This is a genomic window from Streptomyces sp. NPDC059852 (genome assembly GCF_042731455.1).
Taxonomy (GTDB): domain Bacteria; phylum Actinomycetota; class Actinomycetes; order Streptomycetales; family Streptomycetaceae; genus Streptomyces.
In genome coordinates this window covers 1-109,891 of record NZ_JBHWJK010000014.1, presented here as the reverse complement: position 1 = coordinate 109,891, position 109,891 = coordinate 1, and the positions used below count along the sequence as shown (strand labels likewise).

Here is a 109,891-nt window from a genome sequence, read left to right as displayed (position 1 = left end):
GGTCGATCAGCTCCACGAACCGTCCGGCCAGCTCCTCGTCGCCGGCGACCGGCTCGGCCCGCAGCAGCGCCTGCGACTCCCACCCCAGCGACCAGCGCCGGTAGTAGGCCGCGTACGACTTCAGGGTGCGCACCAGCGGCCCGGACTTGCCCTCGGGGCGCAGGTCGGCGTCGATCAGCAGCGGCGGGTCCGCGCTGGGGATCTGGAGCAGCCGCCGCATCTCCGCCACCACGCGGTTGGCCGCGGCGGCGGCCTCCTGGTCGTCGACGCCGTCGCGCGGCTCGTGCACGAAGAGGACGTCCGCGTCGCTGCCGTAGCCCAGCTCGTGCCCGCCGAAGCGGCCCATGCCGATGATCGCGAAGCGGGTGGGCAGGGTGTCGCCCCAGCCCTCGCGGACGACCGCGCGCAGGGTGCCGGCCAGCGTCGCCGCCGTGAGGTCGGAGACGGCGGCGCCGACCCGGTCCACGAGGGCGCCCTGGTCGGCCTCGGCCGGCTTGGTCTCGGTGCCGTAGGAGTCCACGATGTCGGCGGCGGCCGTACGGAACAGCTCGCGGCGCCGGACGCCACGGGCCGCCGTGACGGCCTGGACGGCGTTGTCGGCGCGGCGGACCGCGGCCAGGACCTCCTGCTCCAGATGGGCCCGCGAGCGTGGCTCCAGACCGGTGCCACCGTCGCCGTCGCCGAGCAGCGCGACGGCCTCCGGCGCCCGCATCAGCAGGTCGGGGGCGAGCCGGCCCGCCGACAGGACCCGGGCGAGGTTCTCGGCGGCGGCGCCCTCGTCGCGCAGCAGCCGCAGGTACCAGGGCGTCTTGCCGAGCGCGTCGGAGACCTTGCGGAAGTTCAGCAGCCCGGAGTCCGGATCGGCGGAGTCCGCGAACCAGCCCAGCAGGACGGGCAGCAGGGTGCGCTGGATCGCCGCCGCGCGGGTCACCCCGGAGGCCAGCGCCTCCAGGTGCCGCAGCGCCGACGCGGGGTCGGCGTAGCCGAGGGCGATGAGCCGTTCCCGGGCCGCGCCCGCGCTGAGCCGCGCCTCGCCCGGGGCGAGCTGGGCGACGGCGTCCAGCAGCGGCCGGTAGAACAGCTTCTCGTGCAGCCGCCGTACGACGCTGCTGTGCCGTTTCCACTCGCGGGTCAGCTCGGCGACCGGGTCCGCGCGCAGACCGAGGGAGCGGCCGATGCGGCGCAGGTCGGCGTCGTCCTCGGGGACCAGGTGGGTGCGGCGCAGCCGGTGCAGCTGGATGCGGTGCTCCATGGAGCGCAGGAAGCGGTAGGCGGCGTCGAGCTGGGCGGCGTCGGCCCGGCCGACGTAGCCGCCTGCGGCGAGGGCCTGGAGGGCGTCCAGGGTGGTGCCGCTGCGCAGGGCGGCGTCGTCGCGGCCGTGCACCAGCTGGAGCAGCTGCACGGCGAACTCGACGTCCCGCAGGCCGCCGGGGCCGAGCTTGAGCTGGCGGTCCACCTCGGACACCGGGATGTTCTCGACGACGCGGCGGCGCATCTTCTGCACGTCCGCGACGAAGTTGTCGCGCTCGGCGGCCTTCCATACGAGGGGCCGCAGCGCGGCGACGTACTCGGCGCCCAGCTCCAGGTCGCCCGCGACCGGGCGGGCCTTGAGCAGGGCCTGGAACTCCCAGGTCTTGGCCCAGCGCTGGTAGTAGGCGAGGTGGCTGCTGAGGGTGCGCACCAGGGGGCCGTTGCGGCCCTCGGGGCGCAGGTTGGCGTCGACGGGCCAGATGGAGCCCTCGACGGTGGTCTCGGAGCAGATCCGCATCATGTGCGAGGCGAGCCGGGTGGCGGCCTGCAGGGCCTTGCCCTCGTCGGCGCCGCCGGCGCTCTCGCCGACGAAGATGACGTCGACGTCGGAGACGTAGTTGAGCTCGTGGCCGCCGCACTTGCCCATCGCGATCACCGCGAGCCGGCACTGCTCGGCGTCCTGCGGGGCGTCGGCGGTGGCCAGGGCGAGGGCGGCGCGCAGGGTGGCGGTGGCGAGGTCGGCGAGCTCGGCGGCGGTCTGGGCGAGGTCGGTGGTGCCGCACACGTCGCGGGCGGCGATGGAGAGCAGGCAGCGCCGGTAGGCGACGCGCAGGGCGACGGGGTCGCCGGCCTCGGCGAGGGCCCGTTCGAACTCCTCCACCTCCGGGTGCAGGTCGCGGGGCTCGTAGGTGACCAGGACCTGCCAGTCGCCGGGGTGCCGGGCGAGGTGGTCGGCGAGGGCGGCGGAGGCACCGAGCACGCCGAGCAGCCGGTCGCGCAGCGGCTTGGCCGCTATCAGCGTGTCCAGCAGCTCGCGCCGGTCGGCGGGGGTGGGCTGGGCCTCGGTGAGCCGGACGAGGCCGTTCAGCGCGAGGTCGGGGTCGGCGGTGGCGCCCAGGGCCTCCAGGAGGACCGGGTCGTTCCTGAGGGGGGTGAGGTCGGGACTGTCCAGGAGGCGTTCGGCGGCGGACGGGTCGGTGAAACCGTGCCGCAGCAGCCGAGTGAACGTACTGCTCCTGCGTCCCGGCGCCGTCATGCTCGCCCTCCCGTCGATCAGGGGTGTACGCATCAGGGGTGCGCGTCCCGACCGAAGCCGTACCCGATCAAGGCCGCACGTGATCGAGCCTAGCCGCAGTCGCGGCCGTCGGCGCCGACGCGTCCCGCACGGTGGCCGGCGGGCGCGTGTGCCCGTTCCGGGCGTTTCGGTGGCGCCCCGTACCGATTTCGGCTTCGGTAAGGGTGAGCCGTTCAGGCAGACCCGCCGTCGACCCCGGAGGACCGCTGATGGACTTCACCCTCGAAGTGATCCCGCTGCCCGTGACCGACATCGACCGGGCCCGTGACTTCTACCGTGACAAGGTCGGCTTCCACGTCGACATCGACCAGGAGGTCATGCCGGGCATGCGCATCGTCCAGCTGACCCCGCCCGGTTCCGGCTGCTCGATCGCCCTGGGCGACAGCATCTGGGACCTGACCAAGGGCGAGACCGTCCCGGAGCCCGGCTCCTACCAGGGCCTCCAGCTCTGCGTGGCCGACATCAAGGCGGCGTACGCGGAGCTGCGCGAGCGGGGCCTGGAGGTGTCGGAGCCGGTGCAGTACTCCCCCGACGACGGCGCCACCTTCATGTACTTCAAGGACCCCGACGGCAACGGCTGGTCGATCCAGGAGTACCGCCGCCGCGCGACCCAGCCGCTGCACGCGGTGCTGTCGGAGCTGGCGGCCGAGTCCGAGTAGGACGCCGGGGTGGTGAGGGCCCGCCTCGGGCTTCCACCACCCGGCGGGAGAAGGTGTCGTCCCGGGTCGCGACCGGCCGTGCCAAATCCGGGGTTCTCAGGCTCGTCTCAGGTCGAGCGGCGACAATGAGCCGCAAAAACACCGACCGGAAGGGGGCGGGCCGGCGTGCGGATCATGATCGCGGATGATGAGGCGGCCATCCGTGAGTCGCTGGAGCGGGTGCTCCAGGTCGAGGGTTACGACACCCGCACCGTCGCCAACGGTCTCGCCGTGCTCGACGGGGTGGGCGGGGTCGACGGTGACACGCTGGATCTGCTGATCCTCGACGTGATGATGCCCCGCCTCGGCGGGTTGGAGACCTGCCGGCGGCTGCGGGCCGCGGGCCGGGACCTGCCGGTGCTGATGCTGACCGCCCGTGACCAGGTCTCCGACCGGGTCACGGGGCTGGACGCGGGCGCCGACGACTACCTGCCCAAGCCGTTCGCCACCGAGGAGCTGCTGGCCCGGGTGCGGGCCCTGCTGCGCCGGCGCACGCCGGCCGACGGGGAGTCGCAGATCCTGTCGTTCGCCGACGTCCGGCTCGACCCCGACAGGTTCGAGGCGTGGCGCGGCGGGCGGGCGCTGCGCCTGACCCGGACCGAGTTCTCCCTGCTGCAGGTGTTCCTGCGCAACGCGACCCGGGTCCTGACCCGCGACACGCTGTTCGAGGCGATCTGGGGCTTCGACATGAGCGCCACCGCCAACAACCTCCAGGTGTACGTGAGCTACCTGCGCCGGAAGATGGAGGCGGAGGGTGAGCCGCGACTGATCTACACGCTGCGCGGCCTGGGATACACGATGCGGGAGACCCCTCCGTGAGCGGGACCGCCGGCCGGGCACCGCGCCGAGCGACCCGATGGTGGCGCCGGCGGTCCCTGCGGGCCAGGCTGACGGTGATCTCGGCGACGGCCATCGCGGTCAGCGTGTTCCTGGCCTTCCAGGTGGCCAGCGAGCTGATGGACCGGGAGCTGCGGGACACCGTCGAGGATCAGCTGCGTGCCGACGCCCGCGTCCTGGCGACGGACGCGGAGCGCGCCGGTCCGGCGCGGCTCCGGCTGCCGCCGTACGCCGGTGGTGGTCGGCTGGTGCGGGTCGTCCTGCCCGACGGTTCGACCCGGACGCCGGCCGGCCAGCCCGCGCTGCCCCCGGTCGGCGAACCGGCCGGGCGCGTGGCCCGGGGCGCGTCCGCCGATCTGATGGAGTCGGACGACGGCGACGAGGACGGCTACCTCGTCTACACCCTGCGTGCGGGGGACGGCGCGGTCCAGGTGGCCCGCGCCGCCGACGACAGCCCGGTCAACCGGTTCGGGTTCGGCATGCTGCTGATCGGGCTGCTCTGCGTGGCCGGCGGCGCCCTGGTCGGGCGGGCCGTGGCGCGGACCGGGCTGGCACCGATCGACCGGCTGACCGCCGCCGCGGTACGTGTGGCGCGGACCCGGGATCTCGACGCCGGCATCCCGGACGAGGGCGGTGGGGAGATCCGGCGGCTGATCAACTCGATCAACGACATGCTCGCCGCGCTCCGGGATTCCCGGCAGGCCCAGCGGCTGCTCGCCGAGGACGCCGCCCACGAGCTCAAGACCCCGCTCACCAGCCTGCGCCTCAACGTCGAGCTGCTGATCCGGCTCGATCGGCGCGGCACCCTGGACAGCGCGCTGCCGGCGGAGAGCCGGACCCGGCTGCTCAACGATCTCGGCGCCCAGGTGGCCGAGTTGGGCACCCTCGCCGCCGAGCTGACCGATCTGGCCCGCGGTGACGTCGGCGACGAGAGCACCGAGGTGCTCGACCTCGCCGACGTGGTGGTGGCCGCGGTGGCCCGGGCGCGTTCCCGCGTGCCCGACATCGAGGTCGCGCTCGACGTGACCTCCGTGTGGGTGAGCGGGCGCCCCGCCGCGCTCGAGCGGGCGGTGCTCAACCTCGTCGACAACGCCGGCAAGTGGTCTCCCGTGGACCAGCCGATCCAGGTCCGGCTCCGTGCCGAGGGCGCGTCGGCGGTGCTCGAGGTCGACGACGCCGGGCCGGGCATCGACGCCGCCGACGTACCGCGGGTGTTCGACCGGTTCTACCGTGCCGACAGCGCCCGGGCGTTGCCGGGATCCGGTCTGGGGCTGTCGATCGTGCAGCGGGTCGTCGACGCCCACGCCGGCCGGGCCACCGTCGCCCGCTCCGCACGCGGTGGCGCGCTGCTCCGGGTCGACCTCCCGGCCACGGACCCGCCCGCCCCGACCGCGCGGCGCGCCGCCGGGGAGGACACCATGGTGCGCTGAACCGATCCGGGACGGGCCTGGGCCCCGTCCCGGATCTCGTCAGGGCCGCCGCGCTCACCGTTGCAGCGCGGACGCTCACCGTTGCAGCGCGGACTCCGCTTCGTCGGCGAGCGGCTGCCGGACGGCCGGCGGCTCCGCCGCCGGACGGGACAGGCGGCTCGGCCACCAGATCCGCCGGCCGATCAGCAGGGTGAGGGCGGGCACGAGGACCGACCGCACCAGCAGGGCGTCGAGCAGCACGCCGAAGGCGACCAGGAACCCGACCTCGACCAGCATCACCAGCGGAAGGGTGACCAGGACCGCGAACGTCGCCGCCAGCACCAGGCCCGCCGAGGTGATGACGCCGCCGGTGGCGCAGAGGGCTCTGAGCATGCCCTCTGCGGTGCCGAGGCGCACGGTCTCCTCCCGGGCCCGGCTGGCCAGGAAGATGTTGTAGTCGACGCCGAGCGCCACCAGGAACAGGAACGCCAGCAGCGGCACCGAGGAGTCGATCCCCTGGAACCCGAGGATCGTGTCGAAGACGAACACGCTGCCGCCGAAGGCCGCGGCGAACGAGACGATCACGGTGGCCATCAGGACCAGCGGGGCCGCCATCGCGCGCAGCAGCAGCCCGAGGACGATCAGGACGACGGCGAGCACGAGGGGGATCACCAGCTTCTCGTCGCGCCTGGTGGTCACCTCGGTGTCGAGGTTCTCGGCGCTCGGCCCGCCGACGATCGCCTCCGCCCCGCTCACCGCGTGCACGGCGGTGCGCACCCGCTGAATCGTGTCGTACTCCGCGGCGGTGTCCGGCGCGTCCTTCGGGAACACGGAGATGCCGGCCCAGTCACCGCTGGTCTGCTCGGGGACGGCCATGGCCACACCGGGAGTGTCCTTGACGACGTCGAGCACCCGTTCCCGGTGTGCCGGCCGCGTGAAGACCGTCATCGGCTGGCCGCCGAGTTCCGGGAAGTGCTGGCGCAGGACGGTGAAGCCGGTGACCGACTCCGGCGCGGACAGGAACTGGTCCTGCTCCCGCAGGGCACCGGTGTTGCCCGCGATCCCGAGGGCGAGCACGCCGAGCACTCCGAGCGAGCCGAGCGTCGCCACCCACCGGCGCCGGCTGATGGCGGCGCCGAGCCGTCCCCACAGCCCCGGCTTCTCCTGCACGGCGGTGCTGAACCGCGGGATGGCCGGCCAGAAGATCCGCCGGCCGAGCAGGACGAGCACCGCGGGGAACAGCGTCAGCATGGCCACCAGCGCGCACAGGATGCCGGCCGCGCCGATCGGGCCCAGCCCACTGGTGCTGTTCAGGTCCGCGACGAGCAGGCAGAGCAGGCCGGCGACCACGGTGGCCGCGGACGCGACGATGGCCGGCGCCGCGGAGCGCAGCGCCTGGACCATCGCTACCCGGACGTTCTCGTGGTGGTGCAGCGCCTCCCGGTATCGGGCGATGAGCAACAGTGCGTAGTCCGTGCCGACGCCGAACACCAGGATCGTCAGCAGCGCCGAGTTCTGGTCGTTGACCACGATGCCGAAGCCCTTGACGAGGAGGTAGACGGTCCCCATCGCGGTCAGCGCGGCCGCGCCGACGGCCATCAGCGGGATGATCCACAGCACCGGGCTGCGGTAGGTGAGGATGAGCAGGAGCGTGACGACGACGATGGTGGTGAGGAGGACCTGCACGTCGATGCCGTCGAAGACGGCGTCCATGTCGCCGTCGATCGCGCCCGGGCCGGTCACGTCGAGTTCCAGACCCGAGGGCCGGTCCTTCGCGGCGTCACGCAACGGGCCGACGACCTCCTCCGGGGGGCCGTAGGCCGTGCTCACGTCGAGGGTGAACATCATCGCCTCGCCGTCGGCGGAGGGGCTCGTCGGCGGGCCCTCGTCGCCGCCGGCCGGGGCCGCCCCCTTCGGCGGGTACCGCTTGGCGAGGGTGTCGTAGTGGCGCTCGACCGTCGCGCGGTCGGCGCCGGTCATTCCGCCGGCACGGTGGTAGACGAAGACGAACGTGTTGTCGTCACCGTCGGGGAGGCTGTCCTCCAGTACCGCGACCTTGGTGGACTCGGCGCCGGCCGGCAGGGTGTCCGCGGCGCTGTCGGTGGTGACCGAACTCAACTTCGCGCTCAACGGCACCGTGAACGCCGCCAGTACCAACCACAGGCCGATCACCAACCACGGCACCCACCGGCCTGCCAACCGACCGGCCGGCACTCTCCCGGACGGCGCTGTGTCGACTGCCATCTCTGGCCTCCTGCATAGGGGTTGCATCGCTCATCTGACGCCTCCTTCCTAATGAGCGAGCCTTAGACGGCCCTTAGAACCCCTGACACGACGCACAGCGCGAAACGGCAGCCACCGAGGGATCGATCGGCGGAGGCATCCCCCCGATCCAGAAGAACGACCTGCCCCGCCCCTAGAGCACCGGCAGGTTCTTCCGCAGTTCGAAGGCCGTGACCTCGCTGCGGTACTCCTCCCACTCGCTCTTCTTGTTGCGCAGGAAGAAGTCGAAGACATGCTCGCCGAGGGTCTCGGCGACCAGGTCGCTGTTCTCCATGAGGGTCAGGGCCTCGCCGAGGTTCTGCGGGAGGGGCTCGATGCCCATCGCGCGGCGCTCGGCGTTGGAGAGGGCCCACACGTCGTCCTCGGCGCCGGGCGGGAGTTCGTAGCCCTCCTCGATGCCCTTGAGGCCGGCGGCGAGCAGGACCGCGTAGGCGAGGTACGGGTTGGTGCCGGCGTCCAGGGAGCGGACCTCGACGCGGGCCGAGCCGGTCTTGCCGGGCTTGTACATCGGGACGCGGACCAGGGCCGAGCGGTTGTTGTGGCCCCAGCAGATGTAGGAGGGGGCCTCGCCGCCGGCGCCTGCCGTTCGCTCCGAGCCGCCCCAGATGCGCTTGTAGGAGTTCACCCACTGGTTGGTGACCGCGGAGATCTCCGCCGCGTGCCGCAGCAGGCCCGCGATGAAGGAGCGGCCCACCTTGGAGAGCTGGTACTCGGCGCCCGACTCGTAGAACGCGTTCCTGTCGCCTTCGAACAACGACAGGTGAGTGTGCATGCCGCTGCCCGGGTGCTCGGAGAACGGCTTCGGCATGAACGTCGCCTGGACGCCCTGCTCCAGCGCCACCTGCTTCATGACCAGGCGGAACGTCATGATGTTGTCCGCCGTGGAGAGCGCGTCGGCGTAGCGGAGGTCGATCTCCTGCTGGCCGGGGGCGCCCTCGTGGTGGGAGAACTCCACGGAGATGCCCATGGACTCCAGCATGGTGATCGCCTGGCGGCGGAAGTCCATGCCGATGTTCTGCGGGGTGTGGTCGAAGTAGCCGGAGTTGTCGGCCGGGGTGGGGCGGGTGCCGTCGACCGGCTTGTCCTTCAGCAGGAAGAACTCGATCTCCGGGTGCGTGTAGAACGTGAAGCCCAGGTCGGAGGTGCGGGCGAGGGCGCGCTTGAGGACGTAGCGCGGGTCCGCGAAGGACGGGGAGCCGTCGGGCATGAGGATGTCGCAGAACATCCGGGCCGTGCCGGGCGCCTCGGCGCGCCAGGGAAGGATCTGGAACGTCGACGGGTCGGGCTTGGCGATCATGTCGGACTCGTAGACGCGGGCGAAGCCCTCGATCGCGGAGCCGTCGAAGCCGATGCCCTCGTCGAAGGCCTGCTCCAGCTCGGCGGGGGCCACGGCCACGGACTTGAGGAAGCCCAGCACGTCCGTGAACCACAGCCGTACGAACCGGATGTCGCGCTCCTCCAACGTCCGGAGCACGAACTCCTGCTGCTTGTCCATCTTCCGCTTCCCCATCCTTGCTGGTCAGGCCGCCTGTCCCCGGTGCTGTGGGAGGCGGTCGGGCACCTGAGCATCCCACCACACCACCGTTTCCGGCGCGTTGCGGACCTTGATCGCGAACCGACCCCGGCCGAACGCCCGACGACGGTCGGGATCCCGCCGCGGTGTCGGATGAACCGCTCTGCCGCCCATATTGCCTGCTCGGCCCGGCATCCGTCATGGCCGCCCCCACCGGACCGACCCCGCTTTAATTTGCATCTCGGATGCAAGTTTTAATGAGGGCGGGCGGTCGCCGCCGCACCGCCCGGTCGAGCCTGAGGAGACCCGATGCTGTCCGAGCAGTCCGCCGCCACCGTGCGCGCCACCCTCCCCGTCGTCGGCGGGGCCATCGGTGAGATCACCGAGCGCTTCTACGCCCGCCTCTTCGCCGCCCGTCCCGAGCTGCTGCGCGACCTGTTCAACCGCGGCAACCAGGCGGCCGGCACCCAGCGGCAGGCGCTGGCGGGGTCGATCGCCGCGTTCGCGACGCACCTGGTGGCCCACCCCGACGAGCGGCCGGACGCGATGCTGAGCCGTATCGCGCACAAGCACGCCTCCCTGGGCGTGGTGCCCGAGCAGTACGCGCTCGTCCACGAGCACCTGTTCGCCGCCATCGCCGAGGTGCTCGGGGAGGCCGTCACCCCCGAGGTCGCGGCCGCCTGGGACGAGGTGTACTGGCTGATGGCGAACGCCCTGACCGCGATCGAGAAGCGGCTTCACGAGGAGCGCGGCGGAGCGGGCCTGCGCTCCTGGGAGGTCGTGGAGCGTGTCGAGGAGACCGAGGACGTCGCCACGTTCCGGGTGCGTCCGGCCGACGGCGGGCCCGTGCCGGACTTCCGGGCCGGCCAGTACGTCTCGGTCCAGGTGGAGCTGGCGGACGGGGCCCGGCAGATCCGCCAGTACAGCCTCTCGGCGGCTCCCGGCTCACCGCTGCGCCAGTTCAGCGTCAAGCGCGTGCGGGGCGAGGCCGGGCCGGACGGCGAGGTCTCGGGGCACCTGCACGCGCACGTACGGCCCGGCGACCGGCTGGACCTCTCGGCGCCGTACGGCGATCTCGTGCTCGCCGGCACGGACGCGCCGCTGCTGCTGGCCTCCGCCGGCATCGGGGTGACCCCGATCGTCGCGATACTCGGCGAACTCGTGGACGCCGGGCACGAGGGCCCGGTGCTGGTCGTGCACGGTGACCGCTCCCCCGCCGGGCACGCCCTGCGCGCCGACCACGAGCAGTACGCCGGGAAGCTGGCGGACGCCACCGTCCGCTTCTTCTACGAGGCCGGCGCCGACCCCGCCGAGGCGTCCCACCGCACGGGCCTGGTCGACCTGGCCGACGTGGACGTCCCCGAGGGCACGCACGCCTACCTGTGCGGTCCGCTGCCGTTCATGCGGGCGGTGCGCGCGCAGCTGCTCGCCAAGGGCGTGGCGGCGGCCGACATCCACTACGAGGTGTTCGGGCCGGACCTGTGGCTGGCGCAGGCGGGCTGAGCCGCCCGGCCGTCAGACGGGCCGACCGACGCCGATCTGGAGCAGCAGCGGGCCGGTGGGGTCCGCCGTGACGTCGGCCAGGGTGAGCGGGTCCAGCGAGGCGTAGAACGCCTCCTGGGCCTGCCGCAGCGCTCCGCGCAGCCGGCACCCGGGGCTGAGCGGGCAGGGGTGGTCGCCCTCGCACTCCACGACGTCGCCGTCGCCCTCGAAGGCGCGGACGACCGCGCCGACGGACGCGGTGCGGCCCCGCTCGCTGAGGGTGAGCCCGCCGCCGCGCCCCCGGCGGGCGACGACCAGGCCCTGGTGCTGGAGCTCGGCGACCACCTTGGCGGCGTGCGTGTAGGGCACCTGCATGTCGGCCGCGACCTCGCGGGTCGTCGGCGTGGCGTCCCCGAGGACGGCGAGCCGCATCAGCAGGCGCAGGGCCAGATCGGTGGAGCGCAACAGCCGCATGCCGGCCAGCGTAGATAATGCGCATCCTCGGTTCCAAATATCCGGGGCGCGCCGACGGCCGCCCTCCGTGATCCGGCCGTTGTCGTCACCTCCCTACGAGAGGCCACCCCTTCCCCATTACGATCAGCGGACCCGACCGCCCCTTTCGCCGAAGGACATGACCTCATGGGCTCCGCCAAGAACAGGAACAGCGCCGAGCGCAAGGCGCGGATAGAGGAGATGCGGCGGGCCGAGCGGGCCCGCGAGCGCCGCGGCCGTGTCATCACGATCAGCGTCTCCGCGGTGATCGTCGCCGCGCTCGTCGTCGGCGGGGTCGTCCTCGTCCGCTCCCAGGGCGGCGACGACGAGGCCGCGAAGCCCGACAAGACCTCCGGGAAGTTCGTCGCCGGCGACGACGGCGTGAACACCTGGAAGGGCAAGCTGGCCAGCACGCACGTCGAGACGAGCGTGTCGTACCCGATGGAGCCCCCGGTCGGCGGCAACCACCACCGGGCCTGGATGAACTGCAACGGCGACGTCTACACCAAGGAGCTGCGGCGGGAGAACGCCGTGCACTCGCTGGAGCACGGCGCGGTGTGGGTGACGTACACGTCGAAGGCGTCCAAGTCCGACGTGGACGCGCTGGCGGCGAAGGTGAAGCAGACGCCGTACACGCTGATGAGCCCGGACGAGAAGCAGAAGGACCCCATCATGCTGAGCGCGTGGGGACACCAGCGCACGGTGAAGAGCGCGGACGACCCGGACGTCGGGAAGTTCTTCGAGACCTACGTCCAGGGCAAGCAGACGCCCGAGCCGGGCGCGGCCTGCACGGGCGGTCTGTCGGAGTGAGGCCGCACATCGGCTGGATGGCGGGGACCGCGGCGGCCGTCCTCGTCGCCGCCGGCGCGCTCACCTACGCGGCCGCCGGGGACGGCTCCGGGGGCACGGTCCCCGACGCCGGCTCGGCGGACGCGGGGTTCGCGCGGGACATGGCCGTGCACCACCAGCAGGCCGTGGAGATGGCGTACATCGTGCGCGACCGCACGGACGACGAGGACGTGCGCAGGCTCGCGTACGACATCGCGCAGACGCAGGCCAACCAGCGCGGCATGCTGATGGGCTGGCTGGACCTGTGGGAGCTGCCGAAGGTGTCGGCGGACGCGCCGATGACCTGGATGGGCATGGGCGACGCGCCCTCCGCCGGGGAGGGCTCGCTGATGCCGGGCATGGCGACGAACGCGGAGATGAAGAAGCTCGGCACGCTGAACGGCGAACAGGCGGAGGTCTTCTTCCTGCAGCTGATGACGGCCCATCACAAGGGCGGCATCCACATGGCCGAGGGCTGCCTGGACAAGTGCGCGGTCGGCGTGGAGAAGAGGCTGGCGCGGACCATGGTCAACGGGCAGCAGGCGGAGATCGACCTGATGGCCGACATGCTGCGCGAACGGGGCGCGAAGCCCCGGCCCTGAGGGTCCGGGCACGGGAAGCGCCCCGCCGACGGGGGAAGATCGGCGGGGCGCTCGGTGCCGCAGTGGTTCGGGGGCGGGCCGTCAGTGGACGGAGTGCGCCTCGCTCGGGAAGGTCCCGCCGACGACGTCCTCGGCGAAGGCCTTGGCCGCGTCGCCCATGACCCGGCGCAGGTCGGCGTACTGCTGGACGAACTTCGGTACGCGGCCGCCCGTCAGGCCCATCATGTCGGTCCAGACGAGGACCTGGGCGTCGGTCTCGGGGCCGGCGCCGATGCCGACGGTCGGGATGTGCAGGACGCGGGTGACCTCGGCGGCCAGCTCGGCCGGCACCAGCTCCAGGACGACCGCGAAGGCTCCGGCGTCCTGGACGGCCTTGGCGTCCCGCAGGAGCTGCGCGGCGGCCTCCTCGCCTCGGCCCTGGACGCGGTAGCCCATGGCGTTGACGGACTGCGGGGTCAGGCCGATGTGCGCCATCACGGGGATGCCGGACTCGACCAGCAGCTCGATCTGGCGGTGCGAGCGCTCGCCGCCCTCCAGCTTGACGGCGCCGACGCCGGCCTCCTTCACCAGCCGGGTCGCCGAGCGCAGCGCCTGCACCGGGCCCTCCTGGTAGGAGCCGAAGGGCAGGTCGCCGACGATCAGGGCGCGGGAGGTCCCCCGGACGACGGCCGCCGACAGCATGGTCATCTCGTCGAGGGTGACGGGCACGGTGGTCTCGTAGCCGAGGTGGCAGTTGCCCGCGGAGTCGCCGACGAGCATCACCGGGATGCCGGCCTCGTCGAACACGGACGCGGTCATCGCGTCGTACGCGGTGAGCATGGGCCACTTCTCGCCCCGCTCCTTGGCGAGGGCGATGTCGCGGACGGTGATGCGGCGGGTGCTCTTGCCTCCGTACAGCGCCTTCCCGGCGTCGGAGGGCTTCGCCTGAGGCGTCTGGGCAGCCGAGAGCTGCGTCATGGCAACGGCTCCTTCATGTCATCTCGAGGCGCCCTGACGGCGTCCCCGGACCAGGTCCATGGTGGCACTTCGTGCCGGGCGGGGCCAGACCGCCGTATGTGAGTTCCGCCCCGTGCCCGTGGCCGTTTCGTGACGTAAGGTTCCGGTAAGAACTTACGATACGAGACGGACCCGTATCGTTATGACGGTACGGTCGGCATCATGACTTCTCCCGCCCCAGCCACCCGCATACCGGAGGCGGTGCACCGGCGCCGCTGGGCGATCCTCGGTGTGCTGATGCTCAGCCTCCTGATCGTCGTGCTGGACAACTCCATCCTCAACGTCGCCATCAAGACCATCTCGACGCCCGCGCCGACCGGCCTCGGCGCCACGCAGAGCGAGCTGGAGTGGGCGATCAACGCCTACACCCTCGTCTTCGCCGGGCTGCTGTTCAGCGCGGGCATCCTCGGGGACCGGCTCGGCCGCAAGAAGGTGCTGCTCGGCGGGCTCGCCGTGTTCGGCGTCGGCTCGGCGCTCGCCGCGTTCTCCGGCTCGCCGGGCGAGCTGATCGCCTTCCGCGCCGTCATGGGCCTCGGCGCCGCGTTCGTCATGCCGGCCACGCTCGCGGTGCTGATGAACGTCTTCGAGCGGGACGAGCAGCCCAAGGCCATCGGCATCTGGGCCGGCGGTGTCGGCCTCGCCATCGCCATCGGGCCGATCACCGGCGGACTGCTCCTCGACCACTTCTGGTGGGGCTCGGTCTTCCTGATCAACGTGCCGATCGTGCTGCTCGCGCTCGCGCTGATGCTGTGGCTCGTCCCGGACTCGCGCGACCCGCGGCCCGGCCGGATCGACCCCGTCGGTGTGGTGCTCTCCGTGGTCGGCCTGGTCCTGCTGGTCTACGGCATCATCAAGGGCGGCCAGCTCGCCGACTTCACCGATCCCGCGGTCCTGGCGACGATCGGCGCCGGCCTCGTGGTGCTCGCCGCGTTCGTGATCTTCGAGAAGCGCAGCGACCACCCGTCGATCGACATCGGGTACTTCCGCAACAAGATCTTCTCGGCCGCGATCGGCGTCATCGCGCTGGTCTTCTTCGCCCTCATGGGCGTGACGTTCTTCTCCGTCTTCTACACCCAGAGCGTGCGCGGCTACTCGCCGCTGGAGACCGGCCTGCTGATGCTGCCGCTCGCCGCCGCGCAGATGATCTTCGCCCCGCGGGCCCGGCTCCTCGTCGACCGGTTCGGCAACCGGGCCACCACCACCGGCGCCATGGTCCTCATCGCCGCCACGCTGGCCTCCTTCGCCACCTTCGAGGCGGACACCCCGATCTGGCTCCTGGAGGTCATCTTCTTCCTGATGGGTGCCGCGATGGCGCACATCATGACGCCGATCAGCGTCGTCATCATGCAGGCCCTGCCGCGTGAGAAGGCCGGTTCCGCCTCCGCGCTCAGCAACACGTTCCGGCAGGTCGGCGGCGCCCTCGGCATCGCCGTGCTCGGCTCGGTGCTGTCCACGGCCTACCGCGGCGGCATCGAGGACAAGCTCACCGCGCTCCCCGAGGGCGTCCGGCACACCGCGGGCGAGTCCATCGAGGCCACGCTCGGGGTCGCCGAGAAGCTCGGCCCGCGCGGGGAGGCCCTCGTCGGCCCGGCCCACGACGCGTTCCTGCACGCCATGCATGTCACGGCGCTGTGGGGAGCGGGCATCGCGGTGCTCGGCGCGGTCGTCGTGGCCCTGTTCCTGCCGGGGCGGCCCGCCGGCCCGCGCGAGGGCGAGGAGGAGAAGGAGCTCGTGGCGTCCGAATAGCGCGGACGCGCGGACGCCGTCGTTCCGGCGGCGTCCGCACCAGGGGGAGAATCGGCACAGCGCCCACGGAAAGGAGCGACCCAGTGAGCCTCGCCGACAGTCGTCCCCGGCAGGACGGCCCCACCCGGGGCCGGCCGCGCAGCGAGGCCGTGGAGCGGGCCATCACCGAGGGCGTGCTGAAGCTCCTGGAGGACGGCGTGCCCCTCGCGGAGCTGTCCATCGAGCGCATCGCGCGCACCGCGGGCGTCGGCAAGGCCGCCATCTACCGGCGCTGGAGCGGCAAGGAGGAGCTGTTCGTCGACATCGTGCGGGCCGCCGAGCCGCCGGACCCCGAACTGCCCGGCACCTCCGTGCGCGACGACGTGGTGGCCCTGCTCGAACAGACCCGGCAGCGCGGCCTGATGACCCGCTCGTCGGTGCTGCTGCACAACGTCATCGCCCAGATGAAGAGCAGCCCGAAGATCTGGGACGCCTACCAGGCGAACGTGATCGAGCCGCGGCGCCGCAAGCAGCACGCGATCCTGCGGCGCGGCCAGGAGACCGGCGAGCTGCGCGCGGACCTCGGGATCGACGTGATGAACGACATGGTCTTCGGCCCGATGCTGGTGCGCGCGGTGATGCGCCCGGACGCCGAACTACCCGAGGGGCTCGCCGAACAGATGGCCGACGCCGTGCTCACCGGCCTACGGCCCCTCAGGTCGCCCGGCGCATAGGCGAATGTGCGCCTTCCGTCACAGAACGCGCATTCCTTCCGGAGAAGCGGAACTACCCGGACCCGCTCGCACGTCCTCGCCCCCGTACGGCCGTCTTCAGGACGGCGGGAACGGAGCCGATCATCCCCTAGGGTTTTCTCTGGGCGCGGGGGGACGACGGTGTTGCACGGCAGGTAGTGAGGCGACGGTATGGCGCAACAGGCGTACGTGACGGAGACGGACAACGGCGGCCCGGGGCCCGAACGCCGCAGGCCCGCGCTCCGGCGCCTGACGCACCGCGTGACCTCCGGCTGGTGGCGCGACCCGGGCGTCTGGCGCCGCGGGCTGGTGCCCGCCGTCCTCGCGCTCGCGCTGGCCCTGGTGATGGTGCTGCACGCGCAGATCCCCAACGCGATCGGGAACCTCGGCAGTCTCACCGAGACGTTCCTGCCCTGGCTGGGTGTGCTCGTCCCGCTGCTGCTGGTGCTGGGCGTCGTGCGCCGGTCGGCGACCGCGCTGATCGCCGTGCTGGTCCCGTCGATCGTCTGGCTGAACCTCTTCGGCGGCCAGCTCACCGACAAGACCGGCGCCGGTGGCGATCTGACGGTCGCCACGCACAACGTCAACGCCGAGAACCCCGACCCGTCCGGCACGGCCCGGGACGTCGCCGCGTCCGGCGCCGACGTGGTCGCCCTGGAGGAGCTGACGGCCTCGGCGGTCCCGACGTACGAGAAGGCGCTCGCGTCGACGTACCGGTACCACTCGGTGCAGGGCACGGTCGGGCTGTGGAGCAGGTACCCGCTGAGCGGGGTGCGGCCGGTCGACATCCGGCTGGGCTGGACCCGCGCCATGCGCGGGGTGGTGGACACGCCGTCCGGCGAGGTCGCCGTCTACGTCGCCCATCTGCCGTCGGTGCGCGTGAAGATGGAGGCCGGGTTCACCGCCCGGCAGCGCGACAAGAGCGCCGACGCGCTGGGCGAGGCCATCGCCGACGAGCGGCTGGACAGGATCGTCCTGCTCGGCGATCTGAACGGCACGATGAACGACCGCGCGCTCAACGCCGTCACCGCCCAGATGCGCTCGACGCAGGGCGCGTCCGGCACCGGGATGGGGTTCAGCTGGCCGGCGCGGTTCCCGATGGCCCGGATCGACCAGATCATGGTCAAGGGCGTGGAGCCGTCCAGTTCGTGGACGCTGCCCAGGACCGCGAGCGACCACCTGCCGGTCGCGGCGCGCGTCGAGGTCGGCACGTCGGTCTCCTGAGCGGGGCCGGGGCCGCCGACAGGGCGGCGGGCGGGGTGTAGGCGGGCTGTCGGCGGTTTGTCGGTGGGGTCTGCCACTGTCGGTGCCATGACGCGAAACGACAACACGCCGGGCGGCGCGAGCGGCGCCGTCTCCGTACGGGGGATGGTCAAGCACTACGGCGAGACCAAGGCACTGGACGGTGTGGACCTGGAGGTCCGCGAGGGCACCGTCATGGGCGTACTGGGGCCGAACGGCGCCGGCAAGACGACCCTCGTCCGCATCCTGTCCACGCTGCTGACCCCGGACGCCGGGCAGGCCACGGTCGCGGGCTACGACGTCGTACGGCAGCCCCGGCAGCTGCGCCGGGTCATCGGGCTGACCGGGCAGTACGCCTCCGTGGACGAGAAGCTCCCCGGCTGGGAGAACCTGTACCTGATCGGACGGCTGCTGGACCTGCCCCGCAAGGAGGCCCGCAGGCGCGCCGACGCGCTCCTGGAGCGCTTCTCGCTGACGGAGGCCGCCAAGCGGCCCGCCTCGACCTACTCGGGCGGTATGCGCCGCCGGCTCGACCTGGCCGCCTCCATGATCGGCCGGCCGGCCGTGCTGTTCCTGGACGAGCCGACGACGGGCCTGGACCCCCGCACCCGCAACGAGGTGTGGGACGAGGTCAAGGCGATGGTCGGGGACGGGGTGACCGTCCTGCTCACCACCCAGTACATGGAGGAGGCCGAGCAGCTCGCCTCGGAGCTGACGGTCGTGGACCGCGGCAAGGTCATCGCGGGCGGCGGGATCGACGAGCTCAAGGCGAAGGTCGGCGGCCGCACGCTGCGGATCCGCCCCACCGACGCCCTCGAACTGGGGCCGCTGGCCGGGTATCTGGACGACCTCGGCATCACCGGGCTCGCCAGCACCACCGTCGACGCCGAGACGGGCACCCTGCTCGTCCCCGTCCTCAGCGACGAGCAGCTGACCGCGATCGTCGGCGCCGTCACCGCGCGCGGGGTCACCCTCGCCTCCATCACCACCGAACTGCCCAGCCTGGACGAGGTGTTCCTCTCGCTCACCGGCCACCGCGCCAGTGCGCCCCAGGACACCGTGCCCGCCGACGACCGCGAGGAGGTCGCCGTATGAGCGCCGCCACCGTCACCCCCGAGACCCGTTCCGCCGGCGACGACGCGCGGATCCCGCTGCGCGGGCATCTGCGGCACACCGGCGCGCTCGTCCGCCGCAACCTGCTGTGGATCCGGCAGGACCCGGAGTCGATGGCCGACGCGCTGCTGATGCCGGTCATCTTCACCCTGCTGTTCGTGTTCGTCTTCGGCGGCTCGATCGGGCAGGCCCTGGGCGGCGGGCAGGACCAGTACGTCCAGTACGTGATCCCCGGCATGATCGCGATGATGAGCATGACGCTGTCGCAGGGCGTCGGCACCGGGTTCAGCCAGGACTTCAACTCCGGTGTCATGGACCGCTTCCGGTCGCTGCCGATCGGGCGCGGCTCGGTGCTGTTCGCGAAGATCTCCGTGGAGCTGCTGCGGATGCTGTTCGCGACGGCGGTGCTGATGGTCGTCTCGGTCCTGGTCGGGTTCGAGATCCACCACTGGGGCGGGCTGTTCGCGGCGGTCGCCCTGTCCACCGTGTTCGCCTCGTCCATCATGTGGGTGTTCCTCACCCTGGGCGTGGTGATGAAGAGCGCGCAGTCCGTGCAGGCGATGGGCTTCCTGGTGCTGTTCCCGCTGCAGTTCGGCTCGTCGATCTTCGCGCCGACGGGGTCGATGCCGGGCTGGCTGCAGGCGTTCACCGACTACAACCCGCTGTCCACGCTCGCCGACGCGGCGCGCGGGCTGATGGTGGGCGGGCCGGTCGCCCACGACCTGTGGGTGACGCTCGGCTGGTCGGCGCTCATCACGGCGGTGATGGCGCCGGTCGCGATCCACAAGTTCCGCACCAAGACCTGACGTCCACGGCGGAACGCGTCATACGAGGGCGGCGGCCTCCTGCGGGGAGAGGCCGCCGCCCTCGGCGTACGCCTCCTCGTAGGCGGCGTCGCCGAGCACGGAGCGCGCGCCCGTCACCGCTCTGCGCCGCACCTCCTGCTCCTGGCGGCTCGGGACGTGCCGGTCCGGCTGGAGCCGGTCGGCGGCGCCGAGGCAGCGGGCGGCGTCCCCGGCCCGGCGGCCTCCGTCGGCGTGGGCCAGGGCGAACGCGGCGGTGGTCAGGTAGGCGGCCCGCATCTGGGGCGCGATGGCCCGGGCGAGCGGGTCCCCGGCCCGTTCCAGCGCCTTCCTGACCGTCTCCAGAGCCTCCTCGGTCCGCCCTTCGAGGGCGTCCAGCCAGGCCTCGGAACCGAGGATGAACGCGTCGAAGACGACGAAGTGGGCGATCTTGAACTCCTCGCGCAGCAGCCGCAGTTCCTCACGGGCCTCGGGGATCCGGCCGGTCAGGCTGAGCCATCCGGCGAGGATGAGCCGGGCGAACGGCATGGCGTGCTCGCTCACTCCGCTTCCCTCCTCGATGACCGCGCGCAGCAGGCTCTCCCCCCGCTCCCCCTGCCCCGCCTCGATCAGGGCGCTGGCGAGCCGGGCCTTGAGCACGCCCACCTGGGCGTGGGCGCCGAGCCGCTCGGCGTGGTCGATGCCCGCCTCGTAGTCGGCGGCGGCCCGCAGATAGGCACCCTGGCGCTCGTGGGCCTCCGCCCGCGCCGAGTACGCCTCGGCGGTCCCCCACAGGTCGCCGAGGTCCTCGAAGATCTCCAGCGCCTCGTCGGCGTCGGTGATGGCGTCGCCCGCCCAGTCGGCGCGGTTGGCCAGCAGGTTGGCCCGCAGCTGGAGGCCGACGGCGAGGTCCCACCGGTAGCCGGGGTGTTCACGGCAGGTGTGGATCGCGGCGTCGACGACGTCGCGCAGGCGGTCCATGTCGCCGGTGAGCATGACGGCGAAGAACCACAGGGAGCCCGGGGAGCGGCAGACCTGCGGGTGACCCGGCTCGTAGGTCTCGGCGATGATCCGCAGCTTGGCCTGCGCCTCGGGGGTCTGCCAGGCGTCCAGCTCGGTGTCCATGCAGGCGAGGTGGATCAGGTGCACCTCCCGCCGGGCCTCGTCGCGGACCTGGTCCGTCCAGGGCGGCGGGGTGTCGACGCAGCGCTCCCACAGGGGCTCGGCGCGGCGGACCGGCTCGCTGAACGGGTCGGGCCCGAGGTCCTGCACCTCGCGCGACCAGGTGCGGGCGACGATCCGCAGGTCGCGCATCTGCCAGTACCAGGACATGGCCAGCACCAGGCACAGCGCCTCCTGCTCGTCCCGCGCGGCCACCGCGTGGTGGAGGGCGGCGCGGATGTTCTCGCTCTCGCGCTCCAGCCGGGCGATGGCGGCGAGCTGACCGCGCCCGCGCAGCGACGCCTCGGTGGTGCGGGCGAGCTCCCGGAAGTACGTCAGGTGCGCGCGTTCGGCCTCGGTCCGCCGGCCGGTCTCGTCGAGCCGTTCTGCGGCGTACTCGGCGACGGTCTCCAGCAGCCGGTAGCGCATCTCGCCGTCGTCCGTGGCGGACGCCACCACGAGGGACTTGTCGACGAGGGACCCCAGCGCCTCCAGCGCCACGGGCCCGCACACGGCTTCGGCGGCGGCGAGGTCGCAGCCGCCCGCGAAGACCGACAGCCGGCCCAGCACCTCGCGTTCGTCGTCGTCCAGCAGCTCCCAGGACCAGTCGACGACGGCCCGCAGGGTCTGCTGGCGGGGCAGCACGGTACGGCTGCCGGAGGTGAGGAGCCGGAAACGATCGTCGAGCCGGTCGGCGATCTGCCGGGGGGTGAGCATCCGCAGCCGGGCTGCGGCGAGTTCGATGGCGAGGGGCAGGCCGTCCAGGCGCCGGCAGATCTCGGCGCAGGCCGCGGCGGTCTCCTCGTCGGCCTCGACGCGGAAGCCGGGATGCGCGGCGGCGCCCCGGTCGGCGAGCAGGCGCAGCGCGAACGGCTCGGGCAGCGGTTCGACGGGGCGCAGCAACTCACCGGGCACACCGAGGGGTTCACGGCTGGTGGCGAGCACGGTCAGTCCGGGGCAGCGCTCCAGCAGCCGTTCCACGAGGCGGGCGGCGGCGTCGACGACGTGTTCGCAGTTGTCGAGGATGAGCAGCATGCGGCGTGGGGCGCAGTACTCGGAGAGCCGGTCGACGGGGTCGTCGTGCCGTTCGGTGCCGGCGCGCATGGCCTCGGCGCCGGCGCCGTACAGGACGGTCTCGCGGGCGCCGAGCGCGGTGAGGACGGCCTCGGGGACGGCCCGGGGGTCGTCGACGGGGGCGAGTTCGGCGAGCCACACGCCGTCCGGGACGGCGTCGCGCACGCTCTCCGCGGCCTCCTGGGACAGCCGGGTCTTCCCGGCGCCGCCGGGGCCGAGCAGCGTGACGAGCCGGGCGCCGGCCAGGTCCCCGCGGATGGCCGCGATGTCGGGTTCGCGTCCGACGAAGGAGGTGAGCCGGGCCCTCAGGTTGCCGGCCGGGGCGGCCGACGGACGGGGGGCGTCGGCGGGGCGCGGCCCGGCGGGCCGGGCGTCCGGTCCGGGTCGCAGCAACTCGGCGTGCAGGGCCCGCAGTTCGGGTCCGGGGTCGGAGCCGAGGCGGGTGGACAGCAGCCGGCGTACGTCGTCGTAGGCGGCCAGGGCCTCGGCGGGGCGGCCGGTGTCGCGCAGGGCGCGCAGCCGCAGCGCCTGGAGGGGTTCGTCCAGGGGGTGGGCGTCGCACAGGGCGGTCAGCTCGGGCAGCGCCTGCTCGGCGCGGCCGAGGGCCAGGGCCGCCGTGTGCCGGGCGCGCAGCGCGTCCAGGTGCCTGGTCAGGACGCGGGCCGTCTCGGCGGTGCGGTCGGGCAGGTCGGCGAGGGCGGGGCCCTGCCACAGGGCGAGGGCGTCGTCGAGGACGCCGGCCGCCTTGGCGGGGTCGTCGTCGGCGAGGGCGCGCAGGCCCTCGCCGGTGAGCCGTTCGAACCGGTGCAGGTCGACGTCGTCGGGTGCGGCGGCGAGCCGGTACCCGCCGTCCTCGGACCGTACGGCGTCGGCGCCCAGGGCCCGCCGCAGCCGGCCCACGAGGGCCTGGAGCGCCCCGGTGGCGTCGGCGGGCGGTTCGGCGCCCCACACTTCCTCGACCAGCAGGCCCACGGGCACGGTCCGGCCGGGGCGCAGCGCGAGCACGGTGAGCAGGGCCCGCAGCCGGGCCCCGCCGAGCGGGACGGCCCGGCCGTCGGGGCGGAGTGCCTGGGTGGTGCCGAGGATGCGATAGCGCACGGGGTCCATTGTCTCTGGTGGGCTCGGGGTCGGTCACGGGGCCGTCGGACGGGGCGTGGCGGCCGGGGTGCGGGGGCCGGGGTCCAGCCTCCCTGGAACCACCGCCCCACCGCGAGACGTTTTCCGCGTACGACCGGTACGGTCGGGCGGGCCCACGCGCGGGCCCGCGACCACGACTGACCAGGGAGCCCCATGACCACCGCCCTCAGCCGCCACAGCGAACGGCGGATCAGCCCCGTGTTCCTCGGGATCGTCGCGGTCACCGCGGTGACGGGGTGGGCCACCTGGACCGGGTTCGCGGAGCAGCCGGGCCTCGCGGTGTTCCTGTTCGTGACGGCCGCCTGGATCGTGTCGCTGTGCCTGCACGAGTACGCGCACGCGCGCACCGCGCTGCACAGCGGTGACATCTCGGTCGGCGCGAAGGGCTATCTCACGCTGAACCCGCTGAAGTACACGCACGCGCTGCTCAGCATCGTCCTGCCGGTCGTCTTCGTGATCATGGGCGGTATCGGTCTGCCCGGCGGCGCGGTGTTCATCGAGCGCGGGCGGATCAGGGGCCGCTGGCGGCACAGCCTGATCTCGGCGGCCGGGCCGCTGACCAACGTGCTGTTCGCCGTGTTGTGCACGGCCCCGTTCTGGCTGGGCGCGCTCGACGGCGTCCCGCGGGACTTCCGGTACGCGCTGGCGTTCCTCGCCCTGCTCCAGGTGACGGCGGCGATCCTGAACTTCCTGCCGGTGCCGGGCCTGGACGGCTATGGCGTGATCGAGCCCTGGCTGTCGCGGGACGTCCGGCGTCAGGTGGAGCCGTTCGCCCCGTTCGGCCTGCTGTTCGTCTTCGCGCTGCTGTGGGTGCCGGAGATCAACAGCGGCTTCTTCGACATGATCGACGCCGTGCTGCGCGTCCTGGGGATCGGCGAGATCGACACCTACTGCGGCTACGACCTGTTCCGCTTCTGGCGGGACGGGAACGAGCTGTGCTCGGTCATCCGGTGACGGAGTCCCGCCGGGCGTCCCGGGCGCGCTTCACGTAGTACCAGGTCATGTTCGACGACAGCCCCGCCAGCAGGATCCACACGATCCCGAGCCAGCTGCCCTGGGCGAAGGAGACGACCGCGGCGGCCACGGAGAGCACGCAGACGACGAGGGTGTAGTAGGCGAGGCGGGGCATGGGGTCGGCTCCTGGTCGGGGGACACTGCTGTGCCCAGTGTCCCCCATCTCCTCATACGTCCGTGACGCGGAGCCCCGCGTGCGCCTTGTAGCGGCGGTTCACCGAGATCAGGTTCGCGACCAGCGACTCCACCTGGTGGGCGTTGCGCAGCCGCCCCGCGAAGACGCCCCGCATCCCGGCGATACGGCCCGCCAGCGCCTGGACGATCTCCACGTCGGCCCGCTCCTCGCCGAGGACCATCACATCGGTGTCGATGCGGTCGATCTCCGGGTCCTGCAGGAGGACGGCCGACAGGTGGTGGAAGGCGGCCGTCACCCGCGAGTCGGGGAGCAGGGCGGCGGCCTGCTCGGCGGCGCTGCCCTCCTCGGGCTTGAGGGCGTAGGCGCCCTTCTTGTCGAAGCCGAGCGGGTTGACGCAGTCGACGACGAGCTTGCCGGTCAGCTCCTCGCGCAGGGACTCCAGCGTCTTGCCGTGGCCGTCCCACGGCACGGCGACGATCACGATGTCGCTGCGGCGCGCGGTCTCGGCGTTGTCGGCGCCCTCGACGCCGTGTCCGAGTTCCTCGGCGGCGGCCCGCGCGCGTTCGGCGGCGCGGGAGCCGATGATCACCTTCTGGCCGGCCAGGGCGAGCCGGTACGCGAGGCCCTTGCCCTGCGGTCCGGTGCCGCCGAGCACACCGACGACGAGCCCCGAGACGTCGGGGAGGTCCCAGGGGTCCTTGGCCGGTGCCTTGGCGGGGGTCGCGGCGGACTGCTGTGCGCTGTCGCTAGAGGTCATGGGCCGACTTTACGTCCGCCGGGCACGCGGCGTAGGGCGAGGGCGCCGGGGCGGGGTCGGGCAGGTGTGCGGGTGGATGCCCCCGGTCGGGCGAATTCGGGGTGAACGGCGGGTCGTGCGGGGGCGGCTGGGGCAGGATGCGGCCCCATGGATGCCGTACGGGTCGCGTTGCTGCGGGAAGTGCTCGCCGGGACCGAGTGGTTGGGGGCGACGCGGCGGTTCGCCGGGGCGCTGCGGACGTCCGCGGTGGCGCACGGCGGCGGGCTGCTGCTGGTCGGCACACGGGAGTACGAGCCGTGGCATCTGGCGGCGCATCTCGTGGACGAGGCCGCCTGGTCGGGGACGCCCGAGCTGGCGCCGACCCTGGTGCGGCACGACGCGCGCGCCTCGGACCCGGCGCATCTGGCGGTCGGGCTCGGCCGGCTGGCGGCGGCGCGGCGCGGGGAGACGCTGCTGGTGGTGGCGCCGTCGGCGGGGCCCTGCCCGGACGGGCCCGGGCAGGTTCCGGGACCGCGGACCGGGCCGGGGGCGCCGCTCCTGGAGCGGGTGTACGACGCGCGGCGGGCGGGTGCGACGGTGCTGGTGCTCGGCACCGGTGAGGGTGAGCTGACGGCGATGTCCCATGAGCGGCTGATCGTGCCGGAGGGCGCCGAGCTCGACCTGGACACCGTGCAGCACCTGGTGAGCGCGGCGGCCGGGGAGAACCCGCTGCCGTCCCGCCGGGGGCGCCGGCGCCTGCGGGACCGCCTGTCGCGCCTCGCGGACGCCCTGACGGCGCCGCCGCCCCCGCGCTGGTGAGAACCGTTCGCGGGCGGGACGATCAGCCGCCGTCCGACTGCCCCGACCGGGAGTCGTGCCAGCGGGGGTCGTTCTCCCACTCCACGTTGCGTTCGCGGGCGAGGTCCATGGCGTGCTGGGCCTCCTCACGCGAGGTGTAGGGACCGAACCGGTCCTTGGCCGGGCAGTCCGGCCCCTCCTCGACCTTCTTGTGGACCAGGCAGTAGTACCACTCGCCCGGCTTGCCGACCGTGCGCTTCTTGAACAAGGCCATGACCAGCTCCTCTCGCCACCGACATGTTCCCCCAGGACCGCTGGTTAGACTCGCTGGCATGTCTGGCCAGTCGCTGCTCGTTCCCGGGGAGCTGTCCCCCACCCGTTCCGTACCCGGCAACATCCGCCGCCCCGAGTACGTCGGCAAGCCCGCGCCGACCCCGTACACGGGGCCCGAGGTGCAGACGCCGGAGACCATCGAGGCGATGCGGATCGCCGGCCGTATCGCCGCCCGCGCGATGGCCGAGGCGGCGAAGCTGATCGCGCCCGGCGTGACGACGGACGAGTTGGACAAGGTGGCGCACGAGTACATGTGCGACCACGGCGCCTACCCCTCCACGCTCGGCTACCGCGGTTTCCCCAAGTCGCTGTGCACCAGCGTCAACGAGGTCATCTGCCACGGCATCCCGGACTCGACGGTGCTGCGGGACGGCGACATCGTCAACCTCGACGTGACGGCGTACATCGGCGGTGTGCACGGCGACAACAACGCCACCTACCTGGTCGGCGACGTGGACGAGGAGAGCCGGCTGCTGGTGGAGCGCACCCGCGAGTCCCTGAACCGCGCGATCAAGGCGGTCCGGCCGGGCCGGCAGATCAACGTCATCGGCCGGGTGATCGAGTCGTACGCCAAGCGCTTCGGCTACGGCGTGGTCCGGGACTTCACCGGTCACGGCATCAACTCGTCGTTCCACTCGGGCCTGATCGTCCCGCACTACGACAGCCCGCACGCGACGACGGTGATCCAGCCCGGGATGACGTTCACGATCGAGCCGATGCTGACGCTGGGCACCCACGAGTACGACATGTGGGACGACGGCTGGACCGTCGTCACGAAGGACCGCAAGCGCACCGCGCAGTTCGAGCACACGCTGGTGGTCACGGAGACGGGCACGGAGATCCTCACCCTGCCCTGACCCGCTCCGGCCCCCACGTCCGTCCCCGACCCGTCCTCTGCGGAGGGCGGGTCTTCTCGGTACGCTTTTACCGACATCGCGTCGGCAACCTATTGACTTAGGCAAGCCTAACCTCGGAAGATGCGACCATGGACTCCTTCTCGACCGTCATCCGCACCGCGTCCCAAGAGCAGCACACCGAGGCCGAGACCTCGACCTTCATGAGTGACCTGCTCGGCGGGAGGCTCGGCGTGGACGCGTACGCGCGGTACACGGAACAGCTGTGGTTCGTCTACGAGGCGCTGGAGACGGACGCCGGCGGACTGGCGGCCGACCCGGTGGCCGGCCCCTTCGTCCGGCCGGAGCTGTTCCGGCTCCAGGCGCTCGGACGGGACCTGGCCCATCTGCGGGGCCCCGGATGGCGGGCCGGCCTGACGGCCCTTCCGGCGACGCGGGCGTACGCGGACCGGGTGCGCTCCTGCGTGCGGGAGTGGCCGGGCGGCTATCTCGCCCACCACTACACCCGCTATCTCGGCGACCTCTCCGGCGGCCAGATCATCCGCGACCGGGCGGAGCGGACCTGGGGCTTCGCGCGCAAGGGCGACGGGGTCCGGTTCTACGTCTTCGAGGGCATCGCGAACCCGGCGGCGTTCAAGCGGGAGTACCGCGCACTGCTGGACGCCGTCCCGGCGGACGACCTGGAGAAGCAGCGGATCGTCGCCGAGTGCAGGAAGGCGTTCGCACTGAACACCGCGATGTTCCAGGCGCTCGGCGAGGAGTTCCCGCTGAGCGCCTGAGCCGGGTCAGCGTTCCAGGACGACCCGGCCTCCCAGCTCCACCCAGTCCCCCGGCTGGGGCGCGGTCAGCAGCTGGGAGCCGGCGCCCTGGGTGATGTTGAGGGCGCGGCCCAGGCGATGGGTGAGCTGCATCGCCGCCGCGCCCGTCGCCTCGTCCTCCTCGATGCCGTCGCCCCGGCCGGGGAAGCCGCGGGCGCGGATCCGTCCGGCGGCCTCGTCCTCCCAGGCCCAGGCGTAGATCCACTCCCCCGGCGGCGGCACCTCCAGGTCGTCGACCTCGGCGGCGGAGGCGTACTGCCGCAGCGTGCGCGGCGGGGCCCACTCGGGGCGGGCCTCGATCCAGCAGAACTCGCCGTCGATACGGGTGCCCACGACCCCGGCGGGCGTGACCAGTTCGGGCACGTCCAGCAGCCAGGCGGCGCCGACGCAGGGGTGGCCGGCGAAGGGGAGCCGGGTGGACGGGGTGTGGATGTCGATGACCCCGCGCTCGGGGTCGTCCACGAACACGGTCTCGCTGAACCCGAGTTTGGCGGCCAGCGCCTGCCGGTCCCGGCCGTCCGGGAGCACCGAGCCGTCACGGACGACGCCGAGTTCGTTGCCGTATCCGCCCCTGGGTCCGCAGAACACACGGAGGACGTCGTAGTCAGTCACGAGGGCATTGAAGCACCGCCGTGCGCGCGGGACGCCGGGCGCCCGGTGACGTCCCGCCGGAACCTTTGACTTTCCTTTGACCTCTCCATGGGGACGTTTTTGGCCACTTAGGCCATCCTTAGCTTCGTTAGGTGAGCCTCACCTTGCTGGGCTGTGAGGCACGTCATGCGTCCTTTCCGGCCACCCTCACTTGGAGCCTTCATGCGACCCGCCAGACTGTCCGCCGTCGCCGCCGCCACCACCGTGGCGGCCCTGACCGCCGTCACCGGGTGCACCGAGAAGGGCAGTTCGGCGGGGTCCGACCGGGTCGTCCGGGTGACCGCGACGGACGACAAGTGCGAGGTGTCGAAGAAGGAGTTCCCGGCCGGTCACATCGAGCTCACCGTCGAGAACAAGGGCTCGAAGGTGACCGAGGTGTACGTCCTCTTCCCCGACGACCGCATCGTCACCGAGCGCGAGAACATAGGCCCCGGCACCAAGCAGACCGTCACCGCCGAGGTGAAGGCCGGTGACTACACCATCGCCTGCAAGCCCGGAATGAAGGGCGACGGCATCCGGCAGTCCGTCAAGGCCACCGGCGGCTCGGCCGCCAAGCGCGACCCCCGCCTGGACAAGGCCGTGGCCGCCTACCGCGAGTACGTCCAGCAGCAGGCGGACGAGACGCTGCCGCTCGCCGAGAAGTTCGCCGCGGCCGTGAAGTCCGGGGACGTCGAGGCCGCGAAGAAGGCGTACGCGCCCTCCCGCCTCGGCTGGGAGCGCACCGAGCCGGTCGCGGAGTCCTTCGGCGACATCGACCCCAAGGTCGACGTCCGCGAGGACGGCCTGGAGGACGGCCAGGACCCGGCGACCGACTGGACCGGCTGGCACCGGCTGGAGAAGTCGCTCTGGAAGGACGGGAAGATCGGCGACCGGGAGAAGGAGCTCGCCGGCCTGCTGATCAAGGACCTGAAGGACTGGCGGGACCGGGTCGGCAAGGCCGAGATCACCCCGACCTCCATGGCCAACGGCGCCAAGGAACTCCTCGACGAGGTCGCCACCGGCAAGGTCACCGGCGAGGAGGAGCGCTACTCGCACACCGACCTGGTCGACTTCAAGGCCAACGTCGAGGGCGCGGAGAAGGCGTACGAGCTGCTGAAGCCCGTCGCCCAGGCCAACGAGCCGGAGCTCGTCACCGAACTCGACAAGCAGTTCGCCGCCCTGGACGGCCTACTCGACACGTACCGCGCCGACAAGGACTCGTACGCGTTCACCTCGTACGACAAGGTCGGCGACGCCGACCGCAAGCAGCTCTCGGACGGGGTCAACGCCCTGGCGGAGCCGCTGTCCAAGCTCGCCGCCGCCGTCGTCGTCAAGTAGGGACGCGTCATGACGGAACCGTCCGAGAAGACCACCTCCCGGCGTGCGCTGCTCGGCTGGGGCGGCGCCGGGCTCGCGCTCGGTGCCGTCGCCGCCGGCGGGGCCGTCGCGGCGACCCGGCCGGGCGACGACGCCGAACCGGCCGGCGCCGGCACCGGCTCCGCGATCCCCTTCCACGGGGAGCGGCAGGCCGGTATCGCCACCCCGGTCCAGGACCGGCTCCACTTCGCCGCGTTCGACGTGCGGACCGAGGACCGGGACGCGTTCGTCGCCCTGCTGAAGGAGTGGACGCAGGCCGCGCGCCGGATGACCGCGGGGCACGCGGTCGGCGACGGCGCGTACGGCGGTCTCGCCGAGGCCCCGCCGGACGACACCGGGGAGGCGCTGGGACTGAAGCCGTCCCGGCTCACGCTGACGATCGGGTTCGGGCCGTCGTTCTTCGAGAAGTTCGGGGAGCGGTTCGGCATCGCGGACGCGCGCCCCGAAGCCCTCACCGAGCTGCCGCAGTTCGCCGGTGACAACCTGGACCGCGACCGCAGCGGCGGCGACCTGTGCGTCCAGGCGTGCGCGGACGACCCGCAGGTCGCCGTGCACGCCATCCGCAACCTGGCCCGCATCGGGTTCGGCAAGGTCGTGGTGCGCTGGTCGCAGCTCGGCTTCGGCAAGACCTCCTCGACGACGCCCGACGCGCAGACCCCGCGCAACCTGTTCGGCTTCAAGGACGGCACCCGCAACATCGCGGGCACCGAGACCGACCGCCTGGACAAGTTCGTGTGGGTCGGCGAGAAGGACGGACCGCGGTGGATGGCCGGCGGTTCCTACCTCGTCGCCCGGCGCATCCGCATGCACATCGAGACCTGGGACCGCACCTCCCTGCAGGAGCAGGAGGACGTCTTCGGCCGCAGCAAGGGCGAGGGCGCCCCGGTCGGCAAGGCGAAGGAGCGCGACAAGCCGTTCCTGAAGGCGATGATGCCCGACGCGCACGTCCGGCTCGCGCACCCCGACTCCAACGGCGGCGCGACGATCCTGCGCCGCGGCTACTCCTTCACGGACGGAACCGACGGCCTCGGCCGTCTGGACGCGGGCCTGTTCTTCCTCGCCTACCAGCGCGACCCGCGCACCGGGTTCATCCGCATCCAGCGCAACCTGGCGAAGGACGCGCTCAACGAGTACATCCAGCATGTGGGTTCGGCGCTGTTCGCCGTCCCGCCGGGCGTCCGCGACAAGGACGACTGGTGGGGCAGCACGCTGTTCGGCAAGGAGGCGTGAGGCGTGTTCTCCAACTACCTGATCGGTCTGCGCGAGGGGCTGGAGGCCAGCCTCGTCGTCTGCATCCTCATCGCCTACCTGGTGAAGACGGGCCGCCGGGACGCCCTGCGGCCCGTGTGGGCCGGCATCGGCGTCGCGGCCGCCCTCGCTCTGGGCTTCGGCTGCGCGCTCGAGTTCGGCTCGCAGGAGCTGACGTTCGAGGCGCAGGAGGCGCTCGGCGGCTCCCTGTCGATCCTCGCGGTCGGCCTGGTGACCTGGATGGTCTTCTGGATGCGGCGCACCGCCCGGCATCTGCGCAGCGAGCTGCACGGCAAGCTGGACGCGGCCCTGCGGATGGGCACGGGCGCCCTGGTCGCCACGGCGTTTTTGGCCGTCGGCCGGGAGGGCCTGGAGACGGCCCTGTTCGTGTGGGCGTCGGTGCGGGCGGCCGGGGACGGCACGCCGCGCCCGCTGGTCGGTGTCGCGCTCGGCATCGCCACGGCCGTCGTGCTGGGCTGGCTGTTCTACCGCGGGGCCCTGCGCATCAACCTCGCCAAGTTCTTCACCTGGACCGGCGGCATGCTGGTCGTCGTCGCCGCGGGCGTGCTCGCGTACGGCCTGCACGACCTGCAGGAGGCGCGCTGGCTGCCGGGGCTCGGGAACAAGGCGTTCGACATCAGCGACACCGTCGATCCGGCCAGCTGGTACGGCACCCTGCTGAAGGGCGTGTTCAACTTCCAGCCGGACCCGACCGTCCTCCAGGTCACGGTGTGGCTGCTGTACCTGATCCCGACGCTCGCGCTGTTCCTCGCCCCGGTAGGGTTCGCCTCCGGGAAGGGGAAGGTGAAGGAACCGGATGAGCAGGGATCGCGGCCCTCGAAGGCTCCGCAGGCTTGACCGGAGCGCGCTGATTGCGGCCTCCTTGACCGCTTTGTCGTTGACGGCGAGCGGATGTGTGGTGGTCCACGGGGAGAAGGAGGTCCTTCCCTCGGCGACCAGGGCGGAGGCCGCGAAGGCGCTGAAGGAGTTCACCACCGCGTACAACGCGGCGGACAAGGCCTACGACAGCGCGCTGGACTCCGGGCGGGTCACGGGCGCCCTCGGCGCGATCGACGCGGCGCGCCTGAAGGCGGGCCGGGCGACGAACCCCGGCGGCAACCCGGCGCACAGCCCGCTGGAGCTGTCGGACACCAGGTTCGCCATCCCCAAGAAGGCGGGCTGGCCCCGCTGGTTCGTCGCCGACGCGGCCGCGAACAAGGGCGGCCGGGCACGCTGGGTCTTCGTGTTCACCCGCCACGACCTGGACGAGCCGTGGAAGGCCGCGTATCTGACGCTGATGGCCCCGGGGGACGTGCCCGAGTTCAAGACGGACGCGGACGGCTACGCGCAGGACGTCCCGGCGGACTCGCGGCAACTGGCCGTGCCGCCCGGTGATCTGAGCGAGCGGTACGTCTCCTACCTGAAGGACGGCGGGGACGCCTTCGCGGCCGGCGGCCAGACCAGCGGGTGGCGGCAGACACGCAAGAAGCAGGCCGAACGCCCGGGTCTGGTCCGGCAGTTCATCGACGAGCCGCTGACGAACGGCGACTTCGCCCCGCTCGCGCTGCGGACGGCCGACGGTGGCGCGCTGGCGTTCTTCGCCTCGCGGCACTTCGAGAAGCAGACGGCGGCGCCGGGCGCGTCCGTGCCGGTGCCGGGCAAGTCGGTGCAGGCCCTGACGGAGGGCGAGATCAAGCAGTCGCTGACGCTGGAGTTCGTCTCCAACGAGGTGGCGCTGGTCCCGAAGGGCTCGGGCAAGGTGGACGTCCTGGGCCGTATCCAGGGCATGACGTCCGCGAAGGGCGAGTGACCCCCGGCGCGGTCAGTGACGCAGGGGCCAGGACCCGGAGACGTGGTCGGTCTCCTCGCCGACATGGCGGGCGCAGGCGTCGGTGAGGACCTCGAGGATGCTGAGCGGGTCGGGCAGCGGGTGCTCGGGGCCGCGCACCCAGTGCACGGACTGGCCCTCGCCGGGCAGCCGGGAGGGCGGCATGAGGACGTAGGAGCCTCGGCAGTGCCAGCGCAGTCCCGGGTGCTCGTCCATGGTCTCGGGGTGGCAGTCCAGCTCGCAGGGCCACCACTCGTCCTCGTCCTCGGGGGTGCCCCGGGTGAGGGTGAAGAACAGCAGCCGCCCGTCGCCGCTCTCGGCGACCGGCCCGACCTCGATGCCGGCGGCGAGCAGCCGCTCCAGCGCCTCGCGCCCGGGTTCGAGGGGTACGTCGAGGACGTCGTGCACCATGCCGGTCGCGGTGATGAAGTTGGCCTGCGGATGGTGGCGGGCCCAGCGCTCGATCTGGCCGCGGTCGGTGGTGGACTGCGTCTGCCAGGCGAACGACACCGGGTGCCGGGCGGGAGTGGGACAGCCGACGCGGTCGCAGGAGCAGCGGTATCCGGCCGGGTGCGCGGCGGGCGCGAGGGGCAGTCCCGCGGCGGCGGCGGCGAGCAGCAGGGCCTCCCGGCCGCCGTCACCGGCGGTGTCCTCCGGGGGGCGGCCTCGCAGCCACTGGGAGATCTTGCCCCGAAGGCCGGACCGGCCGCCCAACTCCGCGCTCATCTATCCCCTCGCCTCGCTGTCGTGCGGAACAGCATGCCCTATGGTCCCACCCTCGTGCGCCCCGGGGGGCCGTAGCGGACAAGAGGGCCAGGTGGGGCGAGCCGCGCACAACGCCGTGATCAGGGGTAATGGGGTCGCGGACGCGTTTTTCGTCACGCCTTCGGGCGGGGGGCGATGCCGTACAGGGCGTAGTCGACCAGGGTGTCCGTGTAGTCGTGGGAGATCGGGCCGGTGTACTGGAGCCAGCGCTGGGCCAGCGGGGAGACGAAGAGCTCCAGCGCGATGCGCGGGTCGACGTCGGGGCGCACCTGGCCGGCGTCCTGGGCGGAGCGCAGCCGCTCGACGTAGAGCTGCAGCGAGGGTTCCAGCAGCTTGGCCACGTACTGCCGGCCCAGCTCCTCGTCGACCAGGCCCTCGGCGGCGAGCGCGCGGGAGGGTGCGTCGAAGCGGGGGTTCCGCAGCTCGTCGACGGTGGCGCGCAGGACCGCCTTCAGGTCGGCGGCGAGGTCGCCGGTGTCGGGGATGGCGTACGGCTGCTCCCCGGCCTCCCGCGCGGTGCGCTCGGCGAGGTCGAGGAAGGCCTCCATCAGCACCTCCGCCTTGGAGGGCCACCAGCGGTAGATCGTCTGCTTGCCGACGCCGGCGCGGGCGGCGATGCCCTCGATGGTGGTGCGGGGATAGCCGACCTCCACGACGAGGGCGAGGGCGGCGTCGTAGATGGCCCGGCGGGACCGCTCGCTGCGGCGGCCGGCGTTGGGGGCGGTCGGGGCGGGTTCGCGTGCTGGCATGGCCTGAATTTATCAGTTGACAAGACGCTGCGTCTCGCCAGATCCTGAGGCGGTCAGGAAACGAGACGATACGTCTCGTTGAGTTGGTTGGCCGAGGCCGGCCGGGACGAAGGGAGCCTCACCATGACCCGAGGCGGAGCAGGAAGCATGCTGGGCGTCGGCGGGACCCGGCGCCACCTCGGCCGGACGGCGCTGCGCGGCGGCGCCCGGAACGGCCGCGTCGGCGGCGGGACCGACCCGGCGGCACAGAAGCGGGAGCTTCTGCGCAGGCTGCAGGAGAGGCGGGCCGAGGAGGCCGGGACGGAGGAATCCACCGAATCCACCTGAGACCGGACGCCGAGGGCCTCCTAGGAGGCCGGCGGCCAGGCGTCGCCCCAGTCCGTGTCGCGGGCCGCCCGGTAGAGGTCGCCGTGGCGCTTGGTGACCGTGGCCCGGCGCAGCGCCGGCTCGGTCTCGCACAGGTCGAGCAGGACCTGCCCCTTGCGGATCTGGGGCCTGCGCACGACCCGGGCGGGGGCCGGGTCCGCCGGCAGCCGGGTGGCGGCGACGTAGCTGAACTTCTCGTCCTCGTAGGCGAGGGAGCCGCCCTTGATCTGGCGGTGCAGCGAGGAGCGGCTGACCCGCGCCGAGAAGTGGCACCAGTCCGTGCCGGGCGCGATGGGGCAGGCGGCGCTGTGCGGGCAGGGCGCGGCGACACGGAGCCCGGCGGCGACCAGCCGGTCACGAGCCTCGATGATCCGGGCGTAGCCGTCCGGGGTGCCGGGTTCGACGATCACGACCGTCTGCGCGGCGTCCGCGACGGTGTCGACGAGGGTGCCCCGGTCGCCGTCCGTGAGCTCGTTGAGGACGTAGGAGACGGTGACGAGGTCGGCGGCGTCGAGGGTGAGTCCCGCACCGATCCGGGCCCGCTGCCAGCGGGCCCCGCGCAGCGCGGGGTCGGCCTCGGCGATCTCCCGGCCGACGGCCAGGGCGGGCTCGGCCCAGTCGAGCACGGTGACCTCGCGCCGGCCGGGCCAGGTCGCGCCGACCGCCCAGGTCGCCGCCCCGGTGCCACCGCCGACGTCGATGTGCCGCTCCGGCGCCCAGCCGGGCACGGTCCGCGCGAACGCCTCCAGGGCGGAGCGGACGGCCGCGTAGGTGGCGGGCATGCGGTACGCGGCGTAGGCGGCCACGTCGGCGCGGTCCCGCAGGATGGGGCTGTCGGTCGGGGTGGCGCCCCGGTACGTGGCGATCAGCCGGTCGACGGCCTGCGCGGCCCGGCGCGGCGGGAGCCCGTCGAGCAGGGCGGCGAGGGCCGCGCGCAGGGTCTCGGCGGACGGGGGGACGGGGGCGTTCACCCGGAGATTCTACGAGGCCGCGGACGGCCTCCTCACCGGCCCCGCAGGGCCCGGGCCACGCGCGTTCCCGCCGCCGCCCTCGGCCCGCTGTCGGGGCGCCGGCGGCGCGGGTGGACGGTGTTGGCCAGCAGGATGAGGAAGGTGTCCCGCGCCGGGTCGAGCACCAGCGACGTGCCCGTGAAGCCGGTGTGTCCGGCCGCGCCCCGCCCGGCCAGCTCCCCCATGAACCAGGGCTGGTCGACCGCGAAGCCCAGGCCGGGCGGCGTCAGCAGCAGCTCCACGAAGTCCGGGCCGAGGATGCGGGCGGGCCCGTAGGCACCGCCGGACAGCAGCGCCCGGCAGAGGACGGCGAGGTCGCGGCCCGTGGAGAACAGGCCGGCGTGCCCGGCGACCCCGCCCAGCGCCCAGGCGTTCTCGTCGTGGACGACGCCCCGCAGCATCCCGCGGTCGGCCTTCGCCCAGGGCCGCCGCTGGTCCTCGGTCGCGGCGGCGCCCGGGCAGGGGCCGAACCGGGTCGCGGTCATCCCCAGGGGGCGGGTGATGCCGTCGTGGACCAGGACGTCCAGCGGGCGGCCCGTGATGCGCTCCAGGACGTGCTGGAGCAGCAGCATGTTCAGGTCGGAGTAGCAGTACGTGCCGGGGACCCCGATGGGTGCCTCGCCGCGCAGCCGGTCCAGGCGCTCGGCGTGGTCCGCGCAGTCGTACAGCGGCAGTTCGGGGCGCAGCCCGGAGGTGTGGGTGAGCAGCTGCCGCACGGTGACGTCGTGCCGTGCGGCGGCCCGGAAGTCCGGCAGGTACGCCCCGACCCGCGCGTCGATGCCGAGCGTGCCGCGCTCGATCTGCTGCACGGCGGCCACCGAGGTGAACAGCTTGGTGAGGGAGGCCAGGTCGAACGGGGTGGCGGTGGTCATCGGCACCCGGGCCCCGGCGGGCAGTTCGACACCGGAGTCCGTGCGCTCGTCGTAGGAGGCGTACCGCACCGCCCAGCCGGCCGCCTCCTCGACGGCCAGGTAGGGGCCCCGTCCGACGACCAGCACCGTCCCGGCGGCCCAGGGGCGCCTGCCGGCGCTGAGGTCGCGGACCTCGCCGACGAGCCGTCGGATCTCCTCAGGGTCGAGTCCGGCCCTCTCCGGTGCGTCCCCGCGCAGTCTCGGCGCGCTCAGCTCTCCTCCCCCGTGCTCACGGCCGCGCCCGGCGCGGGCGAAGCCCCGTCGCGTGCGCCCGGACCTGGTGGTGTCCTCCAGGGACGGCACATTCCCATGAAGCAGGCGAGCGCCACCAGGCCCGCGGCCAGTTGGACGACGGCCATCGGGACGGCGGTGTCCTCCCCGGCGACGCCCACCAGGGGCGAGGCGATCGCGCCGATGAGGAACGAGGAGGTGCCCAGCAGCGCGGAGGCGGACCCGGCGGCGCGCCTGGTGCGCTGCAGGGCGAGCGCCTGCGTGTTGGGCAGCGTGACGCCCATCGCGGACATCAGCACGAACAGGGCGGCGGCCACGGGGGCGAGGCCCGTCTCGCCGAACACGCCCAGGGACATCAGCAGCAGCGCGGTGGCCGCGAGGACGACGACCACGAGTCCGATGCCGAGCACCCGGTCCAGGCTGACCCGGCCCACCAGCACCTTTCCATTGATCTGGCCGACGATCACCAGACCGACCGAGTTGAGCCCGAACAGCAGGCTGAACATCTGCGGCGAGGCGCCGTGGATCTCCTGGATCACGAAGGGCGAGGCGGAGATGTAGGCGAACAGCGCGGCGAAGGCGAAGCCGCCGGTGAGCGCGTACCCGGTGAAGGCGCGGTCGGCGAGCAGCCCGCGCATCGCGTGCAGGGTCTCGCCGACGCCTCCGGCGTGCCGGTCCCGCGTGGGCAGCGTCTCGGGGAGCCGGAACCAGACGAGGGCGGCCAGCAGTGCCCCGACGACGGTGAGGACGACGAACACACCGCGCCAGTCCGTCACCCGCAGGATCTGCCCTCCGATGAGCGGCGCCACGATCGGGGCGACCCCGGAGATCAGCATGAGGGTGGAGAAGAAGCGGGCCATGGCCACGCCGTCGTGGAGGTCGCGGACGACCGCCCGCGCGATGACGATGCCCGCGGCCCCGGCGAGGCCCTGGGCGAGCCGGCAGGCGACCAGCGCCTCCACGGTGGGCGCGAACGCGCAGAGCGCGGTGGCGACGACGTACACGGCGAGACCCACGAGCAGCGGGCGCCTGCGGCCCCAGCGGTCGCTCATCGGGCCGACCAGCAGCTGCCCGAACGCCATGCCGGCCAGGCACGCCGTGAGCGTGAGCTGGACGGTGGCGGCGGGCGCGTGCAGCGAGCGGGTGACCTCCGGGAGCGCCGGGAGGTACATGTCCATCGCCAGCGGGGGCGTCGCCGTCAGCCCGCCCAGGACGAACGTGACCAGCAGGCCGGTGCGGCGCTGTGCCGCGTCGGCCGAGCCCCGCGCGGGCGGCGCCGGTGGCCGCGCCGTGTCCGGTGCCGTCTGCCGCGCCGTGTCCCGTGCCGGACCCCCACGGTCGCTCATGAGCCCCTCCCTCTCCGAGTGATCCGCCCTCTATGCTCTCAGCTCGAACAGAGTGCCGAGTGCGACATGAGCGAGGGGCGGGGCCGCTGTGGCGGAACAGAGCGTGCGGTGGGGGATTCTGGCGACCGGCGGGATCGCGGCCGCCTTCACGGCGGACCTGGTCGACCTGCCGGACGCCGAGGTGGTCGCGGTCGCCTCGCGGACCCGGGCCTCGGCCGACGCCTTCGCCGAGCGGTTCGGCATCCCGCGCGCCTACGGCGACTGGGCGTCCCTCGCGCAGGACGAGGACATCGATGTCGTGTACGTCGCCACCCCGCACGCCGCGCACCGCGAGGCCGCAGGGCTGTGCCTGGAGGCCGGCCGCAACGTCCTCTGCGAGAAGGCGTTCACGCTGAACGCCCGCGAGGCCGGGGAACTGGTCGCGCTGGCGAAGGAGCGCGGCAGCTTCCTGATGGAGGCCATGTGGATGTACTGCAACCCGCTGGTGCGTCGTCTGAAGGCCCTGGTCGACGACGGGGCCATCGGCGAGGTCCGGCACGTCCAGGCCGACTTCGGGCTGGCCGGCCCCTTCCCGCCCGCGCACCGGCTGCGCGACCCGGCGCAGGGCGGCGGCGCCCTGCTGGACCTCGGCGTGTACCCGGTGTCCTTCGCGCAGCTGCTGCTCGGGGAGCCGTCGGACGTGACGGCCCGCGCGACGCTGTCCCCGGAGGGCGTCGACCTGCAGACCGGCGCCCTGCTGTCGTGGGACGGCGGCGCGCTCGCCTCCCTGCACTGCTCGATCGCGGGCGGTACGCCGACCGTGGCGTCCGTGACCGGTTCCGCGGGCCGCATCGACGTGCCGGCGGGCTTCTTCCACCCGGAGCGGTTCGTGCTGCACCGCGACGGCCGTGACCCCGAGGAGTTCACGGCCGACCCGGCGGACGGGCCCCGCACCTCCATGCGGCACGAGGCGATCGAGGTGATGCGGGCCGTGCGCGCCGGGGAGACCGAGTCCCCGCTGGTCCCCCTGGAGGGCACCCTCGCCGTGATGCGGACGCTCGACGCGATCCGGGACCGCGTGGGCGTCCGCTACCCCGGCGAGACCCCCGAGGACCGGGCGCCCGCGCTCACGCCGGCGTGAGCCCCTGCGTGCCGACCTGGGTGACGAAGGACGCGGCCGTCGTGACCGGCGCCCCCGGCGTGGTCACGTACGGCACGGTCCGGAAGTCGGCCCGTGCCAGCCGCTCCCCCAGCGCCACCCGGACATAGCCGCGCCGGCCGTTGTAGAACCGCAGGTGCGGGTTGGCCGTCATGTACGTGTCCCAGTTGGCGGGCTTGTCGGTGCCGTCCCGGCCGCTGGCGATCGACGTCGCCACGATCTCCGTGCCCAGGGTGGCGGACGTGGCGTCGTCGAAGTCGTCCTTGATGTCGAAGGCGTAGCCGACGTGGACGTCCCCGGTGAGCACCATGAGGTTCTCGACGCCGGCGGCCTTCGCGCCGTCCAGCACCCGGCGCCGCGAGGCGCGGTAGCCGTCCCAGGCGTCCATGGACACCCGTGACGGCTCGGTCAGGTCGAACTTGCGCTGGGAGAACGTCACCTGCTGCGGGACGACGTTCCACAGGGCCGTGGAGTCGCGCCAGCCGTCGAGCAGCCACCGCTCCTGCGCGGCGCCGGTCATCGTCCGCGCCGGGTCGTCGATCTCCGGTCCGGGGACCTGGGCGCCGTCGCCGTACGCCTGGTTGGAGCGGTACTGCCGGGTGTCGAGGACGTCGAGCTGGGCGAGCCGTCCCCAGTGCAGCCGCCGGTAGAGCCGCATGTCGGGGCCGGTGGGCCGCTGCGGCTCGCGCAGGGGCTGGTTCTCCCAGTAGGCGCGGTAGGCGGAGGCGCGGCGCAGCAGGAACTCGGCGGGCGGGACGCTGTTCTCCGGGGTGTCGCCGGCGTAGTTGTTCTCGGTCTCGTGGTCGTCCCAAGTGACGACGAAGGGGTGCGCGGCGTGCGCGGCCCTGAGGTCCGGGTCGGACTTGTACAGGGCGTAGCGCAGCCGGTAGTCCTCCAGGGTCATGGCCTCCCGGTTGAACACGGCTGGCAGCGTGCGGTCGGTGTAGTTGCGGTAGCCGCCGACGGAGTTGACGGCGTACTCGTACAGGTAGTCGCCGAGGTGGAGGACGACGTCCACGTCGTCCTGAGCGAGATGCCGGTACGCCGTGTAGTAGCCGTCGGCGTACGCCTGGCAGGAGACGGCGGCGAAGGTCAGCGCGGTCGTCGCCGAGGCCGCCGGGGCGGTGCGGGTGCGGCCGGTCTCGCTGATCCAGGTGCCGGTGCGGAAGCGGTAGTGGTAGACGCGGCCGGCCTCGAGGCCGGGGACGTCGACGTGGACGCAGTGGTGGTACTCGGGGTGGGCGACGGTCTCGCCGCTCGCGGCGACCTGCGTGAACGCCTCGTCGTGCGCCACCTCCCACTGCACGGCGACCGGTTCGGCGGTCATCCCGCCGTCCGCCTGGAACGGCACGGGCGCGAGACGGGTCCACAGGACCACGGAGTCGGGCAGTGGATCGCCGGAGGCGACACCGAGGGTGAAGGGGTCGTCGGCGATCCGGCGGGCGCCGCGCGCGGCCGCGCTCGCGGCGACCGGGGCGGGCAGCTGTACGGAGAAGGCCAGCGCGGCGGCCGCGCCGGTGAGGGTCAGGAAGCGGCGGCGGCCGATGTGCCGGGCCGCCGCGCGCAGTTCGGGGCTGTGCTGGGACAGGTCGTTCGTGGTGGTCATCCGGTCCTCCCCTGCCCGATGGAGGCACGGGGCGGAGAGCGGGACCGGGACGACACGAGCTTGGCGCGTACACAACACCCGGATGGCGGACAGGCCGGTTCCGAATGGCGGACCGTCCCCTACGCTGCCGCCCCATGGACGACATGCAGACGGGGACGAGGATCGCCGTGGTGACCGGCGCCGGCTCGGGCATCGGCCGCGCGGTCGCCGTGGAACTGCTGCGCGCGGGCTGGTCGGTGGCGCTGGCCGGACGGCGCGTGGAGACGCTGGAGGCGACGGCGGGGCTGGTGCCGGAGGGCGCCTCGCTCGCCGTACGGACGGACGTGGCGCGGGAGGAGGACGTCGCCGCGCTGTTCGCGGCCACGGTGGGGCGGTTCGGGCGGGTGGACCTGCTGTTCAACAACGCGGGCACGTTCGGCCCCGGCGGGGTGCCGGTCGAGGAGCTGCCGTACGACGCCTGGCGGCACGTGGTGGACACCAACCTCAACGGGGCGTTCCTGTGCGCGCGGGCGGCGTACCGGCAGATGAAGGAGCAGGACCCGCGGGGCGGCCGGATCATCAACAACGGCTCGATCTCGGCGCACACGCCCCGCCCGCACTCGGTGGCGTACACGGCGACCAAGCACGCGCTGACCGGGCTGACTAAGTCGCTGTCGCTGGACGGGCGGCCGTACGGCATCGCGGTGGGGCAGATCGACATCGGCAACGCGGCCACCGACATGACGGCGCGGATGCGGCAGGGCGCCCTTCAGGCGGACGGCTCGGTGGTGCCGGAGCCGGTGATGGACGTGGCGGACGTGGCCCGCACGGTCCGGCACATGGCGGAGCTGCCCCTGGAGGCGAACGTCCAGTTCGCGACGGTGCTGGCGACGGCGATGCCGTACGTGGGGCGGGGCTGAGGGGAGCCGGGGCGGGCCGGGGCGATCCCGAGGGGCCGTGCGTCTTCACGATGTGCACAACTGGAATCTGTAATTCCGCTACATCGCCCCCGGTGGGCGGCTTATGCTCAGATCACTCTGCACGAGAGCTTCACATTCGGAGCAGCAGGGTTCGCATGCCATACCGAGGGGGGACGCGGCAGCCGTTCCACCGCACCGGGGTGGGGGTGGACCTCGCGTGGGACCGCGAGGGACGCACCGGTGGGTGGAACGGCTGCCGTGCGTGTGCGGGGGTGCCGCGGATCGGTGATCGGCCGCTCAGGCCTGACCGGTCTCGAAGCGGGAGATCCGGCCGTCGTCCTCGACCTCGAAGTGCCAGCGGGTCCGCATCTCGCCATAGGTGTCGTTGCGGTAGGAGGCGAGGAGATCGCGGCCCTGGTTCGACTCGTTGTCGACGTCGAGGTGCCCGTTGGAGAAGAAGATCTCCCGGTCCACCCAGTCGGTCAGATCGCGGTCGGTGCCGTCGTCGGCCATGGTCGCGCCGGGCGCGAGGACACTCATGAAGCTGTCGCGGTCGTGGGCGTTGACCGCCTCGACGAAGGCACGGACCGTGGGGTCGCTGAGCTTGGACGTCTGAATGGTCATACCGGCAGCGTCACACCGGCCCCACCGCCCCGCCACCCGAACGGCGCCGCGGCGGGGCGGGAGGGTGTCCGCGGTGCCACGGTGGATACGCGGGAGGGGATCCGTCCCCGCCGCGGGAGGGGATCCGTCCCTGCCGCCGGGGGGATCCGTCCCTGCCGACCTGTTCGTGACCTGCTCCGGGAGTCGCTGTGAGTGCTTTCAACCGACACGATCTGGGCCTGCTGCTGCTCCGGCTGGGAGCCGGCGGCGTCCTGATGGCGCACGGCACGCAGAAGCTGTTCGGCTGGTTCGGCGGCCATGGCATCGAGGGCACCGGCCAGTTCATGGAGTCGATCGGCTACAAGCCGGGCAAGGCCAGCGCGACCGCGTCCGGCCTCGCGGAGACCGGCGGCGGCGCGCTGCTGGCCCTCGGCCTCGCCACCCCCGCCGCGGGCGCGGCGGCGGCCGGCGGCATGGCGGGCGCGGCCGCGGTGCACGCCCCGAACGGCTTCTTCAACCAGGAGGGCGGCTACGAGCACGCCGCCATGGTCGGCCTCGCCGCGACGAGCCTCGCGATCACGGGGCCCGGCCGGCTCTCCCTCGACCACGCGCTGCGCCACGTCCTGGACCGCGGCTGGATGGTCCCCACGGCCCTCGGTGTGACGGCGGCGGCGACCGCGCTGGTGGTGGGCGCCCGCAACCGGCGCCTCGACCGCCCGGACAAGGACGGCGAGTTCGCGGACCAGGAGACGCTGTTCGAGGAGTGAGCCCCGCGTCATGCGTCGTGGCGGTCCTGTGCCAGGCCGCGCCGCCTGCGCCCTTCGGGCCCGTGCCGGGCTGCCCCGCCCGCGCCGCGCCTGGCCTGTGCCAAGCTGCCTCGTATGACGACTGACGAGGCCGCCGCCGACCCGTGGGACACCGTCGACGCCCTGTGGGCCTGGCTGGAGTCGGACCAGCCCGTCTCCGGGAGTGAGGGCCTGCTCCTGCGGATGCTGAAGCTGTCGGAGGAGGTCGGCGAGGTCGCCCAGGCCGTCATCGGGGCGACCGGCCAGAACCCGCGCAAGGGCGTCACCCACACATGGGACGACGTGCGGTCCGAACTCTGCGACGTGGTGATCACGGCCCTGGTCGCCCTCCGCACCCTGACGCCGGACGCCCGCGAGGTCTTCGCGCGGCACTTGGCGCGGGTCGCGGAGCGGTCGTTGGGGGCGGGGGCGTAACGACTCGGGGAGTCCGCTCAGCTCCAGGGCGTGGCGACGAGCCGGATCCGGGCGGCGTCGCCGACCAGGGGGACGGCGCTCTCGGGCAGCGGGATGTGCGCGACCCAGCGCCCGGGTGCGGGGTCCTCGTCGGCCCGCGGGGTCCCGGCGACGTCGTGGTCGCGGATGGCGCCCTCGATCTCCGAGTTCCAGGCGGCCCAGATACCGGGCCCGGCCTCCGGGGTGCCCACGTCGATGACGAGGGTGTCGGAGAAGTCGGCGGCGCGCTCGATGTGGTCACCGAGACTGAGGATGCCCCGGTGCTCGCGCAGCGAGAGCAGCCGCAGCATGAGGATGAACCGCATCGGCCCGTCGGCCGCCGGACGCAGCCCGCTGTTGAGGAATGTACTCGCGAGCGGCACGCCGGCCTCCGTGCCGGCCGCGGGCCGGTCGAGCTGCACGGGACACCAGTGGGCGGCCAGCCGCTCGTGCATCACGACGGGCAGCCCGCGCACCGAGAGCCGCGTCTCGGCCTGCCACACGAGGTCGTCGTCACCGGGCAGCCGGTACCCGACCAGCGACGCCTCGATCCGGGTGTCCCCGAACAGGAACCGCCGCAGGTTCTGGTACCCCTCCTCGGAGTTGACCATCCCGTAGCGCCCGCTGTGGCTGCGGTGCACGTACGCCCGGTGCGCGCCGGGCACGTACGCCCGCTCGATCTGCACGAGCCCGTCGCTGTGCGGCCCGACGGCGGCGGAGGACAGCCCGAACGCGACGTCGTAGTCGGTGGGATCGGTCCCCACGAGACAGAAGACCCGCTCCAGGGGCAGCGCGCCGGAACCCTCGGGCATCCGGCGGGCGTCCCACCCCTCGGGCGGACCACCGGGATCGAACGCGGCCTGCGGGGTCAGGTACTCGTACATCCGCCGGGGCCCGAAGATGTCGGCGCCCTGGATCCCGACGGCGTCCCGGATCCGCTCCAGCCACCCACCGCCGAGGTCGAAGGCGATGCCGCCGTGCGGGGTGCCGTAGGTGAAGAACTTACCGATGCACTCGGCGGCGTCGCGCCCCCGGTCCGGCAGCACCTTCTGCAGCAGGCACCGGCAGATCAGCCCGCCCATGGAGTGGGCCACGAGATGGACGGCGGGGGCGCCGGTCCTCTCTCTCAGCCGGTCGACGAGATCGAGCAGATCGGCGGCGGCCCGCTCCAGCCGGTACTCGTCGTGCTGTCCGCCCCAGGTGCTGGAGGACCGGTCGTAGAAGCGGTGCACCCAGACGGAGTTGGCGGGCACCCGCGCATGCTGGGCGAGGTAGGTCTCCTGACTCCCCTCGACCAGCAGCTCGTACCCCTCCTCGCGGATGAGCCGCAGCAGAGGGCTCTCGAACTGATGGAACAACGGCTGGTCGTGCGCCCCGACCCGGACATGGGTGGACCCCTCGTTGAACCCGTAGAAGGGATCACCGACGGCCTTGTCGATCCCGGCCGTCCCTCCGGCGAAGCCACGGACGTAGACGAGGGGAAGACGGCGGGGGTCGTCCACGGCAGCCTCCAGGGGACGGGTCAGGTCTCCTGCCTAGCCGAAGCGGGACGCCGCCGCCCGCTGAGCCACCCGTGAGGGTGACACCGCCCTACGCTGTCCGGTACCGATCCGCCCGAGGAGTCACCGCATGCCGCAGCCGCCACGCCGGACCCCCGATGTGACGGAGATCGTCGCCCGCAACAGCTCGGCCCGAACCCGCCACCTGGCCCTGCGGGCCGCTCTGGGCACGATTCTGATCGCGCTGCCTTTCACCCTGGTCTCGGCGGGCGTACCGAACACCTTCCGACGGTCCTCCCGATCGTGCCCGGCCTCTTCGTCCTGCTCCTCCTTCTCCTCCAGCTCCACCACGGCCGCCGCCTCGACGTGTGCGAGCGGGTGCTGCGGACGTATCCCCTGGAGTACCGGAGCCGAGTCGACCACCGCGGTTCCGACTGGCTGCTGCTGGGCACGGTCCACACGCTGAAACTGCCGATCCGGGGGCAGCACGGGGCTCGCACGATGCGCGCCCTGAACGCGTCGATGACCCGTCGTCGGCCCCGCGGCACGCAAGCCGGCGCCTGGTTCGCCGGAGACCCGGCCTTCGGCGGCGTCCTGATCGTCCCCGACTCGGGCGACATGCTGTTCCTCCAGCCCGCGGACTGGGAAAGGTGCGAGGCCGAGCGCACGGAGGCCGACCCGCAGCGGCGGGCGATGGCGACAGAGGCGGGCATTGCCCACCTCCTGGAGAAGGAGCCGAAGACGATCGTGGCGCTGGGCGGCTGAACTGGGGCAGGAGCGTCCACACCGCAGGGTGACAGCACCTGAGCCGGCTGTACGGGGACACAGTTCGTTCACCGAAGTGCGCAACCGTTTCCACATTCGGAGAGTCCGGATCTACATGCACACCCATGTCTTGCGGTCCGCAGGCCGGCAGCTTGCCGGTCTCAGTCGCTTCACCACCGGCTAGCCCTCCGCTCCGCGCCCTGGACCGGGCCACGGCCCCCATCACCCTGCCCCTGAGCGAGACCACGTGATCGACAGCATTACTACTCAGCGGGACGGCCACAGCTCCGTCCCGCTCACCCGCTCGGAGATTCGCGCCGAACGCCGTCGCCTGATCGAGGCGATACGCGCCCTCCGGCGTCTCCTCACCAAGCGCCACGCCTTCGAGGTCGCCGACCAGAGACGTCTGAACCGCGAGGCGAAGCAACGCAGCCACGCGGAAGCCGTCCATGGCAAGTCGATGCAGCGCATCGCTGAGAAACAGGCGCGCCAGGAGCGTTCTCTCACCCGCAAGATGGAGAACCTCGGCGGCAAGCGCGACCACAGGGAGAGGCAGGCCCTGACCGTCCTACGCCGTGAGTCCGTCCAGCGCACGCTCAGCAGCACCCGCCTGACCGCAAGCCAGATCAACGGCATCGGCCACGGCCTGATCCGCGACCTGGCGGCCCAGGGCATCACCACGGCTGCCGACTTCAAGCGAGTCAGTTGGGGCAAGGCCCCCAACGGCAAGGGCGGGGAGGTTCTCTACATCCACCGCACCCGAGGCGGCAAGATCCACATCAACGGCATCGGCGAACACCGGGGCCGTCCCTTGATGGAGTGGCGCAGGTCGGCCGTGGCTCGCGCCGAAGCCCTGGCTCCGCGTCAACTCCCCGCGGACGAGCGTCATCGCATCGCGGAGATCATCGAGGCCGAACGCACCCGGCTCCGCCAAGAACTGGCCGAGGCACCGCTCGCAGCGGAAGCCACCCGCAGGGAAGCCGTACGGCTTCACTCGGAGGCCCTTGCTCGCCTCACCGCCGCCGAACGCCAGGCCGGCCACCGCGCGGCTGAGCGCCGGGCCGAGTTCGACGCGTTGGCGGAACGCCTTCTCGCACTCCAGGCGGACCTGTCAGCCCACGTGGCCCAGTACGGTGATGCGGGCCGCCGCATCCGCGGGGCCCAGTCACGCGCACTCCGGCCGATGGCCTCCTTGCACGCGATCCCGTCTCCCCGGCGACCGGTCGACCTCGCCAAGCCCGCCGCCGCTGCCGCCCCAGCACCCGGTGCCCGGGCAGGCCTGGGCTGGCTGCTGCCGATTCTCTATTTCGCCTTCACGACCGTCGTAGGCGTCGGCGAGCTGGGAGCGAACACGGCTCCCATATGGCTGATGATCGCGTCCCGGCTCTTCGCTCTCGCCGCCACGACAGAACTTCTCCGCCTGTGGATCCCCCGCAGACGTTGGCAGACGGCAGGCCGGATGCCCTCCGGAACCGGTTGGCAGTCCACCGGTGTGTTCCTCGCGCTCACCGCGGCCGGCATGTTCGCCGACGAGAAGTCGGACGTGTTCCTGCTGGCCTGTGCGACCTCTGTCCTGGCGGCATTCCTCTTGCTCGTCGGCACAGGCCAGCGCACCAACCCTGAGCTGCAGAAGGGCGCGAAGACGACCACATGACAGGAACGCAAGGAGCAGCGGGCGGTAACGCGAAGCGATTCCGGGTGAGTTGTAGAAGCGGCAGACGAGCCGGGCTGTACGCCGGGTTCTGTTCCCCGGTTCCCTCGCGGGAGCCGGGGCGACGGCCATCCATCTAGGACCGGTGTTGCCACCGGCCTCGTGCGGTCTACCCGCGGACTCGGGCGGGCAGCCCTCGATCGTCCGCGCAGAGCACCTTTTACAGTGCTCCTCTTGACCTTGCTCCGGGTGGGGTTTACCTAGCTGCCTGGGTCACCCCAGGCACTGGTGGTCTCTTACACCACCGTTTCACCCTTACCCGGCACCTGAGTGCCGGGCGGTTTGCTTTCTGTGGCACTGTCCCGCGGGTCACCCCGGGTGGCCGTTAGCCACCACCCTGCCCTGTGGAGCCCGGACGTTCCTCGGGAAGCCCCCTGAAGGACTCCACGCGGCCGCCCGCCCGGCTCGTCTGCCGTGTCGACCATGGTACCGGGCGGAAGGAGGCGCGGCGGTCGCCGGGCGGGGTCAGAGGAGGTCGGCCGTCTCCAGTTCGAAGGCGAAGGGGGCGGGGAGGGTGAGCGGTTTGCCGAACGGGCGTGTGCAGTGCTCTCGGTAGTCGTCCTTCTCGGGCTGGCTGAAGAGGGTGACCTGTGCTGTGTCACGGTCGAGCAGGAGATACAAGGGGACACCACCACGCGCATAGCAGCGGCGCTTCGCCTCCCTGTCCGCCTGGGGCTTGGTCGATGTCACTTCCAGCACCATGGCGACACCGTCACATGGCATCCAGGACCCCGCTCCGCCGAAGAGGTCGGCCTCCATGGGCGCGAAGGTGACGTCCGGGACCACATGGTTCTTGGGGCAGGAGTCCCCGCTCTTCAGTCGCAGCCCCTTGTTGCCCGAGACGTCCATGTCGGTCCTGGAGAGCCTGATCACCTGCCGCACGATCCGGCTGATGTACTTCTCGTGATCCCCGTCCGGCGGCGGCGTCACAACGATCTCCCCCTCGACCAGCTCGGCCCGGAAACCCTCCGGAGTGTCCAGGGCGAGAAAGCCCTCCAGCAGGACGTCTTCCTGTGTGAGCGGCTCGTGGGCCATGGCGGTCATGTCACGCCCCTCCTTCTGTCGCCCGTCAGACTGGGACATCGGAAGATCACCTGTCCGGGAGATCGGGAACCGTTCCCTCGATCGTGGCACAGCCCCCGCCCCGCCGTCCCTCGACGTCGACGGCGGGATCGTCACCGCCCTCACACCGCCTCGAAGCGGACCTTCGCCGTCGCCGGGTCCGACTGGGTGAGGCGGACACGGAGGGGGTCGCCGAGAGGGAGTGGGGTCCGGCCGTCGATGCGGCCGATCACCGCCGGGGTGCGGAGCTGGACCACGCCGGTGGTGGGGCGGTGGTCGTCCACGTCGATCACGCAGGCGTCGAACTCCTCCCCCACCCGGTCCTTCAGCAGCGCCGCCTCCACCAGGTCGACGCACTCCCGCTCGACCGTGCCCACCCGTCGCGCGCCCTCGGTCATCCGGGCGGGGAGGGTGTCGAGGGCCGCCAGGACCCAGTCGGGGACCGGATCCCCCGCCGTTGCCGCCAGGCAGATTTCCGAGGCGTAGCGGTCCACGAGGCGCCGCAGCGGCGCCGTGCAGTGGGCGTAGGGGGCGGCCACGGCGGCGTGGGTGGTGAGGGCGGGCAGCTCGCCGTCTCGGAACGGGGTGTAGCCGGCGCCCCGCAGCAGGGTCGTGCACTCCTGGAGGAAGGCCGCGTGGTGCGGCCGGTGCGGGTCGAGGGAGCGGACGAGCGCGGCGTACGAGACGTGGTGCGGCCAGTCGATGCCGAGGGCGCGGGCGGTGCGGCGCAGCCGGCCGACCGCGCCGTCGGGGGCGGCGGGCAGGGTGCGCAGGATGCCGGTGCCGTGGGCCAGCATCAGCTCGGCGGCGGCCATGCCGGTGAGCAGGGAGAGCTGGGCGTTCCAGCCGTCGGCGGGGTGGGGTGCGCGGTAGGCGAGCTCGTAGGTGTGGTCGTGCTCGACGATCTCCTGCTCGGGGACGTTCAGGGAGATCCCGCCGCGTTCCAGCTCCAGGCGCTCGCGCCGTTCCCCGATCTCCTTGAGCAGGGCCAGCGGTTCCTCGGCGGTCCCGGTGTCGATCTGCCGCTGCACGCCCGCGTAGTCCAGCTGGGCCCGGCTGCGCACCAGGGCGCGGTGGACGTCGACGGCGACCGTACGGCCCTCCGCGTCGAGGTCGAGCGTCCAGAGGACGGCGGGGCGGTCCCGGCCGGGCAGCAGGCTGGCGGCGTCCTCGCTGAGCGGGGCGGGGTGCAGCGGGACGCGGGTGTCCGGGAAGTAGAGGGTCGTCACGCGCCGGTGTGCCTCCCGGTCGAGCGCACCCGACGGTACGACGAAGGCGGCGACGTCGGCGATGGTGTACCGGACGCGATAGCCGGTGCCCCGCCGGGACAGGTGGAGGGCCTGGTCGAGGTCGGTGGAGCCGGGCGGGTCGATGGTGAGGAAGGGGATGTCCGTGGCGTCGCGCTCCGGGAGGACGGGGGCCTTCGCGGCGCGTTCCGCCTCGGCCAGGGCCTCGGGCGGGAAGCTCGTCGGGACGTCGAGCCGGGTGCGCAGCGCGGTGAGGGCGGCGCGCAGGGGGGCCTCGGGGGCGCCGGTCACGCGGATGTGGCGGCGGGGCATGAGTCGAGCGTAGGGCGAGGGGGGCCGGTGGGCACGCCGTACGCTGGGCGGGGTTCGATCGTGAGGAGTCGTTGTGCTTGTCCTGCTGCCGCCGTCCGAAGGCAAGGCCGCGTCCGGCCGGGGTGCGCCGCTGAAGCCGGAGTCGCTGGCCCTGCCGGGGCTGGCCGGGGCACGGGAGGCCGTGCTGACCGAGCTGGTCGACCTGTGCGCGGGGGACGAGGACAAGGCACGGGACGTGCTCGGGCTCAGCGAGGGGCTGCGCGGCGAGGTCGCGAAGAACGCCGACCTGCGGACGGCGGGCGCCCGGCCCGCCGGGGAGATCTACACCGGGGTGCTCTACGACGCTCTCGGCCTCGCCACCCTGGACGCGGCGGCGAAGCGGCGGGCGGCCCGGTCGCTGCTGGTGTTCTCGGGGTTGTGGGGTGCCGTCCGGGTGACCGACCGCATCCCCTCCTACCGCTGCTCGATGGGCGTGAAGCTGCCCGGCCTCGGCGCGCTCGCCGGGCACTGGCGGGCACCGATGGCCGAGGTGCTGCCGGAGGCCGCCGGGAACGGGCTGGTGCTGGATCTGCGCTCGGCGGCGTACGCGGCGGCGTGGAAGCCCAAGGGCGAGGTGGCCGGCCGGACGGCGACGGTCCGGGTGCTGCACGCGCCGACCCGGAAGGTCGTCAGCCACTTCAACAAGGCGACGAAGGGCCGGATCGTGCGGAGCCTGCTCACGGAGGGGGCCGCGCCGAAGGACCCGGCCGAGCTGGTCGGGGCGCTGCGGGACCTCGGGTACGAGGTGGAGGCCGAGGCGCCCGCAGGGGCCGGGAAGCCGTGGGCGCTGGACGTGCTCGTGGACGAGGTCCACTGACCTATGGCCATCGCCGAGGTCCACTGACCTCTGACCATCGCCGAGGTCCACTGACTTCTGGCGATCGCCGCGCAAAGTTCCCTGTGCCCCCCGTCCCTCGCCCCTCACGCATTGCATCCTGCGCAACGGGCATTGCGCCCACTGTTCGGCCTCGGCAGGATGTCGGTCATGACATCGGTCCTGGATCTCGCGCCCGTCGTCCCCGTGGTCGTCGTGGACGACCCCTCCGACGCCGTACCGCTGGCCCGGGCGCTGGTCGCGGGCGGGCTGCGGGCGATCGAGGTGACCCTGCGGACCCCGAGCGCGCTCGACGCGATCCGGGCGATCGCCGACGCCGTGCCGGACGCCGTGGTCGGGGCCGGCACGGTGCTCACGCCCGGGCAGGTGATGCGGTCGGTGGAGGCGGGGGCCCGGTTCCTGGTCAGCCCCGGCTGGACGGACTCGCTGCTCGACGCCATGCGGGCGTCCGGGGTGCCGTATCTGCCGGGGGTGTCGACCGCGTCGGAGGTCGTGGCGCTGCTGGAGCGCGGGGTGCGGGAGCTGAAGTTCTTCCCGGCCGAGGCGGCGGGCGGCACGGCGTATCTCAGGTCGCTGTACGGGCCGCTGCCCCAGGTGCGGTTCTGCCCGACGGGCGGCATCGGCCCCGGTTCGGCTCCGGACTACCTGGCCCTGCCCAACGTGGCCTGTGTGGGCGGCAGCTGGATGCTCCCGGCGGACGCGGTGGCGGCCCGGGACTGGGGGCGGGTCGAGACGCTGGCCCGCGAGGCGGCCGGTCTCGGCCGGTCACCCGCGCAGGTGTGAGGTGTCGTTGAAGAGCCGCACGCTCGCGTTGCCGTCCGCGTAGTACGCGATCGCGGAGAGCGAGGCCGCCGACAGCTCCATGCGGAAGAGGGACTCCGGCGGTGCGCCCAGGGCCAGGCGCACGAGCGTCTTGATCGGCGTGACGTGGGTGACGAGCAGGACCGTGCGCCCCGCGTACGCCGCGATCAGCTTGTCGCGGGCGGCGGCGACCCGGTCCGCGGTGGCCGCGAAGCTCTCGCCGCCGCCGGTGGGGCGGGCCCGCGGGTCGGCCAGCCAGGCGGTCAGGTCGTCGGGGTACCGCTCGCGCACCTCGCCGAAGGTGAGGCCCTCCCACGCGCCGAAGTCGGTCTCGCGCAGGCCCTCCTCGACGGTGACCTCCAGGCCGAGGCGGGCCGCGACGATCGCGGCGGTCTCCCGGGTGCGGGTGAGCGGCGAGGCCACGACCGCCTGGACGGTGCCGCGCCGGGCGAGGGCGGCGCCCACGCGCTCGGCCTGCTCCCGGCCGGCGGCGGACAGGGCCGGGTCGGTGCCGCCGCTGCCGGAGAACCGCTTCTGCGGGGTGAGGGGGGTCTCGCCGTGCCGGAGCAGGACGAAGGTGGCGGGTGCGCCCATGTCGGCGGGGGCCCAGCCGGCCGCGGGGACCGCGGTCGTACCGGCGTCCCCGGCGCTGGTGCCGGCACCCCCGGAGGCCGTCCCGGCGGCAGCCTTCGCGTCGGCCGCCTCCAGCTCCGCCGTCGAGTCCCGCGCGCTCCACCGCTCCCCGCGCTTGCCCGCGTCCATCGCCTCGTTGGCCAGCCGGTCCGCGTGCTTGTTCTGCTCGCGCGGGATCCACTCGTACGTCACCTGGGCGGGCGGGAAGATCCGCGCCGCCTCGAACGCCAGCGGCTTCATGTCGGGGTGCTTGATCTTCCAGCGGCCCGACATCTGCTCGATGACGAGCTTGGAGTCCATGCGGACGTGGACCGTGGCCGCCGGGTCCAGCTCGTGCGCGGCGCGCAGCCCCGCCACCAGGCCCCGGTACTCGGCGACGTTGTTGGTCGCGACGCCGAGGTACTCGGCGCGCTCGGCCAGGGTCTGGCCCGTGGCCGCGTCGATCACGACCGCGCCGTAGCCCGCGGGCCCCGGGTTGCCCCGTGACCCGCCGTCGGCCTCGACGATGAACTCCCGCACGGCACCGGCTCCTAGAGGCCGGACTCGGCCGTGCGGACCAGGATGCGGCGGCAGTTCTCGCAGCGCACCACGGTGTCGGGGGCGGCGGCGCGGATCTCGTTGAGCTCGGTGATGGCGAGCTCCTGGCGGCAGCCCTGGCAGGTGCGCTGGTACAGCTTGGCCGCGCCGACGCCGCCCTGCTGCTCGCGCAGCTTCTCGTAGAGCTTCAGCAGGTCGGCCGGGACGGCGGCGGCGACGACCTCGCGCTCCTTGGTCACCGTGGCCACCTCGGCGTCGATCTCCTCGAACGCGGCGTCCCGGCGGGCGACGGCGTCGTCGACCTTGCCCTGCACGGAGCCGACGCGCTCGGTCAGTTCGGCGACCCGCTCCTGCGCGGACTCGCGGCGCTCCATGACCTCCAGGACGACGTCCTCGAGGTCGCCCTGGCGCTTGGCGAGGGAGACGATCTCGCGCTGGAGGTTCTCCAGGTCCTTCGGGGAGGTGACGGCACCGGAGTCCAGGCGCTGCTGGTCGCGGGCGGCGCGCTGGCGCACCTGATCCACGTCCTGCTCGGCCTTGGTCTGCTCGCGGGCGCAGTCGCTCTCCTCGGTCTGCGCGGCCACGAGCAGGTCGCGCAGCTGGGTGTGGTCCTTGGTGAGGGACTCGATCTCGGCGTGCTCGGGCAGCGACTTCCGCTTGTGCGCGAGCTGCTGGAGGCGGACGTCGAGGTCCTGGACGTCCAGGAGGCGGATCTGGTCGGCGGGCGCGGCGTTCAGTTGGGGGCTCCCGTGGAATCGGTGGTGGTGGACGCCGCGTGGGCGGTCCAGGGGTCGGTGACCGTCGCGGAGACGTGGACGCGCAGGTCCCATCCGTGGCGGTCGGAGATCTCGTCGAGCTGGGCTGCGGCCAGCTCGCACCAGGGCCACTCTGTGGCCCAGTGCGCCGCGTCGAGCAGCGCGAGAGGACTGTGGGCGACCGCCTCGGACACCGGGTGGTGGCGCAGGTCGGCCGTGAGGAAGGCGTCGACGCCGGCGGCCCGCACCTGGTCGAAGAGGCTGTCGCCGGAGCCGCCGCTGACGGCGATGGTGCGGACGACGGCCTCCGGGTCGCCGGCGACGCGGATGCCCTGCGCGGTGGCGGGCAGCCGCTCGGCGGCGCGGGCGGCGAGGGCGCGCACGGTGAGCGGCTGGTCCAGCTCGCAGACGCGGCCGAGGCCCCGGCGGCCCTCGGGGTCGGTCGGGTCGGGTACGAGGGGGCCCGTGACGCGCAGGTCGAGGGCGCCGGCGAGGGCGTCGCTGACGCCCGGGTCGGCGGTGTCGGCGTTGGTGTGCGCGACGTGCAGCGCGATGTCGTTCTTGATCAGGGTGTGCACGACGCGGCCCTTGAAGTGGGAGGCCGCGACGGTCGTCGTCCCCCGGAGATAGAGCGGGTGGTGGGTGACCAGCAGGTCGGCGCCGAGCTCGACCGCCTCGTCCACGATCTCCTGGACCGGGTCGACGGCGAACAGGACCCGGGAGACCTCCTGGCCGGGGTCGCCCACGACGGTGCCGACCGCGTCCCAGGACTCGGCCCGCTCGGCGGGCCACAGGGTCTCCAGCGCGGCGATGACTTCAGACAGACGGGGCACGAGGGACAGGCTACCTGGCCGTTGTCGGGGGCCGTACCGGCTCCGGGGCGCCCGCTTCGGCGGCCGCGGCGGCCGTTCCCGCCGGTCGCCCGGGTCCTCCCCCGTCGCGTGCGGCGCCGTCCAGCACACCGGTCCCCGTTTCCTCAGGCGAATCGTTCCTGTGCCACCCCTTTGTGTGAAGCGGAACCTGGCCCGGGCCTCGGCTGTGCGGGCGAAAACTAGCGTCGTGACCGGAGGTGACCGGACCATGACGGCCTGTGCGATCGAGTCCGCGGCGGAGTCCGACAGCGGCGACGCGCCTCGGACGCAGTGCGTCATCACCGCGGACGGCTCCTACGCCGCCCGCCTCGCGCTCGACGGCGACTGCTGGTTCCCGGAGCGCTGGACCCTGGACGGCCCCGAGCCCTACGCCGTGCCCCTGCCCAGCCATCAGCCGGAGGAGCCGGGCACGGAGGTGCAGCCGATGGGCGACGGGCGGGTCCTCGTCCGCCGCCCGACCGACGGACGCCATGTCTTCTCCCTGCTGTACCCCACCGGCCCCGGCACCGGCGAGCTGCTGCTGGGCGCGGTCGAGTGCCCGGACGACGGGACCCGGCTGCGGATGCTGCCCCCGGCGCCGGGCGGCGGGCGGGCCTACGCGCTGGCGGTGGGGCGGCGCTCCAGCGCGGTCTGGCTGGTGGCCGGCGGCGCCTTCGGGCCGGAGCGGCTCGCCCGGATCCCGGGGCGCTGCTCGGGCGGGGTGTGGCTGGACCGGGAGGGGCGGATGCTGGCCCTCGACCGGGAGTCCGGCGGGCGGACGAAGGCCGTCGTGGTGGATCTGGAGCGGGACGGGGAGGTGTCGCCGCTGCTGCAGATCACGGCGGACAGCGACGACCGGGTCCTGCTCGCCGACCCGGACAGCGGACTGCTGCTGGTCCGCTCGGACGCCCCGTCGCCGGGGCGGCCGCGGCTCGGCTGGGGCGTCCTCGGCAGCACCCTTCCGGTGCGCTTCCCGGAGTCGCTGCGGATGCCGGACCACGAGGTGACGCCGTTCGCGATCCAGCCGGGTCAGGTGCTGACGCCGGAGAGCTGCGGGGTGGCGCTGCGCGTCGACGGGCCGGTCGGCGGCTGGGTCGGGGTGTGGCGGCCCGCCGAGCGGACGGTCCGTCACTTCGCGGCGCCCGCCGGCTGGTTGACGGGCACCGGGGTGTGGTCCCCGGAGGGCGAGCTGCGGCTGCCGTACGCCACCGTGGACGTGCCCTGCGGGGTGGCCCGGGTGGAGGCGCCGGCCGCCCCGATGGAGGCGGAGACGAGGCCGGAACCGGTGCCGTCGGCGGCCACGGAAACGGAGCCTCCGCATCCCGTCGTGACGCGTCCCGTGCCCTTGCAGCAAGCACCCTTGGGCGGTCTTGTAACGAACTAGTGCCGGTCGGCGCGACGCGTGGATCCGGCCCTCGGAGGGTTGGTTAGACTCACCCGGCTGTTGGAAAGATCATGTTTACGGGGTGAACCTTACCGATGAGCAACGCCACCACGACCGAGCCGTCGTCCGAGGTCCAGGAGGCCGCCGGGCACGGCCGGCACCGGGGCCCGGTCTCGGCCAGCGACGTCTCGGCGAGCGACCGTCAGACGGCCCCCCGCGGCCGTCACCGCAAGCCGGTCGAGGAGACCGGGACGGCGGCCTGAGGCCGCACCGGGCACAGCGTACGGCCCCGATCCTCCCGGAGGACCGGGGCCGTACGCCTGTCCGGATCTTCTCCAGCCGCGGCGCAGGCCCAGTACCTCGGCCGCCGCGCACGTCTCGGCGGCGACCTCCTCGACGGGCCCGGCGGGCCGGCATGGCGTGACCGGTGGGACCGGTCAGGTGTGGTCCACGACGGTGTCGGTGAGGACGGGTGCGTCGTCGCGGTCGGCCGCGGTCACGGCGACGCGCACGGATCCCTCGCCGGACCAGGCGCGGACGCGCAGGGTCTCGCCCGGGTAGGCGACCCCGGCGAAACGGGCGCGGTAGGAGCGCACGCGGGTCACGTCGCCGTCGAGCAGGCTGTCGACGACGGCCTTGAGCGTGATGCCGTAGGTGCACAGCCCGTGCAGGATGGGCCGGTCGAACCCGGCGCGCTGGGCGAAGTCGGGGTCGGCGTGCAGCGGGTTCCAGTCGCCGGAGAGGCGGTAGAGGAGTGCCTGGTCCTCGCGGAGCGGCCGTTCCAGGACGCGGTCCGGCTCCCCGGCGGGAGGTTCGGGGCGGGACGAGGGGCCGCGCTCGCCGCCGAAGCCGCCCTCCCCGCGGATGAAGATCTCGGCGTCGTTCGTCCACAGCGGCCCGTCGGCGTCCTCGACGTCGGTGCGCAGCACGAGCACGGCCGCCTTCCCCTTGTCGTAGAGGCCGGTGATGCGGTGGACGGCGGTGGCCGTGCCCTCGGCCGGGAGGGGGCGGTGGACGGTGAGGTGCTGGCCGCCGTGCAGGACGCGGGCGAGGTCCACCTCGATGCCGGGCATGGACAGTCCGCCGATGACGCCGGGCGCCCCGGAGCCGGCGACGGTGGCGAAGCTGGGCAGCACGTGCAGCCTGGACTCCAGGGTGTAGCGCAGTTCACCGGGGTCGGTGGCGGGGACGCCGGCGCCGATGCCGAGGTGGTAGAGCTGGACGTCCTTGGAGTTCCAGGAGATCTCGCCGGTCCGGGGTCCGGCGGCGAGGGCCTTGGCTGCGTCGATGGGCATACGGCTCCTGACAGCGGCGGTCGGGACCTCGGTACGGCCGTCCGCACCGTCGGCCGCACCGAGGTCGTCACGGGGCCGCGGAACCCGGTCGTTCTAGAACGCGTTCCAGTGCGGCGCCCTCTGTATAGCCGAGGCCCCGGCACTTGTGAAGACTCCTGACACCGTGTCAGACACAGCCCGGCCGGGACATTCGTCCTGCCGGACGCAGGACGCGTGCCCCTGCCGGACGGCCGCCGCAGTCCGTACCGTCGAAGGCAGCGGACGTCGGCGACAGGGGACACGGACATGGCCTGGTTGTTCAAGCGTCAGGGGACGTCGTGCGCGGGCGCCCGGGACGGGACGCCCGCGCCGAGCGGCTACAGCCTGCTGCCCTGGCTGCTCCTGGGCCTGGGCTCCCTGTCCAACCTCTTCCACGGCGAGACCGCGAGCCCCTTGATCGGCGGGCTGGGGCTGCTGGCGTTCAACTCGCTCTACGTGTACGTCGCGTTCCGCTCCTTCGTGAAGGAGACCCGGGAGGCGCCCTCGACCAGGGTGGCCCTGGTGCTCATGACCGGCGTGACCTGCGCCCTGGCGCTGGCCTACGGCGGCACCTGGCTGCTGTTCTTCCCGCTCCTCGGGCTGGCCACGGGCGCGGCCGTGCGCTTCCCGCACCTGCGGCCGACCGGGGCGGCCCTGGGCGTGCTGGCCGGTGCGGTGGCCGTCTCCCACGACGGCTGGGACGGACTCGGCATCGCCTACGCGACCTGGATCTCGACCATGGTGACGGCGGCGATCCTGTCCCTCTCGGACGCCGTACGGCAGCTGCGGGCGGCCCGCGAGGAGCTGGCGCACCGGGCGGTCGAGCAGGAGCGGCTGCGCTTCTCCCGCGATCTGCACGACCTCCTCGGGCACACGCTGTCGGTGGTCGTGGTGAAGGCGGAGGCGGCCCGGCGGCTGACCACCCGGGACGTGGAGGCGGCCCAGGCGCAGCTCGCCGACATCGAGTCGGTCGGCCGGCAGGCGCTCACGGAGATCCGTGAGGCGGTGACCGGCTACCGGGAGGGCAGCCTGAGCCGGGAGATCGACGGCGCGGTCTCGGCCCTGCGGGCGGCCGGCGTGGAACCGGTCGTCCGCCGCTCGGGCCCGCCGCTCGCCCCGCAGACGGAGGCGCTGCTGGGCTGGGTGGTCCGGGAGGCGGCCACGAACGTCGTCCGGCACAGCGGGGCGAGCCGCTGCGAGATCGCGGTGACCGGCGACGGCGAGCGCGCCCGGCTGACGGTGGCGGACGACGGCCGCGGCACCGGCCACCCCCGCCCCACCGGAGGCACGGGTCTACGGGGCCTCACCGAGCGCCTGGCCACCGCCGGAGGCACCCTGACGGCCGGCCCGGATCGCGGAGGGTTCGCAGTGACGGCGGAACTTCCGACGGACGCGGTGGAGGGGGCGGGGCATGTGGTCGGGTCGGTGGGCGGCACGGACGGGGACGCGGTCCCGGCGACCGCCGGGTCGCCGGCGCCGTGAAGCTCCGTGACGACCGGTGCCTTCGGTCCCCCACCCCCCTACGCTTGGTCCGTGAACGAGATGCCGTCGGATCGCCGGCCCGGGAGACACATCCGGGTGCTGCTCGCCGAGGATCAGGGCATGATGCGCGGGGCGCTCGCCTTACTGCTCGGGATGGAGCCGGACATCGAGGTGGTGGCGCAGGTGCCGGCCGGTGACGCGATCGTGGACGCCGCCCTCACGCACCGGCCCGACGTGGCCCTCCTCGACATCGAACTGCCGGGCATGAGCGGCCTCGACGCCGCCGCCGAGCTGCGCGACCAGGTGCCCGACTGCCGGGTGCTGATCCTGACGACGTTCGGCCGCCCCGGCTATCTGCGGCGGGCCATGGAGGCCGGTGCCGCCGGCTTCCTCGTCAAGGACGGACCCGTGGAGGAGCTGGCCGTCGCCGTCCGCCGGGTGCTGACCGGTGAGACGGTGATCGATCCGGCCCTGGCCGCGGCCGCGCTCAGCGCCGGTCCCAACCCGCTGACCGCACGGGAGCGCGACGTGCTGAACGCCTCCTCGGACGGCGCGACGGTCGCCGACGTCTCCGCCCGGCTGCACCTGTCGGAGTCGACGGTCCGCAACTACCTGTCCTCCGCCATCGGCAAGACCGGCACCCGCAACCGGACGGAGGCGCTGCGGGAGGCACGGCAGCAGGGGTGGCTGTGACCCCGGCCCTACTTGGTGACCGCCACGGACTCGAACGCCGTGCCCTCGGGGGCCACGCACGCGAACCAGGCCGCCGGTGAGCCGTCCACCACCCGGATCAGCGGGGTCTCGCTGCCCATGTCGACCCCCTTGGTGGGGGTGGCCCCGCCGGCCGCCTCGAAGAACGACGGCACCTCGGTCGTCGTTCCGTCCTTCCAGGTGCAGGTGACCTTCCGGGCGTCCAGGGCGACCCTCCCGACGACGAGCCGTTCCGCGCCCTCGGCGTCCTTCGCCCCAGGCACCAGCGGCATCGCCACCGCCTCGATGTCCTCGCCGGACGAACCGGCCTTGTCCGTGAAGGCGCCCTCGCTGACGACACGTGCCGTGTCCGCCTCGCCGTACTCGCGCAGCACGAAGTAGGTGCTCCTGCCGACGAGGTCGGCGGCGTCGGCCACGTTCGCCGGCCGCTGCCCGAAGGAGCGCATCGCGGCGAGCTCGGCGGCGGCCTGGCGCTCGGTGCGCGGGGCCTCCCAGAGGTCGACGAGGACCCGCCACCGCTTCCCGTGGTCGGTGCCGCTCGCGAGCAGCGTCCGCGAGGGCGTGCGCACGTCCGGGCCGGGCGGCGTGGGCGGGGGCGCGGGGTTCGTGGCGACCGAGGTGTCCCCGGAGCCGTCCCCGGCGGGCAGCCCCGCCACCGCGAGGGTGCCGGCCGTGGCGACCAGGGCCAGGGCGGTCGCCGTCGCCGCGGCCCAGCGGCGGGCCCTGCGGCGGCGCCCGCCGCGCAGTACCGCCGCGTACGGGGCCGTCCCGATCTCGACGCCGTCCGCGGCGTGGGCGAGCAGCGGCGCGATGTCGCAGGGGGTGCGGTCGGCGTCCCCCGGGTCGTGGACGGTCAGGCCGTCGATCGTCATGTGGTGGTTCGTCTCCCGCTTCGCGCTCATCGGCTCCGCCCTCCCTGCGTGACCATCTCCGCCAGGCCCGGCAGGGCGCGGAGTTTCGCGATGCCCTTGGCCGCGTTGCTCTTCACGGCTCCGACGGAGCAGCCCATCGCCTCGGCCGTCTGCGTCTCGGTCAGGTCCTCCCAGTACCGCAGCACCACGGCCTCCCGCTGCCGGGGCGGCAGCTGGGCCAGTGCCGTGAGCAGGGCGCCGCGGTCGTCGGCCTGGGCGATGCGGTCGCCGGTGTCCGGCACCTCGCGGGCGAGGCCCGAGTCGTCCTTCGGCGCCAGGAACTCCCGGAGCCGCCGCCGGTGTCTTCGCGCGTGGGCGTTGATCATCACGCGCCGGACGTAGGCCTCCGGGTCGTCGGCCGTCCCCACCCTGCGCCAGGCCACGTAGACCTGCTCCAGCGTCGTCTGCGTCAGATCCTCAGCGGCGTGCTGTTCGCCGGTGAGGAGGAAAGCCGTCCGCAGCAGGCGTGGCCAGCGGCTGGTGACGAAGCTCTGGAACTCCGCGTCCTGGACCGCCTTGCGTTCCCCCATGGGCACCTCCTTGATGTCCGAAGGAGTCCATGAGCCCCTTGAACCGTTGCCTCCCGGCCGGCACGGATTTTCGCAGCCCTTCTCCCCGCGGCCCCCTGCTGCCGGCGGCCTCCCCTCCCAGCGGCCCCTTCTCCCAAGAGAAGGTCAAGATTTCGTTAGTGTGCCAAAGCATCGGAATAGTTGCCCGGGCACACGGAGTTCGACGTACACATGACACGAACGACCATCGAACGGCCCGTCGGCAGAGCGACCTCCGGGGCCCTGGTCCCCGTCCTGGCCTTCGCGGGCATCGTGGTCGCGGTGATGCAGACCCTGCTCGTCCCGGTCATCAAGGACCTGCCGCAGCTGCTGGACACCACGCCCAGCAACGCCACCTGGGTGCTGACCTCGACCCTGCTCTCCGGCGCCGTCGCCACCCCGATCATGGGCCGCCTCGGCGACCTCTTCGGCAAGCGGCGCATGCTGATCGCGAGCCTCTCCGTGATGGTGGCCGGCGCCCTGCTGAGCGCCGTCACCAGCGCCCTGCTCCCCATGATCGTCGGCCGCACCCTCCAGGGCTTCGCCATGGGCGCCATCCCGCTCGGCATCGGCCTGATGCGGGACATGCTGCCCCGTGAGCGGCTGGGCTCCGCGATGGCCCTCATGAGCTCCTCGATCGGCGTCGGCGGCGGTCTGGCCCTGCCGGCCGCCGCCCTGGTCGCCCAGCACGCGAACTGGCACGCCCTCTTCTACGGCGCCGCCGCCCTCGGCGTCCTCTCCATCGCCCTGACCCTTCTCGTCGTCCCCGAGTCCGAGGTCCGCGCGCAGGGCACCTTCGACCTCCCGGGAGCGCTCGGCCTCTCCGCGGGTCTCGTGCTGTTCCTGCTGCCCATCACCAAGGGCAGCGACTGGGGCTGGACGTCCGGCATGACGCTCGGCCTGTTCGGCGCCGCCGCGGCGGTCCTGCTCCTGTGGGGCGTGTACGAGCTGCGGGTCAAGGCGCCGCTGGTCGACCTGCGCACCACCGCCCGCCCGGCCGTCCTGTTCACCAACCTCGCGTCGATCATGGTCGGCGTCAGCTTCTACGTCGTCTCGCTGGTCCTGCCCCAGCTGCTCCAGCTGCCGACGGCGACCGGCTACGGCCTCGGCCAGTCGATGGTCGTCGCGGGCCTGCTCGTCGCCCCGCTCGGCCTGACCATGATGGTGACGGCCCCGGTCTACGCCCGCCTCTCGGCGCGGTACGGCCCCAAGACCACCCTCATCCTCGGCATGCTGATCATCGCGATCGGCTACGGCGCCGGCCTGGGCCTCATGAGCGCGGCGTGGCAGAGCCTGGTGATCGCGGTGGTGCTCGGCGCGGGCATCGGCCTCGCGTACTCCTCGCTGCCCGCCCTGATCGTCGGCGCGGTGCCGGCCTCGGAGACCGGCGCGGCGAACGGCCTCAACACCCTGATGCGGTCCATCGGCACGTCCGTGTCCAGCGCCGTCATCGGCATGGTGCTGGCCAACACGGCGAACGACGCCGGCGGGGTGGCGATCCCCTCCATGCACGGCTTCCGGCTGTCCTTCCTGATCGCGACCGGCGCCGTCGTCCTCGGCCTCGCGTTCGCCCTGCTCCTGCCCCGGCAGCGCCCCTCGGCCCACCCGCAGCTGCGCGCCAGCAGCGAGGAGGACGCCAACCTGGAGCGCGCCGAGGAGGCCCTGCACGGCTTCCGCGGGCGCGTCCTGGACGCCGCCGGCACCCCGGTGGCCCGCGCCAAGGTCACCCTGATCGACCGGCGCGGCCGGCAGGCCGGCGCGACCCTGTCCGCCGAGGACGGCAGCTACGCCCTCGCGGTCCCGGCTCAGGGCGCCTACGTCCTGGCCGCCCGCGCCGAGGGACACGCGCCGCTCGCCTCGGCGGCCACGCACCCCGGCGAGGACGGCGCGGTGGACGTCGACCTCGCGCTGCCCGGCGAGGCGGTCACCGCCTGAGACGCGCCTCCCCCGGCCCGCCCGCACCCCCCGTCGCCCAGGTGACGGGGGGTGTGGTGCACCATGGGCGCCCATACGGTCGTACGACGGAGAGGACCCCCATGGCCCCCGCCCCCAAGCCCGACATCCTGGCCGCGTTCGAGGCCGCGAAGGGCTTCATGCCCACGGGCGAGGGCCTGGCCCTGTACGCGGCGGCCGTCGAGGCCGGACGGCTCGGGCTCCCCCTGCTGGAGGTCGGCACGTACTGCGGGCGCTCCACGATCCTGCTCGCCGACGCGGCCCGCGCGGCCGGGGTGACGGCCCTCACCGTCGACCACCACCGCGGCAGCGAGGAGCAGCAGCCGGGCTGGGAGTACCACGACCCGGAGACCGTCGACCCCGAGCTGGGCCTGATGGACACCCTGCCGACGTTCCGCCGCACCCTGCACCGGGCGGGCCTGGAGGACCACGTGGTCGCCCTGGTGGGCCGCTCCCCGCAGGTCGCGAAGGTGTGGGGAACGCCTCTCGGGCTGGTCTTCGTCGACGGCGGTCACACCGACGAGCACGCGAACGCCGACTACGAGGGCTGGGCCCCGCATGTCGCCGAGGGCGGTCTGCTCGTCATCCACGACGTGTTCCCGGACCCGGCCGACGAGTTCACCGGCCAGGCGCCGTACCGCGTCTACCTGCGGGCCCTCGCCTCCGGCGCCTTCACGGAGGTGTCGGCGACCGACTCGCTGCGGGTGCTGCGACGGACGGGTGACGGCCTCTGATGCGCCGTGACGGCACGGCCGGGACCCGGCCCGTAAGGTGTCAGGCGTGTCGTACCTAGGTCCGGACTTCGATCCTCCGCAGCCCCGCCGCGGCCGTCGCCGCGCCCTGACCGTGGCCGCCTCCGCCCTCGTGCCGGGGGCGCTGCTCGGCTGGCTGGTGTACGCCACCGTGGGCGACGACGGAGGCGGTTCCGGCGAGGCGGCGGTACGGCCGTCGCAGGCGAGCACCCGCCCGGCGGCGTCCCCCACCGACGACGAGAAGCCGAGCCCGGCCCCGTCCGCCTCGGGCACCGGCCCGCTCACGGGCAAGGTCGTCGTCGTGGACCCGGGCCACAACCCCGGCAACTTCCGGCACACGGCGGAGATCAACCGCCAGGTGGACATCGGTACCAACCGCAAGGAGTGCGACACCACGGGGACGTCCACCAACGCCGGTTATCCCGAGGCCGAGTTCACGCTCGACGTCGCCCGCCGGATGCGCACACTGCTGGAGAAGCAGGGCGCCACCGTGGAGTTCACGCAGGACGGCGACCGGCCGTGGGGCCCGTGCGTGGACGAGCGCGCCCGGATCGGCAACAAGGCGCACGCGGACGCCGTCGTCTCGATCCACGCGGACGGCGCGGGCGCCGGACAGCGCGGCTTCCACGTCATCCTGCCCGGCAGGGTGTCCGGGGGTAACGCGAACACCGGCCCGATCGTGGCCCCGTCGCGCGCGCTCGGCGAGCGCGTCGCGGGCGCGTTCGTCCGCGTGACCGGAAGCGCGCCCTCCGACTATGTGGGCGACGGCACCGGTCTCGTCACGCGTCAGGACCTGGGCGGTCTCAATCTGTCAACGGTTCCCAAGGTCTTCATCGAGTGCGGCAACATGCGCGATAGCAAGGACGCGGCACTGCTCACCAGCGGCGCCTGGCGTCAGAAGGCGGCGCAGGGAATCTCTGAGGGAATCGTGAGTTTCCTGCGAGGGTAGTGGTCTTCGGGTGGATCCCGGCGGACAGACGTGTCGGACGGACGATAAGGTCGTCCCTACGATGAGGGGCCACCCCCACGCTTCACACCGGGGCCAGACGGCGACATGGTGACAGCGATGCCTCCAGCGATGCCGATGTTGAGACGACTGACGAAGGACCTGAAGTGAATATTCGCTCCCTCACTCGAGGCGACGGCGTGGTGATCGGAGCAGCGGTATTGCTGTTCATCGCGTCGTTCCTCAACCTCTACTCCGTCTCCGGGTACGACTGGGACCAGAACTCGTGGGAGTCCCTCGGCCTCGGGCTCGGCGTGTACATGGGCGGGGTCATCGGCGCCGCCCTGATCGTCGTGAACCGCCTTCTGCCCCAGCCCCGCAAGGTCGCCGGTCTCGACCTCGGCACCGTCGGCACGGGCTTCGCCATCCTGACGGCCTGGTCCCTGTTCTGGTCGCTGGTGGACACCCCGGACCGCGCCAGCGCGGCAGCCGGTCTCATCCTCGGCTTCCTCGCCGCCCTCATCCTCGCCGCCGCCGCCGTGGCGACGCCGCTCGTGCCGGCGCTTCAGGCCGCGCTCGTGCCGGCGCCGCGGCCGGCCGCGCCGCAGCCCTACGGCGGGCAGCCGCAGGCCGGTTACGGCTACCCGGGTGCGCCGGGGCAGCAGCAGCCGCCGTTCGGGGGCGGTCAGCCGCAGGCGCCCGCGCCCGCGCCGGCCGGTGACTTCTCCCCGTTCTGGTTCGCCGTGCCGGTGGCGCGTCCCCTCTTCCCGGAGGACGGCTCGCCCAACCCGATCGCCGAACTGGCGCCGGGCACCTGGTACCTGGCCGTCGAGCAGCGCGGCGCGGCCCTGGTCGCGCAGACGCAGGACGGCCGTCGCGGTGTCCTGCAGGACACGAGCGGCATCCAGCGCGGCTGAGTCCCCACGTCGTACGACGGCCCCTCGCCCCTCCGGGCGGGGGGCCGTTGCCGTCTCCCCGACCTTTGGCTGACGGACCGTCCGGGCACCCTGCGGGTGCCGGCCGAGCTCAACTCGTAGGCGCGGGCCGGGTTTCAAGCCGGGTTCCGGGGTCAAGCGAGGAGCATGTCCCCTAGATATCGCGGCGCCAACCAGGCCGGCACGGTCATCGCGATCGTCGCCGATGTCATGGCCCTCATCCTGGGCCTGTGGATTCTCATGTATTTGCTGGATGCCAACCGCGGCAACGACTTCGTGCAGTTCGTCCATGACGTCGCCCGCTGGCTGGCGGGCTGGTCGCACGATCTGTTCACCTTCGACGAGGAGTGGGCCCGCGTGGTCGCCGGGTACGGCCTGGCCGCCGTGGTCTACCTGTTCGTCGGCCACGCCATCGCCGGCCGGGTGCACCGGCACTGACGCCGGCGCCGGCACCCGGCCCCGGCGGTCAGGCGCAGCAGTCCGGGTCCAGCCCGGCCGGCAGGCGGTCCCCGCCGAACACCGCGCAGGTGGCCTCGTGCCCGCCGAGCGCGGCGACGGCCAGCAGGACGGATCCCGCTGTCCACGTGGTGAGTTCACGCGGCCAGATGGCGTCGTCCTCGAAGACGTATCCCGTCCAGTACAGGCCGCTCTCGGCGTCCCGCAGATGCTGGATGGACTGCAGGATCTCCAGCGCGCGGTCGGACTCGCCCATCGCCCAGAGCGCGAGGGCGAGTTCGGCGGACTCGCCGCCGGTGACCCACGGGTTGGGCACGACGCACCGCACGCCGAGGCCGGGCACGACGAACCGGCCCCAGCCCTCCCGCATCCGGGCCTCGGCGTCGGCGCCGGTGAGCGCCCCGCCGAGCACCGGGTAGTACCAGTCCATCGAGTAGCGGTCCTTGTCCAGGAACCGCTCGGGGTGCCGCCGGATGGCGTGGCGCAGCGCGCCCGCCGCGAGCTCCCAGTCCGGCTGCGGCTCCTCGCGCTGCTCGGCGATGGCCAGCGCGCACCGCAGCGCGTGGTGGATCGACGAGGAGCCGGTGAGCAGGGCGTCCTCGGTGGGAGTGCCGTCGTCGTCGCGCCGCCAGCCGATCTGCCCGCCGGGCTGCTGGAGCCGCAGCACGAACTCGATCGCCGCGTACACGGTGGGCCACATGCGGTCCAGGAACGTGTCGTCGCCCGTGGACAGGTAGTGGTGCCACACGCCGACCGCTATGTAGGCGACGAAGTTGGTCTCGCGCCCGGTGTCGGTGACGTCGTCGTGGTCGCCGTCGCGGTAGGCGGCGTACCAGGAGCCGTCGTCGTTCTGATGGGTGGCCAGCCAGGTGTACGCCCGCTCGGCGGCGGTGTGTTCACCGGCGGCGTCCAGCGCCATGGCGGCCTCGACGTGGTCCCACGGGTCGAGGTGGTGTCCGCGGAACCACGGGATCGCCCCGTCCTCCCGCTGTACCGCGAGGATGCCGGCCACGGTCGCGGCGGCCTGCTCGGCGGTGAGGACCCCGGGCAGGACGAGGTGTTCTGTCCGGGGAGTGGTCACTTCGCGTCCACCCGGGGCAGGTGCGGCTTGGTCGCGTACGCCACGAAGCTCTTGCCGATCAGCGGGTTCAGCGCCCGCTCGGCGACCCGGGTGGCCAGCGGCTTCTTCATGATGTCCCAGACGAGGAGCTTGTGGTACGCCTTCACGGGCAGCGCCTTGTCGTTGTCCACGCCGAACGCGCACTTCAGCCACCAGTACGGCGAGTGCAGCGCGTGCGCGTGGTGGGTGCCGTACGGCCTCAGGCCCGCCTCGCGGATCTTCGCCAGCAGCTCGTCCGCCTTGTAGATGCGGATGTGGCCGCCCTCGACCTCGTGGTAGGCGTCGGACAGCGTCCAGCAGACCTTCTCGGGTCCGTAACGGGGGACGGTGACGGCGATACGGCCGCCGGGCTTGAGGACCCGGACCATCTCGGCGAGGACGCCCTTGTCGTCGGGGATGTGCTCCATGACCTCGGAGATGATCACGACGTCGAAGGACTCGTCCGGGAAGGGCAGCGCGAGCGCGTCGCCCTCCATGGCGGTGGCGGTGGCGCCCTCGGGGGCCTCGCCGGCCTCCTTCATCGCCGCGAACCACTTCGCGACCTCGCGGATCTCCTCGCCGTTCTGGTCCAGCGCGACGACCTGGGCGCCGCGCCGGTAGCACTCGAACGCGTGCCGTCCGGCACCGCAGCCGAGGTCCAGGACGCGGTCGCCCGGGGCGAGCGGGAACCGGGAGAAGTCGACGGTCAGCACGTGGCCCTGCTTTCGGTGTCGGCGCCCTCGACGAGGGGGGAGGCCGGGGCGGTGACGGGTGGGGTCGTGGAGCGGACAGGGGCGGCCGGGGCGGTGTCCGCGGCCGTGGCGCGGGGGCGGCGGCCGGCGGCGATCGCCTCGCGGTACCGGGCCACCGTGCCCTCGGCGGCCTTCGCCCAGGTGAAGTGCTGGAGCACGCGCGCGCGTCCGGCCGCTCCGAGCCGGTCGCGCAGACCGGCGTCGCCCAGCAGCCGGGTCAGTCCTGCGGCCAGCGCCCCGGCGTCTCCGGGCGGCACCGCGAGGCAGGTCTCGCCGTCGCGTCCGGCGACCTCGGGGATCGCCCCACCGGTCGTGGCGACCAGGGGGGTGCCGGTGGCCATGGCCTCGGCGGCGGGCAGCGAGAAGCCCTCGTACAGCGACGGCACGCAGGCCACCTCCGCCGAGCGGACCAGGTCGACGAGTTCGGCGTCGGAGATGCCCTTGACGAAGTCGACGGCGCCCTCGAGGCCGTAGTGCTCGACGGCACGGGCGACCGGGCCGTCCTCGGGGCGCTTGCCGACGACGACGAGATGGGCGTCGGGGTGTTCGGTGCGGACCTTGGCGAGCGCCTCGACGAGGAACACGAGGCCCTTCAGGGGGACGTCGGCGCTGGACGTCGTCACGATCCGGCCGGGCACCCGGCGGACCGACGGATCCGGCGAGAACAGGTCGGTGTCGGCGCCGATGTGGACGACGTGGATGCGGTCCTGCCGGACACCGAGGTCGTCGACGATCTCCTTGCGGGAGGTGCCGGAGACGGTGAGGACGGACGGCAGGCGGCGCGCGACCCGCTTCTGCATCCGGGTGAAGGCGTACCACCGGCGGACCGACATCCGCCGCTGCCAGGTCGTGGCGGCGTCCAGCTCCAGCCGGCGGTCCACGGTGATGGGGTGGTGGATGGTGGTGACGAGGGGGGCGCCGACATCGCCGAGGAGGCCGTAGCCGAGGGTCTGGTTGTCGTGCACGACGTCGAAGTCGCCGCGGCGGGCGCGCAGCAGGCGGCGGGCGCGCAGCGAGAACGTCAGGGGCTCGGGGAAGCCGCCGGTCCACATGGTCGCCACTTCCAGCGCGTCGACCCAGTCGCGGTACTCGTCGCGGCTGGGCGTGCGGAACGGGTCGGGCTGGCGGTACAGGTCGAGGCTGGGCAGCTCGGTGAGGGTGAGGCGGCCCGCGTAGTCCTCGTGCTCGTCGAGCACGGGGTAGGGCTGGGAGCCGATGACCTCGACGCGGTGGCCGAGGCGGGCGAGTTCGCGGGAGAGGTGCCGGACGTAGACGCCCTGGCCGCCGCAGAACGGGTTTCCCTTGTAGGTGAGGAGCGCGATGTCGAGCGGTCGCCCGCCGTCGGCGGCAAGGTCCGTCGGAGACCCGGCCTCCCTGGCCTCAGCGGTCACTCCGGGCCCCCTTCTCCCTGCTCTGTCCCGCGAGGTTACGCCGGGACGTTAATCTAGAACAAGTTTCAGACTTGATCGTTCAGGAGGCTCTGAATCTACCGGCAGGTAGCGCCGCTGTGAGCGATGGATCAGGTGATTCACGCCACGGCCGACCCCTGGCATGCTCTGTCCGGTCACCCACCCTCACCGACTGTCACGGACGGGATCCATGCCTGCGGAAGTCAGTAGCGCGAGCCCTCCCTCACCGCCTCTCACCGAGCGGCAGGAGGCCCGCCGCCGGCGCATCCTGCACGCCAGCGCGCAGCTCGCGAGCCGGGGCGGCTTCGACGCCGTGCAGATGCGCGAGGTCGCGGAGTCCTCCCAGGTGGCGCTCGGCACGCTGTACCGCTACTTCCCGTCCAAGGTGCATCTGCTGGTCGCCACGATGCAGGCCCAGCTGGAGCACATGCACGGCACGCTGCGCAAGAGGCCGCCGCAGGGCGCGACGGCGGCCGAACGGGTCGCGGAGACCCTGATGCGGGCGTTCCGCGCCCTCCAGCGCGAGCCGCATCTGGCGGACGCGATGGTGCGGGCGCTGACGTTCGCGGACCGCAGCGTCTCCCCCGAGGTCGACCAGGTCTCCCGCCAGACCACGATGATCATCCTGGACGCGATGGGCCTGGAGGACCCGACGCCGCAGCAGATGTCCGCCGTCCGCGTCATCGAGCACACCTGGCACTCGGCCCTGATCACCTGGCTGTCGGGGCGCGCCTCGATCGCCCAGGTGAGGATCGACATCGAGACGGTGTGCCGGCTGATCGACCTGACGGCCCCGGAGGAGACCCGGCGCCGCTGAGCCGGGAACTCCTCCTCCTCGGGCGGGAGGACGGGCTCCCCGGTGCCCGGCAGGGTGATCATGATGGCCGGCCCCCGCCGGGCAGGAACGTGCGGATCAGTTTCCCGGCGGCGCCGAGGAGTCCGGTCTCCCGCTCGGTCATCGTCGGGTTGGCCGCACGGGCGCGCAGGGCCTCACCGAGGCCGGCCTCCGTGAGGTCCGAGGGGTCGGCCAGCAGGGCGGCCAGCAGCGCGTGGGCGGCCTCCGCGAGGTCCTCGTCGCCGACCGCGACCTGGGCGAGGATCACCGCGGAGGAGCCCCAGTCGAGGCCGGGGTCGCCGTCGCGGGCGTTGCTCCAGTCGATGACGAACGGCCCGTCCGGGGTGAGGATCACGTTGTCGGGATGCAGGTCCAGGTGGAGGACGCGGGTCCCCGGGCGGCGTCCGGGCAGGCCGTGCAGCCGGCGCAGCAGCCGGGCGAGCTCCGCGCCCGCCTCGTCCGGGCCGAGGGTGCCCTCGATGAGCGCGCCCAGCATGGTCGGCCCGGTCAGGCGCTCCATCACCAGCTCGGTCCGCGAGGAGCCGTCGAGGCGGACGCGCGGCGCCGGGTAGCCGTGGCCGCGCACATGCGCCATCATCTCGCCCTCGGCGAGCGCGTCGCCGTACCCCTCCCGGTCCCGGCGCAGCACCCAGTCCCGGTCTATCTCGTACACGTCGGCGGTCCGCCCCGAACCGATCAGTCGCCCCATCGTCCTGCCCCCTCGTGTCGGCAGGACGGTACCCGGTGCGAGGTGCCCCGGAGGGCCCGGGTTACGGGCGGGTACAGTGTCCCGGTCGTCATCACTCACCCGTTCAGGGGAAAGCCGGTGCAATTCCGGCGCTGACCCGCAACCGTGAACCGGTCCCCGCGTCCCCGCCTGCGTGGCGGGCGGTCCGTGGCCGGTGAGCCGGACCGCCCTGGACGGACGTGACCGGCTCACGTGTCCCGGCAGCCTGCCGGAGCACGGCACCGTCGAGGTATACGGAGCCGAGCCGCCCGGGGGTCCTCCCGCGCTGTCCGGCTCCCCACAGGGAGAGGGCACCCGCCGATCATGAACGTCCGCCGCAGCGCCGCGGCCCTGGCCGCCACCGTCGTGCTCGGCGCGACCGCGCCCGCCATGGCCGCCGACTCACCGTCCCCGTCGCCGTCGGAGGCCCTCCCCAAGGGGCTGTACGGCACCACCGACCCGACGTACGACGGGGTCTGGCGCCAGTCCCTCGCGCTGCTCGCCCAGCACACCGCGAAGGTGCGGCCCGCCGCGTCGGCCGTGGACTGGCTGACCGGGCAGCAGTGCGCGAACGGGGCGTTCGCCGCGTACCGCGCCGACACCGCCAAGGCGTGCGACGCCAAGGTGATGGTCGACAGCAACAGCACCGCCGCCGCCGTGCAGGCCCTGACGGCACTGGGCGGCCACGACGCCGTCACCGGCAAGGCCGTGACCTGGCTGAAGTCCGTGCAGAACAAGGACGGCGGCTGGGGCTACACCCCGGGCGGGGCGAGCGACACCAACTCGACGTCGGTCGTCGTCGGCGCGCTGGCCGCCGCCGGCGAGAAGCCGGCCGAGGTCACCAGGGACGGCAAGTCGCCCTACGACGCCCTGCTCTCCCTCGCGCTGCCCTGCGAGGGCGACGACGCGGGCGCCTTCGCCTACCAGCCGGACAAGAAGGGCAAGCTGGCCGCCAACGCCGACGCCACCGCGGCCGGGGTGATCGGCGCGCTCGGCAAGGGCCTGGTCACCGGTCCCGGTGAGAAGGCCGACGCCACCTGCGCGAAGGCCGGCTCCCCCGAGCAGGCCGCCGCCAATGGCGCCGCCTACCTGACGCGGGTGCTCGCGAAGGACGGGCACCTGGTCTCCGCGCTGCCCGGCGCCGACGACCAGCCGGACTACGGCAACACGGCCGACGCGGTCGTCGCGCTCGCCGCGCAGGGCGGGGCCGGCGCCGCCGCCGAGCCCCTGAAGTGGCTGGAGGGCAACGCCGCCGAGTGGGCCGCGCAGAACGGCCCCGCCGCCTACGCCCAGCTGATCTTCGCCGCGCACGCCACCGGCACCGACCCGCGCGACTTCGGCGGCACCGACCTGGTCGCGAAGCTGAACGCGACCGGTCCGGCGCCGCAGAAGGCGGCCGAGCAGAGCGCGGACGCCCAGGAGGAGAAGGACGACGACAGCCCGTTCGGCGTCTGGTGGTACGTCGGCGTCTTCCTCGTCGTCGGCGTCGGTATCGGCTTCCTCCTGAGCCACCGCAAGGGCGGGCGGGCGTGATCCGGCGCGCCCTCGCGGTCCTGTCGGCCGCGCTGGTCCTGACGGCCGGTGCGGCCCAGGCCGCCCAGGCCACCGGGTACCGGTACTGGTCGTTCTGGGACCGCGACGGCGGCTCCTGGTCGTACGCCACCCTCGGCCCCTCGCTGTCCCGCCCCGACGACGGTGACGTCCAGGGGTTCCGCTTCGCCGTGAGCGAGGACTCGAAGGACGCCACGCGGCCCCGGGGCGCGGCCGAGTTCTCCGTGATCTGCGCCCGTACGCCCGCGCAGGACGGCAAGAAGCGGATCGCGCTGGTCCTGGACTTCGGTACGGCCGCCGACGCCCCCTCGGGCGAGAGGCCGCCGGCCCGGCGCACGGTCTGCGCGCGCGTCGACCCGGACGCCACGACCGCGGACGCCCTGGCGGCCGTCGCCGGTCCGCTGCGGTACGACTCCAACGCCCTGCTGTGCGCGATCGACGGCTATCCGCGCAAGGGCTGCGGTGAGCAGGTCGCAAAGGGCGAGAAGCCGGCGGCGGCCACCGAGCCGGAGGACGACCCGGAGGACGGTGCCTCCGTCGGTCTCGTGGCCGGTGTCGCGGCCGTCGTGGTCCTCGCGGGCGCGGCGATCTGGCAGGCCCGACGGCGGCGCGGCTGATGGCAGGGGGGCGCGGCGGCACGCGGAGCGGGGGCGGCCCGGAGGGGGCGGTCGCCCCTCACCCGGCCGTGCCGGGCACCGTGCGGGCCGTTCGCGACCCCCTCCACCCCGGCGCCTGGTGGGTCTGGGCGCTGGCGCTGGGCACCGCGGCGACCCGCACCACCAACCCGCTGCTGCTCGCCCTGCTCATCGCGACGTCCGCCTACGTCGTGGCGACCTGCCGTCCCGACGCCCCCTGGGCCCGTTCCTACGGCGCCTTCGTCAAGCTCGCCCTGGCCGTCCTCGTGATCCGGCTGTTCTTCGCGGTGGCCCTCGGCTCCCCCATTCCCGGCACCCATGTGCTCGTCACCCTGCCCGAGGTGGCCCTGCCCGACTGGGCGCAGGGCATCCGGCTGGGCGGCCGGGTCACCGCCGAGACCCTGGTCAGGGCCCTGTACGAGGGTCTGAAGCTGGCGACCCTGCTGATCTGCGTGGGTGCGGCGAACTCCCTCGCCAATCCGGCGCGTCTGCTGAAGTCCCTGCCGGGCGCCCTGTACGAGATGGGTGTCGCGGTGGTGGTGGCGCTGACGTACGCCCCTCATCTGATCGCCGACGTGCAGCGGCTGCGGGCCGCCCGCCGGCTGCGCGGGCGGCCCGACCGGGGGCTGCGCGGCCTGGTCCAGGTCGGGCTGCCGGTGCTGGAGGGCGCGCTGGAGCGCTCGGTCGCGCTGGCCGCCGCGATGGACGCGCGCGGCTACGGCCGTACCGCCGACGTCCCCCTCCGGGTGCGGCGTTCGACCGCCGCGCTCACCCTCGGCGGACTGCTGGGCGTGTGCGCGGGCACGTACGGGCTGCTGACCGCGGCGGGCGGCACCTACGGGCTGCCGGTGCTGCTCGCCGGTCTCGCGGCGGCGCTGGCGGGGCTGCGCCTGGGCGGGCGCCGCTCCCCGCGCACCCGGTACCGGCCGGACCGCTGGGGTGCGCGCGCCTGGCTGGTCGCCGGGTCGGGCGCGGCGGTCGCCGCCCTGCTGACCCTGGCCGCGAGCCGTGAGCCGGCGGCCCTGAATCCGGGTGTGGTGCCGCTGGTCGCGCCCGCCCTTCCGCTGTGGCCGGCGGCGGCCGTCCTGATCGGGCTGCTCCCGGCGTTCGTCAGCCCCGCACCGAGGAAGCCGGCGCCGCGCGGTGCCGCCGCCCGCAAGGAGCCGTCGTGATCCGCTTCGAGAACGTCTCCGTGACCTACGACGGGGCTGCCGCGCCCACCGTGGACGGCGTGGACTTCGAGGTGCCCGAGGGGGAGCTGGTGCTGCTCGTCGGGCCGTCGGGGGTGGGCAAGTCGACCGTGCTGAACGCGGTCAGCGGGCTCGTGCCGCACTTCACCGGCGGCACCCTGCGCGGCCGGGTCACGGTGGCCGGCCGGGACACCCGCACCCACAAGCCGCGCGAACTCGCCGACGTGGTGGGCACGGTGGGCCAGGACCCGCTGTCGCACTTCGTGACCGACACCGTCGAGGAGGAGCTGGCCTACGGCATGGAGTCGCTGGGGCTGGCCCCGGACGTGATGCGGCGCCGGGTCGAGGAGACGCTGGACCTGCTGGGTCTGGCCGATCTGCGCGGCCGGTCCATCGCCACCCTGTCCGGCGGGCAGCGTCAGCGCGTCGCGATCGGCTCGGTCCTCACCCCGCACCCGAGGGTGCTGGTGCTGGACGAGCCGACGTCGGCGCTGGACCCGGCCGCCGCCGAGGAGGTCCTGGCCGTCCTGCAGCGGCTGGTCCACGACCTGGGCACGACGGTCCTGATGGCCGAGCACCGCCTCGAACGCGTCGTGCAGTACGCGGATCGTGTCGTCCTGCTCCCCGCGCCGGGCGAACCGCCGGTCCTGGGCGATCCGGCGGAGGTCATGGCGATGTCCCCGGTGTACCCGCCGGTGGTGGCGCTGGGCCGGCTGGCGGGCTGGTCCCCGCTGCCGCTGACGGTCCGGGACGCCCGGCGCCGGGCGGCGGACCTGCGGCAGCGCCTCGGCGACCACGACGTCCTGCCCGCACCCGCGCGCTCCGAGGTGCCCGCCCCGCCGCCGGCCCGTACCCCGGCCCGCCGCTGGTTCGGCCGCTCCCGCGCCACGGCCGAGGCGGCCCCCGCCTCCCCGTACGCGGCCGAGGTGCGGGCACTCGCGGTGACCCGGGACCGGGTACGGGCGCTGCGGCGGGTGGACCTCACGGTCTCCCCCGGCGAGACGGTGGCCCTGATGGGCCGCAACGGCGCCGGGAAGTCCACCCTGCTCAACGCCCTCGTGGGCCTGGTGACGCCGTCGTCCGGGACCGTGCTGACCGGCGGGTCGGTGCCGCACCGCACATCGCCGCGGGACCTCGTCCGCCGCGTCGGCCTCGTCCCGCAGGAACCCCGCGACCTGCTGTACGCCGACACGGTCGCCGGCGAGTGCGCGGCCGCCGACGCCGACGCGGAGGCCGAGGCGGGCACCTGCCGCGCGCTGCTGTCCACGCTGCTGCCGGGCGTCCCCGACGACCTCCACCCCCGGGACCTGTCCGAGGGTCAGCGCCTCACGCTCGCGCTGGCCGTCGTCCTCACGGCCCGGCCGCCGCTGCTCCTGCTGGACGAGCCGACCCGGGGGCTGGACTACGCGGCGAAGGCCCATCTGGTCGCCCTGCTGCGGGACCTCGCCGGGCAGGGGCACGCCATCGTGCTGGCGACGCACGACGTGGAGCTGGCGGCGGAGCTGGCCCACCGGGTGGTGCTGCTCGCGGAGGGCGAGGTGATCGCCGACGGTCCGACCGCCGAGGTGGTGGTGTCCTCGCCGTCCTTCGCGCCGCAGGTCACCAAGATCCTCGCCCCGCGGCGGTGGCTGACCGTCGCCCAGGTCCAGGAGGCCCTGTCATGAGCGGCACCGGGAACCGGACCCGACCGGTCCGGCTGGGGCCCCGGTCCGTGGCGGCCCTCGTGCTGGTCGGCGCGGTGGGTGCCGCCGCGCTCGGCTGGCCGTTCCTCGCCGTGCCCGGCTCCCAGGTGAACGCGCACGCGCAGGACGCGCCCTGGCTGTTCACGGGGCTGCTGATGCTGCTGGTCGCGGTCGTGGCGGCGACGATCTCGGAGTCGGGGCTCGGCCCGAAGGCGGTGGCGATGCTCGGCGTGCTCGCGGCGACGGGGGCCGCGCTGCGGCCGATCGGCGCGGGGACGGCCGGGCTGGAGCCGATGTTCTTCCTGATGGTGCTCAGCGGGCGGGTGCTGGGTCCGGGCTTCGGCTTCGTCCTCGGCTCGGTGACGATGTTCGCGTCGGCCCTGCTCACGGGCGGGGTGGGGCCGTGGCTGCCGTTCCAGATGCTGTCGATGGGCTGGTTCACCATGGGCGCCGGGCTGCTGCCGGGCGCGGAGCGGCTGCGGGGCCGCGCGGAGGTCGCGCTGCTGGCGGCGTACGGCTTCCTCGCCGCCTTCGCGTACGGCACGGTGATGAACATGGCGGGCTGGCCCTATCTGCCGAAGGACACCTCGACGATCTCTCCGGCGCCGGAGCTGGGCCCCCTCGCCAATCTGGCCCGGTTCGCCGCGTACTGCGTGGCCACCTCGCTCGGGTGGGACCTCGGGCGGGCGATCGTGACCGTGGTGCTGACGGTCGTGCTGGGTCCGGCGGTACTGAAGGCGCTGCGCCGGGCGACGCGGCGGGCGGCTTTCGAGAGCCCGGTCACGTTCGACGCACCCGGACGGTGAGCGCTCGTGCGCCCTTCGTCAGGGGCGCGGTGAACCGCCCCACATGACTCAGGTCACCTACGATCCGCCCTAGTGGGCCACGGTGCTGTCATGACTGCACCAAAACGCCCTCCGACCTGCGCGTTGAGACCCCCGTCACACGGGTACCTCACTCCCGGCATACGGCCACAACTAGCAAACAGGTTCATTGCGGACATCTGCCACGCCTGTTTTCGTGGAGGACGTCGCACGGCGCCGACGTGCCCTCAGGGCCTCGGCGCCGACGCATGCCAAGCCCTTGTGGCCGGCACGCCCGCGGCCCCCGTCCCCGTACGAAAGGTTCTCCGTGTCCGCCGTCTCCGCCTTCCGCCGCCTCTCCGCTCCGAAGAAGGCCCTCGCCGGTACGGTCCTGGCAGCCGCCACGGCCGGCACCCTGCTCGCCTCGGCGCCCGCCCAGGCCGCGACGGGCGACGCCTCCTCGGCCCAGCGGGTCGCGAAGAAGATCATCGCGGACTCGGCGCAGTTCCAGTGCTTCTCCAAGATCGTCGACCATGAGAGCGACTGGAACCCCCACGCCACCAACTCCTCGTCGGGCGCCTACGGCCTCGTCCAGGCGCTGCCCGGCGACAAGATGGCCGAGGCGGGCTCGGACTGGAGGACCAACCCGGCGACCCAGATCAAGTGGGGCCTCGACTACATGAAGGACCGCTACGGCAGCCCGTGCGGCGCCTGGGGCTTCTGGCAGTCCAACGGCTGGTACTGATCCGGCCGACCCCTGTACCGAAAGCGGCGACCCCCGATCCCCGGGTCGCCGCTTTCGTCCGTCACCGCACGGGCGTGGGGCGGCCCGGGCGGGAGCCGGTGAACGGATCAGCCCGGAGTACGGTCCCGCACCGCGGCCCGCGGATCGCTGCGGCTCCGCCTCCTCCCCGGGCCGACGGTCCGGGCGCGCGGGCCCTGGAAGACGTACGTCACCCCGAAGCCCGCCGCCACGACCAGCGCGCCGCCCACCGCGTCCAGCACCCAGTGGTTGCCGGTGACGACGATCGCCGTCGCCGTGAGCAGCGGGTGCAGCAGCCCGAGCGCCTTCATCCACCGTCGGGGGGCGAGCACGGCGACGACCACACCGCACCACAGGGACCAGCCGAAGTGCAGGGACGGCATCGCGGCGTACTGGTTGGTGAGCTCGGTGAGGGTGCCGTAGTCGGGCTGGGTGAAGTCCTGCGGGCCGTTGACCGTGTCGACGACACCGAGGCCCGGCATCAGACGGGGCGGCGCGAGCGGGTAGAGCCAGAAGCCGACCAGGGCGAACAGCGTCGCGAAGCCGATCGCGGTGCGGGCCCAGCGGTAGTCGACGGGCCGCCGCCAGTACAGGAGGCCGAGGATCACCAGCGGCACCCCGAAGTGGAACGACTCGTAGTAGAAGTCGAAGAAGTCCCGCAGACCGCCGGCCGCGACGACGGCATGGTTGGCCCAGCGTTCGATGTCGATGCCCAGCGCCCGTTCGACGGAGTGGATCTGCGCCCCGTGCTCCTCGGCGGTGGCCCGGCCCGACGCGGAGGACGGGCCCGCCGCGGCGAGGCGGATCCGCGCGTAGGCGTCGTAGGTGACGCGGATCAGCACGAGCTCGAAGAGCAGGTTGGGCCGGCTCACCGCCCGGCGCAGGAAGGACACGAGCGGGATGTGCCGGAACCGGGACGGCACCGGGTCGGCGTACCGCGTCGGCACCGGGGCCCGCCAGTACGGCGAGGTGCGCGGCAGGAACGGCACGACGACGGCCGTGGCGAGCGCCGCGCACAGCACGAGATCGGCGCGCAGCGGCTGGAAGACCACCTTGTCCGGCACGAGGGTGTCCGCCGGCAGCGTCATGACCAACGCGATCGCGACCGGCCACGCGTACCGGTCGCCGGCCCGCCGGCCGACCCGGCCGACGACGGCGAGCAGCACCCACAGCAGCTGGTGCTGCCAGGCGGTGGGCGAGACGACGATCACCGCGCAGCCGGTGACGGCGACGGCGAGCAGGAGCTGCCCGTCGCGGGCGTAGCGCACGGCGCGGCGCAGCGCGAGCACGGCGACGGCGGCGCCGAGGACCAGCAGGAGGGCGATCTCGAGGGGCCCGGTCAGGCCGAACCGGAGCAGGGCGCCGTGCAGGGACTGGTTGGCGAGGCCGTCGGCGGGCCCGCCCAGGCCGAGCCCTGCGATGTGGTGGACCCAGTAGGTGGCCGAGTCACGGGGCATCGCCGCCCAGGCCAGCAGCGTGCAGGCGGTGAACGCGGTTCCGGCGGACAGGGCGGCCCGCCGCCGGCCGGTGCACCACAGCAGGGGCGTGAACAGCAGCAGGGTCGGCTGGAGGGCTGCCGCGAGGCCGATGAGCACCCCGCTGAACCGCTCCCCGCGCACGGCGAAGCAGCCGAGGAGGACGAGCAGGACCGGGATGATGCTGGTCTGGCCGAGGTGGAGGGCGTTGCGCACCGGCAGCGACACCATCAGCAGGCTGATCGCGACGGGCGCGGCGAGCACGGCGGTGCGCCGGCCGACCGGCGGGGGCAGGGCGCGGGCGGCCACCAGTCCGAGGGCGACGACGAGCAGGAGGGTGCCGAAGGTCCAGCCCCAGCCGAGCGCCTCCTCGGCGGCCCGGGTCAGCGGCTTGAGGACGAGTCCGCCGAACGGGGTGCCGGTGAACCGCTCGGAGTCGTACAGCGAGCCCTCGAGGTGCAGGACGCCGGCCGGGCCGACCCAGGTCTCCAGGTCGGTCAGCCGCTCGCCGCGCGGGGTGCCGAGGACGGCGGCCACCTGGCGGGCACCGAGGAACGCGGCGACCATCCACAGGCCGAGCCGGATCGCCCGCACACGTGCCTGGACGGTGCCGGCCGCCGTGGCCCCGGCTGCCGCGGCCGGCCGCCCTCGGTGCTCCGCCTTCGCCACGCCTCGTCGGCCTCCCGCCCCGATGCGCCCCGCGGGTCGACGGGGAATCTTCGAAACGCCGGACGGCTCGTACCGCCCTTCAGGGAGATGCAGACATGCCCCATTTCGCCTGACATCTTCACCTTTTTCCGTGACGATAGTCGGCGGTACGCCCGTTCGCCTCCGGTGAGGCGGCGCGCGGGTGGCCCCGGCCGCCGCGCCATCGGGGATCCTGGAACGTCAGCCGCGAACCGGCCGGTGCACCCGGCCGGCAGTCCGAAAGGCCATGCGATGAGCGATTCCCAGCTCTGGGGCGATGTCGACACGTACGTCACCGACCAGCTCGCACAGGAGGACGACGCCCTGGAGGCGGCCCGGCGCGAGAGCGACGCGGCGGGCCTGCCGAGCATCAGCGTCACGGCGCCCCAGGGGAAGCTGCTGCGGCTCCTCGCCGAGATCCAGGGCGCCCGCAGCATCCTGGAGATCGGCACGCTCGGCGGGTACTCCACCATCTGGCTGGCCCGCGCGCTGCCCGCCGACGGCCGGCTGGTCACGCTGGAGTACGACGCCCGGCACGCCGAGGTCGCCACCCGCAACCTGGCGCGGGCGGGCCTGGACCGGATCGTGCAGGTGCGGGTCGGCCCCGCCCTGGAGTCGCTGCCCAAGCTGGCCGACGAGAACCCCGCGCCCTTCGACCTGGTGTTCATCGACGCCGACAAGGCCAACAACCCCCACTACGTGGAGTGGGCGCTGCGGCTCACCAGCACGGGCAGCCTGATCGTCGTCGACAACGTGGTGCGGGGCGGCGCCGTCCTGGACGCGGACAGCGACGCGCCGGACATCCGGGGCACCCGGGCCGCCGTGGAACTGATCGGCCGGCACCCGCGGTTGACCGGCACGGCGGTGCAGACGGTGGGCGCCAAGGGCTACGACGGGTTCCTGCTGGCCCGGGTGCGGGCGTGACCGGGGCGGGCCCGCTCAGCCCTCGTGGTAGAAGCCGACGTTGACGCTGCGCGGGGCGGTGCGGTCGTGGACGACGATCTCACCGCTGCCGCCCCTCGGCAGCGACACCGTCTGGCCGTACCCGACGGGCTGGACGTGACCGGCGACGGTCATCGCCACCTCGGAGGACGGGTCGGCCTGCGAGCCGCGCAGCCAGGTCACGTGCCAGCTGCCGTCGGCGGCGCACTGGAACTCCAGGTGGACGCGCGAGACGAACAGCCAGTCGTCGGGGGTCGCCAGCCGGCACACGGACTTGTCCCGGCCGACCCGGAGCACGGCGCCCGGCTCGCTGGGCGCGTCGGCCATGAGCATGCCGGCCGTGGCGCCCTCGTCCGCCGCGGACACGGCGGCCATGGTGAGTTCGAGCACGTGCGCTCCTTCTGAAACGTCCTTGCCCGACGGCCGGTTCGACCATCGACGCCGCATGATAAATCGCCCGGCGCGATCGTGTCCGGCACAATGAACTCATGACCGAGCGAAAGCCCCCCGGTGTGCCGTTCGAGTCCTGGGTCGACCATCAGATCAGCGAGGCGCAGGGGCGCGGCGACTTCGACCGTCTGCCCGGCGCCGGCCGGCCGCTGCCGCGCGACCTGGAGGAGCCGTACGACGAACTGTGGTGGGTCAAGCGCAAGATGGCCCGTGAGGGCCTGTCGGTGCTGCCCCCGGCGCTGGCGCTGCGCAAGGAGGCGGAGGACGCGCTGGAGGCGGCGTACGCGGCTCCCACGGAGCGCGCCGCCCGGAAGATCGTCACGGACGTCAACGTCAAGATCCGCGACATGCTGCTGAAGCCGCCGCCCGGCCCTCCCCTGGGCCGCCGGCCGTACGACGTCGACGAGGTCGTACGGGAGTGGCGGCAGCGCCGGGAGGGACGCCGGGCGGCGGACGGGACGGACGGGTCAGACGTGTAGCAGCCGTTCGGCCAGCTCGCGGTAGTCGCGCAGCGCCAGACGCAGCTGCTCGGTGTCGGCGGTCCCGTCGGAGTCATGCCAGGACCTGCGCAGGGTGCGGCGCCGCTCGGCCAGGGCCTCGGTGAGCCGTCCCAGCAGCTCCTCGACGGCCCCGTCGGCCTCCTCGACGGCGGCCCGCGGCCGGTCGACGAAGTGGGTCACGGCGTCCCGCACCCGCAGCTCCAGCCGGTCGCGCTCGCCGTCCGGCAGGAGGGCGGTGTGCGCGGCGCCGGCACCGGTGGTGTCGTGCTTGCCGATGCCGGTGGTGCCGTGCTTGCCGGTGCCCGGGGTGCCGGTGGTGCCGTGCGTACCGGTGCCCGGGGTGCCGGGCTCGTGGGAGCCGTGCGTCTCGTGCGTGCTGTGGGTACCCGTGCCGTGCGTGCCGTGCGTCTCATCGGTGCCGTGCGTTTCACGCGTGCCGCGCGTCGTCGCGTGCGTGCCGTCGGTCCCGGGTGCCGTCCCGGCGAGGGACCCGGCGTCCGTGCCGGTGCCGTTGCCGGGGGTGCGGGGCTCGCCGGCGTCGCGCAGGCCGGCGGCCTCGTGCGCGGTGCCGTCGTGAGCGCCGGTCCGTCCGTCGTCGGGGGCGGTGGGCCACCGGTCCGGGCCGGTCCCGGTCCGGGCGTCCTCGCGTGCGTCGGTGTCGGTGACGTCCTTCATGTGCCTCAGCTCCTCCCCGCATGTGTGCGTTCGGGGGTCCGGCGGGACCCTCCGACGAGTTCCTCGAACAGGCCGCGCCCCTCCAGCAGGGCCGCGCGCATCTCCTCGGTGTCGGACCCGTTGCGGGCGACGTGGTGCAGGTGCCGGTAGCCCTGCACATGGGGAGCGTGGTGGACGGCGAGCGCCTCCAGCTGCTCCTCGTACCGGTCGCCGGCCGGGAAGCCACGGGCCGCCGCCACCTCGGCGAGCAGCCGCTCGGCCTCCGTGACCGCCTCGCGGGGCGCGTCCACGAAGTGCTCCTGGGCCGCCGTCCAGCGCGTCGCGAAGCGCTCGGCGTCGGCCGGGTCCAGGGCGCGCTTCTTCAGCCCGCCGTGCCGCTCGACGAGTTGGGCGAGCTCGTGCTCGGCCGCCTTCGTGTCCCCGTCGTGGCGGGCCACGGCCCGTTCGTATTCGGGCCCGAAGCGTCGCTTCAGGCCCCGGCTGCCCTGGGCACCACGGGTGCGCAGGGCCAGGGCGGCCACGCCGAGGACGACGACGGCCGCAATCACGATCAGAATGATCACGCCAGTTGACATGGACGTCGGGTTGCCGGTAAAGGGCATCTCAAACGGCCATCGGGCGCACGGCGTACGGCAGTTCACCGTATGCGTCTTTTGTCCGCGCCCGCGGGACCGCCGCCTCCGCACAAACGAGGTGCCCCCGCCCGGACCCCGGTGCCACGATGGCGGCCATGTCCTGGACCGTCACCCCCGAACCCCCCGACTCCCCCGCCGCCGTGGCGCTCTGGCGGGCGTACTACACGGAGGTCAGCGACCGCTGGTACCTGCTGCACGAGGGGCGGCGTACCGACCCGGCGGAGCTGGAGCGGGAGATCGCCGCACCCACCTGGGACGAACTGCGGCCCCCGCGCGGCGTGTTGCTGGTGGCCCGCTGGGCTGGCGAGCCGGCCGGCACGGCCGGTGTACGGCTGCTGGACACCGAGACGGCCGAGCTGACGCGGGTGTTCGTCCGCGACGCGCTGCGCGGCCGGGGCGGCGGGCCGGCGCTGGTGCGGGCCGCCGAGGAGGCGGCGCGGGCCCTCGGCGCCGCCCGCGTGGTCCTCGACACCCGGCACGACCTGGTGGAGGCCCGCGCCCTGTACGCCCGGCTCGGCTACGCGGAGACCGCCCCGCACAACGACGACGTGTACGCCGAGCACTGGTTCGCCAAGGCGCTGGCCTGACGTCCGCCGCGGCTCACGCCTCGGCGGGCCGCGCCCCGTTGTGCGGCTGCTCCCGGTCGGAGCCGCACAGTTCGGAGTTGAGCTCCTTGACCAGCTGGACCAGGTCGGTGGGGCGGTCCGGCCCCCACCAGTCCCCCAGCAGTTCGGCCAGCGACTCCTCCCGTACGCGGGCCAGGTCCTCGGCGACCTCGCGGCCCCGGTCGGTGAGCACGAGGTCGACCCCTTCGCGGGCGGCCAGTCCGCGTCCCTCGACCTGCCGGGCGGCCTCCAGGATGACCCGCAGCGGCACGGAGGTGCGCTCGGTGAGGACGACCGGTTCGACCCAGCCGTACCGTTTGATCCGCAGCAGCAGCCAGCCGGCGGCGGGCAGCAGGTCGTACCCGGCCCGCTCGGTGATGGTCGCGTAGATCTGCCGGCGGCCCTCGCGGGTGCCGAGCACCGACAGCGCCCGGCACACCTCGTCGTAGGAGGACCGTTCGACGGGGTTGCTGGCCAGCGTCTCGGTGACGTCGGGGGCGGTCACCGATCCGCGCAGCTTGTCCTCGCGCAGGAACCAGGCCAGCAGGAAGCCCAGCAGGGCCACCGGGACGGCGTACAGGAACACGTCGGTGATGGCCGTCGCGTACGCGTCGAGCGCGGCCGGGCGCAGGGCGGTGGGCAGTCCGGCGATGCCGCGCGGGTCGGCCTCCAGGCCCTCGAGGGAGGCGCCGGGCGGCAGTTCCACTCCGCGGAAGGCGGCCACGAGGAGGTCGTCGAGCCGGTTCGCGAAGATCGTGCCGAAGATGGCGACGCCGAACGAGGCGCCGATGGAGCGGAAGAACGTGGCGCCCGAGGTGGCGACGCCGAGGTCCTCGTAGGGGACGGCGTTCTGCACGATCAGCACGAGGACCTGCATGACCAGGCCGAGGCCGAGCCCGAAGACGAAGAAGTACACGCTCATCAGGGCGGTGGAGGTGCCGGTGTCGAGCTGGTGCAGGAGCAGCAGCCCGAGGGCGGTGACGCCGGTGCCGGCGATCGGGAAGACCTTCCAGCGGCCGGTGCGGCTGACGATCTGCCCGGACCCGGTGGACGACAGCAGCATGCCGGCGACCATCGGGAGCATGTGGACCCCGGACAGGGTGGGGCTGATGCCCTGGACGACCTGGAGGAAGGTCGGCAGGTAGGTCATCGCGCCGAACATGGCGAAGCCGACGATGAAGCTGATGACGGCGGACAGCGTGAACGTGCGCACCCGGAACAGCTTGAGCGGCAGTACGGGTTCGGCGGCCCGCCGCTCCACGGCGACGAAGACGAGCCCGAGCACGACGGAGGCCACCGCGAGCCCCACGATCTGCGCCGAGCCCCACGCCCAGGTCGTCCCGCCGAGGGACGCCACCAGTACGAGTCCGGTGGCGACGGCGGCGATCAGGAGGGTGCCGAGGTAGTCGATGACGTGCCGGGTGCCCCGGCGCGGGATGTGCAGCACGACGGCGATGACGGCGAGCGCGACGACGCCGACGGGCAGGTTGACGTAGAACACCCACCGCCAGCTCAGATGCTCGGTGAACACGCCGCCGAGGAGCGGCCCGAGGACGCTGGTGGCGCCGAACACGGCCCCGAACAGCCCCTGGTACCGGCCGCGTTCACGGGGCGGGACGATATCGCCGACGATCGCCATGGACAGCACGATGAGGCCGCCGCCGCCCAGTCCCTGCAGGGCGCGGAACGCGATGAGCTGGGTCATGTCCTGCGCCATGCCGCACAGGGCGGAGCCGACGAGGAAGATGACGATCGCGACCTGGTAGAGCCGTTTGCGTCCGTACTGGTCGCCGAGCTTGCCCCACAGCGGCGTGGCGGCCGTGGACGCCAGCAGATAGGCCGTCACGACCCAGGACAGGTGCTCCAGACCGCCGAGGTCGCTGACGATGGTCGGCAGCGCGGTCGACACGATCGTCTGGTCGAGCGCGGCGAGCAGCATGCCGAGGAGCAGCGCGCCGATGGAGACGAGGACGTTGCCGGACACGTTCTCGTGGGGCTCGGCCCGCCTCTTCGGTGGCTGCGTGTCACGCACACCCCCCGCGCTGCCGTGCGCATCCCCGGCCATGAAGACCTCCCGACGGTCTCGTTTTCTCCTCCATCGTGATCGCTGTATCCCGTTATGGCCTGTTGAGTCCTCCGGGGAGAGGGTCTTCCCCGGGGTATGCGAAGAAGCCGTGGAGGACGTCTGCATAATCTGGGGAGTTCGCGAGGGGAGGGACCGACGCGTGACGGAGCCGAGGGGAACCGAGGGGGCCGGGGGGACAGAGCGCCCGGACGGCCGTGCCTGCCCGCGGTGCGGGACGGCGAGGGCGGCCGACCGCACCCCGGAGTGCGGCTGCGCCCAGGACGTGTCGGACGCGCTGCGTGAGGCGCGTACGGCCGAGGCGGCCGCGGCGGAGGACTTCGATCCGCTGCGCATACGCCCATACGTGGAGCTGGAGGGCGAGGGCGCGCCCGACGACGGGGAGACGATGGCGTTGCGCGCGGTCCCGGCGCCGGCCGCGCCGGCCTCCGCGCTGCCCACGCCGCTGGCGCCCGGGGGGAGCCCGCCGAGCGCCCGGGACCTGAGCCTGTTCGACCCGGCCACCGCCACCCTGCGGGTCGTGGACGCCGGCGGCCGCGGGACCGCGGCGGGCGGGCGGCGCCGGCGGACGGTCCTGCTCGGCGCGGGCGGCGCGGTCGTCGCCGTGGTCGCGGCGGCGGGTCTGGCGAGCGGGCTGTTCGCGTACGACGCCCCGTCGCGGGACGAGGCGCAGCCGAAGGACGTCCGGGCGGGTGTACCGGCGCCGTCGGCGAGCACGTCGGGGACGACGCGGGCGCCGGGCGCCACCGCCGTCGCCCCGTCGGCTTCCGCGTCGGCGTCGGTGTCCGCGTCCCCGTCCGGCAGCCCGACGGAGTCGCCGTCCCCGTCGGCCTCCGAGACCGGAGCCTCCGCGACGCCGTCGCCCTCGACCGCACCGGAGCAGAGCCCCAGCACCCCCGCGAGCAGCGCGCCGACGGACGGGAACCTGGCCGCCGACCCGGAGCCGCCCGTGCTGCGCCGGGGTTCACAGGGCCCGGAGGTCGTCGAGCTGGAACTGCGCCTGAGCCAGCTGCGGCTGTACAACCGGCCGGCCCGGGGCACCTACGACCAGCCTCTGCAGGACGCGGTCTCCCGGTACCAGTGGGCGCGGGGCGTCTGGCCGCAGGAGTGGGGCGTGTACGACCTGAAGACCCGGGAGCGGCTGGAGTCGGAGACCAGCGAGCCCTGACGCCGCGCGGCGGGCCGCCGGGCTGGCGGGGCGGCCAGCCGCCGGCGTTCGAGGACGAGGCCCGCCCCAGGGCCGAGGCGGGAATCCGGGGACGGCAGCCCCCGGGGACGGGAAGTCGCGGCGCGGGCGAGAAGACCCGAGCCCGTGCCCCCCACGACCCGTCAGCCGACGACGAGCCGGACCGCCCCACCCTCGACGGCCTCCACACGCACCTGCCGCAGATCCTGGACGAGCGCGTCGGGCCGGTGGAGTCCGGCGCGCGGCCCGACGCCGACGACCCGCATCCCCGCCGCGCGCCCGGCCTGGATGCCGGCGCCGGAATCCTCGAAGACGACGCAGTCGGCCGGGTCGACGCCGAGTTCGGCGGCCCCCTTGAGGAAGCCCTCGGGATCGGGCTTGCTGGCGCCGACGGACTCGGCGGTCACCCGCACCTCCGGCAGCGCGAGACCGGCGGCGGCCATCCGCGCGGTGGACAGCGCGACGTCGGCCGAGGTGACCAGGGCGTGCGGCAGCCCGCGCAGGGAGGCCAGGAACGCGGCGGCGCCGGGCACCGGCACCACGCCGTCCATGTCGGCGGTCTCCTCGGCGAGCATGCGCGCGTTGTCCGCGTGGTTCTGCTCCATGGGGCGGCCGGGCAGCAGCAGGGCCATCGAGGCGTAGCCCTGCCGTCCGTGCACGACCTTCATCACCTCGTCGCCGTCCAGCCCGTGCCGGTCGGCCCAGCGGCGCCAGATGCGCTCCACCACGGCGTCGGAGTTGACGAGGGTGCCGTCCATGTCGAGCAGGAGGGCACGGGCGGTGAGCACGGTGGGGACGGCGGCGGCCGGCATCGGCGACTCCAAGCAGGGGGTGGGGCGCGGGGGTGCCGGGGCGGCCCCCGGGAGGGACAAGGTGGATCCGCCCGCCGGTCAGGGAAAACGGGCGGAGCCACTTTGTTTTTCTACGGTACAAAACCGGGGGCCGATCGCGCCACCGCATCCGGAAAACGTTCACCGGCCGTTCAGCCGGCGCCGCAGGCGCCACGGGTACCCGCCGGGCCTCAGGCGATCGCCTCGTAGAGGCTCCAGAGGCCCAGACCCAGCATCACCAGCGCCGCGATCCTGGTGATCAGCTTCAGCGGCACCCGGCGCATCAGCGCCTTGCCGCCGACGATCCCGAGGGCGGCCACGCTCCACAGCGCCAGCACCGCGCCGATGCCGACGGACACCGGGTCGTCGTAGCGGGCGGCGAGGTTGGCGGTCATGATCTGCGTCAGGTCCCCGAACTCGGCGACCAGGATGAGCATGAAGCCGGCGCCGGACACCTTCCAGAAGGACTGGTTCTCGGGCTTGCGGATCTCTTCCTCACCCTCGTCCTTCTTGAGCAGCAGCACGGCCGCGCCACCCAGGAACAGGACGCCGGTCACGGCGTGCACGATCTGCTGGGGCAGCAGGGTCAGCACGCTGCCGGCCGCCACGGCGAGCACGACGTGGACGGTGAAGGCGGCGGCGACACCGGCGAAGACGTACGACGCGCGGTAGCGGGTGCCGAGCACGAGTCCGGCGAGGGCGGTCTTGTCGGGCAGTTCGGCGAGGAAGACGACGCCGAAGACGACGGCCGCCACGGTCAGGCTGATCAAGGGTCCTCAATCGGTCGGGGCTGCCCCGCCGAGAGTGCGTTCTGCGCTGCGACACCTCGGCACGGCAGCGCACGGGTCGCCCGCACCGGAGGCGCGGACGTGCACTGCTTGCCGAAGGTCTCGCTGGCCGACCCCGTGACCGAGGTCCGCCTCCGGGCGCCGGCTCAGACGAGCTGAGCAGTATGTCGACGGTCCGGCGAAGAGCTACTCCCCTTCTGCTCCCCCCATCATACGCGAAACGTTTCGCCGTAAACCTTGTTATGTCATGTACGCGCCACTAACTTCTTACCGCGCGCACACCTCCCCGCAACACGGCGTCGCGAGCATGCCCGTGCCCGGACGCCAACACCCCCATCCCACAAGGGAGTTCACATGCCCACGTTCTACGCGCGTCGACGCGTCAGCATACTCGCGGCGCTGACCGGCGTCATCGCCTCCGCCGGACTCCTCAACAGCCCGACGGCCTCCGCCGCCCTCCCCACCCCGGTCAGCGCCGCCACCGCGCGCGGCTACCTCTCCCAGCTCACCGTCGCCGCCGAGAACCGCACCGGCTACGACCGCGACCTCTTCCCGCACTGGATCACCCAGTCCGGCACCTGCAACACCCGCGAGACCGTCCTCAAGCGCGACGGCTCGAACGTCGTCACCGACTCCTCCTGCGCCGCCACCAGCGGCAGCTGGTACTCGCCCTACGACGGCGCCACCTGGACCGCCGCCTCCGACCTCGACATCGACCACGTCGTCCCGCTCGCCGAGGCCTGGGACTCCGGCGCCGGCTCCTGGACCACCTCCCGGCGCCAGGCGTTCGCCAACGACCTGACCCGGCCCCAGCTCATCGCCGTCACCGACAACGTCAACCAGGCCAAGGGCGACCAGGACCCCGCCACCTGGATGCCCTCCCGCACCGCCTACCGCTGCACCTACGTCCGCGCCTGGGTGCAGGTGAAGTACTACTACGACCTCTCCGTCGACTCGGCCGAGAAGTCCGCGCTGCAGAATCACCTCGCGAGCTGCTGAGCGCGGATCTTCCCGGCGGCCTCCGTCGCTGCGTACCGTGACGGGGCGACGGAGGAAGGGGCTCACACCATGGCCGGACTGCGGCTCGGACCACTGCTGAGGTACATCGACGGCTCGTCCGCCACCATCTGGGTCGAGACCCACCGACCGGGCGCCGTCGAGGTGCGCTGCGCGGACGGGTCCGGCGGGACGGCCGGTACCTTCCGCGTCGCGGATCACCATTACGCGCTCGTCCACGTCACCGGTCTCACACCGGGGACGGCCACCCCGTACGAGGTCTTCCTGGACGGCACCCGGGTGTGGCCGGCGGCCGAGGACCCCTTCCCGTCGCTCCCGCCGTCCGTCATTCCCGTCCCGGGCCCGGACGGCCAGGTGCGCGTCGCGTTCGGCTCCTGCCGCTGGGCCTCTCCGCCCACCGGGGAGCCCGACCCGGTCGGCCCGGACGCCCTGGACGCCCTCGCGCAACGCATCGCCGCCGATCCGGACGGCGAACGCCCCGACGTCCTGCTGCTCCTCGGCGACCAGGTGTACGCCGACGAGACCTCCGACGCCACCCGCGAGTGGCTCGCGACCCGCCGCGACCTGGACGACCCCCCGGGCGGACAGGTGGCCGACTACGAGGAGTACACCCACCTCTACTACGAGTCCTGGCTCGACCCGCAGGTGCGCTGGCTGCTGTCCACCGTGCCCACCTGCATGATCTTCGACGACCACGATCTGATCGACGACTGGAACACCTCCGCCGCCTGGGTCGCCGACATGCGTGCCACCTCGTGGTGGCACAAGCGGGTGCTCAGCGGCCTGATGTCGTACTGGGTGTACCAGCACCTGGGCAACCTCTCCCCCGCCGAGCTGGAGGCCGACCCGCTGTACGCGTCCGTCCGGACGGCCGACGACGGCACCGAGGCACTGCGGGCCTTCGCCGCCCGGGCCGAAGAGGACGCGGCCACCGTGCGCTGGAGCTACCGGCGTGACTTCGGCCGGGTACGCGTCGTGATGGTGGACAGCCGCGCGGCCCGCGTCCTGGAGGAGGGCCGGCGCTCCATGCTCGACCCGGCCGAGGCCGACTGGGTACGCGAACAGACCCTCGCCGAGCGGGGCTCCTACGACCACCTGCTCATCGGCACCTCCCTGCCCTGGCTGCTGCCCCACCTGGTGCACGACATCGAGGCGTGGAGTTCCGCGCTGTGCCGGGGCGACCAGGGCACCCGCTGGGCACGGCTCGGGGAGAAGCTGCGCCGCGCGGCCGACCTGGAGCACTGGGCGGCCTTCCCCGAGTCCTTCGACGCCCTGACCGACCTCGTCGCCGAGGCCGGGTCCGGCCCGGACGCCCCGGCCACCGTGTGCGTCCTGTCCGGGGACGTCCACCACGCCTACGTCGCCGAACCCCTCTGGCACGACGGCACGGCACCCCGCGCCCGGGTCCTCCAGCTCACCTGCTCCCCCGTGCACAACGCGGTCCCCGCGGCCATCCGGTTCGGATTCCGCTTCGGCTGGAGCAGGCTCGCGCGCGGACTCGGGAGCTGGATCGCCGGACACGGCCGCTCCCGGCGCCCGAAGATCGACTGGCGCCGCACCGGCGGCCCCTGGTTCGGCAACCAGCTGATGACCCTGACACTCGGCGGGCGCGCGGCCCGGCTGCGGCTGGAACAGGCCCACGCGAGACGCGGCGCACCGGCACGGCTGCGGACGGTCATGGAGACCGACCTCACCCGCTGACACCCGTCCGCCCGACACGGCGGACAGATCAGACCGAACACACGAGCCCCCGATGAACCGGATGTCACACCAGCGGCGTACGCTGTATGGCTGACACAGGCCGCTCCTGCCGCTCCCCCGCGACACCGCGGCACGGTTGGCCACGGGGGTGAAACCGGGGAGTTGCGGTGCTCGAAAGTCTCGCGGACGTGGGATCGCTGACGGCGGCCCCATGGATCTACGCGGCCGTCGGGCTGTCGGTCCTGCTGGACGTGTTCCTGCCGGTCCTGCCCAGCGGCGTCCTCGTCATCACCGCGGCCACGGCGGCGGCCGCCGGCTCCGGCGCCGCGACCGGCCAGGTCCCGGACGACGTACCCGACATCCTCGCCCTCATCCTGTGCGCCGCCACGGCCTCCGTCCTCGGCGACCTCGTCGCCTACCGGCTCGCCTGGCGCGGCGGACCCCGCCTGGACCGTGCCCTGGCCCGCTCCCGCCGGCTCGCCGCCGCGCAGGAACGTCTCGGCGCCGCGCTGTCCCGCGGCGGCGGCGCCCTCGTCGTCCTCGCCCGCTTCGCCCCGGCCGGCCGCTCCCTGGTCTCCTTCGGCGCCGGCGCCACCCGCCGCAGCCCCCGCGACTTCCTGCCCTGGTCCGCCGTCGCCGGCCTCGCCTGGGCGATCTACAGCGTCGCCCTCGGCTACCTCGGCGCCCAGTGGCTCGGCGCGACCTGGGTGGCCACGCTCGTCTCCGTCGCGGCGCTGTTCGGCGCCGGCGCCGTGGCCACGTTCCTGGTGCGCCGCAGCCCCGCCTGAACCTCGCCGAGCCCTCCCGTGACCCTGAGTGGCCGGGAGGTCCCTCCGCGTGCACGATGGGTCACATCGAAGGGCCGCCAGGCCCGGCCGACGTGTTCGCGTCCGAAAGGGACCCCCATGAGCGCTCGCGCGCCGAAGGCGACGACACCACCCCGGCGGCCCCGCGCACGCACCGCCCTGGCCGCACTCCTCCTCGCGGTCCTGGGCGCCACGGGACTCGTCGCGTGCGGCGGGGACGACGACGGCGACGGCGCCGCCTCCGCCCGCCCCACCCCCACACCGCCCGACACGGCCTCCTTCTCCGGCTCACCGGCGCCCGGCCTGTCCTCCCTGGAAGCCTCGGCCCGCGAACGCGCCTCGGCCGCCGCGTCCTCCGCCTCCGCCCGCGCCTCCGAGTTCGAGGCCTCGGTGTCGGCGGAGATCAAACGGGCCAACGACGCCGCGCAGAAGCAGCTCAAGGACGTCGAGGGGCGCGGCAACGCCACCGCCGACGTCTCCCTCACCGGCAAGCCCCGCGCCGACACCGGCAACCTGCTGGCCGTCGTCGTGGCCATCACCAACCGCACGGACGACACCGCGTCCTACGCCGTGCAGGTCGACTTCCGCGACCCGGACGGCAAGGTCGTCGAGACCCGCTTCGTCGGCGCCGAGGACCTCGAACCCGGCGAACGCGCCGAGCCCGTGGCCATCAGCCGCAAGCCTCCCGAGCCCCGCCTGACCGCCGAGATCGCCAAGGCCCAGCGCTACTGACGCCGGGCCGGCTCAGCCCGCCTGCCGGGCGGCCTGCCCTCTGACCTCCAGGCCGTCGAGCAGCTCAGCCGTGGCCTGCGCGATCACGTCGACGGCACGGTCGAAGACCTCGCGGTTGTGCGCGGCCGGGGCCCGGAAGCCCGACACCTTGCGCACGTACTGGAGGGCGGCGGCGCGGATGTCGTCCTCCGTCGCCTCCTCGGGCATCGCGGGCGGACGAAGCGTCTTGATGCTGCGGCACATGCGCCCAGTCTCCCCCCGGCGGGCCCATCGCGTGAACCTCTCACGGGCGCCGCGCGACGAAGACGAACTCCCGCCCCGGCCGGTCGGGCGCGTCCCGCACCTCGTCCACCACGAACCCTTCCGCGACCAGATCCGCCTCCACCTCCTCACGCCCCCGGAACCGCAGCGTCGATTCCGAGGTGAGGACCGCCCCGTCCGCGCCGAACACGAAGTTCGACCGGAAGGACACCAGCGGCAGCCGCACGTCCAGCAACTCGAACCATGTCTCGACCGCCCCGGCCCCCGGGACCTCCGTCACCCGGCGGGACCGCTCACGCGTCCACTCCTCCCAGGCCCGCCGGGCCGGATCGCGCGTCTCGCACACAAGACGCCCGCCCGGACGCAGCGCCTCACGGGCCCCCCGCAACGTCCCCCGCCAGACGGCCGGTTCCACGACGGCCTGCGCCACGTTCGCCGTCATCGTCGCGAGGTCCACCCGCAGCGGCGGAAGCGCCGTCGCGTCCCCGTGGATCCAGCGCACCCGGTCCGCCCCCGGCTTGGCCCGGGCCACGTCGACGGACGCCAGGGCGGGATCGACGCCGGTGACCTCGATCCCCCGGTCGGCCAGCAGGAGCGCGAACACCCCCGTGCCACACCCGATGTCCAGCACACTCCGCGCCCCGAACTCCTCCGCGAGCGCGGCATAGACGTCGAGATCACTGCGGTCGGGGTCGAGGGGGTCGTACAGCGCGGCGAGTCGCGGATGCCCGAAGCAGTCGTCCACCATGCGCCCGAACGTAGGCGGCCGGGCCACGGCCGACCACCGGATTTCCGCGTCCCCACTCGTCCCTCACACACCCGTTCGCATGAACCTCCCGAAGCGACTCGCACCCCGAAATCGAACAGGCGTAGCATTGAGCCGTGGCTACGCCCTATGACTTTCCGAGTGACCTTCGCGCCGGTCAGGAGGAGCTGCATCAGGTCCGGGCCGAGCTGTCGGCCCTGCTGAGAAGGCTGCCCTGGTCCGTCGTGCCCCTGGACGGCTTCAGCGACGACAACGGCTGGCGCAAGATCGAGCGCCCGGCCTCCCCCGGCTGGACGGAGGACGAACAGGCCGAGGTGGAGAAGCTGCGCCGCCGCGAACACGAACTCGCGGTGTTCGTCAGCGGCCACCGCTTCTGGTCGCAGCTCGACGGGGCGGCCCGGGTCGACGCCCGGATGAAGCTCAAGCACGCGCACGAGAACCCGGAGGAGACCCCCTGACACGCGAAAGGACCCCGGTCACCCGACCGGGGTCCTTCCCTGTGCGTGGGCGCGGACGGTTTCGAACCGCCGACATCCTGCTTGTAAGGCAGGCGCTCTACCCCTGAGCTACGCACCCGAGAACGAGTCGACAGCCTACATTGTCCCGTGCCCCGAGCCACAAACCCATATCCGGCGTCCCGGGCGTCCCCGGGCGGCACACCCGGGGGCTACCCCCACCCCCGGTCCGGTGGTGGGCCGGATCCTCTCCGAGGGGTTTCGTCCGTACGGTCTGAGCATCGTCGGAATCCGGGCCGCGGAAGGGTCCGGAACAGCTCAGGGGGAGATCGTCATGGCCCGTTCCGTTCCCGCTCGGATCGCCGTCGCCGGGGTGCTCGTGGCAGTGGCCGCGGGGGTGAGTGCGTGCGGGGCGTCCGCCGGGGACGACAAGGAGCCGGAGCACCGGTCGTTCGCGCTGGAGGGGCGGACGCTGACCGTGGACTCGGACGACTCGGCGCTGGAGATCGTCGCCGCCGAGGGGCACAAGGCCGGGTCGGTCGAGGTGACGCGGTGGTTCGAGGGCTCGGTGATGTTCGGAAGCGACCCCAAGGTGACCTGGTCGATGAAGGACGACCGGCTGGTGCTGCGGGAGAAGTGCTCCGGGGTGGTCGCCGACTGCTCGGCCAAGCACCGGATCGAGGTGCCGCGCGGGATCACCGTGCGGGTGCTGGACGGGGACGGGAGTGTGCGGGCGCGGGGGTTCGAGGACCCGTTGCACATCCGTACCGGGGACGGTTCGGTGCAGGTCAGCGACTCCAGTGGGCCGCTGGAGCTGGAGACCGGGGACGGTTCGGTGCGGGTGTTCGACGTGGCGTCGCGCGAGGTGCGCGCGAAGTCCGGTGACGGTTCGGTGCGGCTGTCGCTGGGGAGCGTGCCGGATCTGGTGGAGACCCGCAGCGGGGACGGTTCGGTGACGGTCGAGGTGCCGCGGGCCGGTTACCGGGTGGAGGCGAAGGCCGGGGACGGCTCGGTCGACGTGTCCGTACCGAGGGACGCCTCCAGCTCCCGGCGGATCAATGCGCACAGCGGCGACGGGAACATCACGGTGCGAACGGTGAACTGACCGGCCCGTGTGTTCGTCCTTCACCGGTGGGAGAATGACACCGGCAGGGTGAATGACAGCACGGGAGAGGGATGTGACGGCGACACCTCCGCAGCCGAACTCGCCGTCCGTGCCGCCCGTGATGCGGCGGCACCGTCCCGTGCGCCGGGTCCGGCCCGGTGTGCTCCGGGCCCTGGACCCGCTGGTGCCGGCGCTCGCCCTTCCCCTCGTCGCCGTCCTCGCGCTTCCGGCCGCGTTCGCGGGCGGGGGGACCCGGCGCTGGTTCGGCGGGCGGGCGGAGAACCAGCGCGCGGAGGCGCAGGCCGCGAAGGACGCCGCCGCGGCCGCCTTCTACGAGCTGGACACCGCGCAGCGGGATCTGCGGATCTCGATAGAGACGATCGCGGCCGTGGACGACTCGCCGGCGGCCCGGCGGGCGATCGACGACTTCGCCGCGCTGGGCCGCCGGATCGACGAGGCGAGCCACCGCTATATCGAGGCGGTCGACGCGCACGATCTGGACCGTGACGACCTGGAGGCCGCGGCGGCGAGCCGGGCCCGAGCGGAGCTGAGCCGGGCGAAGGACGACCTGGACGGCGTACGGCGGGACCTGGACCGGTTCGCGGACGGGCTGGGGCCGCTGCTGGGGAAGGCGGAGACGCAGCTGGCGCGGCTGGCGCCGGCGGTGGAGCGGGCCCGGCAGGGGCTGCTCGCGGCGTCGAACGCGCTGGACGCGGTGCGGGAGTCGGGGCTGCGGGCGGACGATCTGGCGGCGCGCCTCGCGGCGCTGGGGCCGGAGCTGACGCTGCTGAACGAGGGCGCGGGGCGGCATGGTGTGCCGCAGACGCTGGAGCGGGCGGAGCGGGTCGCGCGGGAGGCGGGCGCGATCCGGGCGGAGGCGGAGCGGCTGCCGGAGCGGGCGGCGGAGATCGATCACCGTCTGGTGTCGCTGCGGACGCGGGCGCAGGCGCTGACGACGCGTGCGGAGCAGGTGGAGCCGGTGCTGAGCGAGTTGCGGCGGCGGTTCACGGCGGCGTGCTGGCAGGACCTGCAGGGGGTGCCGGAGGTGGCCGCGGAGAATGTGCGGCAGGCCGAGGTGAAGCTGCGGGAGGCTCGGGAGGCGCGCGACGCGCAGCGCTGGCCGGACGCGACGGCGTTGCTGTCGACGGTGCGGGCGCTGCTGAACACGACGGACGAGTCGGTGTCGGCGGCGGGTGACCGGCTGCGCCGGCTGAACGCGGTGCAGAAGGATCCGCAGCAGGAGATCGACCGGACGCGGTTCGCGATCCGGGACGCGCAGCGGCTGGCGATGGCGGGGCGGAACACTCCGGATCCGCGGCACGCGCGTCCGCTGGACGAGTCGGTGGCGCGGCTGGAGCGGGCGGCCGGTTCGCTGGAGGGACGGCATCCGGACTACTGGCACTTCCTGACGGAGACGGAGGCGGTGCGGCAGTCGGTGGCGCGGGTGGTGGCGCAGATCCGTGAGGAGCGGGGCGGCGGTCATGGGCCGGGCTAACCTGGGGTCATGCCTCGCTACGAGTACCGCTGCCGCAGTTGCGGCGACACGTTCGAACTGAGCCGGCCGATGGCGGAGTCGTCCGCTCCGGCGAGTTGCCCGGCCGGGCACGACGACACGGTGAAGCTGTTGTCGACGGTGGCCGTCGGTGGGACGGCGAGCGCCCCCGCGGCGCCCAGGGCGTCCGGCGGGGGCGGTGGCGGCTGCTGCGGCGGGGGCTGCTGCGGCTAGGGCATGCCTCAGCCCTTCCGTTCCCTTCCACCGGTCGTCTTCAGGAACTCCCGCAGGATGCGTTCGCCCGCGAGGACTCCTCGTTCGGGCAGGGCGGTGACCGCGGGGGCGGTGAAGTCGGTGTCGGCGAGTTCGCCGTGGCCGGGGCGCCAGCCCCGGTCGGCGGCGAGCAGCAGGTCGGCGTCGAGCAGGGAGTCCCCGGCGGCGAGGGTGAGTTCGGCGCCGGTGCGGCGGGCGAGTTCGCGCAGGGCGGCGCTCTTGGTGAGCGGTTTGGGAACGGCGTAGATCTTGCGGCCCTGGAGGGAGACGGTCCAGCCGCGGTTCTCGGCCCAGACGGCGAGTTCCTTCACCCATTCCTCGGGCAGCAGTTCGCGTTCGACGACGAGGTAGGCGAAGAGGTCCTCGGCGACGCGGTGCTTGCGTACCCAGGCCGGGGAGGCGGTGGCCATCAGGTGGTCCTGGACCTCGGCGAGGGGTGCGCAGCGCTCGGCGAGGCGGGCGGTGACCTGGGCGTGCCAGTCGGGGTCGGAGACGCCGTCGACGAGGAGGTGGCCGCCGTTGGCGCAGATGGCGTAGGTGGGGGGCGGCCCGGGCAGGTTGATGCGCTGGTACTGCTTGCGGGTGCGGGTCGTGGTGGGGACGAAGAGGGCGCGGTCACCGAGGTCGGTGAGCAGCTGGGCGGCCGTCTCGGTCATGTAGGACAGCGGTCTGCTCTCGTGCACCTCGACGCAGAGCAGGCGTGGGGCGCGGGCGTCGGGCATGGTGAGCGCGAGCGCGGCGGAGGAGTAGATCAGGGTCCGGTCGAGGTCGCTGGCGACGATGACGGGCATCAGAGGTTCACCGCCCGGCCGTCGGCGCCGGTGGCGCCCCGGGTGTACTTGGGGTGGATCAACCCGACGCAGGTGTAGGGGAGTTCGGGGACCTCTTCGACGGGTACGCCGCGCTGTTCGGCGAGCAGGCGGACGTGGTCGAGGTCGGCGCCGGCTCCGGCGCGGGCGAGGATCTTCCAGGGGACGCGGCGCAGCAGGACGCGGGTGGTCTCGCCGACGCCGGGCTTGACGAGGTTCACGTCGTGGATGCCGTACTCCTCGCTGATGCGTTCGACGGCGGCCCAGCCTTCCCAGGTGGGGGTGCGGTCGGTGGAGAAGAGGTCCTTGGCGGTGGCGTCGACGGCGTCGGTGACGTCGGGGAAGCGGGCGGAGACGGCGTCGAGGAAGGCGACGGAGACGTCGGATCCGGCGAGTTCGCGGTAGTGCTTGGCGCCGTGGAAGTCGTGGGGGCCGACGAGGTCGGCGCGCAGCACGGTGCGGGAGATCAGGCCGGAGACGGTGGAGTTGAGGCAGGCGGACGGGATGAGGTAGTCGTCGCGGGTGCCGTAGGTGCGCACGCAGGAGCCGGGGTCGGCGAGCACGGCGATCTCCGGGTCGAAGCCGGTGATGCCGTCGGTCGTCTCGAACTCGCGTATGGCGGTGGCGAGTTCGCGGGTGATGGCGCCCTTGCCGGTCCAGCCGTCGACGAAGACGACGTCGCGGGGGTCGTGGTGGCGGGCGAGCCAGCGCAGGGCGTTGGCGTCGATGCCGCGGCCGCGCACGATGGACACGGCGTAGTGGGGCAGTTCGAGGCCGTGCCGGAAGTGGGCCCAGCGGCGCATGAGGATGCCGACGGGGGTGCCGGCGCGGGCGAGGGAGACGAGCACCGGGCGGGGTGAGCGTTCGGCGAGGACGATCTCGGTGACGGCGCCGACGGCCTGGGCGAGGCGGCCGGCGGACTCCGCGAGGGCGCTGTGGAAGAGCGCCTGGTACTGCTCGCTGGGCTGGTACTCGACGGGCAGGGACTCGGCGTAGTGGGCGCCGCCGCTCTGGATGGCCTCCTCGCGTTCCTCGGTGGGTGCCTCCAGGGTGACGTCCGAGAGGTCCTGGAGCAGCCAGCCGACCTCTTCGGGGGCGTACGAGGAGAAGGCGGGGCCGCGCAGGGGCTCGGGCAGCATCGGGGGCCTTTCGGGCAGGGCGAGGGGGCCGGGGGTGTACGAGGGGACGACGGCCAGCAGGACGTGCGGGGTCTGGGCGGCGAGCTGGGCGAGGAGTCCGTCGGGGGCGTGCAGGGCGGGGGTGTCGGCGGTGGAGTCGACGACGGTGACGACGGCGTCGAAGCCGGCGCCTGCGACGTTGTAGGCGTAGCGCTCGCCGGGGCCGTCGGCGGGGTCGTCGTGGGCGGGGAAGACGAGGCGGGTGCGTATCGCGTAGCCGGGGTCGTCGACGGCGAGCACGGGTGAGCGGGTGGTGGTCGAGTAGCGGACCTCGAGGCCGGTGGTCTGCTCCAGTTCGCGGGCGAGCCGGAGGGGGGCGTACATGAGTTCCTCGAAGCCGAGGACGAGGACGCGGCGCGCGCCGTCGGGGAGGGCCTGGGCCAGGCGGGCGGCCATGGCGGGCAGGGCGTGCTCCAGCCGGGTGCGGTGGGCGGGGGTGAAGCCGTGCCGGCCGCCGTCGGGGAGGCCGGCGGGCCAGCGCAGGTCGACGCGGGTGGGCCGGAGGGCGGCGGTGCCGGTGGGGGCCGGGGGCGGGGTCTCGTGGCGTGCGACGAGTTCCTGGCCTTTCTCCAGCACTCCGTCGGGGAGCCGTACGGTGCCGGTGGCGGCGGTGACGAGGTCGACGCGGGCGCCGATCTCGCGGGCGAAGTCGTCGAGGCGTCCGGCGTCGGCCGGGGACCGCATGTCGACGAGGGCGACGACGACGTAGCGGCGGCGCGGGTAGCGCTCGTGGAGTTCGCGGATGGTGTTCAGCACCGTGTTGCCGGTGGAGAACTCGTCGTCGACGAGGACGAGGGGGCCGTCGCCGACGAGGAGGGTGGGGTCCTCGGGGAGCAGCAGGTGGGAGGTGGCGTGGGAGTGGGACTCCTCGAAGCCGCCGGCGCGGGCGACGCCGGGGACGGGGCGGCGGGTGGAGTGCAGGTAGGGCGCGAGGCCGAGGCCGTCGGCGACGCAGTGGCCGAGGCCGGTGGCGGTCTCGGCGTAGCCGAGGACCACCGCGGCGGCCGCTTCCTCGTCACCCAGCAGGTCGCGGACGCGGCGGCCGAGGCCGTAGCCGGCGCCGTGGACCACGGTGGGTGACTGGGGTACGTGCTTGCCGAGCACGTTCGAGACGAGGAGGTGGGCTCGCTTCGGGTTGCGGCGCAGGGCCAGGCCCAGCAGGTCGGTGAGCGTGTCGTCGCCCACGAGCTGGACTCCGAGCCGTTCGGCGACCCAGCTTCCGGACCAGACCCCGTTGTTCACTGCGTTGTTCATGCGTCCCTTGGATCGAGGGGCCGGGCGTCCCGGCGTGGGGCCCGGCCGAGCGGATGCCGGTCCGGTCAGGCCGGTATGCCGGCGGCGAGCAGTTCCACGAAGCCGATGTCCTCGTTGGCCACGCCGAAGGCCTCGGCGCGCAGGAGGGTGCGCTCGGCCCAGGCGCGGTGCGGTTTCACCTCGTTCATCTTGTTCGTGTACTGCGACCTCAGCACGCCGCCGCCGCAGCGCTCGGGCCTGAGGATGTCCTGGGCGTCGCTGAACTCCTCGTGGCTGACGACGGACAGCGCGTGCACGGGCAGGACGTGGGAGGGGTGGATGCAGGTCTTGCCGAGCAGGCCGTTGGCGTGGTCGAGGGTGATCTCGCGCAGCAGGCCGTCCATGGCGTGCTCGATGAGGGCTTCGCGCAGCGCCTCGGCCCGCCCCTCCAGGAAGGGGCTGCGGCGCAGCTGCGGCTTGAACATGCGTTCCTGTACGCGGAAGTACTCCCAGACGGGCCCGGTGACGGTGAAGCCGGTGCCGTCGGCGCGGCCGAGCATGTTGACCACGTCGGAGATGACGGAGGCGACGACCTGGACGTCGTAGGCGGTCATGTCGGGGGCGCGGCGCAGTCCGTACGAGGAGCAGAAGTCGGTGACGCCGAGGCGCAGTGCGAGCACCCGGTCGCGGTACTTGTCGACGGCCCGGGAGATGCCCTCCAGGGTCTCCACGCGGGACTCGCGGTAGAGCAGCTCGGGCGACTCCAGGACGGGCATGGCGAACAGCCGGTGTCCGCTGTCGGTCTCGGCGCTCGCGAGGGCTTCGAGGAACGGCATGCCGCGTTCCTCGGTGAACTTCGGCAGGACGAATCCGGACAGCAGCCGGACGGCGGGGCCGAGGCGGCGCACGAGGTCGGGTATCTGCTCGGGGGTGCGGACGCGGACGAAGAGCAGCGGCGGGTCGTCGGCGTAGGGGCGGCCCGCGAGGTCGGTGAGCTGGGCGACCAGGTTCTCCTCGCCGGCCGGCACGTCCTCGTCGCTGATGGAGTCCTCCAGGCACAGCACCATCGAGACCACGCCGCGGCCGCTCTGCTTGACGATGTCGTCGGCCAGCCGCGGTCTGGTGGCGGGGCTGTAGAGCGTGGCGCCCAGGGCGACGGAGAGCAGCCGGGACGGGGAGCCGGCGGTGAAGGCGCTCGGCTCCCGGTGGAACAGGCGCTGACGCACCTCTGGGGCGATGTGCCCGAAATGACGCATGGAGCTCCCCCGTGGTGACTCAGTGGCCCCTGTGACCTGTTCACAGGTGGCCGGTAATAGTACGTAGATACCCATGTCGGGGGTTCCCGACGGGCATGAATTTCTGGTAACGCGGACCCGCACATCTGCGCACACACCGTGCCCCCCGCGTTGTCGTGACCAGGACGGAGAGGGCAGGATGACCGTATGACGCACGCGATGCTGAAAGGGTCGAACATCCCGCTGGAGGCCACCACGGTACGCGCCGTGCTGCGCTGGACACCCGGGCAGGGGGTCCCCGACGTCGATGCCTCCGCTCTGCTCCTGGGCCCCGACGGCCGTGTGCGCTCCGACGAGGACTTCGTCTTCTACAACCAGCCCCGGCACCCCTCGGGGACGGTGTGGCGGCTCGGCAAGAAGCAGGGCGCCGAGGGCCTCACCGACACGATCCAGACAGACCTGACCGGTGTCGAGGCGGCCGTCGGCCAGATTCTGCTCGTCGCGTCGGCGGACGGGGTCCCGTTCGACCGCGTACGGGACCTGCGTATCGCGCTGTACGACGCCTCTGCGGCGGAGGGCGAGCCGCTGGCCTATTTCGACATCAAGCCGGAGACGGGCGCGGAGACCGCGCTGATCTGCGGCGAGCTGTACCGCCGGGGTGAGGGCTGGAAGTTCCGTGCCCTCGGCGAGGGCTACTCGGACGGCCTGAAGGGACTGGCCACGGACTTCGGGATCTCCGTGGACGAGTCGGAGGCGGCGGCGCAGGAGCCCCCGGCCACCCAGGTCCCCGAGGTGTCGCAGCCGCTGCCGCCGGAGCAGCCCACGACGGTGGTGCCGCCGCAGCCGTCGTACGGCTATCCGCAGCAGCCCCCGCCGACCCAGCCGGCGTACGGCTATCCCCAGCCGGCCGGGACGGCCGCCGCCGCGGGGTACGGCTATCCGCCCCCGGCGACCGCACCGGGCCCGGCGCCGGAGGTCCGCCTGCCCCCACAGGGTCCGCAGTTCATCGGACGCTGAGCACGAGCCGTCCTCCGGCTCAGTGCTCGGCCTTCGTCTTGTAGCCGCGGCCCCATTGCAGGCCCCAGCCGAAGAGGCGGTCCAGTTCGGCCTGGAAGCCGTAGACGAACTTGACCTCGCGGCGGACCCACAGTTCGCCCTTGACGTTCTCGATGGTCACCACCGCGCAGGAGCGGGCCTGGGGGTGCCGTTCGTCCAGGCCGATCTCGATGCGGGGCCCATTGCTGGGGTAGAGCGTGACGATGGCGTGGGTGCGGTCGAAGGCCGGCGTCTGGTCGTAGATGTAGACGAAGACCAGCAGCCGCTTGATGTCGTCCCGGTGGTCGAGATTGACGTAGATCGTCTCGCCGGACGCGGAGCCGAACCGGTCGTCGCCGCTGAGCTTGACGTACGGCGGCGCGTTGACGTCCCCGAGGAAGCCGCCGAGCGGCTGGACGACGCCCTTGGTGCCGTCGGACAGCTCGTACAGGCAGCCGAGGTCGAGGTCGACGTTGACCATGCTCTGGCTGTGCCCGAGGACTTCCGGTGGCCGCAGCGCCTTGAAGGGGTGCCGCAGCAGGCTCTCCCGCTGGGACCCGCCGATGTCGGAGGTCCGCATACGCCAGGTCAGGTTGACCCGCAGATGGCCGGTGGCCGCTCCCTGCCGGGTGAGCGAGACCCGGTCGTGCCGTTTCGTCAGCTCGATCGCGTTCGACGACGCGTTGCCCGAGTCGAACTCGGCCGCCCGTCCACGCCAGAGCCCGTCCAAGAAGCCCATGTCCGCCCCCCACGTCCCGCAGGACGTTCGTGTCCCTGCACAAACCGGCGGGGCGGCCGGACGTCCGGCCGCCCCGCTCAGAGCGTTCCTCACCCTCGGGGGTGTCACACCCCGGACGACACCTCAGTCTTGTCCGGGGTCTCCGCTTTTCCCTCCGCCGCCGCGAGGGCGCGGTTGCGGCGGACCGAGGACCAGAAGGAGGCGCCGATCAGCACGACGCCGATCAGGCCGGTGATGATCTCGTTGATCTGGTACTGGATGGTGACCAGCAGGATCATGGCGAGCGCGCCGATGGCGTAGTGCGCGCCGTGCTCCAGGTAGACGTAGTCGTCGAGGGTGCCCTGGCGGACCAGGTAGACCGTGAGCGACCGGACGTACATCGCGCCGATGCCGAGGCCGAGGGCCATGAGGACGATGTCGTTGGTGATCGCGAAGGCGCCGATCACGCCGTCGAACGAGAACGAGGCGTCCAGGACCTCCAGGTACAGGAACATGAAGAACGCGGCCTTGCCGGCCAGGGCGACCGCGGAGCGGGGCTTGCCGCTGCGCTCGGCCTCCTCCTCGGCCTCGTGCTCGCGCTCCTCCTCTTCCTCGAGGCGGTCCTCGAAGAACCCGGACAGACCACCGACGATCATGTACGTGATCAGGCCGGCGATACCGGACAGCAGGACCGTCTCGGCCTTGTCGACGTGGGCGCCGCCGTGCTGGTGGGCGTGGGCCGCGAAGGTCAGCGAGGAGATCAGCAGGACGATGAGCGCGATACAGACCGACAGCATGTCGACCTTGCCGAGCTTGGCCAGCGGGCGCTCCAGCCAGGCCAGCCACTTGATGTCCCGCTCCTCGAAGATGAAGTCGAGGAAGATCATCAGCAGGAACATGCCACCGAACGCGGCGATCGACGGGTGGGCGTCGGTGACGAGCTGCTGGTAGCGGTCCTTGTCGCTGAGCGCGAGGTCGACGGCCTCGATCGGCCCGAGCTGGGCGCTGATGGCCACGATCACGACGGGGAATACCAGACGCATGCCGAACACGGCGATGAGGATGCCGACGGTGAGGAAGATCTTCTGCCAGAAGGCATTCATCTTCTTCAGGATCCCGGCGTTGACCACCGCGTTGTCGAAGGACAGCGAGATCTCCAGGACCGAGAGGATCGCCACGATGCCGAGGGCGGTCCACCCCCCGAAAAGAACCGCTGCGACCAGGCCGAGCGCGGTGACCACGAACGACCAGCCGAAGGTTTTCAGAAGCACTGGCTACCCAATCCTGTGTGTACGGGGCTCCCCCGCGCCGTACTCGGCTTTACGAAACTTTGAACCCGGAGTCTATGTCGGTGCCGTGGCGCACCCCACCCCGACCCGGGTTTTGCCCATATCGCGTTATGAGACGTTCACCCCGAAGTCCAGGGCGATGCCGCGCAGACCCGACGCGTACCCCTGTCCGACCGCGCGGAACTTCCACTCGCCCTGGTAGCGGTAGACCTCGCCGAAGATCATCGCGGTCTCGGTGGAGGCGTCCTCGCTGAGGTCGTAGCGGGCGAGTTCCTGGCCGTCGGCCTGGTTGACGACCCGGATGAAGGCGTTGCTGACCTGGCCGAAGGCCTGGCCGCGCTCGTCTGCCATGTGGATGGAGACGGGGAAGACGATCTTGTCGCACTGGGCGGGCACCTTGGACAGGTCGACCAGGATCGACTCGTCGTCGCCCTCGCCCTCACCGGTGAGGTTGTCACCGGTGTGCTCCACCGAGCCGTCGGGGCTCTTGAGCTGGTTGTAGAAGACGAACCATTCGTCGCCCATGACCCGGCCGCCGCTGCACACCAGGGCGCTGGCGTCGAGGTCGAAGGGGGCTCCGGTGGTGGAACGCGCGTCCCAGCCCAGCCCGATCATCACCTGGGTGAGATTCGGTGCGGCCTTGGACAGGGAGACGTTTCCTCCCTTGGCGAGCGTGACGCCCATGATGCTGGTCCTCCCCAGGTGGTGCTTCTCGGTTGTTCTGCGCGTCCGGCGCCGCACCGAAACGGTACGGCGCCGGAATCGGCCGGACGTGTCCCGGACGGGCACGCCGGGTGACGTCAGACGTTGACCCCGAAGTCCTGCGCGATGCCGCGCAGACCCGAGGCGTAGCCCTGGCCGATGGCGCGGAACTTCCACTCCGCGCCATGGCGGTACAGCTCGCCGAAGACCATCGCCGTCTCGGTGGACGCGTCCTCCGAGAGGTCGTAGCGGGCGATCTCGGCGCCGCCGGCCTGGTTGACGACGCGGATGAAGGCGTTGCGCACCTGGCCGAAGGACTGCTGACGGTTCTCGGCGTCGTAGATCGAGACCGGGAAGACGATCTTCTCGATGTCGGCCGGGACGCTCGCCAGGTTCACCTTGATCTGCTCGTCGTCACCCTCGCCCTCACCGGTGAGGTTGTCACCGGTGTGCTCCACGGAGCCGTCGGGGCTCTTGAGGTTGTTGAAGAACACGAAGTTCTGGTCGTTGGCGACCTTGCCCGTGTTGTTCAGCAGCAGAGCGCTGGCGTCGAGGTCGAAGTCGGTGCCGGTCGTGGTGCGGACGTCCCACCCCAGACCGACGATGACCGCGGTGAGGCCGGGGGCCTCCTTGGTCAGTGATACGTTGCCGCCCTTGCTGAGGCTGACTCCCACGAGTCCTCCATTGATGTCCGGGGGCCGGGAGCCCCGCCGTGCGTTCGGTATCGGATCAACGACTCGATCCTAGTGACGGGTTCCCGTCGCTCGCAGGGCTTGTACCCACCAATCGCGGGTGTCGGCGTCGAGTCGGTGGCGGAAGGGGATCAGAGCGCGTCGAGTGCCTCGACGTACTCGTTGAGGTCGCGGGCGTCCGGCAGGGCGTTGATCACGGTCCAGCGGACGACGCCCTCCTTGTCGATGACGAAGGTGCCGCGCAGTGCGCAGCCCTTGTCCTCGGCGAAGACGCCGTAGGCGCGGCTGACCTCGCCGTGCGGCCAGAAGTCGCTGAGCAGCGGGTACTCCAGGCCCTCCTGCTCACCGAAGACGCGCAGGGTGTGGATGGAGTCGTTGGACACGGCGAGGATCCGGGTGTCGCGGTCGGTGAACCGCGGCAGGTTGTCCCGTACGGCGCAGAGCTCGCCGGTGCAGACACCCGTGAAGGCGAAGGGGTAGAAGAGCAGGACGACGTTCTGCGCGCCGCGGAAGTCGGAGAGCCGCACGGTGCGGCCGTGGTTGTCCTTGAGCGCGAAGTCGGGGGCCTTGTCGCCGACCTGGATCGCCATCGTCGTCGTGTCCCTTCGATGGGCTGTTCGGGTGGTGTCCACCCTATGCAGCGGCCACCGGGGGCGGCGCAGGAGGCCGGGCCGGGCCCTGGGGTCCGGCCCGGCTCAGCCACCGGTTACTTCTTGGACTTCGCGGCCTTGGGCGTCACCAGCCGGCTGCCGCTCCAGTCCTTGCCGACGCTGACGCTCTTGGACGCCGACAGCCCCGCCGTGGTCGCGGCTTCAGAGATGTCGCTGGGCTCCACGTAGCCGTCACGGCCCGTCTTCGGCGTCAGGAGAAGGATCGAGCCACCCTCCTCGATGTACGTGGTGGCGTCCACCAGCGCATCCGTCAGGTCGCCGTCCTCGTCGCGGAACCACAGCACCACGGCGTCGGCGACGTCGTCGTACTCCTCGTCCACCAGCTCGCTGCCGATGACTTCCTCGATGGCCTCGCGGAGCTCCTGGTCGACGTCGTCGTCGAAGCCGATCTCCTGGACCACCTGCTCGGGCTGGAACCCCAGCCTGACGGCAGGGCTCGTCCGCTCCTCCGCGTGGTCCGCGGTCGCGCTCACGGGTTGCCTCCTGATCATGTCTTGGGAATAACTCAGCCACGCGCGTGCGCGAAGCATTGGCCGTAGTCCACACGGGCGGGGCGGATCGCGCAAGTACCCGGCCGTCCGGACCGCCGAAACGGTGACGATCCGGAACGTGTCACCGCAACTCCTGGCACACGAACATGGCTCCGTGGTGACGTGCACCACACCAATGTGCCCCCTTTGTGAGTTTGGGAACCCTTGGGGGGCACTCGACCGTTGCCCCATCGCCGGTTACCCAGCAGTAGAGATGACGTCCGGTCCCCCGAGGTACACGATGGGGAGCGGTGCAGCGCACCCAGAAACCCCACGAACACCGCCCTCTGACAGGTAAGGAACAGCGTGGCTTCCGGTTCAGATCGCAACCCGATCATCATTGGCGGCCTTCCGAGTCAGGTTCCTGACTTCGATCCCGAGGAAACCCAGGAGTGGCTCGACTCCCTCGACGCCGCCGTGGACGAGCGCGGCCGGGAGCGGGCCCGCTATCTCATGCTGCGCCTGATCGAGCGGGCCCGCGCGAGGCGCGTCGCCGTGCCCGAGATGCGCAGCACGGACTACGTCAACACCATCGCCACCAAGGACGAGCCGTTCTTCCCGGGCAACGAGGAGATCGAGCGCAGGATCCTGAACGCCACCCGGTGGAACGCCGCGGTCATGGTGTCCCGGGCCCAGCGCCCCGGCATCGGCGTCGGCGGCCACATCGCCACGTTCGCCTCCTCCGCCTCGCTCTACGACGTGGGCTTCAACCACTTCTTCCGCGGCAAGGACGAGGGCGACGGCGGCGACCAGGTCTTCTTCCAGGGGCACGCCTCGCCGGGCATCTACGCGCGCGCCTTCCTGCTGGACCGCCTCAGCGAGCAGAACCTGGACGCCTTCCGCCAGGAGAAGTCCAAGGCGCCGCACGGCCTGTCCTCGTACCCGCACCCGCGGCTGATGCCGGACTTCTGGGAGTTCCCGACCGTCTCCATGGGCCTCGGCCCGATCGGCGCGATCTACCAGGCCCGGATGAACCGCTACATGGAGGCCCGCGGCATCGCGGACACCTCCAAGTCGCACGTGTGGGCGTTCCTCGGCGACGGCGAGATGGACGAGCCGGAGTCGCTGGGCCAGCTGTCCATCGCCGCCCGTGAGGGCCTGGACAACCTGACGTTCGTGGTGAACTGCAACCTGCAGCGCCTCGACGGCCCCGTCCGGGGCAACGGGAAGGTCATCCAGGAGCTGGAGTCGATCTTCCGTGGCGCCGGCTGGAACGTGATCAAGCTGATCTGGGACCGCTCCTGGGACCCGCTGCTCGCGCAGGACCGCGACGGCCTGCTGGTCAACCGGATGAACACCACGCCGGACGGGCAGTTCCAGACGTACGCCACCGAGACCGGCGCGTACATCCGCGAGCACTTCTTCGGTGACGACCAGCGGCTGCGCGCCATGGTCGAGGGCATGACCGACGACCAGATCCTGCACCTGGGCCGGGGCGGTCACGACCACCGCAAGATCTACGCGGCGTTCTCCGCGGCGAAGGCGCACAAGGGCCAGCCGACGGTGATCCTCGCCAAGACGATCAAGGGCTGGACCCTCGGCCCGAACTTCGAGGGCCGCAACGCCACGCACCAGATGAAGAAGCTGACGGTCGACGACCTCAAGCGCTTCCGGGACCGGCTGCACCTGCCGATCGCCGACAAGGAGCTGGAGAGCGGCCTCCCGCCGTACTACCACCCGGGGCGCGACTCCGAGGAGATCCAGTACATGCACGACCGCCGCAAGAGCCTCGGCGGTTATGTGCCCACCCGTGTCGTACGGTCGAAGCCGCTGGCGCTGCCGGACGACAAGACGTACGCGACCGTGAAGAAGGGCTCGGGTCAGCAGTCGATCGCCACGACCATGGCGTTCGTGCGACTCCTGAAGGACCTCATGCGGGACAAGGAGCTCGGCAGGCGGTTCGTGCTGATCGCGCCGGACGAGTACCGCACGTTCGGCATGGACTCGTTCTTCCCGAGCGCGAAGATCTACAACCCGCTCGGGCAGCAGTACGAGGCGGTCGACCGGGATCTGCTGCTCGCCTACAAGGAGTCCCCGCAGGGACAGATGCTGCACGACGGCATCTCGGAGGCGGGCTGCACCGCCTCGCTGATCGCGGCGGGCTCGGCGTACGCCACGCACGGCGAGCCGCTGATCCCGGTGTACGTCTTCTACTCGATGTTCGGTTTCCAGCGCACCGGTGACCAGTTCTGGCAGATGGCGGACCAGCTCGCGCGCGGTTTCGTCCTGGGCGCCACCGCCGGGCGCACGACCCTGACCGGTGAGGGACTGCAGCACGCCGACGGGCACTCGCAGCTGCTCGCCTCGACCAACCCGGGCTGTGTCGCCTACGACCCGGCGTACGGCTTCGAGATCGCGCACATCGTCCAGGACGGTCTGCGCCGGATGTACGGCGGCGACGCCGAGCACCCGCACGGCGAGGACGTCTTCTACTACCTCACCGTCTACAACGAGCCCATCCAGCACCCGGCCGAGCCCGAGAACGTCGACGTCGAGGGCATCCTCAAGGGCGTGTACCGGCTGAGCGAGGGCACGTCCGGCTCGGTGCCGGCGCAGATCATGGCGTCCGGTGTGGCCGTGCCGTGGGCCCTGGAGGCGCAGAAGATCCTCGCCGAGGAGTGGAACGTCAAGGCGGACGTCTGGTCGGCGACCTCCTGGAACGAGCTGCGGCGCGAGGCGGTGGCCTGCGAGGAGCACAACCTGCTGCACCCGGAGGAGGAGCAGCGCGTGCCGTACGTGACGCGCAAGCTGAGCGGTGCCGAGGGGCCGTTCGTGGCCGTCTCCGACTGGATGCGGTCGGTGCCGGACCAGATCGCCCGCTGGGTGCCGGGCACGTACCAGTCGCTGGGTGCCGACGGCTTCGGCTTCGCGGACACGCGGGGCGCGGCGCGGCGGTTCTTCCACATCGACGCGCACTCGATCGTGCTGGCGGTCCTCACCGAGCTGGCCAGGGAGGGCAAGGTGGACCGTTCGGCCCTGAAGCAGGCCATCGACCGGTACCAGCTGCTCGACGTGACGGCGGCGGACCCGGGAGCGGCCGGGGGCGACGCCTAGGTCGGCGGAGCGACGGGGTGGGGGGGCCCCCCCGGGGGGGCGGGGGGGGCCCCCCCCCCCCCGCCATGGGGGGGGGGGGGTTTGGGGGCAGG

General features: G+C 72.9%; 106 protein-coding genes, 1 tRNA gene, 1 other RNA gene and 1 riboswitch (1 of these 109 cut by a window edge). Of the genes, 58 read left to right on the top strand and 50 right to left on the bottom strand.

The window, feature by feature from the left end; all coding sequences use genetic code 11:
• Window positions 1-2,506: the 5' portion of a bifunctional [glutamine synthetase] adenylyltransferase/[glutamine synthetase]-adenylyl-L-tyrosine phosphorylase gene (locus ACFV46_RS19680; RefSeq protein ID WP_385499005.1), read on the bottom strand. It extends 494 nt beyond the left edge of the window; 2,506 of the gene's 3,000 nt are visible here — the first part of the coding sequence; it begins with the start codon at window positions 2,504-2,506; its stop codon lies off the left edge, out of view.
• Window positions 2,507-2,754: 248 nt separating this feature from the next.
• Here ACFV46_RS19680 and ACFV46_RS19675 point away from each other — a divergent pair, with 248 nt between their 5' ends.
• From ACFV46_RS19675 to ACFV46_RS19665, 3 genes are all read left to right on the top strand, one after another.
• On the top strand, window positions 2,755-3,204 hold the full coding sequence (locus ACFV46_RS19675) for a VOC family protein (RefSeq protein ID WP_361932010.1): 450 nt from the start codon (window positions 2,755-2,757) through the stop codon (window positions 3,202-3,204).
• 165 nt (window positions 3,205-3,369) lie between these two features.
• Entirely contained in the window at window positions 3,370-4,062 is a 693-nt protein-coding gene (locus ACFV46_RS19670; RefSeq protein WP_385499004.1) for a response regulator transcription factor, read from the top strand.
• Window positions 4,059-5,510, top strand: a complete 1,452-nt coding sequence (locus ACFV46_RS19665) for an ATP-binding protein (RefSeq protein WP_385499003.1) — start codon at window positions 4,059-4,061, stop codon at window positions 5,508-5,510. Before ACFV46_RS19670 ends, ACFV46_RS19665 begins: the two co-directional genes overlap by 4 nt.
• 75 nt (window positions 5,511-5,585) lie before the next feature.
• Here ACFV46_RS19665 and ACFV46_RS19660 read toward each other — a convergent pair whose 3' ends face one another.
• Entirely contained in the window at window positions 5,586-7,733 is a 2,148-nt protein-coding gene (locus tag ACFV46_RS19660) for an MMPL family transporter (RefSeq protein WP_385499002.1), read from the bottom strand.
• Between the two features lie 172 nt (window positions 7,734-7,905).
• On the bottom strand, window positions 7,906-9,267 hold the full coding sequence (gene glnA, locus ACFV46_RS19655) for a type I glutamate--ammonia ligase (protein WP_055620935.1): 1,362 nt from the start codon (window positions 9,265-9,267) through the stop codon (window positions 7,906-7,908).
• A 327-nt stretch (window positions 9,268-9,594) separates the two neighbouring features.
• On the opposite strand from glnA, the gene ACFV46_RS19650 reads away from it, so the two are divergent.
• On the top strand, window positions 9,595-10,788 hold the full coding sequence (locus ACFV46_RS19650) for a globin domain-containing protein (protein ID WP_385499000.1): 1,194 nt from the start codon (window positions 9,595-9,597) through the stop codon (window positions 10,786-10,788).
• Window positions 10,789-10,800: 12 nt separating this feature from the next.
• Here the strand turns inward: ACFV46_RS19650 and ACFV46_RS19645 are convergent, their stop codons facing one another.
• On the bottom strand, window positions 10,801-11,241 hold the full coding sequence (locus ACFV46_RS19645) for an Rrf2 family transcriptional regulator (RefSeq protein WP_361932022.1): 441 nt from the start codon (window positions 11,239-11,241) through the stop codon (window positions 10,801-10,803).
• Window positions 11,242-11,406: 165 nt separating this feature from the next.
• Here ACFV46_RS19645 and ACFV46_RS19640 point away from each other — a divergent pair, with 165 nt between their 5' ends.
• Entirely contained in the window at window positions 11,407-12,069 is a 663-nt protein-coding gene (locus ACFV46_RS19640) for a DUF3105 domain-containing protein (RefSeq protein ID WP_361932023.1), read from the top strand.
• A 17-nt stretch (window positions 12,070-12,086) separates the two neighbouring features.
• Entirely contained in the window at window positions 12,087-12,689 is a 603-nt protein-coding gene (locus ACFV46_RS19635) for a DUF305 domain-containing protein (protein ID WP_385498999.1), read from the top strand.
• An 81-nt stretch (window positions 12,690-12,770) separates the two neighbouring features.
• Here the strand turns inward: ACFV46_RS19635 and panB are convergent, their stop codons facing one another.
• Complete coding sequence (panB, locus tag ACFV46_RS19630; RefSeq protein WP_086867132.1) at window positions 12,771-13,646, bottom strand: 3-methyl-2-oxobutanoate hydroxymethyltransferase; 876 nt, start codon at window positions 13,644-13,646, stop codon at window positions 12,771-12,773.
• 201 nt (window positions 13,647-13,847) lie between these two features.
• On the opposite strand from panB, the gene ACFV46_RS19625 reads away from it, so the two are divergent.
• From ACFV46_RS19625 to ACFV46_RS19605, 5 genes are all read left to right on the top strand, one after another.
• Window positions 13,848-15,431, top strand: coding sequence for an MFS transporter (locus tag ACFV46_RS19625; protein WP_385498998.1), 1,584 nt, complete (start codon window positions 13,848-13,850; stop codon window positions 15,429-15,431).
• A gap of 83 nt (window positions 15,432-15,514) precedes the next feature.
• On the top strand, window positions 15,515-16,144 hold the full coding sequence (locus tag ACFV46_RS19620) for a TetR/AcrR family transcriptional regulator (protein WP_361932031.1): 630 nt from the start codon (window positions 15,515-15,517) through the stop codon (window positions 16,142-16,144).
• Window positions 16,145-16,333: 189 nt separating this feature from the next.
• Window positions 16,334-17,386: an endonuclease/exonuclease/phosphatase family protein gene (locus tag ACFV46_RS19615; RefSeq protein ID WP_361932034.1), complete on the top strand. Its 1,053-nt coding sequence runs from the start codon at window positions 16,334-16,336 to the stop codon at window positions 17,384-17,386.
• 87 nt (window positions 17,387-17,473) lie between these two features.
• Window positions 17,474-18,499 (top strand): ATP-binding cassette domain-containing protein, encoded by a 1,026-nt coding sequence (locus tag ACFV46_RS19610; RefSeq protein ID WP_376728871.1) that lies wholly within the window; start codon window positions 17,474-17,476, stop codon window positions 18,497-18,499.
• Window positions 18,496-19,323 (top strand): ABC transporter permease, encoded by an 828-nt coding sequence (locus ACFV46_RS19605; protein WP_385498997.1) that lies wholly within the window; start codon window positions 18,496-18,498, stop codon window positions 19,321-19,323. Before ACFV46_RS19610 ends, ACFV46_RS19605 begins: the two co-directional genes overlap by 4 nt.
• A gap of 18 nt (window positions 19,324-19,341) precedes the next feature.
• On the opposite strand, the gene ACFV46_RS19600 is transcribed toward ACFV46_RS19605, so the two are convergent.
• Entirely contained in the window at window positions 19,342-22,641 is a 3,300-nt protein-coding gene (locus ACFV46_RS19600) for a BTAD domain-containing putative transcriptional regulator (protein ID WP_385498996.1), read from the bottom strand.
• A gap of 183 nt (window positions 22,642-22,824) precedes the next feature.
• Here ACFV46_RS19600 and ACFV46_RS19595 point away from each other — a divergent pair, with 183 nt between their 5' ends.
• On the top strand, window positions 22,825-23,625 hold the full coding sequence (locus ACFV46_RS19595; RefSeq protein ID WP_385498995.1) for a site-2 protease family protein: 801 nt from the start codon (window positions 22,825-22,827) through the stop codon (window positions 23,623-23,625).
• Here ACFV46_RS19595 and ACFV46_RS19590 read toward each other — a convergent pair.
• Window positions 23,615-23,800: a hypothetical protein gene (locus tag ACFV46_RS19590; protein ID WP_376728868.1), complete on the bottom strand. Its 186-nt coding sequence runs from the start codon at window positions 23,798-23,800 to the stop codon at window positions 23,615-23,617. The genes ACFV46_RS19595 and ACFV46_RS19590 overlap by 11 nt on opposite strands.
• A 52-nt stretch (window positions 23,801-23,852) precedes the next feature.
• Window positions 23,853-24,578 carry an NADPH-dependent F420 reductase gene (gene npdG / locus ACFV46_RS19585; RefSeq protein ID WP_361932048.1) on the bottom strand — a complete coding sequence of 242 codons (726 nt, stop codon included), beginning with the start codon at window positions 24,576-24,578 and terminating at the stop codon, window positions 23,853-23,855.
• A gap of 147 nt (window positions 24,579-24,725) precedes the next feature.
• Between npdG and ACFV46_RS19580 the strand changes: the two genes are divergently transcribed.
• Complete coding sequence (locus ACFV46_RS19580; protein WP_385498993.1) at window positions 24,726-25,376, top strand: hypothetical protein; 651 nt, start codon at window positions 24,726-24,728, stop codon at window positions 25,374-25,376.
• 22 nt (window positions 25,377-25,398) lie between these two features.
• Here ACFV46_RS19580 and ACFV46_RS19575 read toward each other — a convergent pair whose 3' ends face one another.
• On the bottom strand, window positions 25,399-25,629 hold the full coding sequence (locus tag ACFV46_RS19575) for a hypothetical protein (RefSeq protein WP_361932053.1): 231 nt from the start codon (window positions 25,627-25,629) through the stop codon (window positions 25,399-25,401).
• A gap of 58 nt (window positions 25,630-25,687) precedes the next feature.
• On the opposite strand from ACFV46_RS19575, the gene map reads away from it, so the two are divergent.
• Together map and ACFV46_RS19565 are read left to right on the top strand one after the other, a co-directional pair.
• A complete protein-coding gene (map, locus tag ACFV46_RS19570) occupies window positions 25,688-26,545 on the top strand; it encodes a type I methionyl aminopeptidase (protein ID WP_361932056.1) in 858 nt (285 codons plus the stop codon).
• A gap of 128 nt (window positions 26,546-26,673) precedes the next feature.
• On the top strand, window positions 26,674-27,321 hold the full coding sequence (locus tag ACFV46_RS19565) for a biliverdin-producing heme oxygenase (protein WP_361932058.1): 648 nt from the start codon (window positions 26,674-26,676) through the stop codon (window positions 27,319-27,321).
• Window positions 27,322-27,327: 6 nt separating this feature from the next.
• Here ACFV46_RS19565 and ACFV46_RS19560 read toward each other — a convergent pair whose 3' ends face one another.
• Complete coding sequence (locus tag ACFV46_RS19560; protein ID WP_376728865.1) at window positions 27,328-27,972, bottom strand: PhzF family phenazine biosynthesis protein; 645 nt, start codon at window positions 27,970-27,972, stop codon at window positions 27,328-27,330.
• A 201-nt stretch (window positions 27,973-28,173) separates the two neighbouring features.
• Here ACFV46_RS19560 and efeO point away from each other — a divergent pair, with 201 nt between their 5' ends.
• From efeO to ACFV46_RS19540, 4 genes are read left to right on the top strand one after another with little or no spacing between them, the layout of a single operon-like run.
• Window positions 28,174-29,328 (top strand): iron uptake system protein EfeO, encoded by a 1,155-nt coding sequence (efeO, locus tag ACFV46_RS19555; RefSeq protein WP_361932064.1) that lies wholly within the window; start codon window positions 28,174-28,176, stop codon window positions 29,326-29,328.
• A gap of 9 nt (window positions 29,329-29,337) precedes the next feature.
• Window positions 29,338-30,597 (top strand): iron uptake transporter deferrochelatase/peroxidase subunit, encoded by a 1,260-nt coding sequence (gene efeB, locus ACFV46_RS19550; protein WP_385498991.1) that lies wholly within the window; start codon window positions 29,338-29,340, stop codon window positions 30,595-30,597.
• 3 nt (window positions 30,598-30,600) lie between these two features.
• Window positions 30,601-31,473 carry an iron uptake transporter permease EfeU gene (gene efeU, locus ACFV46_RS19545; RefSeq protein ID WP_361932070.1) on the top strand — a complete coding sequence of 291 codons (873 nt, stop codon included), beginning with the start codon at window positions 30,601-30,603 and terminating at the stop codon, window positions 31,471-31,473.
• On the top strand, window positions 31,433-32,425 hold the full coding sequence (locus tag ACFV46_RS19540) for a hypothetical protein (protein WP_385498990.1): 993 nt from the start codon (window positions 31,433-31,435) through the stop codon (window positions 32,423-32,425). Before efeU ends, ACFV46_RS19540 begins: the two co-directional genes overlap by 41 nt.
• A gap of 12 nt (window positions 32,426-32,437) precedes the next feature.
• On the opposite strand, the gene ACFV46_RS19535 is transcribed toward ACFV46_RS19540, so the two are convergent.
• Window positions 32,438-33,169, bottom strand: coding sequence for a bifunctional DNA primase/polymerase (locus ACFV46_RS19535; RefSeq protein WP_361932075.1), 732 nt, complete (start codon window positions 33,167-33,169; stop codon window positions 32,438-32,440).
• Between the two features lie 152 nt (window positions 33,170-33,321).
• Window positions 33,322-33,957, bottom strand: coding sequence for a TetR/AcrR family transcriptional regulator (locus ACFV46_RS19530; RefSeq protein WP_376728859.1), 636 nt, complete (start codon window positions 33,955-33,957; stop codon window positions 33,322-33,324).
• 123 nt (window positions 33,958-34,080) lie between these two features.
• Between ACFV46_RS19530 and ACFV46_RS19525 the strand changes: the two genes are divergently transcribed.
• Entirely contained in the window at window positions 34,081-34,284 is a 204-nt protein-coding gene (locus tag ACFV46_RS19525) for a DUF6243 family protein (protein ID WP_361932080.1), read from the top strand.
• A 20-nt stretch (window positions 34,285-34,304) separates the two neighbouring features.
• Here ACFV46_RS19525 and ACFV46_RS19520 read toward each other — a convergent pair whose 3' ends face one another.
• Genes ACFV46_RS19520 through ACFV46_RS19510 form a run of 3 tightly spaced genes read right to left on the bottom strand, consistent with a single transcriptional unit; the run spans window position 34,305 to window position 37,821 of the window.
• On the bottom strand, window positions 34,305-35,294 hold the full coding sequence (locus ACFV46_RS19520) for a small ribosomal subunit Rsm22 family protein (protein ID WP_385498989.1): 990 nt from the start codon (window positions 35,292-35,294) through the stop codon (window positions 34,305-34,307).
• Between the two features lie 32 nt (window positions 35,295-35,326).
• Entirely contained in the window at window positions 35,327-36,442 is a 1,116-nt protein-coding gene (locus ACFV46_RS19515) for a serine hydrolase domain-containing protein (protein WP_361932236.1), read from the bottom strand.
• 11 nt (window positions 36,443-36,453) lie between these two features.
• Window positions 36,454-37,821 carry a multidrug effflux MFS transporter gene (locus ACFV46_RS19510; protein ID WP_385498987.1) on the bottom strand — a complete coding sequence of 456 codons (1,368 nt, stop codon included), beginning with the start codon at window positions 37,819-37,821 and terminating at the stop codon, window positions 36,454-36,456.
• An 88-nt stretch (window positions 37,822-37,909) separates the two neighbouring features.
• Here ACFV46_RS19510 and ACFV46_RS19505 point away from each other — a divergent pair, with 88 nt between their 5' ends.
• Window positions 37,910-38,941, top strand: a complete 1,032-nt coding sequence (locus ACFV46_RS19505; RefSeq protein ID WP_385498986.1) for a Gfo/Idh/MocA family protein — start codon at window positions 37,910-37,912, stop codon at window positions 38,939-38,941.
• Here ACFV46_RS19505 and ACFV46_RS19500 read toward each other — a convergent pair.
• Window positions 38,928-40,565, bottom strand: coding sequence for an alkaline phosphatase D family protein (locus ACFV46_RS19500; RefSeq protein WP_385498985.1), 1,638 nt, complete (start codon window positions 40,563-40,565; stop codon window positions 38,928-38,930). The two genes, ACFV46_RS19505 and ACFV46_RS19500, sit on opposite strands and share 14 nt — an antisense overlap.
• A gap of 134 nt (window positions 40,566-40,699) precedes the next feature.
• Here ACFV46_RS19500 and ACFV46_RS19495 point away from each other — a divergent pair, with 134 nt between their 5' ends.
• Entirely contained in the window at window positions 40,700-41,464 is a 765-nt protein-coding gene (locus ACFV46_RS19495; RefSeq protein WP_385498984.1) for an SDR family oxidoreductase, read from the top strand.
• Between the two features lie 297 nt (window positions 41,465-41,761).
• Here ACFV46_RS19495 and ACFV46_RS19490 read toward each other — a convergent pair whose 3' ends face one another.
• Window positions 41,762-42,088: a nuclear transport factor 2 family protein gene (locus tag ACFV46_RS19490; protein ID WP_385498982.1), complete on the bottom strand. Its 327-nt coding sequence runs from the start codon at window positions 42,086-42,088 to the stop codon at window positions 41,762-41,764.
• A gap of 188 nt (window positions 42,089-42,276) precedes the next feature.
• Here ACFV46_RS19490 and ACFV46_RS19485 point away from each other — a divergent pair, with 188 nt between their 5' ends.
• On the top strand, window positions 42,277-42,834 hold the full coding sequence (locus ACFV46_RS19485) for a DoxX family protein (RefSeq protein ID WP_361932098.1): 558 nt from the start codon (window positions 42,277-42,279) through the stop codon (window positions 42,832-42,834).
• Between the two features lie 114 nt (window positions 42,835-42,948).
• Window positions 42,949-43,287, top strand: coding sequence for a MazG-like family protein (locus ACFV46_RS19480; protein ID WP_385498981.1), 339 nt, complete (start codon window positions 42,949-42,951; stop codon window positions 43,285-43,287).
• Window positions 43,288-43,304: 17 nt separating this feature from the next.
• On the opposite strand, the gene ACFV46_RS19475 is transcribed toward ACFV46_RS19480, so the two are convergent.
• The gene (locus tag ACFV46_RS19475; RefSeq protein WP_385498979.1) at window positions 43,305-44,807 is read right to left on the bottom strand and encodes an esterase/lipase family protein; all 1,503 of its coding nucleotides are present in this window, start codon (window positions 44,805-44,807) and stop codon (window positions 43,305-43,307) included.
• Window positions 44,808-45,107: 300 nt separating this feature from the next.
• Here ACFV46_RS19475 and ACFV46_RS19470 point away from each other — a divergent pair, with 300 nt between their 5' ends.
• Together ACFV46_RS19470 and ACFV46_RS19465 are read left to right on the top strand one after the other, a co-directional pair.
• Window positions 45,108-45,569, top strand: coding sequence for a hypothetical protein (locus ACFV46_RS19470; protein ID WP_385498977.1), 462 nt, complete (start codon window positions 45,108-45,110; stop codon window positions 45,567-45,569).
• Window positions 45,570-45,816: 247 nt separating this feature from the next.
• On the top strand, window positions 45,817-47,223 hold the full coding sequence (locus ACFV46_RS19465) for a hypothetical protein (RefSeq protein WP_385498976.1): 1,407 nt from the start codon (window positions 45,817-45,819) through the stop codon (window positions 47,221-47,223).
• Window positions 47,224-47,284: 61 nt separating this feature from the next.
• On the opposite strand, the gene rnpB is transcribed toward ACFV46_RS19465, so the two are convergent.
• From rnpB to ACFV46_RS19450, 3 genes are all read right to left on the bottom strand, one after another.
• Window positions 47,285-47,688: RNase P RNA component class A (gene rnpB / locus ACFV46_RS19460), an RNA gene on the bottom strand.
• A gap of 57 nt (window positions 47,689-47,745) precedes the next feature.
• A complete protein-coding gene (locus tag ACFV46_RS19455; protein WP_361932111.1) occupies window positions 47,746-48,324 on the bottom strand; it encodes a Uma2 family endonuclease in 579 nt (192 codons plus the stop codon).
• A gap of 140 nt (window positions 48,325-48,464) precedes the next feature.
• Window positions 48,465-49,901, bottom strand: a complete 1,437-nt coding sequence (locus tag ACFV46_RS19450) for an RNB domain-containing ribonuclease (protein WP_385498974.1) — start codon at window positions 49,899-49,901, stop codon at window positions 48,465-48,467.
• A gap of 73 nt (window positions 49,902-49,974) precedes the next feature.
• On the opposite strand from ACFV46_RS19450, the gene yaaA reads away from it, so the two are divergent.
• Together yaaA and eda are read left to right on the top strand one after the other, a co-directional pair.
• On the top strand, window positions 49,975-50,757 hold the full coding sequence (gene yaaA, locus ACFV46_RS19445) for a peroxide stress protein YaaA (protein WP_385498973.1): 783 nt from the start codon (window positions 49,975-49,977) through the stop codon (window positions 50,755-50,757).
• Window positions 50,758-50,925: 168 nt separating this feature from the next.
• Window positions 50,926-51,558 (top strand): bifunctional 4-hydroxy-2-oxoglutarate aldolase/2-dehydro-3-deoxy-phosphogluconate aldolase, encoded by a 633-nt coding sequence (gene eda / locus ACFV46_RS19440; RefSeq protein ID WP_385498971.1) that lies wholly within the window; start codon window positions 50,926-50,928, stop codon window positions 51,556-51,558.
• On the opposite strand, the gene ACFV46_RS19435 is transcribed toward eda, so the two are convergent.
• Genes ACFV46_RS19435 through ACFV46_RS19425 form a run of 3 tightly spaced genes read right to left on the bottom strand, consistent with a single transcriptional unit; the run spans window position 51,541 to window position 54,334 of the window.
• Window positions 51,541-52,728, bottom strand: a complete 1,188-nt coding sequence (locus ACFV46_RS19435; protein ID WP_385498970.1) for a bifunctional RNase H/acid phosphatase — start codon at window positions 52,726-52,728, stop codon at window positions 51,541-51,543. The two genes, eda and ACFV46_RS19435, sit on opposite strands and share 18 nt — an antisense overlap.
• An 11-nt stretch (window positions 52,729-52,739) precedes the next feature.
• A complete protein-coding gene (locus ACFV46_RS19430; RefSeq protein ID WP_361932239.1) occupies window positions 52,740-53,483 on the bottom strand; it encodes a C4-type zinc ribbon domain-containing protein in 744 nt (247 codons plus the stop codon).
• The gene (locus ACFV46_RS19425) at window positions 53,480-54,334 is read right to left on the bottom strand and encodes a Nif3-like dinuclear metal center hexameric protein (RefSeq protein ID WP_361932123.1); all 855 of its coding nucleotides are present in this window, start codon (window positions 54,332-54,334) and stop codon (window positions 53,480-53,482) included. The genes ACFV46_RS19430 and ACFV46_RS19425 overlap by 4 nt, the downstream gene beginning before the upstream one ends.
• Before the next feature lie 247 nt (window positions 54,335-54,581).
• On the opposite strand from ACFV46_RS19425, the gene ACFV46_RS19420 reads away from it, so the two are divergent.
• Together ACFV46_RS19420 and ACFV46_RS19415 are read left to right on the top strand one after the other, a co-directional pair.
• Window positions 54,582-55,736: a hypothetical protein gene (locus tag ACFV46_RS19420; protein WP_385498969.1), complete on the top strand. Its 1,155-nt coding sequence runs from the start codon at window positions 54,582-54,584 to the stop codon at window positions 55,734-55,736.
• Between the two features lie 95 nt (window positions 55,737-55,831).
• On the top strand, window positions 55,832-55,999 hold the full coding sequence (locus tag ACFV46_RS19415) for a hypothetical protein (protein WP_361932128.1): 168 nt from the start codon (window positions 55,832-55,834) through the stop codon (window positions 55,997-55,999).
• A 174-nt stretch (window positions 56,000-56,173) separates the two neighbouring features.
• Here ACFV46_RS19415 and ACFV46_RS19410 read toward each other — a convergent pair whose 3' ends face one another.
• Window positions 56,174-57,031, bottom strand: a complete 858-nt coding sequence (locus ACFV46_RS19410) for a MaoC/PaaZ C-terminal domain-containing protein (RefSeq protein WP_385498967.1) — start codon at window positions 57,029-57,031, stop codon at window positions 56,174-56,176.
• 285 nt (window positions 57,032-57,316) lie between these two features.
• On the opposite strand from ACFV46_RS19410, the gene ACFV46_RS19405 reads away from it, so the two are divergent.
• Window positions 57,317-58,531, top strand: a complete 1,215-nt coding sequence (locus ACFV46_RS19405) for a sensor histidine kinase (protein WP_385498966.1) — start codon at window positions 57,317-57,319, stop codon at window positions 58,529-58,531.
• Window positions 58,532-58,591: 60 nt separating this feature from the next.
• Complete coding sequence (locus ACFV46_RS19400; RefSeq protein WP_376728886.1) at window positions 58,592-59,224, top strand: response regulator transcription factor; 633 nt, start codon at window positions 58,592-58,594, stop codon at window positions 59,222-59,224.
• A gap of 8 nt (window positions 59,225-59,232) precedes the next feature.
• Here ACFV46_RS19400 and ACFV46_RS19395 read toward each other — a convergent pair whose 3' ends face one another.
• Complete coding sequence (locus tag ACFV46_RS19395) at window positions 59,233-60,144, bottom strand: hypothetical protein (protein WP_385498964.1); 912 nt, start codon at window positions 60,142-60,144, stop codon at window positions 59,233-59,235.
• Window positions 60,141-60,683 carry a SigE family RNA polymerase sigma factor gene (locus tag ACFV46_RS19390; protein ID WP_361932138.1) on the bottom strand — a complete coding sequence of 181 codons (543 nt, stop codon included), beginning with the start codon at window positions 60,681-60,683 and terminating at the stop codon, window positions 60,141-60,143. Before ACFV46_RS19390 ends, ACFV46_RS19395 begins: the two co-directional genes overlap by 4 nt.
• 210 nt (window positions 60,684-60,893) lie before the next feature.
• Here ACFV46_RS19390 and ACFV46_RS19385 point away from each other — a divergent pair, with 210 nt between their 5' ends.
• From ACFV46_RS19385 to ACFV46_RS19365, 5 genes are all read left to right on the top strand, one after another.
• Window positions 60,894-62,636: an MFS transporter gene (locus ACFV46_RS19385; RefSeq protein ID WP_385498963.1), complete on the top strand. Its 1,743-nt coding sequence runs from the start codon at window positions 60,894-60,896 to the stop codon at window positions 62,634-62,636.
• A 101-nt stretch (window positions 62,637-62,737) separates the two neighbouring features.
• Window positions 62,738-63,388 carry a class I SAM-dependent methyltransferase gene (locus tag ACFV46_RS19380; protein WP_361932144.1) on the top strand — a complete coding sequence of 217 codons (651 nt, stop codon included), beginning with the start codon at window positions 62,738-62,740 and terminating at the stop codon, window positions 63,386-63,388.
• Window positions 63,389-63,434: 46 nt separating this feature from the next.
• Window positions 63,435-64,355: an N-acetylmuramoyl-L-alanine amidase gene (locus tag ACFV46_RS19375; RefSeq protein ID WP_385498962.1), complete on the top strand. Its 921-nt coding sequence runs from the start codon at window positions 63,435-63,437 to the stop codon at window positions 64,353-64,355.
• A 197-nt stretch (window positions 64,356-64,552) separates the two neighbouring features.
• Complete coding sequence (locus tag ACFV46_RS19370) at window positions 64,553-65,269, top strand: hypothetical protein (RefSeq protein WP_385498960.1); 717 nt, start codon at window positions 64,553-64,555, stop codon at window positions 65,267-65,269.
• Between the two features lie 165 nt (window positions 65,270-65,434).
• A complete protein-coding gene (locus tag ACFV46_RS19365) occupies window positions 65,435-65,725 on the top strand; it encodes a hypothetical protein (protein ID WP_385498959.1) in 291 nt (96 codons plus the stop codon).
• Window positions 65,726-65,753: 28 nt separating this feature from the next.
• On the opposite strand, the gene ACFV46_RS19360 is transcribed toward ACFV46_RS19365, so the two are convergent.
• The 3 genes from ACFV46_RS19360 to ACFV46_RS19350 are packed head-to-tail and all read right to left on the bottom strand — an operon-like array spanning window position 65,754 to window position 68,985.
• Complete coding sequence (locus ACFV46_RS19360) at window positions 65,754-66,824, bottom strand: prenyltransferase (RefSeq protein WP_361932155.1); 1,071 nt, start codon at window positions 66,822-66,824, stop codon at window positions 65,754-65,756.
• Complete coding sequence (locus ACFV46_RS19355) at window positions 66,821-67,555, bottom strand: class I SAM-dependent methyltransferase (protein WP_361932157.1); 735 nt, start codon at window positions 67,553-67,555, stop codon at window positions 66,821-66,823. Before ACFV46_RS19355 ends, ACFV46_RS19360 begins: the two co-directional genes overlap by 4 nt.
• Window positions 67,549-68,985, bottom strand: a complete 1,437-nt coding sequence (locus ACFV46_RS19350) for a glycosyltransferase family 4 protein (protein WP_385498957.1) — start codon at window positions 68,983-68,985, stop codon at window positions 67,549-67,551. Before ACFV46_RS19350 ends, ACFV46_RS19355 begins: the two co-directional genes overlap by 7 nt.
• A gap of 208 nt (window positions 68,986-69,193) precedes the next feature.
• On the opposite strand from ACFV46_RS19350, the gene ACFV46_RS19345 reads away from it, so the two are divergent.
• Entirely contained in the window at window positions 69,194-69,820 is a 627-nt protein-coding gene (locus ACFV46_RS19345; RefSeq protein ID WP_376728838.1) for a TetR family transcriptional regulator, read from the top strand.
• A gap of 58 nt (window positions 69,821-69,878) precedes the next feature.
• Here the strand turns inward: ACFV46_RS19345 and ACFV46_RS19340 are convergent, their stop codons facing one another.
• The gene (locus tag ACFV46_RS19340; protein WP_385498955.1) at window positions 69,879-70,547 is read right to left on the bottom strand and encodes a phosphotransferase; all 669 of its coding nucleotides are present in this window, start codon (window positions 70,545-70,547) and stop codon (window positions 69,879-69,881) included.
• 65 nt (window positions 70,548-70,612) lie between these two features.
• Window positions 70,613-70,774: riboswitch (cobalamin riboswitch) on the top strand.
• 115 nt (window positions 70,775-70,889) lie between these two features.
• On the opposite strand from ACFV46_RS19340, the gene ACFV46_RS19335 reads away from it, so the two are divergent.
• From ACFV46_RS19335 to ACFV46_RS19310, 6 genes are all read left to right on the top strand, one after another.
• Window positions 70,890-72,098 (top strand): prenyltransferase/squalene oxidase repeat-containing protein, encoded by a 1,209-nt coding sequence (locus tag ACFV46_RS19335; RefSeq protein WP_385498954.1) that lies wholly within the window; start codon window positions 70,890-70,892, stop codon window positions 72,096-72,098.
• Window positions 72,095-72,733: an SCO2322 family protein gene (locus ACFV46_RS19330; RefSeq protein ID WP_376728836.1), complete on the top strand. Its 639-nt coding sequence runs from the start codon at window positions 72,095-72,097 to the stop codon at window positions 72,731-72,733. Before ACFV46_RS19335 ends, ACFV46_RS19330 begins: the two co-directional genes overlap by 4 nt.
• Window positions 72,733-73,923 carry an energy-coupling factor transporter transmembrane component T gene (locus ACFV46_RS19325; RefSeq protein ID WP_385498953.1) on the top strand — a complete coding sequence of 397 codons (1,191 nt, stop codon included), beginning with the start codon at window positions 72,733-72,735 and terminating at the stop codon, window positions 73,921-73,923. Before ACFV46_RS19330 ends, ACFV46_RS19325 begins: the two co-directional genes overlap by 1 nt.
• Window positions 73,920-75,605 (top strand): ABC transporter ATP-binding protein, encoded by a 1,686-nt coding sequence (locus ACFV46_RS19320; RefSeq protein ID WP_385498951.1) that lies wholly within the window; start codon window positions 73,920-73,922, stop codon window positions 75,603-75,605. The genes ACFV46_RS19325 and ACFV46_RS19320 overlap by 4 nt, the downstream gene beginning before the upstream one ends.
• The gene (locus ACFV46_RS19315) at window positions 75,602-76,429 is read left to right on the top strand and encodes an ECF transporter S component (protein ID WP_376728833.1); all 828 of its coding nucleotides are present in this window, start codon (window positions 75,602-75,604) and stop codon (window positions 76,427-76,429) included. The genes ACFV46_RS19320 and ACFV46_RS19315 overlap by 4 nt, the downstream gene beginning before the upstream one ends.
• 325 nt (window positions 76,430-76,754) lie before the next feature.
• Window positions 76,755-77,171, top strand: coding sequence for a lytic transglycosylase domain-containing protein (locus tag ACFV46_RS19310; protein ID WP_385498950.1), 417 nt, complete (start codon window positions 76,755-76,757; stop codon window positions 77,169-77,171).
• Window positions 77,172-77,278: 107 nt separating this feature from the next.
• On the opposite strand, the gene ACFV46_RS19305 is transcribed toward ACFV46_RS19310, so the two are convergent.
• Window positions 77,279-79,333, bottom strand: coding sequence for a phosphatase PAP2 family protein (locus tag ACFV46_RS19305; RefSeq protein WP_385498949.1), 2,055 nt, complete (start codon window positions 79,331-79,333; stop codon window positions 77,279-77,281).
• 270 nt (window positions 79,334-79,603) lie between these two features.
• Between ACFV46_RS19305 and ACFV46_RS19300 the strand changes: the two genes are divergently transcribed.
• Window positions 79,604-80,275, top strand: coding sequence for an O-methyltransferase (locus ACFV46_RS19300; protein WP_361932184.1), 672 nt, complete (start codon window positions 79,604-79,606; stop codon window positions 80,273-80,275).
• A 15-nt stretch (window positions 80,276-80,290) separates the two neighbouring features.
• Here the strand turns inward: ACFV46_RS19300 and ACFV46_RS19295 are convergent, their stop codons facing one another.
• Complete coding sequence (locus ACFV46_RS19295; RefSeq protein ID WP_361932187.1) at window positions 80,291-80,683, bottom strand: hypothetical protein; 393 nt, start codon at window positions 80,681-80,683, stop codon at window positions 80,291-80,293.
• A gap of 98 nt (window positions 80,684-80,781) precedes the next feature.
• Here ACFV46_RS19295 and ACFV46_RS19290 point away from each other — a divergent pair, with 98 nt between their 5' ends.
• Complete coding sequence (locus ACFV46_RS19290; protein WP_361932189.1) at window positions 80,782-81,222, top strand: DUF1992 domain-containing protein; 441 nt, start codon at window positions 80,782-80,784, stop codon at window positions 81,220-81,222.
• Here ACFV46_RS19290 and ACFV46_RS19285 read toward each other — a convergent pair.
• Together ACFV46_RS19285 and ACFV46_RS19280 are read right to left on the bottom strand one after the other, a co-directional pair.
• Complete coding sequence (locus ACFV46_RS19285; RefSeq protein WP_385498948.1) at window positions 81,211-81,918, bottom strand: hypothetical protein; 708 nt, start codon at window positions 81,916-81,918, stop codon at window positions 81,211-81,213. The genes ACFV46_RS19290 and ACFV46_RS19285 overlap by 12 nt on opposite strands.
• Before the next feature lie 5 nt (window positions 81,919-81,923).
• On the bottom strand, window positions 81,924-82,493 hold the full coding sequence (locus tag ACFV46_RS19280) for a hypothetical protein (RefSeq protein ID WP_361932194.1): 570 nt from the start codon (window positions 82,491-82,493) through the stop codon (window positions 81,924-81,926).
• A gap of 155 nt (window positions 82,494-82,648) precedes the next feature.
• Between ACFV46_RS19280 and ACFV46_RS19275 the strand changes: the two genes are divergently transcribed.
• Window positions 82,649-83,140, top strand: a complete 492-nt coding sequence (locus ACFV46_RS19275) for a GNAT family N-acetyltransferase (RefSeq protein WP_361932197.1) — start codon at window positions 82,649-82,651, stop codon at window positions 83,138-83,140.
• Between the two features lie 13 nt (window positions 83,141-83,153).
• Here ACFV46_RS19275 and ACFV46_RS19270 read toward each other — a convergent pair whose 3' ends face one another.
• Entirely contained in the window at window positions 83,154-85,223 is a 2,070-nt protein-coding gene (locus tag ACFV46_RS19270) for a DHA2 family efflux MFS transporter permease subunit (RefSeq protein ID WP_385498947.1), read from the bottom strand.
• A 283-nt stretch (window positions 85,224-85,506) separates the two neighbouring features.
• Here ACFV46_RS19270 and ACFV46_RS19265 point away from each other — a divergent pair, with 283 nt between their 5' ends.
• Window positions 85,507-86,409 (top strand): peptidoglycan-binding protein, encoded by a 903-nt coding sequence (locus ACFV46_RS19265; protein WP_376728826.1) that lies wholly within the window; start codon window positions 85,507-85,509, stop codon window positions 86,407-86,409.
• 161 nt (window positions 86,410-86,570) lie between these two features.
• Here ACFV46_RS19265 and ACFV46_RS19260 read toward each other — a convergent pair whose 3' ends face one another.
• Together ACFV46_RS19260 and ACFV46_RS19255 are read right to left on the bottom strand one after the other, a co-directional pair.
• Window positions 86,571-87,239 (bottom strand): HAD family hydrolase, encoded by a 669-nt coding sequence (locus ACFV46_RS19260; protein WP_361932205.1) that lies wholly within the window; start codon window positions 87,237-87,239, stop codon window positions 86,571-86,573.
• Between the two features lie 209 nt (window positions 87,240-87,448).
• Window positions 87,449-88,027, bottom strand: coding sequence for a TMEM165/GDT1 family protein (locus tag ACFV46_RS19255; protein WP_361932208.1), 579 nt, complete (start codon window positions 88,025-88,027; stop codon window positions 87,449-87,451).
• Between the two features lie 372 nt (window positions 88,028-88,399).
• On the opposite strand from ACFV46_RS19255, the gene ACFV46_RS19250 reads away from it, so the two are divergent.
• The 4 genes from ACFV46_RS19250 to ACFV46_RS19235 all read left to right on the top strand — a co-directional run bounded on the left by ACFV46_RS19250 (window position 88,400) and on the right by ACFV46_RS19235 (window position 92,301).
• Complete coding sequence (locus ACFV46_RS19250; protein WP_385498946.1) at window positions 88,400-89,044, top strand: HNH endonuclease family protein; 645 nt, start codon at window positions 88,400-88,402, stop codon at window positions 89,042-89,044.
• A 69-nt stretch (window positions 89,045-89,113) separates the two neighbouring features.
• On the top strand, window positions 89,114-90,763 hold the full coding sequence (locus ACFV46_RS19245) for an alkaline phosphatase D family protein (protein WP_385498945.1): 1,650 nt from the start codon (window positions 89,114-89,116) through the stop codon (window positions 90,761-90,763).
• 167 nt (window positions 90,764-90,930) lie between these two features.
• On the top strand, window positions 90,931-91,551 hold the full coding sequence (locus ACFV46_RS19240; RefSeq protein ID WP_361932216.1) for a VTT domain-containing protein: 621 nt from the start codon (window positions 90,931-90,933) through the stop codon (window positions 91,549-91,551).
• Window positions 91,552-91,668: 117 nt separating this feature from the next.
• Entirely contained in the window at window positions 91,669-92,301 is a 633-nt protein-coding gene (locus tag ACFV46_RS19235) for a hypothetical protein (RefSeq protein WP_376728822.1), read from the top strand.
• 12 nt (window positions 92,302-92,313) lie between these two features.
• Here the strand turns inward: ACFV46_RS19235 and ACFV46_RS19230 are convergent, their stop codons facing one another.
• Entirely contained in the window at window positions 92,314-92,544 is a 231-nt protein-coding gene (locus ACFV46_RS19230) for a DUF2277 domain-containing protein (RefSeq protein ID WP_361932221.1), read from the bottom strand.
• Between the two features lie 40 nt (window positions 92,545-92,584).
• Entirely contained in the window at window positions 92,585-93,310 is a 726-nt protein-coding gene (locus tag ACFV46_RS19225; protein ID WP_385498944.1) for a class I SAM-dependent methyltransferase, read from the bottom strand.
• 134 nt (window positions 93,311-93,444) lie between these two features.
• On the opposite strand from ACFV46_RS19225, the gene ACFV46_RS19220 reads away from it, so the two are divergent.
• Window positions 93,445-93,786: a hypothetical protein gene (locus tag ACFV46_RS19220; protein ID WP_376728820.1), complete on the top strand. Its 342-nt coding sequence runs from the start codon at window positions 93,445-93,447 to the stop codon at window positions 93,784-93,786.
• Between the two features lie 46 nt (window positions 93,787-93,832).
• On the opposite strand, the gene ACFV46_RS19215 is transcribed toward ACFV46_RS19220, so the two are convergent.
• Window positions 93,833-93,904 (bottom strand) — tRNA-Val (locus tag ACFV46_RS19215).
• 213 nt (window positions 93,905-94,117) lie between these two features.
• On the opposite strand from ACFV46_RS19215, the gene ACFV46_RS19210 reads away from it, so the two are divergent.
• The 3 genes from ACFV46_RS19210 to ACFV46_RS19200 all read left to right on the top strand — a co-directional run bounded on the left by ACFV46_RS19210 (window position 94,118) and on the right by ACFV46_RS19200 (window position 96,614).
• Entirely contained in the window at window positions 94,118-94,888 is a 771-nt protein-coding gene (locus ACFV46_RS19210) for a DUF4097 family beta strand repeat-containing protein (RefSeq protein WP_376728819.1), read from the top strand.
• A gap of 73 nt (window positions 94,889-94,961) precedes the next feature.
• Window positions 94,962-96,383 (top strand): hypothetical protein, encoded by a 1,422-nt coding sequence (locus ACFV46_RS19205; RefSeq protein ID WP_385498943.1) that lies wholly within the window; start codon window positions 94,962-94,964, stop codon window positions 96,381-96,383.
• 9 nt (window positions 96,384-96,392) lie between these two features.
• Window positions 96,393-96,614: a zinc ribbon domain-containing protein gene (locus tag ACFV46_RS19200; RefSeq protein WP_361932233.1), complete on the top strand. Its 222-nt coding sequence runs from the start codon at window positions 96,393-96,395 to the stop codon at window positions 96,612-96,614.
• An 8-nt stretch (window positions 96,615-96,622) separates the two neighbouring features.
• Here ACFV46_RS19200 and ACFV46_RS19195 read toward each other — a convergent pair whose 3' ends face one another.
• From ACFV46_RS19195 to ACFV46_RS19185, 3 genes are all read right to left on the bottom strand, one after another.
• Window positions 96,623-97,444, bottom strand: coding sequence for an HAD family hydrolase (locus ACFV46_RS19195; protein ID WP_376728817.1), 822 nt, complete (start codon window positions 97,442-97,444; stop codon window positions 96,623-96,625).
• Complete coding sequence (locus tag ACFV46_RS19190) at window positions 97,444-99,894, bottom strand: phosphoribosyltransferase (protein ID WP_385498942.1); 2,451 nt, start codon at window positions 99,892-99,894, stop codon at window positions 97,444-97,446. Before ACFV46_RS19190 ends, ACFV46_RS19195 begins: the two co-directional genes overlap by 1 nt.
• 65 nt (window positions 99,895-99,959) lie before the next feature.
• Entirely contained in the window at window positions 99,960-101,129 is a 1,170-nt protein-coding gene (locus tag ACFV46_RS19185) for an HpcH/HpaI aldolase/citrate lyase family protein (RefSeq protein ID WP_361936202.1), read from the bottom strand.
• 186 nt (window positions 101,130-101,315) lie between these two features.
• On the opposite strand from ACFV46_RS19185, the gene ACFV46_RS19180 reads away from it, so the two are divergent.
• Window positions 101,316-102,125, top strand: a complete 810-nt coding sequence (locus tag ACFV46_RS19180) for a TerD family protein (RefSeq protein ID WP_376728815.1) — start codon at window positions 101,316-101,318, stop codon at window positions 102,123-102,125.
• A 19-nt stretch (window positions 102,126-102,144) separates the two neighbouring features.
• On the opposite strand, the gene ACFV46_RS19175 is transcribed toward ACFV46_RS19180, so the two are convergent.
• The 6 genes from ACFV46_RS19175 to ACFV46_RS19150 all read right to left on the bottom strand — a co-directional run bounded on the left by ACFV46_RS19175 (window position 102,145) and on the right by ACFV46_RS19150 (window position 106,688).
• Entirely contained in the window at window positions 102,145-102,882 is a 738-nt protein-coding gene (locus tag ACFV46_RS19175) for a Tellurium resistance (protein WP_361936196.1), read from the bottom strand.
• A 104-nt stretch (window positions 102,883-102,986) separates the two neighbouring features.
• A complete protein-coding gene (locus ACFV46_RS19170) occupies window positions 102,987-104,132 on the bottom strand; it encodes a DUF475 domain-containing protein (RefSeq protein ID WP_283290718.1) in 1,146 nt (381 codons plus the stop codon).
• A 126-nt stretch (window positions 104,133-104,258) separates the two neighbouring features.
• A complete protein-coding gene (locus ACFV46_RS19165) occupies window positions 104,259-104,834 on the bottom strand; it encodes a TerD family protein (protein ID WP_361936193.1) in 576 nt (191 codons plus the stop codon).
• Window positions 104,835-104,950: 116 nt separating this feature from the next.
• Complete coding sequence (locus ACFV46_RS19160) at window positions 104,951-105,526, bottom strand: calcium homeostasis/redox stress adaptation protein (RefSeq protein ID WP_361936190.1); 576 nt, start codon at window positions 105,524-105,526, stop codon at window positions 104,951-104,953.
• A 149-nt stretch (window positions 105,527-105,675) separates the two neighbouring features.
• Window positions 105,676-106,134, bottom strand: a complete 459-nt coding sequence (locus tag ACFV46_RS19155; RefSeq protein WP_376728813.1) for a peroxiredoxin — start codon at window positions 106,132-106,134, stop codon at window positions 105,676-105,678.
• A gap of 116 nt (window positions 106,135-106,250) precedes the next feature.
• Window positions 106,251-106,688: a DUF3052 domain-containing protein gene (locus tag ACFV46_RS19150; protein ID WP_055620756.1), complete on the bottom strand. Its 438-nt coding sequence runs from the start codon at window positions 106,686-106,688 to the stop codon at window positions 106,251-106,253.
• Between the two features lie 363 nt (window positions 106,689-107,051).
• On the opposite strand from ACFV46_RS19150, the gene aceE reads away from it, so the two are divergent.
• Window positions 107,052-109,799, top strand: coding sequence for a pyruvate dehydrogenase (acetyl-transferring), homodimeric type (gene aceE, locus ACFV46_RS19145; RefSeq protein WP_376728812.1), 2,748 nt, complete (start codon window positions 107,052-107,054; stop codon window positions 109,797-109,799).
• Window positions 109,800-109,891: the final 92 nt, after the last annotated feature.

What these genes read in the sequence shown, in the direction of transcription:
- ACFV46_RS19180 (WP_376728815.1), top strand. Translation starts at nt 101,316, where the DNA reads ATGACGCACGCGATGCTGAAAGGGTCGAACATCCCGCTGGAGGCCACC.
- ACFV46_RS19615 (WP_361932034.1), top strand. Translation starts at nt 16,334, where the DNA reads ATGGCGCAACAGGCGTACGTGACGGAGACGGACAACGGCGGCCCGGGG.
- ACFV46_RS19250 (WP_385498946.1), top strand. Translation starts at nt 88,400, where the DNA reads ATGCCCACGTTCTACGCGCGTCGACGCGTCAGCATACTCGCGGCGCTG.
- ACFV46_RS19660 (WP_385499002.1), bottom strand. Translation starts at nt 7,733, where the DNA reads ATGGCAGTCGACACAGCGCCGTCCGGGAGAGTGCCGGCCGGTCGGTTG.
- ACFV46_RS19580 (WP_385498993.1), top strand. Translation starts at nt 24,726, where the DNA reads ATGGATGCCGTACGGGTCGCGTTGCTGCGGGAAGTGCTCGCCGGGACC.
- ACFV46_RS19260 (WP_361932205.1), bottom strand. Translation starts at nt 87,239, where the DNA reads ATGCCGGCCGCCGCCGTCCCCACCGTGCTCACCGCCCGTGCCCTCCTG.
- ACFV46_RS19300 (WP_361932184.1), top strand. Translation starts at nt 79,604, where the DNA reads ATGAGCGATTCCCAGCTCTGGGGCGATGTCGACACGTACGTCACCGAC.
- ACFV46_RS19590 (WP_376728868.1), bottom strand. Translation starts at nt 23,800, where the DNA reads ATGCCCCGCCTCGCCTACTACACCCTCGTCGTCTGCGTGCTCTCCGTG.
- ACFV46_RS19365 (WP_385498959.1), top strand. Translation starts at nt 65,435, where the DNA reads ATGTCCCCTAGATATCGCGGCGCCAACCAGGCCGGCACGGTCATCGCG.
- ACFV46_RS19315 (WP_376728833.1), top strand. Translation starts at nt 75,602, where the DNA reads ATGAGCGGCACCGGGAACCGGACCCGACCGGTCCGGCTGGGGCCCCGG.
- ACFV46_RS19245 (WP_385498945.1), top strand. Translation starts at nt 89,114, where the DNA reads ATGGCCGGACTGCGGCTCGGACCACTGCTGAGGTACATCGACGGCTCG.
- ACFV46_RS19400 (WP_376728886.1), top strand. Translation starts at nt 58,592, where the DNA reads ATGCCGTCGGATCGCCGGCCCGGGAGACACATCCGGGTGCTGCTCGCC.
- ACFV46_RS19645 (WP_361932022.1), bottom strand. Translation starts at nt 11,241, where the DNA reads ATGCGGCTGTTGCGCTCCACCGATCTGGCCCTGCGCCTGCTGATGCGG.
- ACFV46_RS19415 (WP_361932128.1), top strand. Translation starts at nt 55,832, where the DNA reads ATGAGCAACGCCACCACGACCGAGCCGTCGTCCGAGGTCCAGGAGGCC.
- ACFV46_RS19410 (WP_385498967.1), bottom strand. Translation starts at nt 57,031, where the DNA reads ATGCCCATCGACGCAGCCAAGGCCCTCGCCGCCGGACCCCGGACCGGC.
- ACFV46_RS19290 (WP_361932189.1), top strand. Translation starts at nt 80,782, where the DNA reads ATGACCGAGCGAAAGCCCCCCGGTGTGCCGTTCGAGTCCTGGGTCGAC.
- ACFV46_RS19230 (WP_361932221.1), bottom strand. Translation starts at nt 92,544, where the DNA reads ATGTGCCGCAGCATCAAGACGCTTCGTCCGCCCGCGATGCCCGAGGAG.
- npdG (WP_361932048.1), bottom strand. Translation starts at nt 24,578, where the DNA reads ATGACCTCTAGCGACAGCGCACAGCAGTCCGCCGCGACCCCCGCCAAG.
- ACFV46_RS19610 (WP_376728871.1), top strand. Translation starts at nt 17,474, where the DNA reads ATGACGCGAAACGACAACACGCCGGGCGGCGCGAGCGGCGCCGTCTCC.
- ACFV46_RS19455 (WP_361932111.1), bottom strand. Translation starts at nt 48,324, where the DNA reads ATGACCGCCATGGCCCACGAGCCGCTCACACAGGAAGACGTCCTGCTG.
- ACFV46_RS19280 (WP_361932194.1), bottom strand. Translation starts at nt 82,493, where the DNA reads ATGTCAACTGGCGTGATCATTCTGATCGTGATTGCGGCCGTCGTCGTC.
- ACFV46_RS19575 (WP_361932053.1), bottom strand. Translation starts at nt 25,629, where the DNA reads ATGGCCTTGTTCAAGAAGCGCACGGTCGGCAAGCCGGGCGAGTGGTAC.
- ACFV46_RS19625 (WP_385498998.1), top strand. Translation starts at nt 13,848, where the DNA reads ATGACTTCTCCCGCCCCAGCCACCCGCATACCGGAGGCGGTGCACCGG.
- ACFV46_RS19190 (WP_385498942.1), bottom strand. Translation starts at nt 99,894, where the DNA reads ATGAACAACGCAGTGAACAACGGGGTCTGGTCCGGAAGCTGGGTCGCC.
- ACFV46_RS19510 (WP_385498987.1), bottom strand. Translation starts at nt 37,821, where the DNA reads ATGAGCGACCGTGGGGGTCCGGCACGGGACACGGCGCGGCAGACGGCA.
- ACFV46_RS19175 (WP_361936196.1), bottom strand. Translation starts at nt 102,882, where the DNA reads ATGGGCTTCTTGGACGGGCTCTGGCGTGGACGGGCGGCCGAGTTCGAC.
- ACFV46_RS19165 (WP_361936193.1), bottom strand. Translation starts at nt 104,834, where the DNA reads ATGGGCGTCACGCTCGCCAAGGGAGGAAACGTCTCCCTGTCCAAGGCC.
- ACFV46_RS19185 (WP_361936202.1), bottom strand. Translation starts at nt 101,129, where the DNA reads ATGCGTCATTTCGGGCACATCGCCCCAGAGGTGCGTCAGCGCCTGTTC.
- ACFV46_RS19525 (WP_361932080.1), top strand. Translation starts at nt 34,081, where the DNA reads ATGACCCGAGGCGGAGCAGGAAGCATGCTGGGCGTCGGCGGGACCCGG.
- ACFV46_RS19225 (WP_385498944.1), bottom strand. Translation starts at nt 93,310, where the DNA reads ATGGTGGACGACTGCTTCGGGCATCCGCGACTCGCCGCGCTGTACGAC.
- ACFV46_RS19595 (WP_385498995.1), top strand. Translation starts at nt 22,825, where the DNA reads ATGACCACCGCCCTCAGCCGCCACAGCGAACGGCGGATCAGCCCCGTG.
- ACFV46_RS19605 (WP_385498997.1), top strand. Translation starts at nt 18,496, where the DNA reads ATGAGCGCCGCCACCGTCACCCCCGAGACCCGTTCCGCCGGCGACGAC.
- glnA (WP_055620935.1), bottom strand. Translation starts at nt 9,267, where the DNA reads ATGGACAAGCAGCAGGAGTTCGTGCTCCGGACGTTGGAGGAGCGCGAC.
- ACFV46_RS19285 (WP_385498948.1), bottom strand. Translation starts at nt 81,918, where the DNA reads ATGAAGGACGTCACCGACACCGACGCACGCGAGGACGCCCGGACCGGG.
- ACFV46_RS19635 (WP_385498999.1), top strand. Translation starts at nt 12,087, where the DNA reads ATGGCGGGGACCGCGGCGGCCGTCCTCGTCGCCGCCGGCGCGCTCACC.
- ACFV46_RS19530 (WP_376728859.1), bottom strand. Translation starts at nt 33,957, where the DNA reads ATGCCAGCACGCGAACCCGCCCCGACCGCCCCCAACGCCGGCCGCCGC.
- panB (WP_086867132.1), bottom strand. Translation starts at nt 13,646, where the DNA reads ATGACGCAGCTCTCGGCTGCCCAGACGCCTCAGGCGAAGCCCTCCGAC.
- ACFV46_RS19405 (WP_385498966.1), top strand. Translation starts at nt 57,317, where the DNA reads ATGGCCTGGTTGTTCAAGCGTCAGGGGACGTCGTGCGCGGGCGCCCGG.
- ACFV46_RS19390 (WP_361932138.1), bottom strand. Translation starts at nt 60,683, where the DNA reads ATGGGGGAACGCAAGGCGGTCCAGGACGCGGAGTTCCAGAGCTTCGTC.
- ACFV46_RS19335 (WP_385498954.1), top strand. Translation starts at nt 70,890, where the DNA reads ATGAACGTCCGCCGCAGCGCCGCGGCCCTGGCCGCCACCGTCGTGCTC.
- ACFV46_RS19490 (WP_385498982.1), bottom strand. Translation starts at nt 42,088, where the DNA reads ATGACCATTCAGACGTCCAAGCTCAGCGACCCCACGGTCCGTGCCTTC.
- ACFV46_RS19450 (WP_385498974.1), bottom strand. Translation starts at nt 49,901, where the DNA reads ATGCCCCGCCGCCACATCCGCGTGACCGGCGCCCCCGAGGCCCCCCTG.
- ACFV46_RS19495 (WP_385498984.1), top strand. Translation starts at nt 40,700, where the DNA reads ATGGACGACATGCAGACGGGGACGAGGATCGCCGTGGTGACCGGCGCC.
- efeB (WP_385498991.1), top strand. Translation starts at nt 29,338, where the DNA reads ATGACGGAACCGTCCGAGAAGACCACCTCCCGGCGTGCGCTGCTCGGC.
- eda (WP_385498971.1), top strand. Translation starts at nt 50,926, where the DNA reads ATGACATCGGTCCTGGATCTCGCGCCCGTCGTCCCCGTGGTCGTCGTG.
- ACFV46_RS19540 (WP_385498990.1), top strand. Translation starts at nt 31,433, where the DNA reads ATGAGCAGGGATCGCGGCCCTCGAAGGCTCCGCAGGCTTGACCGGAGC.
- ACFV46_RS19235 (WP_376728822.1), top strand. Translation starts at nt 91,669, where the DNA reads ATGAGCGCTCGCGCGCCGAAGGCGACGACACCACCCCGGCGGCCCCGC.
- ACFV46_RS19155 (WP_376728813.1), bottom strand. Translation starts at nt 106,134, where the DNA reads ATGGCGATCCAGGTCGGCGACAAGGCCCCCGACTTCGCGCTCAAGGAC.
- ACFV46_RS19345 (WP_376728838.1), top strand. Translation starts at nt 69,194, where the DNA reads ATGCCTGCGGAAGTCAGTAGCGCGAGCCCTCCCTCACCGCCTCTCACC.
- ACFV46_RS19275 (WP_361932197.1), top strand. Translation starts at nt 82,649, where the DNA reads ATGTCCTGGACCGTCACCCCCGAACCCCCCGACTCCCCCGCCGCCGTG.
- ACFV46_RS19565 (WP_361932058.1), top strand. Translation starts at nt 26,674, where the DNA reads ATGGACTCCTTCTCGACCGTCATCCGCACCGCGTCCCAAGAGCAGCAC.
- ACFV46_RS19385 (WP_385498963.1), top strand. Translation starts at nt 60,894, where the DNA reads ATGACACGAACGACCATCGAACGGCCCGTCGGCAGAGCGACCTCCGGG.
- ACFV46_RS19480 (WP_385498981.1), top strand. Translation starts at nt 42,949, where the DNA reads ATGACGACTGACGAGGCCGCCGCCGACCCGTGGGACACCGTCGACGCC.
- ACFV46_RS19500 (WP_385498985.1), bottom strand. Translation starts at nt 40,565, where the DNA reads ATGACCACCACGAACGACCTGTCCCAGCACAGCCCCGAACTGCGCGCG.
- ACFV46_RS19420 (WP_385498969.1), top strand. Translation starts at nt 54,582, where the DNA reads ATGACGGCCTGTGCGATCGAGTCCGCGGCGGAGTCCGACAGCGGCGAC.
- ACFV46_RS19395 (WP_385498964.1), bottom strand. Translation starts at nt 60,144, where the DNA reads ATGAGCGCGAAGCGGGAGACGAACCACCACATGACGATCGACGGCCTG.
- ACFV46_RS19535 (WP_361932075.1), bottom strand. Translation starts at nt 33,169, where the DNA reads ATGAGCGCGGAGTTGGGCGGCCGGTCCGGCCTTCGGGGCAAGATCTCC.
- ACFV46_RS19600 (WP_385498996.1), bottom strand. Translation starts at nt 22,641, where the DNA reads ATGGACCCCGTGCGCTATCGCATCCTCGGCACCACCCAGGCACTCCGC.
- ACFV46_RS19325 (WP_385498953.1), top strand. Translation starts at nt 72,733, where the DNA reads ATGGCAGGGGGGCGCGGCGGCACGCGGAGCGGGGGCGGCCCGGAGGGG.
- ACFV46_RS19650 (WP_385499000.1), top strand. Translation starts at nt 9,595, where the DNA reads ATGCTGTCCGAGCAGTCCGCCGCCACCGTGCGCGCCACCCTCCCCGTC.
- ACFV46_RS19380 (WP_361932144.1), top strand. Translation starts at nt 62,738, where the DNA reads ATGGCCCCCGCCCCCAAGCCCGACATCCTGGCCGCGTTCGAGGCCGCG.
- ACFV46_RS19340 (WP_385498955.1), bottom strand. Translation starts at nt 70,547, where the DNA reads ATGGGGCGACTGATCGGTTCGGGGCGGACCGCCGACGTGTACGAGATA.
- ACFV46_RS19675 (WP_361932010.1), top strand. Translation starts at nt 2,755, where the DNA reads ATGGACTTCACCCTCGAAGTGATCCCGCTGCCCGTGACCGACATCGAC.
- ACFV46_RS19195 (WP_376728817.1), bottom strand. Translation starts at nt 97,444, where the DNA reads ATGCCCGTCATCGTCGCCAGCGACCTCGACCGGACCCTGATCTACTCC.
- map (WP_361932056.1), top strand. Translation starts at nt 25,688, where the DNA reads ATGTCTGGCCAGTCGCTGCTCGTTCCCGGGGAGCTGTCCCCCACCCGT.
- ACFV46_RS19270 (WP_385498947.1), bottom strand. Translation starts at nt 85,223, where the DNA reads ATGGCCGGGGATGCGCACGGCAGCGCGGGGGGTGTGCGTGACACGCAG.
- ACFV46_RS19640 (WP_361932023.1), top strand. Translation starts at nt 11,407, where the DNA reads ATGGGCTCCGCCAAGAACAGGAACAGCGCCGAGCGCAAGGCGCGGATA.
- efeO (WP_361932064.1), top strand. Translation starts at nt 28,174, where the DNA reads ATGCGACCCGCCAGACTGTCCGCCGTCGCCGCCGCCACCACCGTGGCG.
- ACFV46_RS19210 (WP_376728819.1), top strand. Translation starts at nt 94,118, where the DNA reads ATGGCCCGTTCCGTTCCCGCTCGGATCGCCGTCGCCGGGGTGCTCGTG.
- ACFV46_RS19200 (WP_361932233.1), top strand. Translation starts at nt 96,393, where the DNA reads ATGCCTCGCTACGAGTACCGCTGCCGCAGTTGCGGCGACACGTTCGAA.